The organism is Sphingobium sp. GW456-12-10-14-TSB1 (assembly GCF_059424385.1).
Window position 1 is genome coordinate 1 of sequence record NZ_JBWKZI010000002.1, and the last position, 112,254, is coordinate 112,254.

The 112,254-nt window shown below is 62.5% G+C and carries 111 protein-coding genes and 2 pseudogenes; 52 read left to right on the top strand and 61 right to left on the bottom strand.

Annotated features, from left to right (window positions below):
• Positions 1-10 precede the first annotated feature (10 nt).
• From AC07X9_RS17130 to AC07X9_RS17140, 3 genes are read left to right on the top strand one after another with little or no spacing between them, the layout of a single operon-like run.
• On the top strand, positions 11-106 hold the full coding sequence (locus AC07X9_RS17130) for a hypothetical protein (protein WP_495198001.1): 96 nt from the start codon (positions 11-13) through the stop codon (positions 104-106).
• Entirely contained in the window at positions 103-879 is a 777-nt protein-coding gene (locus AC07X9_RS17135) for an SDR family oxidoreductase (protein ID WP_017180929.1), read from the top strand. The genes AC07X9_RS17130 and AC07X9_RS17135 overlap by 4 nt, the downstream gene beginning before the upstream one ends.
• A gap of 44 nt (positions 880-923) precedes the next feature.
• Positions 924-1,430 carry a nuclear transport factor 2 family protein gene (locus AC07X9_RS17140; RefSeq protein ID WP_017180928.1) on the top strand — a complete coding sequence of 169 codons (507 nt, stop codon included), beginning with the start codon at positions 924-926 and terminating at the stop codon, positions 1,428-1,430.
• A 35-nt stretch (positions 1,431-1,465) separates the two neighbouring features.
• Here AC07X9_RS17140 and AC07X9_RS17145 read toward each other — a convergent pair whose 3' ends face one another.
• From AC07X9_RS17145 to AC07X9_RS17165, 5 genes are read right to left on the bottom strand one after another with little or no spacing between them, the layout of a single operon-like run.
• A complete protein-coding gene (locus AC07X9_RS17145; protein ID WP_017180927.1) occupies positions 1,466-2,293 on the bottom strand; it encodes an SDR family NAD(P)-dependent oxidoreductase in 828 nt (275 codons plus the stop codon).
• The gene (locus AC07X9_RS17150) at positions 2,290-3,168 is read right to left on the bottom strand and encodes a MaoC/PaaZ C-terminal domain-containing protein (protein WP_017180926.1); all 879 of its coding nucleotides are present in this window, start codon (positions 3,166-3,168) and stop codon (positions 2,290-2,292) included. Before AC07X9_RS17150 ends, AC07X9_RS17145 begins: the two co-directional genes overlap by 4 nt.
• 23 nt (positions 3,169-3,191) lie before the next feature.
• Positions 3,192-4,349: an acyl-CoA dehydrogenase family protein gene (locus AC07X9_RS17155; RefSeq protein ID WP_009823744.1), complete on the bottom strand. Its 1,158-nt coding sequence runs from the start codon at positions 4,347-4,349 to the stop codon at positions 3,192-3,194.
• On the bottom strand, positions 4,346-6,514 hold the full coding sequence (locus AC07X9_RS17160) for a 3-hydroxyacyl-CoA dehydrogenase NAD-binding domain-containing protein (RefSeq protein WP_026002032.1): 2,169 nt from the start codon (positions 6,512-6,514) through the stop codon (positions 4,346-4,348). Before AC07X9_RS17160 ends, AC07X9_RS17155 begins: the two co-directional genes overlap by 4 nt.
• Positions 6,515-6,545: 31 nt before the next feature.
• On the bottom strand, positions 6,546-7,748 hold the full coding sequence (locus AC07X9_RS17165) for an acetyl-CoA C-acetyltransferase (protein WP_017180924.1): 1,203 nt from the start codon (positions 7,746-7,748) through the stop codon (positions 6,546-6,548).
• Positions 7,749-7,900: 152 nt separating this feature from the next.
• Here AC07X9_RS17165 and AC07X9_RS17170 point away from each other — a divergent pair, with 152 nt between their 5' ends.
• Positions 7,901-9,571: a class I adenylate-forming enzyme family protein gene (locus tag AC07X9_RS17170; RefSeq protein WP_017180923.1), complete on the top strand. Its 1,671-nt coding sequence runs from the start codon at positions 7,901-7,903 to the stop codon at positions 9,569-9,571.
• Between the two features lie 41 nt (positions 9,572-9,612).
• The gene (locus AC07X9_RS17175; protein WP_017180922.1) at positions 9,613-10,395 is read left to right on the top strand and encodes an SDR family NAD(P)-dependent oxidoreductase; all 783 of its coding nucleotides are present in this window, start codon (positions 9,613-9,615) and stop codon (positions 10,393-10,395) included.
• 7 nt (positions 10,396-10,402) lie between these two features.
• Here AC07X9_RS17175 and AC07X9_RS17180 read toward each other — a convergent pair whose 3' ends face one another.
• Entirely contained in the window at positions 10,403-11,113 is a 711-nt protein-coding gene (locus tag AC07X9_RS17180; RefSeq protein ID WP_241763553.1) for a GntR family transcriptional regulator, read from the bottom strand.
• 128 nt (positions 11,114-11,241) lie between these two features.
• Between AC07X9_RS17180 and AC07X9_RS17185 the strand changes: the two genes are divergently transcribed.
• The 11 genes from AC07X9_RS17185 to AC07X9_RS17235 all read left to right on the top strand — a co-directional run bounded on the left by AC07X9_RS17185 (position 11,242) and on the right by AC07X9_RS17235 (position 19,438).
• A complete protein-coding gene (locus AC07X9_RS17185) occupies positions 11,242-12,093 on the top strand; it encodes a fumarylacetoacetate hydrolase family protein (protein ID WP_017180920.1) in 852 nt (283 codons plus the stop codon).
• 51 nt (positions 12,094-12,144) lie between these two features.
• A complete protein-coding gene (locus tag AC07X9_RS17190) occupies positions 12,145-13,101 on the top strand; it encodes a VOC family protein (protein ID WP_017180919.1) in 957 nt (318 codons plus the stop codon).
• A gap of 5 nt (positions 13,102-13,106) precedes the next feature.
• Positions 13,107-13,847 (top strand): alpha/beta fold hydrolase, encoded by a 741-nt coding sequence (locus tag AC07X9_RS17195; RefSeq protein ID WP_026002031.1) that lies wholly within the window; start codon positions 13,107-13,109, stop codon positions 13,845-13,847.
• Positions 13,844-14,620: an SDR family oxidoreductase gene (locus tag AC07X9_RS17200; RefSeq protein ID WP_017180917.1), complete on the top strand. Its 777-nt coding sequence runs from the start codon at positions 13,844-13,846 to the stop codon at positions 14,618-14,620. The genes AC07X9_RS17195 and AC07X9_RS17200 overlap by 4 nt, the downstream gene beginning before the upstream one ends.
• Before the next feature lies 1 nt (position 14,621).
• Positions 14,622-15,176 carry an NADPH-dependent FMN reductase gene (locus AC07X9_RS17205; protein WP_017180916.1) on the top strand — a complete coding sequence of 185 codons (555 nt, stop codon included), beginning with the start codon at positions 14,622-14,624 and terminating at the stop codon, positions 15,174-15,176.
• 62 nt (positions 15,177-15,238) lie between these two features.
• Complete coding sequence (locus AC07X9_RS17210; RefSeq protein ID WP_017180915.1) at positions 15,239-16,402, top strand: acyl-CoA dehydrogenase family protein; 1,164 nt, start codon at positions 15,239-15,241, stop codon at positions 16,400-16,402.
• A gap of 9 nt (positions 16,403-16,411) precedes the next feature.
• Positions 16,412-16,870, top strand: a complete 459-nt coding sequence (locus AC07X9_RS17215) for a hypothetical protein (RefSeq protein WP_017180914.1) — start codon at positions 16,412-16,414, stop codon at positions 16,868-16,870.
• Positions 16,867-17,256: a MaoC family dehydratase gene (locus AC07X9_RS17220; protein WP_017180913.1), complete on the top strand. Its 390-nt coding sequence runs from the start codon at positions 16,867-16,869 to the stop codon at positions 17,254-17,256. The genes AC07X9_RS17215 and AC07X9_RS17220 overlap by 4 nt, the downstream gene beginning before the upstream one ends.
• A 21-nt stretch (positions 17,257-17,277) precedes the next feature.
• A complete protein-coding gene (locus tag AC07X9_RS17225) occupies positions 17,278-17,832 on the top strand; it encodes a VOC family protein (protein WP_241763552.1) in 555 nt (184 codons plus the stop codon).
• A gap of 14 nt (positions 17,833-17,846) precedes the next feature.
• Positions 17,847-18,686, top strand: a complete 840-nt coding sequence (locus tag AC07X9_RS17230) for an alpha/beta fold hydrolase (RefSeq protein WP_017180911.1) — start codon at positions 17,847-17,849, stop codon at positions 18,684-18,686.
• Positions 18,683-19,438 (top strand): SDR family NAD(P)-dependent oxidoreductase, encoded by a 756-nt coding sequence (locus AC07X9_RS17235; protein ID WP_017180910.1) that lies wholly within the window; start codon positions 18,683-18,685, stop codon positions 19,436-19,438. The genes AC07X9_RS17230 and AC07X9_RS17235 overlap by 4 nt, the downstream gene beginning before the upstream one ends.
• A 15-nt stretch (positions 19,439-19,453) precedes the next feature.
• Here AC07X9_RS17235 and AC07X9_RS17240 read toward each other — a convergent pair whose 3' ends face one another.
• The gene (locus tag AC07X9_RS17240; RefSeq protein WP_241763551.1) at positions 19,454-20,512 is read right to left on the bottom strand and encodes an alpha/beta fold hydrolase; all 1,059 of its coding nucleotides are present in this window, start codon (positions 20,510-20,512) and stop codon (positions 19,454-19,456) included.
• Positions 20,513-20,597: 85 nt separating this feature from the next.
• A complete protein-coding gene (locus tag AC07X9_RS17245) occupies positions 20,598-21,122 on the bottom strand; it encodes an ester cyclase (protein WP_017180908.1) in 525 nt (174 codons plus the stop codon).
• Positions 21,123-21,284: 162 nt separating this feature from the next.
• On the opposite strand from AC07X9_RS17245, the gene AC07X9_RS17250 reads away from it, so the two are divergent.
• From AC07X9_RS17250 to AC07X9_RS17270, 5 genes are all read left to right on the top strand, one after another.
• Complete coding sequence (locus tag AC07X9_RS17250) at positions 21,285-21,740, top strand: nuclear transport factor 2 family protein (RefSeq protein WP_017180907.1); 456 nt, start codon at positions 21,285-21,287, stop codon at positions 21,738-21,740.
• 39 nt (positions 21,741-21,779) lie between these two features.
• Positions 21,780-24,116: a membrane-bound PQQ-dependent dehydrogenase, glucose/quinate/shikimate family gene (locus AC07X9_RS17255; RefSeq protein ID WP_017180906.1), complete on the top strand. Its 2,337-nt coding sequence runs from the start codon at positions 21,780-21,782 to the stop codon at positions 24,114-24,116.
• 141 nt (positions 24,117-24,257) lie between these two features.
• The gene (locus AC07X9_RS17260) at positions 24,258-24,701 is read left to right on the top strand and encodes a nuclear transport factor 2 family protein (protein WP_174302225.1); all 444 of its coding nucleotides are present in this window, start codon (positions 24,258-24,260) and stop codon (positions 24,699-24,701) included.
• Positions 24,694-25,695 carry an NADP-dependent oxidoreductase gene (locus AC07X9_RS17265; RefSeq protein WP_017180904.1) on the top strand — a complete coding sequence of 334 codons (1,002 nt, stop codon included), beginning with the start codon at positions 24,694-24,696 and terminating at the stop codon, positions 25,693-25,695. The genes AC07X9_RS17260 and AC07X9_RS17265 overlap by 8 nt, the downstream gene beginning before the upstream one ends.
• Positions 25,696-25,717: 22 nt before the next feature.
• Positions 25,718-26,443, top strand: coding sequence for an SDR family oxidoreductase (locus tag AC07X9_RS17270; RefSeq protein WP_017180903.1), 726 nt, complete (start codon positions 25,718-25,720; stop codon positions 26,441-26,443).
• A 30-nt stretch (positions 26,444-26,473) separates the two neighbouring features.
• Here the strand turns inward: AC07X9_RS17270 and AC07X9_RS17275 are convergent, their stop codons facing one another.
• Together AC07X9_RS17275 and AC07X9_RS17280 are read right to left on the bottom strand one after the other, a co-directional pair.
• The gene (locus AC07X9_RS17275; protein WP_081490865.1) at positions 26,474-27,622 is read right to left on the bottom strand and encodes an NADH:flavin oxidoreductase; all 1,149 of its coding nucleotides are present in this window, start codon (positions 27,620-27,622) and stop codon (positions 26,474-26,476) included.
• A gap of 113 nt (positions 27,623-27,735) precedes the next feature.
• Positions 27,736-27,942 carry a ferredoxin gene (locus tag AC07X9_RS17280; RefSeq protein ID WP_017180901.1) on the bottom strand — a complete coding sequence of 69 codons (207 nt, stop codon included), beginning with the start codon at positions 27,940-27,942 and terminating at the stop codon, positions 27,736-27,738.
• A gap of 96 nt (positions 27,943-28,038) precedes the next feature.
• Here AC07X9_RS17280 and AC07X9_RS17285 point away from each other — a divergent pair, with 96 nt between their 5' ends.
• The 9 genes from AC07X9_RS17285 (at position 28,039) to AC07X9_RS17325 (ending at position 36,089) form a co-directional block, all read left to right on the top strand.
• Positions 28,039-29,424: an aromatic ring-hydroxylating dioxygenase subunit alpha gene (locus AC07X9_RS17285; protein ID WP_017180900.1), complete on the top strand. Its 1,386-nt coding sequence runs from the start codon at positions 28,039-28,041 to the stop codon at positions 29,422-29,424.
• A 28-nt stretch (positions 29,425-29,452) separates the two neighbouring features.
• Positions 29,453-30,028: an aromatic-ring-hydroxylating dioxygenase subunit beta gene (locus tag AC07X9_RS17290; protein ID WP_017180899.1), complete on the top strand. Its 576-nt coding sequence runs from the start codon at positions 29,453-29,455 to the stop codon at positions 30,026-30,028.
• Positions 30,029-30,042: 14 nt separating this feature from the next.
• Positions 30,043-31,212, top strand: a complete 1,170-nt coding sequence (locus AC07X9_RS17295; RefSeq protein WP_086486354.1) for an NAD(P)/FAD-dependent oxidoreductase — start codon at positions 30,043-30,045, stop codon at positions 31,210-31,212.
• Positions 31,209-32,021, top strand: a complete 813-nt coding sequence (locus AC07X9_RS17300) for an SDR family NAD(P)-dependent oxidoreductase (protein WP_017183016.1) — start codon at positions 31,209-31,211, stop codon at positions 32,019-32,021. Before AC07X9_RS17295 ends, AC07X9_RS17300 begins: the two co-directional genes overlap by 4 nt.
• Positions 32,018-32,650, top strand: coding sequence for a TetR/AcrR family transcriptional regulator (locus AC07X9_RS17305; RefSeq protein WP_017183017.1), 633 nt, complete (start codon positions 32,018-32,020; stop codon positions 32,648-32,650). Before AC07X9_RS17300 ends, AC07X9_RS17305 begins: the two co-directional genes overlap by 4 nt.
• A gap of 4 nt (positions 32,651-32,654) precedes the next feature.
• On the top strand, positions 32,655-33,881 hold the full coding sequence (locus tag AC07X9_RS17310; RefSeq protein WP_017183018.1) for an acyl-CoA dehydrogenase family protein: 1,227 nt from the start codon (positions 32,655-32,657) through the stop codon (positions 33,879-33,881).
• Positions 33,882-33,969: 88 nt separating this feature from the next.
• Positions 33,970-34,890, top strand: coding sequence for a quinone oxidoreductase family protein (locus tag AC07X9_RS17315; RefSeq protein ID WP_017183019.1), 921 nt, complete (start codon positions 33,970-33,972; stop codon positions 34,888-34,890).
• Positions 34,865-35,479 carry a gamma carbonic anhydrase family protein gene (locus tag AC07X9_RS17320; RefSeq protein WP_241763635.1) on the top strand — a complete coding sequence of 205 codons (615 nt, stop codon included), beginning with the start codon at positions 34,865-34,867 and terminating at the stop codon, positions 35,477-35,479. Before AC07X9_RS17315 ends, AC07X9_RS17320 begins: the two co-directional genes overlap by 26 nt.
• A gap of 10 nt (positions 35,480-35,489) precedes the next feature.
• Complete coding sequence (locus AC07X9_RS17325) at positions 35,490-36,089, top strand: malonic semialdehyde reductase (protein ID WP_019052451.1); 600 nt, start codon at positions 35,490-35,492, stop codon at positions 36,087-36,089.
• Positions 36,090-36,133: 44 nt separating this feature from the next.
• Here AC07X9_RS17325 and AC07X9_RS17330 read toward each other — a convergent pair whose 3' ends face one another.
• The 3 genes from AC07X9_RS17330 to AC07X9_RS17340 all read right to left on the bottom strand — a co-directional run bounded on the left by AC07X9_RS17330 (position 36,134) and on the right by AC07X9_RS17340 (position 39,323).
• Positions 36,134-37,357 (bottom strand): cytochrome P450, encoded by a 1,224-nt coding sequence (locus tag AC07X9_RS17330; RefSeq protein WP_019052452.1) that lies wholly within the window; start codon positions 37,355-37,357, stop codon positions 36,134-36,136.
• Between the two features lie 80 nt (positions 37,358-37,437).
• Complete coding sequence (locus AC07X9_RS17335; protein ID WP_017183023.1) at positions 37,438-38,601, bottom strand: acyl-CoA dehydrogenase family protein; 1,164 nt, start codon at positions 38,599-38,601, stop codon at positions 37,438-37,440.
• A gap of 2 nt (positions 38,602-38,603) precedes the next feature.
• Positions 38,604-39,323, bottom strand: coding sequence for a GntR family transcriptional regulator (locus AC07X9_RS17340; RefSeq protein ID WP_241763636.1), 720 nt, complete (start codon positions 39,321-39,323; stop codon positions 38,604-38,606).
• 226 nt (positions 39,324-39,549) lie between these two features.
• Between AC07X9_RS17340 and AC07X9_RS17345 the strand changes: the two genes are divergently transcribed.
• Complete coding sequence (locus tag AC07X9_RS17345) at positions 39,550-39,879, top strand: hypothetical protein (protein ID WP_254908163.1); 330 nt, start codon at positions 39,550-39,552, stop codon at positions 39,877-39,879.
• A gap of 54 nt (positions 39,880-39,933) precedes the next feature.
• Here AC07X9_RS17345 and AC07X9_RS17350 read toward each other — a convergent pair whose 3' ends face one another.
• Genes AC07X9_RS17350 through AC07X9_RS17360 form a run of 3 tightly spaced genes read right to left on the bottom strand, consistent with a single transcriptional unit; the run spans position 39,934 to position 42,282 of the window.
• Positions 39,934-40,641, bottom strand: coding sequence for a TetR/AcrR family transcriptional regulator (locus AC07X9_RS17350; protein WP_017183026.1), 708 nt, complete (start codon positions 40,639-40,641; stop codon positions 39,934-39,936).
• Between the two features lie 7 nt (positions 40,642-40,648).
• Positions 40,649-41,014: a nuclear transport factor 2 family protein gene (locus AC07X9_RS17355; protein ID WP_017183027.1), complete on the bottom strand. Its 366-nt coding sequence runs from the start codon at positions 41,012-41,014 to the stop codon at positions 40,649-40,651.
• Between the two features lie 17 nt (positions 41,015-41,031).
• Positions 41,032-42,282 carry an acyl-CoA dehydrogenase family protein gene (locus tag AC07X9_RS17360; RefSeq protein ID WP_241763637.1) on the bottom strand — a complete coding sequence of 417 codons (1,251 nt, stop codon included), beginning with the start codon at positions 42,280-42,282 and terminating at the stop codon, positions 41,032-41,034.
• 226 nt (positions 42,283-42,508) lie between these two features.
• Here AC07X9_RS17360 and AC07X9_RS17365 point away from each other — a divergent pair, with 226 nt between their 5' ends.
• The 5 genes from AC07X9_RS17365 (at position 42,509) to AC07X9_RS17385 (ending at position 48,491) form a co-directional block, all read left to right on the top strand.
• Positions 42,509-43,345 (top strand): SDR family NAD(P)-dependent oxidoreductase, encoded by an 837-nt coding sequence (locus tag AC07X9_RS17365; RefSeq protein ID WP_017183029.1) that lies wholly within the window; start codon positions 42,509-42,511, stop codon positions 43,343-43,345.
• A gap of 26 nt (positions 43,346-43,371) precedes the next feature.
• A complete protein-coding gene (locus AC07X9_RS17370; protein WP_019052456.1) occupies positions 43,372-44,949 on the top strand; it encodes a phytoene desaturase family protein in 1,578 nt (525 codons plus the stop codon).
• A gap of 3 nt (positions 44,950-44,952) precedes the next feature.
• Positions 44,953-46,047 (top strand): phosphotransferase, encoded by a 1,095-nt coding sequence (locus tag AC07X9_RS17375; RefSeq protein WP_017183031.1) that lies wholly within the window; start codon positions 44,953-44,955, stop codon positions 46,045-46,047.
• 15 nt (positions 46,048-46,062) lie between these two features.
• Positions 46,063-47,205, top strand: coding sequence for an epoxide hydrolase family protein (locus tag AC07X9_RS17380; RefSeq protein ID WP_017183032.1), 1,143 nt, complete (start codon positions 46,063-46,065; stop codon positions 47,203-47,205).
• Between the two features lie 137 nt (positions 47,206-47,342).
• Positions 47,343-48,491, top strand: coding sequence for a protein kinase family protein (locus AC07X9_RS17385; RefSeq protein ID WP_017183033.1), 1,149 nt, complete (start codon positions 47,343-47,345; stop codon positions 48,489-48,491).
• A gap of 67 nt (positions 48,492-48,558) precedes the next feature.
• Here the strand turns inward: AC07X9_RS17385 and AC07X9_RS17390 are convergent, their stop codons facing one another.
• Positions 48,559-49,773 (bottom strand): aromatic ring-hydroxylating oxygenase subunit alpha, encoded by a 1,215-nt coding sequence (locus AC07X9_RS17390; RefSeq protein ID WP_017183034.1) that lies wholly within the window; start codon positions 49,771-49,773, stop codon positions 48,559-48,561.
• A gap of 141 nt (positions 49,774-49,914) precedes the next feature.
• Between AC07X9_RS17390 and AC07X9_RS17395 the strand changes: the two genes are divergently transcribed.
• The gene (locus AC07X9_RS17395) at positions 49,915-51,009 is read left to right on the top strand and encodes a phosphotransferase (RefSeq protein ID WP_017183035.1); all 1,095 of its coding nucleotides are present in this window, start codon (positions 49,915-49,917) and stop codon (positions 51,007-51,009) included.
• 15 nt (positions 51,010-51,024) lie between these two features.
• Here the strand turns inward: AC07X9_RS17395 and AC07X9_RS17400 are convergent, their stop codons facing one another.
• The 3 genes from AC07X9_RS17400 to AC07X9_RS17410 are packed head-to-tail and all read right to left on the bottom strand — an operon-like array spanning position 51,025 to position 53,120.
• A complete protein-coding gene (locus tag AC07X9_RS17400) occupies positions 51,025-51,852 on the bottom strand; it encodes an SDR family NAD(P)-dependent oxidoreductase (RefSeq protein ID WP_017183036.1) in 828 nt (275 codons plus the stop codon).
• 58 nt (positions 51,853-51,910) lie between these two features.
• On the bottom strand, positions 51,911-52,291 hold the full coding sequence (locus AC07X9_RS17405) for a VOC family protein (RefSeq protein ID WP_017183037.1): 381 nt from the start codon (positions 52,289-52,291) through the stop codon (positions 51,911-51,913).
• A 16-nt stretch (positions 52,292-52,307) separates the two neighbouring features.
• Positions 52,308-53,120, bottom strand: a complete 813-nt coding sequence (locus AC07X9_RS17410; RefSeq protein ID WP_241763638.1) for an SDR family NAD(P)-dependent oxidoreductase — start codon at positions 53,118-53,120, stop codon at positions 52,308-52,310.
• A 159-nt stretch (positions 53,121-53,279) separates the two neighbouring features.
• Here AC07X9_RS17410 and AC07X9_RS17415 point away from each other — a divergent pair, with 159 nt between their 5' ends.
• Positions 53,280-53,912: a glutathione S-transferase family protein gene (locus AC07X9_RS17415; protein WP_017183039.1), complete on the top strand. Its 633-nt coding sequence runs from the start codon at positions 53,280-53,282 to the stop codon at positions 53,910-53,912.
• Between the two features lie 4 nt (positions 53,913-53,916).
• On the opposite strand, the gene AC07X9_RS17420 is transcribed toward AC07X9_RS17415, so the two are convergent.
• From AC07X9_RS17420 to AC07X9_RS17440, 5 genes are all read right to left on the bottom strand, one after another.
• Positions 53,917-54,192, bottom strand: a complete 276-nt coding sequence (locus AC07X9_RS17420) for a hypothetical protein (RefSeq protein WP_241763639.1) — start codon at positions 54,190-54,192, stop codon at positions 53,917-53,919.
• 29 nt (positions 54,193-54,221) lie between these two features.
• Entirely contained in the window at positions 54,222-54,692 is a 471-nt protein-coding gene (locus AC07X9_RS17425) for a hypothetical protein (protein ID WP_017183041.1), read from the bottom strand.
• A 34-nt stretch (positions 54,693-54,726) separates the two neighbouring features.
• Positions 54,727-55,569 carry an SDR family NAD(P)-dependent oxidoreductase gene (locus AC07X9_RS17430; RefSeq protein WP_017183042.1) on the bottom strand — a complete coding sequence of 281 codons (843 nt, stop codon included), beginning with the start codon at positions 55,567-55,569 and terminating at the stop codon, positions 54,727-54,729.
• Positions 55,570-55,648: 79 nt separating this feature from the next.
• Positions 55,649-57,022 carry a phosphotransferase gene (locus AC07X9_RS17435; RefSeq protein ID WP_017183043.1) on the bottom strand — a complete coding sequence of 458 codons (1,374 nt, stop codon included), beginning with the start codon at positions 57,020-57,022 and terminating at the stop codon, positions 55,649-55,651.
• On the bottom strand, positions 57,019-57,411 hold the full coding sequence (locus tag AC07X9_RS17440) for a nuclear transport factor 2 family protein (RefSeq protein WP_017183044.1): 393 nt from the start codon (positions 57,409-57,411) through the stop codon (positions 57,019-57,021). The genes AC07X9_RS17435 and AC07X9_RS17440 overlap by 4 nt, the downstream gene beginning before the upstream one ends.
• A 165-nt stretch (positions 57,412-57,576) precedes the next feature.
• Between AC07X9_RS17440 and AC07X9_RS17445 the strand changes: the two genes are divergently transcribed.
• The 3 genes from AC07X9_RS17445 to AC07X9_RS17455 are packed head-to-tail and all read left to right on the top strand — an operon-like array spanning position 57,577 to position 59,129.
• Positions 57,577-58,278 carry a hypothetical protein gene (locus AC07X9_RS17445; RefSeq protein WP_017183045.1) on the top strand — a complete coding sequence of 234 codons (702 nt, stop codon included), beginning with the start codon at positions 57,577-57,579 and terminating at the stop codon, positions 58,276-58,278.
• The gene (locus AC07X9_RS17450) at positions 58,278-58,859 is read left to right on the top strand and encodes a cytochrome c oxidase subunit 3 (RefSeq protein ID WP_017183046.1); all 582 of its coding nucleotides are present in this window, start codon (positions 58,278-58,280) and stop codon (positions 58,857-58,859) included. Before AC07X9_RS17445 ends, AC07X9_RS17450 begins: the two co-directional genes overlap by 1 nt.
• Before the next feature lie 12 nt (positions 58,860-58,871).
• Positions 58,872-59,129: a cytochrome C oxidase subunit IV family protein gene (locus AC07X9_RS17455; protein WP_017183047.1), complete on the top strand. Its 258-nt coding sequence runs from the start codon at positions 58,872-58,874 to the stop codon at positions 59,127-59,129.
• Positions 59,130-59,134: 5 nt separating this feature from the next.
• Here the strand turns inward: AC07X9_RS17455 and AC07X9_RS17460 are convergent, their stop codons facing one another.
• From AC07X9_RS17460 to AC07X9_RS17480, 5 genes are read right to left on the bottom strand one after another with little or no spacing between them, the layout of a single operon-like run.
• Entirely contained in the window at positions 59,135-59,584 is a 450-nt protein-coding gene (locus AC07X9_RS17460; RefSeq protein ID WP_254908161.1) for a nuclear transport factor 2 family protein, read from the bottom strand.
• Positions 59,585-59,615: 31 nt separating this feature from the next.
• Positions 59,616-60,422, bottom strand: a complete 807-nt coding sequence (locus tag AC07X9_RS17465; RefSeq protein WP_017183049.1) for an SDR family NAD(P)-dependent oxidoreductase — start codon at positions 60,420-60,422, stop codon at positions 59,616-59,618.
• A 49-nt stretch (positions 60,423-60,471) separates the two neighbouring features.
• A complete protein-coding gene (locus tag AC07X9_RS17470; RefSeq protein WP_017183050.1) occupies positions 60,472-61,530 on the bottom strand; it encodes a class I SAM-dependent methyltransferase in 1,059 nt (352 codons plus the stop codon).
• Positions 61,523-62,545 (bottom strand): LLM class flavin-dependent oxidoreductase, encoded by a 1,023-nt coding sequence (locus AC07X9_RS17475; RefSeq protein WP_017183051.1) that lies wholly within the window; start codon positions 62,543-62,545, stop codon positions 61,523-61,525. Before AC07X9_RS17475 ends, AC07X9_RS17470 begins: the two co-directional genes overlap by 8 nt.
• A 12-nt stretch (positions 62,546-62,557) precedes the next feature.
• Complete coding sequence (locus AC07X9_RS17480; RefSeq protein WP_017183052.1) at positions 62,558-63,055, bottom strand: limonene-1,2-epoxide hydrolase family protein; 498 nt, start codon at positions 63,053-63,055, stop codon at positions 62,558-62,560.
• A 97-nt stretch (positions 63,056-63,152) separates the two neighbouring features.
• Between AC07X9_RS17480 and AC07X9_RS17485 the strand changes: the two genes are divergently transcribed.
• Genes AC07X9_RS17485 through AC07X9_RS17495 form a run of 3 tightly spaced genes read left to right on the top strand, consistent with a single transcriptional unit; the run spans position 63,153 to position 67,034 of the window.
• A complete protein-coding gene (locus tag AC07X9_RS17485) occupies positions 63,153-64,529 on the top strand; it encodes a hypothetical protein (protein WP_017183053.1) in 1,377 nt (458 codons plus the stop codon).
• 16 nt (positions 64,530-64,545) lie between these two features.
• Positions 64,546-65,958, top strand: coding sequence for an acyl-CoA reductase (locus AC07X9_RS17490; protein ID WP_017183054.1), 1,413 nt, complete (start codon positions 64,546-64,548; stop codon positions 65,956-65,958).
• A gap of 8 nt (positions 65,959-65,966) precedes the next feature.
• A complete protein-coding gene (locus AC07X9_RS17495) occupies positions 65,967-67,034 on the top strand; it encodes an aldo/keto reductase (RefSeq protein ID WP_254908159.1) in 1,068 nt (355 codons plus the stop codon).
• Here the strand turns inward: AC07X9_RS17495 and AC07X9_RS17500 are convergent, their stop codons facing one another.
• From AC07X9_RS17500 to AC07X9_RS17545, 10 genes and pseudogenes are all read right to left on the bottom strand, one after another.
• The gene (locus AC07X9_RS17500; RefSeq protein ID WP_017183056.1) at positions 67,035-68,432 is read right to left on the bottom strand and encodes an N-acyl-D-amino-acid deacylase family protein; all 1,398 of its coding nucleotides are present in this window, start codon (positions 68,430-68,432) and stop codon (positions 67,035-67,037) included.
• Between the two features lie 218 nt (positions 68,433-68,650).
• Positions 68,651-69,694: an IS110-like element ISShsp1 family transposase gene (locus tag AC07X9_RS17505; protein ID WP_026150064.1), complete on the bottom strand. Its 1,044-nt coding sequence runs from the start codon at positions 69,692-69,694 to the stop codon at positions 68,651-68,653.
• Positions 69,695-69,773: 79 nt separating this feature from the next.
• Positions 69,774-70,151: pseudogene (locus AC07X9_RS17510) on the bottom strand (amidohydrolase family protein); the annotation flags it as partial.
• A 14-nt stretch (positions 70,152-70,165) separates the two neighbouring features.
• Positions 70,166-71,623 carry an acyl-CoA reductase gene (locus tag AC07X9_RS17515; protein ID WP_017183533.1) on the bottom strand — a complete coding sequence of 486 codons (1,458 nt, stop codon included), beginning with the start codon at positions 71,621-71,623 and terminating at the stop codon, positions 70,166-70,168.
• A gap of 8 nt (positions 71,624-71,631) precedes the next feature.
• Positions 71,632-73,047 (bottom strand): long-chain-fatty-acid--protein ligase, encoded by a 1,416-nt coding sequence (locus AC07X9_RS17520; RefSeq protein ID WP_017183532.1) that lies wholly within the window; start codon positions 73,045-73,047, stop codon positions 71,632-71,634.
• Between the two features lie 152 nt (positions 73,048-73,199).
• Positions 73,200-74,087, bottom strand: a complete 888-nt coding sequence (locus tag AC07X9_RS17525) for a helix-turn-helix domain-containing protein (RefSeq protein ID WP_017183531.1) — start codon at positions 74,085-74,087, stop codon at positions 73,200-73,202.
• Positions 74,088-74,171: 84 nt separating this feature from the next.
• Positions 74,172-75,551: a spinster family MFS transporter gene (locus AC07X9_RS17530; RefSeq protein ID WP_017183530.1), complete on the bottom strand. Its 1,380-nt coding sequence runs from the start codon at positions 75,549-75,551 to the stop codon at positions 74,172-74,174.
• 301 nt (positions 75,552-75,852) lie between these two features.
• Positions 75,853-78,276 (bottom strand): TonB-dependent receptor, encoded by a 2,424-nt coding sequence (locus AC07X9_RS17535; protein WP_017183529.1) that lies wholly within the window; start codon positions 78,274-78,276, stop codon positions 75,853-75,855.
• A gap of 283 nt (positions 78,277-78,559) precedes the next feature.
• Positions 78,560-79,975 carry a phosphotransferase gene (locus AC07X9_RS17540; protein ID WP_017183528.1) on the bottom strand — a complete coding sequence of 472 codons (1,416 nt, stop codon included), beginning with the start codon at positions 79,973-79,975 and terminating at the stop codon, positions 78,560-78,562.
• 118 nt (positions 79,976-80,093) lie between these two features.
• A complete protein-coding gene (locus AC07X9_RS17545; protein ID WP_037514753.1) occupies positions 80,094-82,469 on the bottom strand; it encodes a TonB-dependent receptor in 2,376 nt (791 codons plus the stop codon).
• Positions 82,470-82,659: 190 nt separating this feature from the next.
• Between AC07X9_RS17545 and AC07X9_RS17550 the strand changes: the two genes are divergently transcribed.
• The 3 genes from AC07X9_RS17550 (at position 82,660) to AC07X9_RS17560 (ending at position 86,851) form a co-directional block, all read left to right on the top strand.
• Positions 82,660-83,649, top strand: coding sequence for an SMP-30/gluconolactonase/LRE family protein (locus AC07X9_RS17550; protein ID WP_017183526.1), 990 nt, complete (start codon positions 82,660-82,662; stop codon positions 83,647-83,649).
• 92 nt (positions 83,650-83,741) lie between these two features.
• Entirely contained in the window at positions 83,742-85,364 is a 1,623-nt protein-coding gene (locus AC07X9_RS17555) for a GMC family oxidoreductase (protein ID WP_086486353.1), read from the top strand.
• Positions 85,361-86,851, top strand: a complete 1,491-nt coding sequence (locus AC07X9_RS17560; RefSeq protein ID WP_017183524.1) for an aldehyde dehydrogenase family protein — start codon at positions 85,361-85,363, stop codon at positions 86,849-86,851. Before AC07X9_RS17555 ends, AC07X9_RS17560 begins: the two co-directional genes overlap by 4 nt.
• Before the next feature lie 9 nt (positions 86,852-86,860).
• Here the strand turns inward: AC07X9_RS17560 and AC07X9_RS17565 are convergent, their stop codons facing one another.
• The 4 genes from AC07X9_RS17565 to AC07X9_RS17580 form a co-directional block, all read right to left on the bottom strand.
• Positions 86,861-87,610, bottom strand: coding sequence for an SDR family NAD(P)-dependent oxidoreductase (locus tag AC07X9_RS17565; RefSeq protein WP_017183523.1), 750 nt, complete (start codon positions 87,608-87,610; stop codon positions 86,861-86,863).
• Between the two features lie 112 nt (positions 87,611-87,722).
• Positions 87,723-88,898: a hypothetical protein gene (locus tag AC07X9_RS17570; RefSeq protein WP_017183522.1), complete on the bottom strand. Its 1,176-nt coding sequence runs from the start codon at positions 88,896-88,898 to the stop codon at positions 87,723-87,725.
• Positions 88,885-90,036, bottom strand: coding sequence for a sulfotransferase family protein (locus AC07X9_RS17575; RefSeq protein ID WP_026002463.1), 1,152 nt, complete (start codon positions 90,034-90,036; stop codon positions 88,885-88,887). The genes AC07X9_RS17570 and AC07X9_RS17575 overlap by 14 nt, the downstream gene beginning before the upstream one ends.
• 130 nt (positions 90,037-90,166) lie before the next feature.
• Entirely contained in the window at positions 90,167-91,060 is an 894-nt protein-coding gene (locus AC07X9_RS17580; protein ID WP_241763657.1) for an AraC family transcriptional regulator, read from the bottom strand.
• Between the two features lie 703 nt (positions 91,061-91,763).
• Between AC07X9_RS17580 and AC07X9_RS17585 the strand changes: the two genes are divergently transcribed.
• The gene (locus AC07X9_RS17585) at positions 91,764-91,937 is read left to right on the top strand and encodes a hypothetical protein (RefSeq protein WP_009823829.1); all 174 of its coding nucleotides are present in this window, start codon (positions 91,764-91,766) and stop codon (positions 91,935-91,937) included.
• Positions 91,938-92,067: 130 nt separating this feature from the next.
• Here the strand turns inward: AC07X9_RS17585 and AC07X9_RS17590 are convergent, their stop codons facing one another.
• From AC07X9_RS17590 to AC07X9_RS17610, 5 genes and pseudogenes are all read right to left on the bottom strand, one after another.
• Positions 92,068-92,604 carry a lytic transglycosylase domain-containing protein gene (locus AC07X9_RS17590; RefSeq protein WP_037514751.1) on the bottom strand — a complete coding sequence of 179 codons (537 nt, stop codon included), beginning with the start codon at positions 92,602-92,604 and terminating at the stop codon, positions 92,068-92,070.
• Positions 92,588-95,161: pseudogene (gene mobF, locus AC07X9_RS17595) on the bottom strand (MobF family relaxase); the annotation flags it as partial. The gene AC07X9_RS17590 and the pseudogene mobF, both read right to left, overlap by 17 nt.
• A gap of 176 nt (positions 95,162-95,337) precedes the next feature.
• Positions 95,338-96,066 (bottom strand): IS21-like element helper ATPase IstB, encoded by a 729-nt coding sequence (gene istB, locus AC07X9_RS17600; RefSeq protein WP_031304487.1) that lies wholly within the window; start codon positions 96,064-96,066, stop codon positions 95,338-95,340.
• Positions 96,053-97,567 (bottom strand): IS21 family transposase, encoded by a 1,515-nt coding sequence (gene istA / locus AC07X9_RS17605; protein ID WP_021238707.1) that lies wholly within the window; start codon positions 97,565-97,567, stop codon positions 96,053-96,055. The genes istB and istA overlap by 14 nt, the downstream gene beginning before the upstream one ends.
• Positions 97,568-97,662: 95 nt before the next feature.
• Complete coding sequence (locus AC07X9_RS17610) at positions 97,663-98,055, bottom strand: hypothetical protein (RefSeq protein ID WP_495197988.1); 393 nt, start codon at positions 98,053-98,055, stop codon at positions 97,663-97,665.
• Between the two features lie 69 nt (positions 98,056-98,124).
• Here AC07X9_RS17610 and AC07X9_RS17615 point away from each other — a divergent pair, with 69 nt between their 5' ends.
• On the top strand, positions 98,125-98,553 hold the full coding sequence (locus tag AC07X9_RS17615) for a helix-turn-helix transcriptional regulator (protein WP_241763574.1): 429 nt from the start codon (positions 98,125-98,127) through the stop codon (positions 98,551-98,553).
• On the opposite strand, the gene AC07X9_RS17620 is transcribed toward AC07X9_RS17615, so the two are convergent.
• Positions 98,538-99,824, bottom strand: coding sequence for a tyrosine-type recombinase/integrase (locus AC07X9_RS17620; RefSeq protein ID WP_017181512.1), 1,287 nt, complete (start codon positions 99,822-99,824; stop codon positions 98,538-98,540). The genes AC07X9_RS17615 and AC07X9_RS17620 overlap by 16 nt on opposite strands.
• A 427-nt stretch (positions 99,825-100,251) precedes the next feature.
• Between AC07X9_RS17620 and AC07X9_RS17625 the strand changes: the two genes are divergently transcribed.
• The gene (locus AC07X9_RS17625; protein WP_254908157.1) at positions 100,252-100,386 is read left to right on the top strand and encodes a hypothetical protein; all 135 of its coding nucleotides are present in this window, start codon (positions 100,252-100,254) and stop codon (positions 100,384-100,386) included.
• Between the two features lie 25 nt (positions 100,387-100,411).
• Here AC07X9_RS17625 and AC07X9_RS17630 read toward each other — a convergent pair whose 3' ends face one another.
• The 8 genes from AC07X9_RS17630 to AC07X9_RS17665 form a co-directional block, all read right to left on the bottom strand.
• Positions 100,412-100,525 carry a DUF2474 domain-containing protein gene (locus AC07X9_RS17630; RefSeq protein ID WP_086486351.1) on the bottom strand — a complete coding sequence of 38 codons (114 nt, stop codon included), beginning with the start codon at positions 100,523-100,525 and terminating at the stop codon, positions 100,412-100,414.
• Positions 100,525-101,532 (bottom strand): cytochrome d ubiquinol oxidase subunit II, encoded by a 1,008-nt coding sequence (gene cydB / locus AC07X9_RS17635; protein WP_086486350.1) that lies wholly within the window; start codon positions 101,530-101,532, stop codon positions 100,525-100,527. Before cydB ends, AC07X9_RS17630 begins: the two co-directional genes overlap by 1 nt.
• A 5-nt stretch (positions 101,533-101,537) precedes the next feature.
• Entirely contained in the window at positions 101,538-102,941 is a 1,404-nt protein-coding gene (locus tag AC07X9_RS17640; protein WP_086486349.1) for a cytochrome ubiquinol oxidase subunit I, read from the bottom strand.
• Positions 102,942-103,098: 157 nt separating this feature from the next.
• Positions 103,099-103,875: a sulfite exporter TauE/SafE family protein gene (locus tag AC07X9_RS17645; RefSeq protein ID WP_043150876.1), complete on the bottom strand. Its 777-nt coding sequence runs from the start codon at positions 103,873-103,875 to the stop codon at positions 103,099-103,101.
• Positions 103,876-103,880: 5 nt separating this feature from the next.
• Positions 103,881-105,566 (bottom strand): bifunctional protein tyrosine phosphatase family protein/NAD(P)/FAD-dependent oxidoreductase, encoded by a 1,686-nt coding sequence (locus AC07X9_RS17650; protein WP_086486348.1) that lies wholly within the window; start codon positions 105,564-105,566, stop codon positions 103,881-103,883.
• A gap of 21 nt (positions 105,567-105,587) precedes the next feature.
• Positions 105,588-106,025, bottom strand: a complete 438-nt coding sequence (locus tag AC07X9_RS17655) for a DUF6691 family protein (RefSeq protein WP_217673844.1) — start codon at positions 106,023-106,025, stop codon at positions 105,588-105,590.
• Positions 106,025-106,456, bottom strand: coding sequence for a YeeE/YedE family protein (locus tag AC07X9_RS17660; RefSeq protein WP_086486454.1), 432 nt, complete (start codon positions 106,454-106,456; stop codon positions 106,025-106,027). Before AC07X9_RS17660 ends, AC07X9_RS17655 begins: the two co-directional genes overlap by 1 nt.
• Positions 106,456-107,364, bottom strand: coding sequence for an MBL fold metallo-hydrolase (locus tag AC07X9_RS17665; protein WP_086486453.1), 909 nt, complete (start codon positions 107,362-107,364; stop codon positions 106,456-106,458). Before AC07X9_RS17665 ends, AC07X9_RS17660 begins: the two co-directional genes overlap by 1 nt.
• 116 nt (positions 107,365-107,480) lie before the next feature.
• Here AC07X9_RS17665 and AC07X9_RS17670 point away from each other — a divergent pair, with 116 nt between their 5' ends.
• Positions 107,481-108,140, top strand: a complete 660-nt coding sequence (locus AC07X9_RS17670; protein ID WP_206377691.1) for a peroxiredoxin — start codon at positions 107,481-107,483, stop codon at positions 108,138-108,140.
• Positions 108,137-108,517, top strand: a complete 381-nt coding sequence (locus tag AC07X9_RS17675; protein WP_043150842.1) for an ArsR/SmtB family transcription factor — start codon at positions 108,137-108,139, stop codon at positions 108,515-108,517. Before AC07X9_RS17670 ends, AC07X9_RS17675 begins: the two co-directional genes overlap by 4 nt.
• A 36-nt stretch (positions 108,518-108,553) precedes the next feature.
• Here the strand turns inward: AC07X9_RS17675 and AC07X9_RS17680 are convergent, their stop codons facing one another.
• The 3 genes from AC07X9_RS17680 to AC07X9_RS17690 form a co-directional block, all read right to left on the bottom strand.
• A complete protein-coding gene (locus tag AC07X9_RS17680) occupies positions 108,554-109,183 on the bottom strand; it encodes a peroxiredoxin (protein ID WP_086486345.1) in 630 nt (209 codons plus the stop codon).
• Positions 109,184-109,287: 104 nt separating this feature from the next.
• A complete protein-coding gene (locus AC07X9_RS17685; protein WP_086486344.1) occupies positions 109,288-110,727 on the bottom strand; it encodes a bifunctional metallophosphatase/5'-nucleotidase in 1,440 nt (479 codons plus the stop codon).
• Positions 110,728-110,733: 6 nt separating this feature from the next.
• Complete coding sequence (locus tag AC07X9_RS17690; protein ID WP_086486343.1) at positions 110,734-112,026, bottom strand: NAD(P)/FAD-dependent oxidoreductase; 1,293 nt, start codon at positions 112,024-112,026, stop codon at positions 110,734-110,736.
• Between the last annotated feature and the right edge of the window lie 228 nt (positions 112,027-112,254).

Below are 112,254 nucleotides of genomic sequence, written 5' to 3' on the forward strand. Positions count from 1 at the left end.
CATCAAGCCGGTGATCGAGGCGACCTATCCGCTTGCCCAGGCCAAAGAGGCGCTTCTGCATCTGCGCGACCAGCACAAGTTCGGCAAAGTCGTGGTGACGATGTGAGCGATCTGTTCAGCCTGACTGGCAAAAAGGCGCTGGTTACCGGCGGCGCGCAAGGTCTGGGCCGCATGATCGCCGAAGGTCTGCTGCGGGCTGGCGCGACAGTGGCGATCACATCCCGCAAGGTCGACATCTGCCAAGAGGCGGCACGGGAAATGGCGGCGCTGGGATCGTGCATCCCCCTCCCCGCCGACCTGTCAACGCCCGAGGCGGCGGTCGACCTCGTCGCCCGTTATCGCGAAGCGGTCGGCGAATGCCATATATTGGTCAACAATGCGGGCAAGACCTGGGGCGGGCCGATCGACAGCTTCCCCGACAAGGCTTGGCCGGGCGTGATGGCCGTCAACGTCCAGACGCCGTTCACCATGGTCCGGGAACTCCTGCCCGAACTCGGCGCGTCCGGAAAGGCTGGCGATCCGGCGCGGGTGATCAACATCGGTTCGGTCGCGGGGATGAAGACAGAGCGGCTCAGCGCGTACAGCTATGCTGCGAGCAAGGCTGCGGTCCATATGATGACGCGCGATCTGGCCGGCGATTTGGCGGCGCGCAACATCACCGTCAATGCGGTCATTCCCGGCTTCTTCCCAACCAAAATGACGGCGCATATGCGGGATGAGGATCAGGTCGATCCTGCCCTGCTGGCGCATATTCCGCTCCAACGCCTGGGTTCACCGGACGATATCGCCGGCATCGTCATTTTCCTGTGCTCGCGCGCGGGCGCATATGTCACCGGCGCCCAGATTCCGGTCGACGGCGGGGTCGTTGGCTGCGGCTGAAATAAGCCCCCCACGCTCACGTCAGGTAAAGAAAGCTATTCGCCATGATGATCGACCTCGCCATGCTGGCGGACCGCCTCGCGATCGAGGAATGCCTCTATCTTTACGCCCATCTGGTAGATTCGATGCAGTTTCACCGTATTGCTGAGGAAGTATTCACGGAGGATGGATCGATCGACTTTGGCAGCGCGCGTTCCGTGGGACGGGAAGCCATCCATGCCCAGTGCATGGGTTATCAGGGCGCTCTAATGGGCTGTTCGCACAACATCACCAATGTGGTGATAGAGGTGAATGGCGACGAAGCGCGCGCAGCCAGCCGAGTCATGGCCTGGCAGTGGTTCGATATCCCCGGTGCCGATCCGCTGCGCCCGACGGACCTTCTGGCCGTGGGCGGCTATGAGGACAGGCTGCGGCGCACGGCCCAGGGATGGCGGATATATGAGCGGCGGGGGATCAATTTCGGCACTGGCATCGGCGCCGGATCCGTACCCGATCCCATGCGTGCCATCTTTCAGGCGATGCAGGGCCGCACGCCTGGCTGGCCCGCCTGACCGAGGGCGGGCGCCAAGGCCCGCCCATCATATCGTCAGAGTTTCCAGCCCCCGCCCGCGACGATCACCTCGCCGGTGATATAATCGGCTTCGGGCAGGCAGAGCAGGTAGACGGCGCCGGCGGCTTCTTCCGGCGTGCCGGCACGGCCCAGCGGAATGCCCTTTTCCATGGCTTCCAATATTTCGTCGCTGACGCCGGCCTTGATGTCCCGACCCTTGACGCTGATGGTCGTGCTGCCCGCCTCGCCCGCGGTCATGCGCGTCATGATGGCGCCGAAAGCCACCGCGTTGACGGTGACATTATGTCGCCCCCATTCCTTCATCACCGTCTTGGTGAGACCGACGATCCCCGCCTTGCCCGCCGCATAGCCCGACTGACCGGCATTGCCGCCAAGACCCGCCACGGACGATATATTGATGACCGTGCGGCGTGTGGGACGACCATGTTCGGCAGCCTCCTTCTTCGCCGTGGCGGCGATTACCGGTTGCGCGGCGCGCAATATACGGAAAGGGGCATTGAGATGAACGTCGAGCATGGCCATCCACTGCTCGTCGCTCGTCTTTTGAAGAACCGAGTCCCAGGCATAGCCCGCATTGTTCACGATGATGTCGATCGTGCCGAAATGCGCGACCGCCGCTCCTACAAATTTGTCGCCGAAATCGGCATCCGTCACGTCGCCCACGCACACCACGGCGCGGACGCCAAGGCTTTCGATTTCACTCGCCGTCGCCTTTGCCACATCCTCGTCCAGGTCGTTCACCACGACATGGGCGCCGGCGCTTGCCAGTTTCAGCGCGATAGCCTTCCCAATGCCCCGTCCTGAGCCGGACACCAGTGCGACCTTGCCATCCAATATATTCACTTCAATACGTCCCGTTCTTCCTTGAAACCACCGATGCGGGCCTCGCCGCCATCGATGACGATGCTATTCCTGTCAGGCACGCTAGCCCGAAACGATACGGCGTCGCCCCGGCGCCAGATTTCCGTCCGAACCGTTTCACCCGGCCAGACCGGCGCGGTGAAACGCACCCGCATGTCGGTCAACAAACCCGGATCGCCGCCGCAGCACAGATGGATCAACGCGCGCCCAACCAGACCCATGGTGGCAAGGCCATGCAGTATCGGCCGATCGAAACCCGCCGCCTGCGCCGTGCCTTGATCGATATGCAGGGGGTTGCGGTCGCCGGTCAGGCGATAGAGCATCGCCTGATTGGAAGCCGTCGGAAGGTCAAGACAGGCGTCCGCGGGCGCATCCGGCATGACGACCGGCGCCGGTCCGTCCAGATCACGCGGCCCGCCAAAACCACCCGCTCCTCGCAAGACCCACACTTCCTCCATCTCGGCGATCAGCCGGTCCGTCGGCGTGGTGATCACGCGTTTTGCCCGCACAAGGGCGGGCTTGCCTACCCCCTTATCGGCGAGACCGACAATCTCGATCCGGCCGTTCACCAGTTGACCCAGTTCGAGCGGCCGGAACAGTTTCAGCGTCTGTTCGCCATGCAGGATGCGCGGCCAGTCCCAGCCCAGTTCCGGCGCCATCGGCCAGAAGCCAGGTGTTCCCAGAACCAGCGCCATGGTCGGCAACACGGCCTGATCGCGTTCGAAGACCAGATGCCGTTCATCGATCGCGCCCAGCCCAGCGCCGACACCCAGCGCGTAGAGAATAGCGGATCGCGGATCGCAAACATCCTGTGCTTCCGGCACCCGGAAGCCGCGCAATCGTTCGACATCAAGCATTCGACCCACCCCCGGTTTTGCGGTCAGGACAGCTTACGCTCGTCCAGGCCCAGTCCGCGACCGATGATTTCGCGCATGATTTCCGAGGTTCCGGCGAAGATGCGGCTGATGCGGGCGTCAGTATACATGCGGCTGATGCGATATTCTTCCATATAGCCCGCCCCGCCATGAAGCTGGACGCATTCGTCCATCACCCGGCCTTCCAGTTCGCTGGTCAGCAGTTTGGCCGCCGACGCGTCTTCTGCGGTCAACTCGCCCGCGTTGAGCAGCATCACGCACTGGTCGACATAGGTCTGAAGCGCGTCCAGTTCGGCCCGCATCGAAGCCATCTTGAACCGCGTATTCTGGAACGCGCCAATCGGCTTTCCGAAGGCCCGGCGTTCCTTCACATAGTCGAGCGTGATGTCGAATGCGGTCTGCGCCGTCGCCATGAAGCCGATGGCCGCGACCAGCCGCTCCTGCGCCAGGAAGCGGGCGAGATATTTGAAGCCTTGGGCCGGATCGCCCAGCACATTCCCCTTCGGCACCCTGACATCGTTGAAGAAGAGCTCGGCCGTGTCCTGCGCCTTGAGCCCCATCTTCGCCAGCTTGCGCCCGCGTTCAAACCCTTCCATGCCGCGTTCGACGACCATAAGGCCCAGACCGTGGCGGCTATTGGGGTCGGTCCGCGCGGCCACGACGACCAGATCGGCCAAAATGCCATTGGAAATATAGGTCTTGGCGCCGTTCAACAGCCAATGGTCGCCCTTGTCCACCGCGCTGGTGCGCATACCCGCCAGGTCGCTGCCGGTGGACGGTTCCGTCATCGCGACGGCCAGAATCTTCTCGCCGCTGACGATGCCTGGCATCCAGCGGTCCTTCTGTTCGTCGGTGCCGAGCTTGGCGATATAGGGCGCGACCAGATCATTATGCAGGTTGATGTAGAAGCCTATGTCGCCGTGGCGCATATTCTCCTCGATGATGATCTGCTCGAAGCGGAAATCGTCGATCCCCGCCCCGCCATATTTCTCGTCCGCCCAGGTGCACAGCAAGCCCTGCTCGCCCGCCTTCAGGAACAGCTCACGGTCGACCATGCCCTGCTCGCGAAAACGTTCGGCGTGAGCGCCCACCTCCGTCGTCATGAACTTGACGACGGAGTCGCGGAACTGCTCATGCTCCTGCTCGAAAATCAGGCGCTTCATGCCGGCATTGGCTCCTTGACCCTGGTTTCGCTCGCGGGCGTGTAGAAATCCTCACCCTTTGCCGCCTTGTCGCGCAGCCATGCGGACGGCAGGAAGCGCGGGCCATAAAGCTGGGCGAGCCTATCGGATTCCTCAACGAACTTCTTAATGCCGATCGTGTCAATGTAGCTGATCGTCCCGCCGGTCCAGGCCGGGAAACCCCAGCCGTAGATCGCACCCAGATCGGCGTCCTGCGGAGTTTCCAGCACATTTTCCTCCAGGCAGCGGGCGGTTTCCATCGCCTGCGCATAGAGATAGCGCTTCTTCAGTTCCTCGACATCCCAGTCCTGCTTGACCGGGAAATGATCGGCCAGGCCCTTCCACAGATGCTTCTTGCCGCCTTCGGGATAATCATAGAACGCCCCGCCGGTCTTCCGGCCGGACCGGCCGATCTCGTCCTTCATCCGCCGCATGACGGCAGTGCCTGCGGGTGGCGTATATTTATCGCCTTCCTCGGCGATCGCCTGGTCGACGATCTTGAGCGGCAGGTCGAGCGTCAGTTCGTCCAGCAGCGCCAGCGGCCCGACCGGCATGCCGACAGCCTTGGCCGCGTTTTCGATCACCGCGGGGGGAACGCCCTCCGCCAGCATCGCCGCGCCTTCGTGGATCAGCATCTGGAACACGCGGCTGGTGTAGAAGCCACGGCTGTCGTTGACGACGATCGGCGTCTTGCGCAACTGCGCGATGAAGTCGAGGCCCTTGGCCAGCGTCTCCTTGCTGGTCTGCTTGCCCATGATGACCTCGACCAGCCCCATGCGGTCGACCGGCGAAAAGAAGTGCAGGCCGATGAACTGGTCCGGGCTCCGCGACGCCTGGGCGAGCTGCGAGATCGGCAGGGTCGAGGTGTTGGACGCGAAAATGGCCTGTGCCGGCAGCACCGCTTCGGCCTTCTTCGTGGTTTCGGCCTTGATCGCCGTATCCTCGAACACCGCTTCGACCACCATGTCGCAGCCATCGAGCAGCGCGAAGTCGTCGGTCGGGGTGATGCGGGCGAGCACGGCGTCCGCCTTGTCCTGCGTCAGCTTGCCCTTTTCGACCAGCTTGCCCAGCACCTTGGCCGAATAGTCCTTGCCCTTCTGCGCGGTCGCGGTGTCGCGGTCGATCAGAACGACGTCGATACCCGCATTGGCGGACACGAACGCAATGCCCGCGCCCATCATGCCCGCGCCCAGCACGCCCACTTTCTTCGCTTCAAACTTCGGGAAGCCTTCGGGACGACGCGCGCCCTTTTCGGCCGCCTGCTTCGAAATGAAGGTGGTGCGGATGATGTTGCGCGCGACCGGATCGGTCAGCAGCTTGGCGAAATATTTCCCCTCCACCGCCAGCGCCTTGTCAAAGGGCAACTGCAAGCCGTGGAACACCGAGTTCAGGATCGCGGCGGGCGCAGGTTGATTGTAACCCCCCTTGGCCAGGCCACCTGTATACATCATGTAGGCGGCCGAATCCTCAGGGACGGTCATGCCCTTCTTCTGCGGCGGCGTCCAACCCTTGACATCCCAGGGCTTGACCGGATCCGGCCCGGTCGCAAGCCACGCCTTGGCCGCGTCGATCAGCTTGTCCGCCGGGACGACCTCGTCCACGATCTTGAGCTTGAGCGCTTCCTGCGGCCCCACCGAGCGGCCCGACAGCAGCAGGTCCAGCGCGATCTTCATGCCTGCGATAATGCCCAACCGCACGGTGCCGCCCGATCCGGGCAGCAGACCGACATTGACTTCGGGCAAACCGACCTGCGCCTTGGCATCATCCGCCAGGATGCGCCGGTGGCACGCCAGCGCCAGCTCGAAACCCCCGCCCAGCGCCAGGCCGTTGATCGCCGCCACCCAGGGCTTGCCCGATTGTTCGATGGCACGATGCATGTCGGTGGCGCGCTTCGAAAAGGCATAGGCTTCCTGCGGCGTCAGCGTGCCGAACCCGTTCACCAGCTGCTTGAGGTCCGCACCGGCCATGAACGTCTTCTTGGCCGACGTCAGGATGACGCCCTTGATGCTTTCGTCCACGACAATCTGCTTCGTCGCCGCTTCCATGTCGGCGATGAAAGCGTCGTTGACGACGTTCATCGAGCCTTCGGCGTCGAGGGTCAGGATCGCAAAGCCGTCCTCGGCCTTTTCCAGTCGCATAGTCTTCATGGGATGTCCCGCTCTAAAGTTCTGTTCGCGCTCAAACGCGCTCGATGATGGCAGCCGTGCCCAGGCCGTTGGCCGCGCACAGGGTGATAAGGCCGGTCTCCGCGTCGCGCCGCTCCAGCTCGTCCAGCACGGTGCCCAGGATCATCGCGCCGGTCGCGCCCAGCGGATGACCCATCGCGATCGCCCCGCCATTGACGTTGATCTTGTCGTCGGGGACATTCAGCTCCCGCTGGAAGCGCATCACCACGCTGGCGAAGGCTTCGTTCAGTTCCCAGAGATCAATATCCTTCTCGGTCATGCCGGCCGCCTTGAGCGCCTTGCGAGAGACCGCCGCCGGCGCCGTCAACATGATCGTCGGCTCAGACCCGATATTGGCGTAGGACCGGATGCGACCGCGCGGCTTGAGGCCTGCCTTTTCCCCAAATTCCTTCGACCCGACAAGAACCAGTCCGGCGCCGTCGACGATACCGGAGCTGTTGCCGCCATGATGGACATAGTTCAGCTCTTCAATTTCGGGATATTTAGCCTTCACCACTGCCTCGAACCCGGCCTTGCCGAACCCTTCGAAAGCGGGCTTGAGCTTGGCGAGGCTTTCCAGCGTGGTGCCGGGCCGCATATGCTCATCATGATCGAGCACCACGTCGCCCAGGACATCCTTGATCGGCACGATCGAGTTTTTGAAATAGCCGTTTTCCCAGGCATGGGCAGCCTTGCGCTGGCTCTCGACGGCGAAATTGTCGACATCCTCGCGCGTGTAGCCGTCCAGGGTAGCGATCAGGTCGGCGCCGATGCCCTGCGGGGCGTAATAATTGCTGAAGGCGACCGACGGATCCGACGTCCACGCGCCCGAGTCATACCCCATGACCGTGCGGCTCATCGACTCGACGCCACCGCCGATGCCGGCCTGGATCATGCCCGAATGAACCTGCGCCGCGATCAGGCTGACGGCGTCCAGGCCGGTGGCGCAGAAGCGATGGATTTGCTGGCCCGCGACCGTCTGGGCATAGCCGGCCTGCAACACCGCCGCGCGCGCCAGCACGCCGCCCTGTTCACCGACGGGCTGGGCCATGCCGATGATCACATCGTCGAGCAGTCCAGTGTCGAGATCATTGCGGCTCTGGAGCGCCTTCAACAGCTGCGTCGCCATTTCGACAGAGGTGATCTCGTGCAGCGCGCCATCGGGGCGGCCCTTCCCGCGCGGCGTCCGGACATGATCGTAGACATAGGCTTCCATCGTGAATTCCCGCACAGTGATACAAAATCTCTGCCCTTGCTCTTGGACCCGGAAGGCAAAGCTGCACCTATCCAACGAAAGGCGCAGGCAGAGGCGATGGCTGCAATCTGATCATCATCGATAGCTGACCGGCATTTTAGGAGCGGACATCCGTGGTCACACAAGGCGAAGATTGCGCCCCATTCCGTATTTCTGCAACCACTCTGGGCGATCTGCTTCTCAAAGGGTGGGACAAGGCATCCGACAAGGAAGCATTGGTATTTCCGGGAGAACGCAAGACATATGGTGATGTCGTGCAGAGCGTCCTGAAGCGCGCACGCGGCCTGAAGGCGCTGGGCATCCGGCGCGGCGACCATGTCGGCATCCTGTTGCCGTCCAGCATCGAATTTGTCGAAACCCTGTTCGCCAACGCGATGTGCGGCGCCGTGTCAGTGCTGATGAACGCACGGTACAAGGCGCCCGAGATGGCCTATGTCGCGCACAATGCCGATCTGGCGGCGATCATCACCAATGATATGATCAGCGAGCATATCGATTTCGGTCGGCGGCTGGTTGAGGCTTTCCCCGACCTGCCCGATGCCGCCGACTCCTCCTCACTCACGCTTGCGGGCGCGCCGCTGCTCAAGCGGATCGTGATGCTGGGTGGCCGTTCGGTCCCCGGTTTCGTCGATCAGGCAACCTTCGATGCGGCGGTGCAGGAAGTGGAGGAAGCAGAGGTACATGCATCCCGTCTGACCGTCAGAGTCCGCGACACCGCGATGATCCTGTATACGTCAGGGACGTCGGCCAACCCGAAGGGGTGCCTGCTCAGCCATGAGGCCGTCACTCGGGAGGCATCGAATCTCGCTCGCTATCGCTGGTCCTTCCAGCCCGACGAGCGCGCCTGGTCGCCGCTGCCTTTATTCCATATCGCTGCGATGCTCTGCATGCTGGGCGCGATCGACGTGGGCGGCACCTTCATCGGCCAGCCGCATTTCGATGCCGGGGAGAGTCTGCGGCAGATCGAGGATGAACGGGTGACGATGATGTTCCTGCCCTTCGTCACTTTCCATCAGGCCATGATCACCCATCCCGACTGGGCCAAGACCGACATGTCGTCGGTGCGCCTGCAAAATAGCTGCTTCGCCTTCATGCCTGATCGCGTAGGCCAGGCCTATCGGGAGAAAGCCCCAAACATGCTCCAAGTGGGCACCATGGGCATGACCGAGGCAACCGGCATCGTCACCACGGGCGGCTATGCGATGGACCCGGAAATGGGCTTCAAGAAACTCGGTTTCCCCCTTGCGGGCATAGAGATGAAGATCGTCGATCCCGAAACCGGCGAGGAAAAGGGCGTGGACGAACGCGGCGAAATCCTCATTCGCGGCTACAATCTGTTCGACGGCTATTACAAGGACCCGCAGAAGACCGCAGAGGCGCTCGATGCCGATGGCTGGTATCATAGCGCCGATATCGGCTCGATCGACGAACATGGCCACGTCATGTTCCACGGCCGGTTCAAGGATATGCTGAAAGTGGGCGGGGAAAATGTCGCGGCGGCCGAGGTCGAAGCGGTGCTGGCCACCCATCCGGCGGTTCGTCTCGCGCAGGTCGTCGGGCTGCCTGACGAGCGGCTGGCGGAAATCCCCGCGGCCTACATCGAACGCGAAGGCGATGTGGAGGTCGAGGCGGAGGAACTCATCGCCTATACCCGGCAGCGCCTCGCTTCCTTCAAGGTTCCGCGGCATATCCGATTCATCGACGAATGGCCGATGTCGGCATCGAAAATCCAGAAGTTCAAGCTGCGCGGCGCGTTGATGGACGAACTGGGCCTGAAGGACTGAAACACGGCGCATCGACGCCATGAAAGTGTAGGGAGAGTGACATGCGGGTGATCATCACGGGTGCTGCAAGCGGCATCGGCAGAGCATGCGCCGAACTGCTGGCGGCCGGGTCGATGATTCCGGGTGAACACCGGATGCTGCTCGCGGATCGCGATGCCGCCAATCTGCAGGTGGTGGCCGATGCGGTCGGCCCCGCCGCCGCGACCTGCGTGGTTGATCTGGCCGAACCGGATTGCGGCGACCGGATTGTCGCGGCGGCGCTCGCGCATATGGATGGGATCGACGCCGTCATCAGCAATGCCGGCATCATCATGGGCGGCGCGCTGGTTGAACTGCCGATCAGCGATTTCGATCGCATCTTCGCCATCAACACCCGCTCGTCCTGGCTGTTGGGCAAGGCGGCCCATCCTCACCTGAAAGAGAGCAAGGGCGCCTTCGTCGCGACCGCGTCCATGTCGGCCACCCAGCCTACGCCCGCGCTTGGCTTTTATTCCTCCAGCAAGGCCGCCTTGCTGATGATGATACGCCAGCTCAGCATCGAATGGGGTCCGGACGGTATCCGATGCAATACGGTGTCGCCCGGCCCCACCTACACGCCGATGACCGCTGCGGGATATGAAGATCCGTCGCGGCGCGACCAGCGGGAAGCCAATATTCCCCTGCGCAAACTCGGCGTGGCCGAGGATGTCGCGCAGGCGATCCTGTTTCTGATCGGCCCTCATGCAAGCCACATCAGCGGTGTCGACCTGCTGGTTGATGGCGGTATGAGCAACATGCTGATGCCCGCCAGCGGCGGTGGCACCGGTCAGAGCCGGCAGAGCTGATATGGGATCAGAGGGCCCGATCCGCGCCAGCCGCCCATTCGATATCGGTCCCGCCCCGCGCATTCTGCGGGTCGATCAGCAGCCGCGCCGTCGCCATCAAATGGTCCGTCAGCAGCGCCTCGGCGCGGTCGGCGTCCCGCGCGAGCGCCGCGTCGACGATCTGCGCATGTTCATGAACCAAATCCCGGTCGCCATGGGCCAAAGGCACGGTGAGATAGCGATAGCGTTCCGACTGGGCATAGAGCCAGTCGCGCATCTTGAGCAACCATGGACTGTCGCACGCGGCGACCAGGGCGTGGTGGAAGGCCGCATGGGCGTCGGCATAATCCTCGTTCAGACGGGCCGCCTCTCGCGGGTCGCGGGTCGGGGTCTTGCTCAACCTATGGGCTGCGCTGACGATCGAGGCTTCCCAGTCCAGGCTTCCCTTCTCGATGGCGCGCCGGAGGCATTGCCCCTCAATATCGCTGCGGACCCTGACCAGATCCGTCAGATCGCCGATCGATATCGGCGTCACCCGAAATCCCCGCGCATCGTCCTGCGTCACAAAGCCCTCGGACGTGAGCCGCGACAGGGCTTCGCGCACCGCCCCGAGACTGAAGCCCTGCGTTTCGGTGATATCCTTGATGTTGATTTTGGCGCCGGGCACCAGCCGACAGGTCAGGAGATCGTCGCGCAATTGCCGGTAGGCGCGTTCGGTCAGGCTCAGCTTTTTGGTCATCGCAAGAGCTATATCAGCTTCGTCACCCATGGCAATTCGACAGGATGTATTTTATATCTTGAAATATATTTCATTCAATTCCATGCCTGCGGTTCGGTGGGTTGGACAGATTCTCAGGAGGTTTGCATATGCGGTTGGCCAAGGTGACACAGAACGGCGCGGTCGGTCTGGCAGTGGACACGGGCGCGGGCGTCAAGGCGCTGTTCGGCGACGCTGCACTCTATGATCTGGATGCGCTGATCGCCAGCGGCGGCAGCGCCCTGACGGATGCCGGCGCGAAAGTCAGCGCAGAGGGCGAGGAAGTTCAGGTTGAAGACCTCACTTTCCTGCCGCCCCTCGTCAAGGCGCCCAAGATCCTTTGCCTGGGTCTCAACTACAAGGATCACGCGGCCGAAGGCGGATTCACCGTGCCCGAATTCCCGACGGTATTCGGCCGTTTCAATTCGAGCCTGATCGGCCATGGCGCACCGATCATCAAACCGCCCTGTTCCGATCAACTCGATTATGAGGCGGAAATGGTCGCGGTCGTCGGCAAGGGCGGCAAGGATATCAGCAAGGACGACGCGCTGTCGCATATCGTCGCCTATTCGGTGTTCAACGACGGTTCGATCCGCGACTATCAGCTCAAGACGCCGCAGTGGACGGTCGGCAAGAATTTCGACGATACCGGCGCCTTCGGTCCCTGGCTGGTAACGGCCGACGAGCTGCCTGCGGGCGGCGCCGGGCTCAAGATCGAAACCCGCCTCAACGGCCAGGTGGTGCAGAGCGCGAACACATCCGACATGGTGTTCGATGTCGTCGACACGGTCGCCCTCCTGTCCACCTGCTTCACGCTGGAAGCGGGCGACGTTCTGGTCATGGGAACCCCGTCGGGCATCGGCCTTGCCCGCAAGCCTCCGCTGTTCATGAAGGATGGCGATGTGTGCGAAGTGGAAATCGAAAAGATCGGCCTGTTGGTGAACCCCATCAAGGCAGCATGATCGAAAGGCCGGCGCCGTCCTGTCGGCGCCCGGCCAGCCAAGGAGCGAAGGATGAACCAGAACAGCCCGTCGGGACGCCGCGCCAATAGTTTGGGCGTCCATTCCATCGATCATTTCGCGGTCGAAGTGCCCGATCTGGAAGCCGCGCGGACATTCTACACGCTCTTCGGACTTGACGTCCGCGAGCGGGATGACACGCTGGAATTATATGCGTTCGGCAATCCGCATCGCTGGGCCGTGCTGAGCCAGGGCGGCGACGCCAAGCGGCTGCGCTATCTGAGCTTCGGCATCTATCCGGACGAAGCGGACGCCTTTGCCGCTCATCTCGACGGCTGCGGCGTCACACGGATCGATCCGCCCGAAGGCGCGGAAGCCGACGGCATCTGGTTCGCAGGCTTCGATGGCCTGCCGATCAACGTCCGCGTCGCAGACAAGGCGACGCCATCGGAAAAGAGCCATTTCACTTTCGTCAGCGCGGCGCCGGGCCAATCCGGCGCGATCCCTAACAGCAAAGCGCCCAAGGTTCACCCCCGCCGCCTTTCGCATTTCGCCATCTTCGCGACCGACGTGAATGCCGCGATCGACTTCTATGAGAAGACGCTCGGCCTGCGCCTGTCCGACAAGAGCGAGCCGGCCGTCGCCTTCCTGCACGGCCCCCATGGCAGCGATCATCACCTGCTGGCCCTCGTCCTGTCCGATCGGCGGGGCATGCATCACAATAGCTGGGACGTCGGGTCGGTGATGGAAGTGGGCCTGGGCGGCGCGACCATGGCCCGGGCCGGCTATGGCCCCAACTGGGGCGTGGGCCAGCATGTATTGGGCGCCAATTATTTCTATTATGTGCGCGATCCTTGGGGCAGTTTCAGCGAATATTCGGCCGATATTGACTTCATCCCGCATGACGTCGACTGGCCGGCCGCCAACCATGCGCCAGAGGACAGCATGTTCCTGTGGGGACCCGATCCATTCCCCGAATTCATCCAGAACACTGAACCGGCGGAGGCCTGATCGTCATGACCACATTCGTACTTCTTCACGGCGGCGGCATGGGCGGCTGGACATGGAAATATGTCCGTGAAATTCTGGAGGCCGGGGGCCACAAGGTCTACACGCCGACCTTCACCGGCTTTGGCGAGCGCGAGCATCTGATCGGCCGCGATGTGGGCAATGCGACTCATGTGCGCGATATCGTGAATGTCTTCAAATATGAGGATCTGCGCGACGTCGTGCTGGTCGCGCACAGCTATGCGGGCACGGTCGCGCCCGGCGTGATCGCGGAGGTGGGCGACCGCATCGCATCCATAATCTATCTTGACGCCATCGTGCCCCGGTCGGGGGAACGGATCGGATCCCTCATGGGCTATGTCCCGGAAGACCAGCTCGCCGCGCTGGATGCGATGCTCGAAGCAGGCGAAGGCCCGGTAGGATCGGGCGTGCATGAAATGCAGCGGGCGGCGGCCAAGGAGCATCCCCATCTCATGGACCCGGCGCGGGAGAAATGGCTGCTCGACAATTTGTCGGACCAGCCGATGAAGGCGACCGCCTGCGTCATTCCCGTTGGCGCCGAGGCGATCGACCGGCCCGTCGACTATATCGCGGCGGCCGTCACGGTGATGACGGCGATGCACGACCGGGCGCGCGAACTGGGCTGGACCATCCATGACCATCCGGGCGATCACGCCCTGCTGGTGGGCGATCCGGAGGGAACGACCGACCTCATTCTGAAGATTTCCGGCGCGGGAGCTCCGGCATGAATGCCGCCGAGCTGTTCTCGGTACAGGACCGCGTCGCCGTCGTTACCGGCGGGTCGACCGGCATCGGCCGCCATATCGCGACCGGCCTGGCTGCGGCGGGCGCCACAGTCTATATCTGTGCCCGGACGCAGGCCAAGGTGACGGCGGCCGCGGCGGAAATTTCTGCTACGACTGGCGGCCGCTGTACCGGCCTGGTCGCAGATCTTTCGACACTTGCTGGGATCGAGGCTCTGGTCGCGGCGGTGTCCACCCAAGAACAGGCCGTGCATGTCCTGGTGAACAACGCCGGGACCATGGCCGACGCGCCCATCGACGATTATGGCGAGGATGAATGGGATCCGGTGATCGACCTGAACCTGAAGGCTCCTTTCTTCACGCTTCGAAAATTCCTGCCCCTGCTTCGCGCAGGCGGCACGGCGGAGCGCCCTGCATCGATCATCAACATCGGGTCGGTCGGCGCGCTCAAGGTCGGCCCCAAGGAAAATTACGCCTATCAGGCTTCGAAGAGCGCCATCCACTGGATGGCGAAAGGCCTCGCCAAGCGGCTGGGCCGCGACAACATCACCGTCAACGTCATCGCACCCGGATTCTTCGAATCGGAGATGACCGTCATTACCTCCAGCGAGATGCGCACGATGGTGGAATCGATGGTGCCCCGCGGCCGCGTCGGTACGCCAGAGGATCTGGCGGGCGCAGCCATCTATCTCGCCTCGCGGGCGGGCGCCTATGTCACCGGATCGGTCATCCCTGTCGAGGGAGGATTGTCGATCTGATATGACCCAACTTCATTTCGTCGCCGTTGGCGGCACAATGCGCGCCTATTCCTCCACCGAGCGGGCGCTTCGCAAGGCGCTCGCCATCGCGGAGGAACGCGGCGCACGCACGACGCTGCTTGCAGGAGCGGACATCGACTTCCCGTCTTATGCGCCCGAAAATCCGGATCGTCCGGATGCGGCACGACACTATGTCGACATCCTGCGGTCGGCGGATGCCGTGATCATCGGCTCACCAGGCTATCATGGTGCGATCTCCGGCTTTGTGAAGAATGCGCTCGATTATGTCGAGGATATGAGCCGGGACGAGCGTTGCTATTTCGATGGTCTTCCCGTGGGCTGCGTGGCAACAGCGGCCGGCTGGCAGGCCGCGGTCGCCACGCTCCAGCAACTGCGGGTCATTACCCATGCGCTGCGAGGCTGGCCGACGCCACTGGGCATCGCCATCAACACCATCGGCGGCGAAGGTGATCCAATCGAAAACGCGCCTATCCCCGACCAGTTGAGGATGATGGTGGACCAATTGTTCAGCTTCTGCCGACGGCCTGCCCTATAGTTGGATAGGTTCGCAATGCGTCTGCCCGGCGCTTAATCGCAGTACCACTAACGGGAACGACGATGGATTTTTCACTCACCGAGGAACAGCAGGCGTTCAGGGACATTGTCCGCCGCTGGGTCGATGCGGAAGCGCCCAAGGACTGGATGCGCGCGCTGGAAGCCGACGAAGAAAATTATCCCTATGCGCTGTGGGACAAGATCGCCGAGCAGGGATTTTTCGGCATCGGGATTCCCGAGGAATATGACGGCCTGGGCGGCGACGTCATGATGCAAATGATCTTCGCCCGCGAATTCGCGCGGACGGCCGGCGGCCTGCTGTGGGTTTGGGGCCTCACCTCCTTCGGCGGGGCGAAGACGATCGGCGCGGTCGGCACGGAGGAGCAGAAGAATCGCTGGCTGCGCCCCATGGCGCAGGGCAAGCTGCGCGTCTCGCTGTCGATGACCGAACCCGACGGCGGCACCGACGTTCTGGGCGCGATGAAGACCCATGCCGAAAAGGTCGACGGCGGCTGGAAGCTGAACGGCGCCAAGATGTGGACCACGGGGGCCAAAGCCGCCGACAGGCTGCTCGTCCTTGCCCGCACCGATAAAAATGCCGAAAAGAAGCATCATGGCCTCACCATGTTCTTCGTCGACGCCAAATCGCCCGGCATCACCGCCTCGCTCCTGCCCAAGCTGGGCATGCGCGCCATGGGATCGTGCGAGGTTCACTATGAGGATGTCTTCGTTCCCGACGAAGACGTGCTGGGTGAGCCTGGACAGGCCTGGTATGCGATGTTGCCCACACTCAATAATGAGCGGATCATGGTCGGCGCGCAATGTCTGGGCGCGATCGACGGTGTGCTGGAAGATGCGCTGGAATATATGCAGCAGCGCAAGGCGTTCGGCGGCATTATCGGCCGCTTCCAGATTTTGCAGCATTATGTCGCAGATATCGCGACGTGGCAGAAGCTGACCGAGCTATTGCTTTACAATGTCGCCTGGATGCAGAGCAACGGCATGAAGTGCGGAACCGAGGCCAACATGCTCAAGATGGTCGCCACGGAAAATGCCGTGAAAGCCGCAGACCTTGGCATCCAGATATTGGGCGGCATGGGCTATTCGGCGGAAACCGACATGCAGCGTTACTGGCGCGACCATCGCATCCTGCGGATGACGCCGATCAGCAATGAAATGGTGCGCAACACGATTGCCGAGAGCCTCGGCCTACCGCGTTCTTTCTAAGGACCGACCATGAGCGATCTTGACGATCTTCCCCCTGCCCCCGCAGCCGCCGGCACCTCGCTGGACGGCGACAAGGTCTTTACCATCACGACGGAAGAGAATGCCGCGCTGTGCCGGTCGACCGGCGTCGAACCAGCCGCCGACGGCAGCGCTCATCCCATCTACTATTATATCGCCACCCAGGTCGCGATGGGCAAGACGGTGGCGGGCGTCTGCGAAGCATGTGAATTCGATGTCGAGGATGGCCCGATGATGGGCAGCAGCGGCGTACGGTTGGACGCACCGCTGAGAGTCGGCGAAAGCTACAAGGTAACGGGCGAGATACTCAGCCTGGTCCGCAAACGCAGTCGTAAGCTGGGCGTCATGGACGTGCTGACCTACCGTCTGCGCCTGCACCTGCTCGACGGAATGCAGGTGCTGGAAACAGACAATGTGTGGGTATTGCCCCGCAAGGAGTTCGCCGCATGAGCCATGCCGTCGGAGACGCGCTGCCGCCTTTCACGATCGAGAGCGTCAGCCCGGAAGCTATGAAGCAGTGGGCGGTTTTCCTGGCTGACCCCAATCCCATCCATCTCGATGTCGAGGTGGTGAAGGCGAAAGGGCTGGGCGACCGGGTCATCAACCAGGGCCCAGTCAACGTTGCATATATGATGAACATGCTCATGCGCGCCTTTCCCGGCGGACGGATCAAATCGATGGATTCGCGCTTTCTGGACAATGTCTATGGCGGGGACCGTGCGGTGGTGACGGGCAGGATCACCATGATCGAAGGCAATATCGTGACCTGCGAATTCTCGCTGGATGTCGATGGCCGCGGCACGGTCAATTCCGGCACTGCATTGGTGGAAATTTAAATAGATCAGAGGAGAATATCAATGCCTAGCGGACCTTTTGCTCATGTGTGCATGGTTGTGCGCGATCTGGACAAGGCGATTGAGGATTGGACCAAGATCCTGCGCGTGCTCGATCCTGCGTCGCTGGAAGAGCGCCTAGTCAAATATGACGAATTTTCCAGCGGCGACGACGCCGGCATGAGGTGGGCGACGTTCGTCAACAATGGCGGCACGGAAATCCAGTTCATTCAACCAGCCCCTGGCACCCCCATGGGCGATCGCCTCGAAAAGGTCGGCGAGCATGTCCATCACCTCTGCTATGCGACCGACGATGTGCCGGGCGCAATGGAAAAGTTGCGGGCCGAAGGGCTGCACCTACCCGGCGGCGGTCAGACCTTCAACGATCCGGACATGACATGGCAGAAATGGAGCTGGGTCGGCCACAAGAGTACACACGGCGCGCTGATCGAGGTCGCTTCGCCCTATGAGAGCCGCAACGACGGCAAGTGGCACCATGCACCCGGCAAATTCGCCTATAAGGGCCCCGGTGAGCATCCGTCATTCGCGGAAATCGTTCCGCCGGTCGCCGCTGAGTAATACAGGAGCCCGGTATGATTGTTCCCACGCGGATAGGCGTGCCAGGTGACGGGCTGGAGATGGTTGCGGACGCCTATGGCGACCCTGCCGCGCCACCCGTATGCTTCTTCCATGGCGGCGGCCAGAGCCGCCGTTCCTGGGCCGGGTCTGCCAAGCGGGTGGCGCGGGCCGGCTATTACGGCCTGACCTTCGATCTGCGCGGCCATGGCGAAAGCGGATGGGCCGCCGACGGCGACTATCTGCTGGAAGCCTATGGCCGCGATGTCGAGTCCATCATCCAGGCCTTCGACAGGCCGATCGCGCTGGTGGGGGCCTCGCGCGGTGGCCAATCCGCGCTGGTCGGTGGGTCTCGCCATGCCGATCTGGTGCGCCTCATCATGCTCGCCGACGTCGCGCCCTATATGGTCGATGACGGCGTTGATGACATCCGCGACTTTTTCCGCGCCAGCGACAGCGGTTTCGCGTCGCTGGAGGAAGCGGCCGACGCGCTCCAAGCCCACTTGGGCCAGCCACGCCTGCCTGACGTGTCGGGCCTGGCCAAATCGATGCGCAAAACGGATGGGCGGCTGTTCTGGCACTGGGATCCCCGCACGACAGCGCCGGAATTTCTGCATCCCCCGTCGGAAGGGGAAGCGCTCATCGCCGCAGCGCGCCGCGCGCAATCGCCTCTCGTGCTTGTGAAAGCAGAGCTGAGCGAGATCGTGTCGGATGAAAGCGTCCGGCAATTTCGTTCGCTCGCCCCGCAACTGGAGGTCGAGATCGCCCACGGCGTCGGCCATATGTTCACCGGCGACCGCAACGACGCCTTTGCCGATCGCCTGCTCCACCACCTCGCACTTCATCTGCCGCTATGACGAAAGGCGCGGCCTTCGTCGTCGGCGGAACCGGCGGCCTTGGCAGCGCGATCTGCCGACGCCTGTCGACCGAATGGGATCAACTCGCCATCGGCTATCGGTCCAGCCGTGAAAAGGCGTCGGCGGTCGCAGCGTCCCTGCCAAACGGTTCTTGCGAGACGCTGTCCGTCGCCTGCGATCTTTCCGATCGCGCCTCGATAGAGACCGGCATCCGCGAAACGGTCGAGCAATTCGGCGCCATCGGCACGATGGTCTTCGCCAGCGGGGTCGACATAGCCCAGCCCTTCGTCAGCCAGATCAGCGAGGAGCAATGGCGTGAAGTCATCGAGATCGAACTGGTCGGCTTCACCCGTATCGTGTCCGCCACCCTGCCCTATTTCCGCGCCCAGGGCTTTGGCAATTTCGTCACCGTCGTGTCGGTCGCAAACTACTGCTTCCCCCCCGGCGACGCCCTGTCCTCCGTGCCCAAGGCCGGAATGGAAGCGCTGGGCCGCGCCATCGCCAAGGAGGAAGGCCGCTACGGCATCAGGGCGAACATGGTCGCTCCGGGAATCATCGACGCCGGGCTTGGCGCAGAGTTCCTCACGTCGCTCTATTCGCCGGAAATCTGGGAAACGCAGCGCAAACGCATTGCCCTGCAACGCTTCGGCAGCGGCGAGGATATTGCCGAGGCCGTAGCCTTCCTGGCTTCGGCCAAGGCGCAATATATCACTGGCCAGACCCTGATCGTCGATGGCGGCTTCAGCCTCTGATATCGGCGGCCGCGCTCAACCCAGCCGCCGCTGCGCCGCGACGCCATCGCCCCAATTGTGAATGCGCTCCCAGAAGCGGACGCGGGTCGGTGCGAAATTATGCATGTGCGCCATTTGGGGGCATATGAAGAGCTGGATGTCTTCCGCGCTCTTATAGGCCCGGGGTTCGCCCAAGGGATCGGGGACAACGTCGCGCTCGCCCATCGCGATCAGCACGGGGACGCGTACGACCGCTGCTTCGAGCGCCACCGCGCCCGGCGCGACCATGTAGACGCCACAAGGCGGCGTGGTCGCCGAACGCCATTCGGGCAACGGATCGACCAGCCCGGCGGACGCCATCATGTCGAGCGTGACGATGTCCGCAGGCTCATCATTATGATGGAAGGACCATTGGAAGGGATGCTCGCCTGCCCTTGCCGCCGCCTGGAGCGCTTCGGCGTCGCCCAGCTTCACGCCCGGCGCTTGCGCCAGCGCGGCCGCGTTCAGGACATGCGGCGCATCGAGCGATGAACGGCGCGAAATCCACGGCCACGAGGCCGGCGGCTGGCCCGGCCGGGTCGGCACGACAGTATGGACGCCGCTATAGCCCAGCACGCCGATGCCGTGGAATGTCTGGTGATTGCCCTGCGCGACAACCGTGAAGCATCCGCCCATCGACTGGCCGATGCCAAGGCATGTGGCGTCGACGATCGGGTCCAGTCCATCGACGAGCGTGCCCGCTTCCAGCCGGGCCATGACCTGGCGCACCATCGCGTCATTGGCCGCCGCCACATTATCGAGATTGAGGGCATTGCCTTCCGGGATAGTGGACTCGCCAAATCCCAGATGATCGCAGGCGATGAAAATCCACCCGCGATCGCAATGGAAACCCGCCTCCCCGCCGCCCGATCCATCCGGCATGTCGAAGCTGTAATAGCGCCGGCAATAGCCACCGCCGGGGAAAGCGAAGCAGACGGTCGTGGGATTGGCCAGTGCCGTCATATCCGGAAGATGAACCGTGATCGCCACATGGGCGGTCATGCCCAGGGCTGCCGCCTCGCTGACATCGATCTTCAGTTCGACCGAGCGCTTCATGCCCTTGCTCATCCTTGCATGCCAAACACCGACGTCCTCCTTTGCCGAACCGGCGCGCCCTCGCCGCGCCGGTTCGGCCTGTCGATCACTTATAGGGGTCGACGGGCTGGGGAACGTCGATGACTTCCAGATCCTTCAGCATCGTCAGCACGTCGGAGATCGAATAGATGTGATCGATCTTGTCGCCCCGGAAACGCAGCCACGAGAACCACAGGACGTTGAGGTCGTTCCCGGTGGGCTGGACGCCCATATAGGGGCCGCCGGTATGCTTGCCATGATGATGGCACAGCACGCAGATCTCGTCCTCGCCGCGTCCCCACGCCTTCAGCGTGCGATAGATGCTGGGCGGGAAGGTCTTGTAGAGACCCTGCGGCGAGGTCTTCCACACATGATAGGTGCCAAGGTCGGGTCGGTTCGGGTTGTCGTAGGTCATCGTGTCGGTATTGAAAAATGCGTCCATTCCATCCCAATCGCCGCGATTGATGACCTCATGCAGGTCCATCCAGTGATTGACCATGAACGCCTGCCGCTCGGTCAGCCCGGCTGTGATGTCTGCCCGCTTCTCCTTGGACAGGACGAAATCGGCTTCCGTGAAGGGGGCGAGGCCCATAATAGTCTCCTTGATCAAAAAACGGTCCGCGGGATCGATCCCGAGGGCTGTGGTTTCTTCCCCTTAGCCACCGCACTCGGCACCTACCTAATGGAAGGCGGCGAACCTCCTCCCCTGTGCAAGCAGCGATTCTATAGAATGACGTGAGACGGAGGAGAGGCCATGACACTGACCCTGCAGGAGATGTCGGACCGGTTCGAAATTCAGGACCTGATCGTAGGCTATTGCTATGCGGTGGATACGCGCGACTGGGACACGCTGGACCGCTATTTTACCGATGACGCGGTGATCGACTATTCCGAAATGGTGGGCGTCGTCGGAAGCCTTGCGGACATCAAGGCATTTCTCTCGGCAAGTCTGACGCCAATTCTCGCCTTTCAACATGCTGTGTCAACCACCCAATATCAAATCGCGGGCGACCGGGCGCAGACCAAAACCGCCTGCTACAATCCGATGACGGTCAGCAATGGCGAAACGACCGATACTTTAGTCTTCGGCCTTTGGTATCATCACGACTTCGTCCGCACCGCGCAGGGCTGGAAGATCAGCCGCCTCTACGAACAGAAATGCTATCGGATGAATGTGCCGGACTGGCTGGCGGCCCAATTGCCCGCCTGAATTCCTGCCACGCCTTTCCGGATTTCGAGGGGGAGCTCGATGCGCCGCTTTCTGAACATGCTGTTCGTTCTGCTTCTGCTACTCGCAGGTCTGTCGCTGCTCTGGCTGGGCGGCCAGCTCGCGCTGCTCGGCGGGTCGATCTGGTATTGCGTGTCCGGCCTCGTCATGACGGTCACCGCGTTTCTCGGCTGGCGCCGTTCGCCGCTCTCGATCACCCTCTATTGGGCCTTTCTCGTCGCCAATCTGGGTTGGTCGCTCTGGGAAGTCGGACTGGACGGCTGGGCGCTGGCGCCTCGCTTGGCCATGCCCGTCGCCATGGGCCTGTACATGCTCACGCCCTTTTATCGGCAGCATGTCGGTCTTGGCCGCCCCCTGCCCGGCGGCCGCGTCCTGTGGCCGGCTCTTCTCCTGCTCTTCATGGGTGGGATCGGCAGCGCTTTCTGGGCGGATCGTTCGTCCCCAGCTGCCAGCGCGCGCTGGGGAGCGGGACCGGCAAGCCCGGCCGACGGCGACTGGGTCGCCTATGGCAACGACCGGGGCGGGTCGCGCTACTCGCCATTGGCCCAGATCACGCCCGCGAATGTCGGCAATCTCGAAAGGGCATGGACCTACCACACCGGCAAGCTGACAGACGGCAAGCAGGGCACTGCCTTTCAGGTCAACCCCCTGAAGGTGGGCAACCGCCTTTTCCTGTGCGCGGGCAATAATGATGTGATCGCGCTCGATCCCGAAACGGGCCGGCAATTATGGCGGCACCAACCCAAGACCGATCTCGCCGGCGTCTATGGTCTCGTCTGCCGCGGCGTCACCTATTACCGCGTCCCGCAAGCCCATGGCTATTGCGCTGAACGCATCTACACCGCGACGCTCGACGCGCGGCTGATCGCGCTCGACGCCGCCTCCGGCGGGCTATGCCCCAGCTTCGGTAAGAGCGGCCAGGTCGATCTGAAAGCGGGACTGGGCACGGTCGACAAGGGCTATTATTTCGTGACCTCGCCCCCCACCCTCGTTCGCGGCCGCCTGGTTCTGGGCGGCTGGGTGATGGACGGTCAGAAAATCAGGGAGCCTTCCGGCGTGATCCGGGCGTTCGATGCCGTCACGGGTAAATTTTCCTGGGCCTTCGACATCGGTCGGCCCGACGATCACGGCCTGCCGCCGCCCGGCGGCGTCTTTACGCCGGGCACCCCCAATAGCTGGGCGCCGATGAGTTCGGACGACAGGCTGGGCCTCGTCTATGTGCCGACAGGAAACGCTACGCCGGATTATTTCGGCGGACATCGGACCGCGAACGACGATCGCTATTCCAGCGCCGTGCTGGCGCTCGATGCGGAGAACGGGTCGGTGCGCTGGTCCTTCCAGACGACCCATCATGACCTGTGGGACTATGACGTGCCCGCCCAGCCCACGCTGGTCGACCTGCCCGGCGGCGTGCGCGGCCTGCTCCAGCCGACCAAGCGTGGAGAAATTTTCTTCCTCGACCGGGCGACTGGCAAGCCCATTCTGCCGGTGGAGGAACGCCCCGTCCCGCAGGGCGCCGTTCCGGGCGAACGCCTTTCCAAAACCCAGCCCTATTCGGTTGGCATGCCCAGTTTCGGCGGTCCGCGCCCTACGGAAAAGGGAATGTGGGGCCTGACGCCGATCGACCAGGCGATGTGCCGCATCCGCTTCCGCCAGGCCCGTTTCGACGGGGACATGACCCCGCTGTCGACCGAACATCCAACCCTCACCTGGCCCGGCTATCTGGGCGGCATCGACTGGGGAGGCGTATCGGTCGATCCCGGGCGCGGCCTGATGATCGTCAACAACAATCAGGTCGGCAATTATAACCGCCTGATCCCTCGCGCCGTTGCGGACCGGCAGGGCATCAGGCCGATGACCGCCGCCCATATGAGCGATGTCGGCGGCCCCGTCGCCCAGATGGGCGTCGCCTATGCCGCCCATATCGCGCCGTTCCTCTCGCCGCTCGCCATTCCGTGCCAGCAGCCCCCCTATGGCCGCATCAACGCGGTCGACCTGAAAACAGGGAAGCTGGTGTGGAGCCGACTGTTCGGCACCTCGCGCGACAGTGGCCCGCTGGCCCTGCCGACCTTCGTGCCCATCCCCATGGGCGTGCCCAATATCGGCGGATCGGTCGCGACCGCGAGCGGCCTCACCTTCATCGGCGCGACCCAGGAGCATATGTTCCGCGCCTATGAAACCACCACCGGGCGGCTGCTGTGGAAGGCGCGCTTGCCGGCGGGTGGCAACGCCTCCCCCACCACCTACTGGTCAAATGCCAGCGGGCGACAGTTCGTGGTCATCGCAGCGGGCGGACACGGCGCCATGCTGTCAGGTGCGAGCGACGCGTTGATCGCCTATGCCCTGCCTAAGCCATAGCGGGGAGCGAGAAACGGGCGCCCCGGCACCAGCCAAGCAAACGCGACGAGTCGCGGGTAGATGCCGCCCAATCCTATCCTTTGGCGGGCAAGATTGGCCAAGGGGGATTTATGTTTCTTCGAGAAACAAGGGGAGAAAAACATGTCTGCACATGGCAGTCTGGTGAGACGCTTGCCCGTCGGCGCCGACGATGAACGCGCGATCAAACATGTGCTGCTGCGTTACGCCACCGGCATCGACACGCGGGACTGGCCGCTTTTCCGGACCTGCTTCGCCCAGGATTGCGAGACCGATTACGGCAGCTTCGGACATTGGCGCGGGCCGCGCGAAATCGCCGAATATATGGCCGAAGCGCACCGCCACATGGGGCCGACGCTGCACCGCATCACCAATATCGTGATAGAGAAGCGCGACGACCAGGTGCACGCGCGCAGCTATGTCGACGCAATCCTGCCGGAGGCGGCCCAAGGCGGCGTCACCCATCGCGCGGCCGGCTATTATGACGATTGCCTGGTCCGCACATCGGACGGCTGGAAGATTTCCCGTCGGAAATTCACCATGGTCAAGGCAGGGCTGGATGACTGAACTCAACCGTCAGGTTCTGCTGACGTCGCGTCCGGCGGGAATCGCGCAGGCCGAAAATTTCGCGATCGGGCATGCGCCGATCCAACAGCCCGCGCCGGGCCAGATCCTGGTGCGCAATCATTATCTCTCGATCGAACCCGCCATGCGCGGCTGGATCGCCGATGCAGGCAATTACGCCGCGCCCGTCGCCATCGGGTCGGTCATGCGCAGCCTCGCCTCGGGCGAGGTCGTGGCCTCCGCACATCCCGACTATACTGTCGGTGAGCATGTATCCGGCTGGTTCGGCTGGCAGGACTATGCCTGCGTCGCAGCCGATCAGGTCGTGCAGCGCACCACCGCGGCCGAGATGCGGGCATCGCTCGGCATTCTGGGCATCAACGGCATGACGGCCTATCTCGCGCTCACACTCGTCGGCCAGCCCCGCGCGGGCGAGACCATCGCGGTATCGACGGCGGCCGGCGCCGTCGGTTCGGCCGTCGGCCAGATCGCCCGCATCCTGGGTTGCCGCACGATCGGAATCGCGGGCGGGCCGACCAAGGTGCGGCGCTGCGTGGAGGAATATGGCTATGACCACGCCGTCGATTATCATGCCGGGAATGTGGAGGCAGCGATCGCCGAGCACGCGCCGGAGGGCATCGACATCTATTTCGACAATGTCGCAGGGGCGATCAGCGATTCGGTTCTGCCGCATCTGGCCCAACGCGCGCGCGTCATAGTGTGCGGAACGGCATCGATCGACCGCTGGGATCCATGGCCGATGGGGCCGCGCGTCGAACGGCATCTGCTGGTCAAGCGCGCCCGCATGGAGGGCTTCGTCATCTTCGACCATCTCGATCGTTATGCCGAAGCGACGGCCCAATTGCGGACATGGATCTCGCAGGGCCGCCTCACATGGCGCGAGGACATATTGGAGGGGATCGAGGCCTGCCCGGCCGCGCTGGCCGGTCTTTATCGCGGCGAAAACGACGGCAAGCGGCTCGTCCGTCTCGTCTGATCTGGGAAGAGGACACCACGTCATGGAGAATCTGGAAGGGCAAATCGCCATCGTCACCGGCGCATCGTCGGGCATCGGCGCGGCCAGCGCCCGTGCGCTTGCTGAAGCGGGCGCAACCCTGGTGCTGGTCGCACGCCGCGCCGATCGCCTCACCGCACTGGCCGATGAACTGGGCCGTGGCAGCACGGCGTACGCAGCCGATATGGCGGATCCGGACGCGCCGCAAAGGCTGCACGATTTCGTCTTGGGTCGATTCAGCCGGGCCGACATATTGGTCAACAATGCCGGTATGCTGCATGCCGCGCCGATCGACGCATTCGACCTCGACCAGCTCCGCCCCATGATCGCGATCAACTATGAGGCAGTGGTGCGCGCCAGCACCCTTTTCGCGCGGACAATGAAGGCGGCCGGCAAAGGCCAGATCATCAACATATCCAGCATCGGGGCGAACATCACCGCACCCGGCGTGGGCGTCTATGGCGGCCTCAAGCGCGCGCTGGAGGCCTTTACCGACTGTCTTCGCGTCGAGCTTGCCGGATCGGGCGTCAAGGTAGGGATCGTCGCGCCGGGCACGACCAGCACCGAGATTTTCGAGGATATGAAGGCCAGGGGGCAGCCGTCCTGGGACAGCTTCATCCCGCCGATGCAACCCCGCGACATTGCCGAAGCCGTCGCCGTCATTGCGCAACAGTCCGAACGCACCAACATCGCGCGCATTCAGGTCTATGCCGCAGCGGACAGCCATTGACGCCCCGGCCCGTGCCGGAGCGTCCTGCCATCAGTCAAGCGTGGCGTAGGCGTCCAGCCGGAACGGATTGACCGCGCCGCCATCGCGCATTTTCGCCACCCATTGCGCGTCCATCAGGAGGGCGCGGCCGACCGCAATCAGGTCGAATTCGCCGCGCGCCATCCTGTCGGCCACCAGCGCCAGATTGTCGGTCATGACGGTCGGCTGCGCGAAGGAGGATTGCAGATCCTTGCTGAGGCCCACGCCGCCGACCGCGATGGTCGGCTTGCCAGTCAGCTTCCTGATCCAACCCGCCAGCCCCATGTCGGAACCCTCGAAGGCCGGCGCCGTGAAAATGCGGGTGCTGGCGTCGAATATATCCACCCCCGCCTCGACGAGCGGGGCGAGCATCGCTTCCAGTTCCGCAGGCGTCTCAGCATTTCGGGCGTCATAATCCTGGAGCTTCCACTGGGAAAAGCGGAAGATGACCGGAAAGTCCGGGGCGGTCACGGCCCGGATCGCCCGCACCAGTTCGACCGCAAAGCGCGCGCGCTCAGCGATCCCGCCGCCCCAGCGGTCTTCCCGCACATTGGTATGGCGCCACAGGAAACTGTCGATCAGATAGCCATGCGCGCCATGCAGGGCCGCGCCGTCGAAACCCACCGCCTTCGCGTTGGCCGCACTGCGGGCGAAGGCGGCGATCAGGTCGCCGATCTCGCTGTCGGTCAGCGGGGCGGTGGGCACGCGCACCTGTTCCAGATAGTCGGGAGAGACCATCGCCTTGTCGGTCGGCCCCCAAATACCCGAGGGGCGCGCCGAGGGCGCGTCGGGATGATAGCCTGTGCCCGGCACGCGTATGACGCCCTGATGCCACAACTGAGGGATGATGAGGCCGCCCGCCGCATGCACGCCGTCCACGATGGTGCGCCAGCGCGCGAGCGCTTCGTCGCCATGCAGGACGGGCGAAGCGCCACCCCCCATGGTTTCACGTCCCACGGCGGCGGGATGATCCACGCCCACCCCTTCGGTAATGATCAGGCCTACATCGGCTTCGGCCCGTCGTCGATAATAGCCCGCCACGCCGTCCGAGGGGATGCCGCCCGGCGAGAAATTGCGCGTCATCGGCGCCATCACGAACCGGTTGCGCAGGTGCAGCGAGCCCATCGTGAACGGTGTGTATAAAATCTCGGCCTGCCCCATCAAAGCGATCCTCTCCTCTGCCTGTCAAAAGACCGTGCATCCGCGGATGGGCCCCGAAAACCTATCCTCTGACAGGACATCCGCGCCCAATACCCGAGCATGCTCGGGTCGACTCAGGCGGCTTTGACGGCAAGGGCGGACTGCGGACAGGCCTCCGCGCCTTCCCGGGCCTGCTCCTCTAGTCCTTCAGGAACGATTTCGTCGTCGACATACACGATGCCATTGGCGTCAAGCTTGTACACTTGGGGGCAAATTTCGGCGCACACGCCATAACCGCAGCATGCCGCCTTATCGATTGCCACTTTCAGTTTCTGGCTCATCCTGCCTCTCCTTCTTGGCCGAACATTACACCTTGAACAGATTTAGTTCAATATGTATAACACGACTCAATCAAGGAAATCCTCCAGGAGAGCAACATGCTGCACAATGCCGGGCTGACGCTGAGCGACGGAACAACGCTTGACGATCTCATCAACCGCGACATGAACGAGGTGTCGCTAAGGGTGATGAATGACAAGGAGCTGTACGAGCTGGAGATGGAGCGGGTTTTCGCCCGCACCTGGCTGCTCCTTGGCCATGAGTCGGAAATTCCCAAGGCCGGCGACTATGTCATGCGCGACATGGCCGAAGACAATGTGATCGTCTCGCGCGACCGCAGTGGCGAAATCCACGTCATGCTGAACGTCTGCCCCCATCGCGGCATGAAGGTCTGCACGGCCGAAGCGGGCAATGCCCACGCCCATCGCTGCATTTACCATGGCTGGGCCTTCCGCGCGGACGGCAGCTTCATCGGCGCGCCGATCGAAAAGGAGCAGATGCACGGCAACAAGCGGTCCAAGGACGAACTGGGACTGAAGAAGGCCCGCGTCCATCTCTATGGCGGCCTGATCTTCGCCACCTGGAACAAGGATCTGTCGTTCGAGGATTATCTGGGCGACGCCAAATTCTACCTTGATCAGCTTTTCTGCCGTACGGACAACGGCCTTGAGATGCTTGGCCCGCCGCAGCGTTTCGTGCTGCCGTGCAACTGGAAGATTCCCGGCGAACAGTCCGGATCGGACGGCTTCCATACCCTGACCCTGCATCGTTCGCTGATGGAAGGCGGCATCATGGGCGGCACGGCCGAGTCGATCTATGACACCGCGCCGGGCATGTATGGCGTCGACCTTTCGGTGCCGCAGGGCCATACGCTGCGTTGCCTGGAGGCGGCCCAGACCTTCAAGATGTTCGCCGACGTCAGCTTCGAAGGCAAGTCGACCGAGGAGCGGCTCCACCTGCTGCCGCCGCCGGGCATCACCAAGGAATTGATCCCGCAGCTGTTCAAGAATCTGTCGGAGGATCAGGTCAAGCAGTTGGCCAACATCCCACCCCAGGTGGGCGGCATGTTCCCGAACATTCTGATCGCCTTCATCTTCGCCCCCCGCACGGATGGCGGCGCGTCGGGCGCCCTGTCGCTGCACACCTATGTGCCCAAGGGGCCGGACAAGGTGGAGTTCGTGAATTTCATCTTCGCGGAAAAGGACGCACCGGAAGACGTGAAGCGCGACATGCTCCAGAACGCCATCTGGTCGACCGGCACATCGGGCACGATCGAGCAGGACGATGCCGACACCTGGCCGCAGATCATGCGCAACTCGCGTGGTCATATGAGCAAGACCGTCACGCTCAAATATCAGGCGTTGCACGGCCATGAGCGTCCCGAAGGCTGGGTCGGCGGCGGCGATCTCTATCCCGGCTTCACCAAGGACGACACGCAGTGGGCCTGGTGGATGGCCTATTATAATCTGATGGCCGAAGCGTGAGCCGTCGCGACGAGAGAGGACAGATATCATGGTGAACTACGCGACCGCCGCCATCGACAAGACCAGCGTGCTGCGCGGTCTTGTCTCCACCAAGCGGGTGCCGCTCGGGTCGGAAGTCTATAACCGCCTGCTCGAAACCCTCTATGACGAAGCCGCCGCGCTCGACGAACGCCGGTTCGACGACTGGGTGGCGTATCTCGAGCAGGATCTGAGCTATACCGCGCCCCTTCGCCTCACCCGCAACGGCCCGAACAAGGACCGCGACGTGGTGCGCACGATGAAGCATTTCGACGAGAATTACGGCTCCATCCTGATGCGGACCGGTCGCCTGGCGAAGAGCGCCTGGGCCGAAGATCCACCATCGCGCACGCGCCGCTTCGTCACCAATGTCCGCGTCGCCGAGAGCGAAACGGCTGGCGAGTACGAGGTGGTGAGCTACCTCTATGTCGAGCGCAGCCGCCTGGACAATCCGGATAACGAGACGATCAGCGCCGAACGCCGCGACATCTGGCGGCTGGTCGACGGTGCTTACAAGCTGGCCAGCCGTGAAATCATCGTCGACCAGTCGACGCTGGGCATGTCCAACTTCGCCATCTTCCTTTGACCGGAGCGGCTTAGGTGACGGGAACCCCGCATATCGTGGTCGTCGGCAGCGGCCTTGCCGGTTATGGCGTTCTGCGTGAGCTTCGTAAGCTCGCGCCGGACGCCCGGCTGACGCTGGTCACGCAGGATGACGGGCATTTCTACTCCAAGCCCGCTTTGTCGACCGCATTCGCCAAGGGCAAGGTCGCCGATACGCTGATCACCACGCCGGCGGAAAAGATGGTCGCGCAGTTGAAGCTCGACCTTCGGGCCGGCCGTATCGTTGAAGCGATCGACCGGCAGGACAAGGCCGTCCTGACGACCGGCGGGCCGATCTTCTACGATCGGCTGGTGCTGGCGCTGGGCGCCGATCCGGTTCGCCCGCCGATCGACGGGGACGCCGCGCACCGCGCGCTTGCGGTCAACAATCTCGACAATTATCGCGAATTTCGCGAAAGATTGCCGGACGGCGCGCGCGTGCTGGTGATGGGCGGTGGCCTCGTCGGCACCGAATTTGCCAACGACCTTTCCGCGAGCGGCTATCAGCCGGTGGTCGTCGACATGCTCGGCCATCCTCTCGCCCAACTCGTGCCGCCGGGGGTTGGTCAGATGATCCGCGACGCCCTGTCCGAAAAGGGCGTGGAATGGCATCTGGGCCGCAAGGTTCTGGCCATCCACAAGGGCGAAAAGGGGATCAGGGCTGAACTGGACGACGGCCTGGTGATCGAGGCGGCGGCGGTCCTGTCCGCCGTCGGGTTGCGCCCACATATCGCGCTTGCGCAGGAGGCCGGGCTGGAGGTCGCGCGCGGCATCAAGGTCGATCAGACCGGCCGCACCAGCGATCCTGCCATCTATGCCATCGGCGATTGCGCCGAATATCCGCAGGGACTGGTGGCCTATGTCACCCCGATCATGGCGGCGGCCCGCGCCATCGCACCCAGTGCGTTGGGCACGCCGACGGAGATCCGCTTTCCGCCGCTGTCGGTCCAGGTCAAGACCACCGCCTATCCTGTCGTCCTGCTGCCCGCGCCTGTCGGCGTGGACGGGCAATGGCAGGAAGTCGCCAATGACGAGCGCGGGCTGAAATATCATTATATCGACGCGGAGGGAGCGATCCGCGGCTATGTTTTCACGAAAGATTATTGCCAGGACCGCATGGACATGGACCGTGCCCTGAGCGAGCAGATGACAGGAGCGGCAGCGTGACGGGATTGGTGAAGGACAAGGTCGCAATCGTCACGGGCGGCGCGAAGGGGCTGGGCTACGGGATTTCCCGCTGCCTTGCACAGGCGGGCGCGCATCTCCTGATCACCGGCCGGGATGGCGCCGCCGCTGAAACGGTCGCCGCGGACATCACGCAAAGCTTCGGCGTCCGCGCCGTCGGCATGTCCGCCGACATGGGCGTCAAGACCGAAGTAGAAGCGATGATCGAGCGCGCCGTCGGCGAATTTGGCGGGCTGGACATATTGGTCAACAATGCGTCGCAGCTTTCGCCGAACGTCCTCCTCGAACAGAAGACGGACGAGATGCTCCAGCGGACGCTGGAGATCGGCACCTGGGGCAGTTGGTGGGCCATGCGCGCCGCCTTCCCGCATATGAAAGCGCGCGGCGGCGGTTCAATCATCAACTTCTATTCGATCGACGCCCAGACCGGCGCCTGGCTCCACGCCGACTATAATATGAACAAGGGTGCGATCCTGGGGCTTACCCGGACCGCCGCGGTCGAATGGGGCCGCTTCAACATCCGCACCAACGCCATCGCGCCGACCGGCATGGGGCAGGTGTTCGCAGACCTGGCGCAAAACGTCCCCGGCTTCCTTGAGATGGCGACCGCCAGCAACCCGCTCAAACGCGCGGGCGATCCCGAAAAGGACATCGGCCCCGTCGTCCTGTTCCTGGCGTCCGAGATGTCGCGCTTCGTCAATGGCGAGCTGATCAATGTGGATGGCGGCCAGCATCTGCCGGGCTATGTCAGCGTTCCGCACAACCTCGCCGAGATGGAAGCACAAACATGAAATTGATGCCGCACAACGACTGGAGTGAAATCGTCGCGACGGATCAGTCCGGCAGCATCCAGAAGATCATGGACGGCACGTTGCGCGCGATCAACTCCATCGGCGCGCGGCGCCTGTCGATGAGCGACATCAGCGAAAGCAGCGGCGTTTCGCGCGGCACGCTCTACCGTTATTTCGCATCCAAGGAAGAAGTGCTGGCGGCCTTTAGCGAATATGTTTGCAGCAGCTTTGAAAAAGGCATTGTGGAATCGGGGGAAGGCATCGCCGAACCGATCGAGCGCTTTCGCGCGGTGATGCGCTTTTACGGCCGCTTTACGATCGAGCGTTCGCCCGAAGGCATTTTCGAGGTCGAACCTGCCTTCCATCTCAATTTCCTGCGCAGTCATTTCGGCCGCCACAAGGCCGCCGTCCAGCGTGCGCTAGCGCCCGTCTTCGACCATTTCGACAGCCTGATCGGCCAGCGGGTCAACCGGGACGCCTTCTGCGACACCATGGTCCGCCTGCAACTGAGCACGCTCATCATTCCCGCCACCCCGGATTGGCTGGCCATCTGGAACAGCGCCCCCGATCGATTGTGCGACTGGGCATTGCAGATCGCCGGACACCATAGCGAACATGAGAAAGGATGAACTGATGGCTACTGCCCCCAAGGTGGATAATGAGATCCAGTGCGGTTTTGCCGAAAAGGCTGTCGCTGACGCGATGGTGGAAAAGGCGCGCAGCTTGCGCGCTTTCCTGCAGGGCGAAGCGCCCGAGGGCGAAAAGCGGCGCAGCCCCACGCCCGCCGTCGACAAGATGCTCAAGGAAGAGGGATTCCTGCGCATGCTGCTGCCGCAACGGCTGGGCGGCATGGGCCTTTCCCCGACAGATTTCTGCCGGGTGCAGATGGAAATCGCCAAGGGCGATCCGGCGATCAGCTGGGTGATCCAGATCATCAACGGCACAAGCTGGATCACCAGCCTTGCGCCCGACGGCGTGCAGGACGCTGTGTTCGGCGACGGTCCCCAGCCGGTCTGTGGCGCCTACAACCCGCCGGGCAAGGCCCGCAAGGTTGACGGCGGCTGGATCATCAACGGCTCATGGCCCTATATGTCCGGGTCGCGGCAGTCGAAATGGGCGCAGCAGGGCGTCGTGCTGGAGGGGTATGACGGCCCGGTCGTTCCGGGCATCAGCATGTGCTATCTGCCGATGGACAGCATGACCATCCAGGACACATGGTTCGTTTCGGGCATGCAGGGGACCGGCTCCGACACGGCGGTCGCCAAGGATGTATTCATTCCCGAAGCCCAGATGGTGCTGATGGATGAACGCGCCGGCCAGATCGACCGGACCAAGCGCCATTTCGGCGCGCCCTCCGATCTGCTGCCCGCCGTCCCGGTCGTCCGCACCACGGGCATCGCTCAGTTGATCGGCGCGGTCGAGGCCATGTTGGAGATCGTCACCGCCGAGGCTCCCAAAAAGCCGGTGCTGACGACGATTATCGGCCCGCGCACCAAGTCAGGCGCCTATATGCGCGATCTGGGCGAAGCGGCGGCGATGATCGACACCGCAAAGCTGATCCTGTTCGACCTGACTGCCAAGCTGGATCGCGTCGGTCTGGGCGAAGAATTCACCCTGGCGGAAAAGGCGAAACAGCGCGCAGGCGGCGCGCAGATGATCGAACTGGTTCATGGCGCCAGCGAGTCGCTGATGTTCCAGGCCGGCTCCTCCGGCTTTGCGCTGGACAAGCCGATCAACCGCTACTGGCGGGACATTTCGATGGCGCTGCGGCACATCCAGAATATCCCGACCATCGGCTATGAAATCTATGGCCGGAACCTGACCGGCGCCGATCCGATCTCTCCCCCGGGCGCCTATTGAGGTCGAAAGAAGGGTCGCCCCTTTCCCAACGGGCGACCTTCTCTTCTCCGCGGCCAGGCCGCATCCATCACTACCATAGGGGAATGCCATGCGGGCCGCCCTGATCGACAGCGATGGCGGCTTCGCGCTGGCCGATCATCTCGAACCGACCGCGCAGCCCGGCCATCGCGTCATCGACGTTGCGGCCGCCGGAATCGGGCCCACGGACCTCATGCGCGCGAAGGGCTTTTTCGGTCCCGTCGATGCGCCCTATGTGCCCGGCGGCGAGGGTGTCGGGCATCTGGATGATGGAAGCCGCGTCTACTTCGGCCATAGCAGGCCGCCCTTCGGCGCGATCGCGGAACGCACGCTTGTGGCCGAGGAGGAAATCTGGCCTGCTCCAGACGGCCTTTCCGACGACCAGCTGATCGCCCTCGCCATCTCCGGCACCGGCGCGCTGATCCCTCTGGAAGAGGCGCGGATCGCGAAGGGCGAGTCCGTCCTCATTCTCGGCGCGACCGGCCCTGTCGGGCAGATCGGCGCGCAGGTCGCCCGGCTGCTGGGCGCGGGCCGCGTCGTGGCGGCGGCGCGCGGCCGCGAACGGCTGGAGGCCATGCAGGCCGCCGGTCATGCCGATGCGATCGCCCTGTTGGGCGAGGGCGATGACGAGGCGGCGCTGAAAGCGGTCTCGGAAGGTGGCTATGACGTCGTGCTCGACATCATCTATGGTCCGCCGGCTGAAGCGGCGATGCGCGCCACGCGGCCCGGCGCGCGCATGATGAGCATTGGCGTGCAGGCCGGACCGACGGTCACGCTGTCCCTACGCGATCTCGTCTTCCGCAGCCATATCGGCGTCGGCACCGGGCAACGCCCCGCCAGCGAGCGCCGCGCCGCCTATGACCGGCTGATCGCCATGGCGATGACGCGGAGCCTGACCGTCGACACAACCCGCTACGCCTTTGCCGATGCCGCCGAGGCCTGGGCGGCGCAGGCCGGCAGTCCCCATGGCAAGATCGTCATCACCCGCTGATCCCATGGACGCGCCTGCCTTTATCGACCCTACCGTCCGCATTTTCGGCGATGTGCGGCTGGGCGACGATTGCAGCCTCTGGCCCTATGCCGTCCTCAGGTCCGAACGGGCGCATGTCTCGATCGGGCGCTGCGCCAGCGTACAGGATCATGCGATGATCCATATCGGCTGGGACGATCCCACGATCATCGGCGATTATTGCACCATCGGCCATCGCGCGGTGGTCCATGGCTGCACCATAGAGCCTGCCTGCCTGATCGGTATCGGCGCGACCATCATGGAGCGCTGCGTCGTTGGGCACGGCTCGATCGTCGCCGGACACAGTTTCCTGCCGCCCGACAGCGTGATCCCACCCCATTCGCTTGTCATGGGCACGCCCGGCCGTGTTGTCCGCCGCATCGACAAGCTGCGCGCGAACGTCGTCGATGCCTTGCTCTATCGGGACAATGGGCGCGCTTATGCCACAGGCGCCCATCGCATCTGGGAGCATGCCGACATGGCGAAGCTGGGTGGCGAAGCCGATGCCATTCTTGCACGCGAAGCTGCAGGCTGGGATAACCGGGGCATCGGCGAAGCCACCACAGGATAAGAGAGCGATCATGCCGGACACGACCGATATTGCCAGAGACGCCATGCTGGACCTGCTGTTCCGCGATGCTCGCACCCATAATCAATGGACCGCCCGGCCGGTTACGGACGAGACCGTCCGGCGCCTGTACAATCTCGCCAAATGGGGGCCGACGACGGCAAACAGCAATCCGGGCCGTTTCGTGTTCGTCCGTTCCGCCGCCGCCAAAGAACGCCTCAAACCCCATCTAAGCGCGGGCAATGTGGACAAGGTGATGCAGGCGCCCTGCACCGTGATCGTCGCGGGCGACACCCGGTTCTACGAATTTTATGACAAACTTTTCCCCTCCCGCGACATGCGCAGCACGTTCGAGGGCAAGGCAGCGCTGATTGCGGATACGGTGGCGCGCTCCTCGACGCTCCAGGGCGCCTATCTGATCATGGCGGCGCGGGCGTTAGGCCTGGATTGCGGCCCGATGTCCGGCTTCGATCAGGTCGGCACCGACGCGGAATTTTTCCCGGACGGCCGGTGGAAGAGCAATTTCCTGTGCAATATCGGCTATGGCAACCCGGACGGGCTCTTTCCCCGCAACCCCCGGCTGGATTTCGAAGAGGCCTGCCTGGACCTCTGATGCCGGGCGAGGCGTCCGCCGCAAGGCGAACGCCTCCTCCCCGTTCAGCTTGCTGGCGTCCACACCAGCGGCAGCGCGACCGGCTGGATCATCCCCAGATGGCATTCCACCTGATGGCCGGGGGCGATGCGGAAGTCGGGAATGCGGGCGAGAAACTCCTCCATCGCGATCCGCAGCTCGCGCCGCGCCAGATGCATGCCAACGCAGGTATGGATGCCGAAGCCGAAACCGACATGCCGTGGCCGCCGGTCGAGCCGAACCTCGGCAGGCGCGTCGAACTCGGCCGGATCGCGGCCGGCGAGCGTGGTTGACATCGCCACCTTGTCGCCGGGCATGAAGCGGATGCCGGCCACTTCGGTTTCCTTCTTGCAGGTTCTGAAGGTGGTCACCGCGCCATAAGCCCGCATCAGCTCATCTATGGCGTGCGGGATTTCCGACGGATTGGCCCGCAGATGGGCCTGATCCTCCGGATGGCTGCCCAGATGCCGGAAGTGTAGGCCCATATTGGTCGAAACCGTGTCCAGCCCGCCAATGAACAGATTGAACATGAAGCCCAGCAGTTCGTCGTCGGTCAGCGCCCGACCATCGATCCGCCCCTGCACGCCGAAGCTGATGAGATCATTGCGCGGATTGGCCCGCCTGTCCTCAATCTCTCCGCCCAGATAGGCAAGCACGCTACGCGTCGCCTCCGCGATCTTGGACAGGTCGTGATTGTGGAGCAGGTTCATTTCCCACTCCATGAACTCGCTCATCCGATCGTGCGGCAGGCCCATCAGTTCCATGAACACCTTGATGGGGAATTCAAAGGCAAAATCGCCCATGAACTCGCACTGGCCGCGCGGGGCGAAGGCGTCGATATATTCCACCGCATAGTGCCGGATCTTGTCTTCCAGCGCCGCCATCGCCTTGGGCGTGAAGGCCGGGTTGACCATCTGGCGAAAAGGCCCGTGGGCAGGCGGATCAAGTTCCGCTGGCGAGTTGATCCAGTTCCCCCCCACCAGCTTCGAGTAAGGCGAAAAGTCGGTCGAGGAGAAATGATCGGTGTCGAGATATATCTCGCGCAAATGCGCCATGCGCCGCGGCACCCAGGCGGGCGTGCCCCCCGGATAGGCGTGGGCGGCATAGATGATGTCGGGCCCCTCATGCACCTGCATCGCCAGATCGTCGAACGGATCCTCTGTCGTCGTCATGCCGAAGATGAAGGGGAAATCCCGGCTCACCAGTTCGGGCGGAACATGATCGGGGATCGGTTGCTCGGGAAACATCATCGCACTTGCTCTCCTTGTCGTCTTTGCCGGAAATTTCGGGCGGACATTGGGCCGCCCGCCACCCGCAAGGCACCTGTCCTTCAGAAGGATCGCGGCAGCCCCAGGCTTTCCGCGATGCCGTTGCGCACCATTTCGTTGGTGATGGGACCGATGCGCCACAGGCGGCTGTCTCGCCAGTAACGCTGCATGTCGGTCTCCGCCGAATAGCCCATGCCGCCCAATATCTGGATGCCCATGTCCGCTGCGGCATTGGCGTTTTCGGACGCCATGAGCTTCAGCATATTGGCCTCGACGCCGACATTCTCGCCCCGGCTCTGCTTGTCGGCGCAATAATGCAGCATCAGTTCGGTCGTCTTCTGCATGGTCGCGATGTCGGCGACATAATGTTGCAAGCTCTGGAACCGGCCGATGATCCCGCCAAAGGCCTTGCGCTGTTTCATATAGTCGAGCGCGTCTTCCAGCACGCCATCGATGACGCCCAGGCAGAAGGCGCCGACCATGATGCGCTCGTTGTTGAGCGTGGGCAGCAGCATGTACCAGGCCTTGTCGGGTTCACCCAGAACATGCTCTTCCGCGACAAACGCGTCCTCGAAGTGAACGGAGCAGCTGCCCATCGATCGCATACCCAGCTTGGCCAGCGGCGTGATCGTCACGCCCGGCGTCTTCGTCGGCACCCAGAAGAGGGTCAACCCCTGATGCTTCTTCTCGACGCTCCTGCTGCTGCGCGCGATCACCAGTAGATAATCGGCGACGTGCGCGGAGGAGGACCAGATCTTCTCGCCATTGAGTTTCCACCCGCCATCGACCCGGTCCGCCGTGGTGGCCATCGCGCCGAGCAGGTCCGTGCCACCGCCCGGCTCGGTAAAGGCGATCGCGGCCTTCAGCTGGCCCGTCGCAATCAGCGGGAGATATTTCGCTTTCTGTTCGGCCGATCCGTAAAGCCCGATGGATTTGGACCCCGCAAAGCTGGTGATGCCCCATATCCACGCCAGCCCGCCGAGCGACCGGGCCAGTTCCCGCGCCAGCAGCATCTGCATGACGACATCGCCGCCCTGCCCGTCATAATCCTCCGCTATGCCGATGCCGTGGAAACCCGCTTCGGTGAACTTGTCCCACAGCGCGAAGGGATAATGATGCTCGTCCTTTTCTAGCGCGCGCGCCCAGTCCTTGGGCACTTCACTGTTCACCCATCGGCGCACCATGTCGCGGAAAGAGCGATATTCTTCGGGCAGTTCGAAATCCATTGTCAATCCTTTTGGAGTCGGTCCAGATCGGCGCCCGCCATGGCCTCGGCATCGCACAGGGCGATCAGGCGCGCCGCCATCCGGTCGAGGCAGGCCAGCACGGCATCCCGATCGCCCGCTAGAAACGCCTGTAGTATCGCCTCATGCTCGCGAAGGCCGCTTTCGCGTAGGGTCGTGATGCCATGCAGAAAAATGAAGCGAGCGATCAGCCCGCGCCGGTCCAGCGTCGACCGTAACAGTTCGCGGCTTTCCGAGGCCTTGATGAAGATCGTGTGGAAATCGAGCCCGGCCATGATCGCGGCCATATATTCGCCGCTCGCCAATGCCGCGCTATAGCGCGCGATCGCCCTTTTCAGCGCCTTGATCTCCGCTGCGCCGATGCGGGGCATGCCCCAGCCATAACCCAGCCGCCACAGTTCGGCCTGCACACGGATCAGGTCGCGGGTCACGTCAGGGTCGATCGGCGTCGCCCGCTTCAACCGGTGGGTTTCGACTTCCACCAGCCCTTCGGACGCCAATGTGCCCAGCGCTTCCCTGACCGGCGTCGCGCTGACATTCAAATCCTGCGCCAGCGCCGTTTCCCGCAGCAGCGCGCCGGGCGGAATGACACCCGCCACGATCCTTGATCGCAACACCGCCGCTACGGCCTGGCGCCGCGTCGCCGGGGATTGCAAAATCTCGGGCGACGCAAGCCGGTCAAGGGCCGATGCCCAATAGTCCATGGAGGCTGTATCCTGCGATTCCATATTCTATAGAATGCAGCACGGGGACACGGTCCGTTCCTCTCCAAGGATAGGGTGTCGGGACAGCGAACCGCTATAGGGCCACTGCATGAAATGCCCGAAATGCAAAACGCCGCAGAACGGTTATGGCGGGTGGTGCCGCGCTTGCGGCCATGCTGGCGGCAATGTTCGCCGGGCGATGCTGTGGACTTTGATACCCACATCGATGATCGCGGCCCTATTGCTCGCGCGGATCGGCTATGCCGAAATCACGCGGCAGGGCAGCAGCCGCAACAGCTACAGTAACGCCATCGAAACCCAGAATGCGAGCGGCCGCAGCGCTGCCTTTGCCAAGCTCATGCATGATGCAGGGCAGACATGTTCGCGCACGTCCAAATCCCTGTTCAGGGGAGATATCGGCCCCAACGCGGCCTGGGCGCTGCGCTGCGAAGATAGCGGCGACTGGCTGGTCCTGATCGCGTCCAACGGCGCGACGCGCATCGCGAGCTGCGGTCCGCTGAACAAGGCCGGCACGCCCTGCTGGACCCAGCTCTAGCGCCTCGGCCTTTTCTGGAGTCGATGCTCTCTGGTTGCAGTCCGGGTCGGCCGGTCAGCCAAGCCCCTCCCCGCTCCGCCACCAGCCAAGGCCGGGCGCGGCCCGCATCATCATATCCCATGCCAGCACGCTCGCCGCTGCGATGGCGGCTGGTTCCGCTCCCAGACCGGCGAAGGTGCGTTCGACCATCTCGTCGATATAGGCGCGGGGCTCGACCGACCGGAGCATCAGGCGCCGCCGCGCCTCGATGGTCATGCCGACGATCAGGTCCACTGCCACGTCGATCGACCGGAACTGCATCCGCCCGCCATCCCGCGCGGCCTTCAGCGCATCGCGCACCAGCAGGTCGAACATGCTCGCCCGCGCAAAATAATCGACATAGTCGACGCGGCAGGTAAAGCCGCCCCATCGCGGATCATGCCAGGCCCGCGCCATCGCCATCGCCGCGCCGCCGACCGCCCGGACCAGCGGGTCCGTCACATCGTCGAACAGCCTGCGGAAATCGGCGATCAGGTCCGCGGTCATCCGCTCGCCCAGTTCATTCACCGCAGCGTCGAGGGACTCGAAATATTTGTAGAAACTGCCGCGCGATACGTCCGCTGCGCGGATCACGTCTTCGATCACCAGACTACCGCTGCCCTGCCCCGGCTGATACAGGTCGAGCACGGCGTCGAGCAGCCGCTCGCGCATCCGGGCGCGCCTGATCGCAGCCGCCGCCGTGCGCGGATCGACATCAGCGGGTGCAGGCGCGGCGTCGGACATCGCCGCCCTATTGCATCGGGTGGAAATAGCGCGCAAGCAGGCTGCCATCCTCCCCGAATATATAATGTTCGATGCTGTGCACGCAGACAGGATGCCCCTCATATTCGCCTTCGTTGCGGACATATATGACCGCCTCGTTGCCGCTCACCTTCACATCCTCGACGAACAGCTTCCATCCGACATATTGCGCGCACAGAGCCTCCAGCTTGTCCCATCCTTCCTGCACCGGGCCGGTGGCCGGGTCCTGCACCTTGAATCCGCCCGGCGCGATCGCGCGGAAGGCCGCCATGAAATCGTCGATACGGCCCTCGCTGAACATCTCGGCCTGAGCCTTCAGGAATGTCGCGATTTCCTGTGCGGTCGGTTGTGTCATGATATGTGCTTCTCCTGTCATTTCGGTCTCGCCCAGGTCGGGGCCGGCGTGATATCGGGCAGCAGGGCGATATTGGATGGCAGACCGGTGATCGCCCGGCCATATAGCTCGATGGAAAGCTGTCCGTTCAACGCATTGTGACGGGTGCCGACGCTCAGGTCGCGCCAGATCCGCTGCAAGGGGTTGGAAAGGGCGAAGGCGCCCGGCCCGGCGACATCCATCAACCGGTTGCCCGCCGCGCGCAGCAATTCCATCGCATAGCCGCAATCGGCCTGGATCCGCGCCTTGTCGAAGCCGGTGAGCCCGCGGCATTGCGCCGCTTCGTCCAACATCCCGGCGGCACGGCGAACATGCAACCAGGCCGAATCGATCTCCATCGCCGCGCGGCCGGTCATGCCGACCAGAGCCTCCGAACCGCTCTGCCCGGCATAGGTCCAGCCCGCTATCTGCCGCCTGGGCATCGCCTGGGCTACGCCTTCGAGCAATGCCGTCGCCGCACCCAGCATCGGCGCGAGCACGCCCAGCGGGAATAGCGGCTCCATCGGCCATCGGTCGCGCGGCTCCAGCCCCTCCATCGCCAGGATCGCCTCGGCCGGCGGCGTGCGCGACGACCAGAGGATCAGGTTGTCCGGCACGAACAGATCCCGCGCGACGATCATGTTGCTGCCGGAACCGGCCATGCCCGCGACATGCCAATTGTCCTCGATCGAACAGGCAGGGTCGCGCAGATCCAGAAATGCCAGAGCCGGTTCAACACCCGCATCCGTTTCGATCATGACGCCGTTCAGCGCCCAATCGGCGTGCAGGCACCCCGATCCATAACCCCAGCGCCCCGACACGCGATAGCCACCCGGCACCGCAACCGCTTTGCCCGAAGGCGCGGAGGCACTGCAAAACAGTTCCTCGCCGGTCTGGAACAGCCGCTCCGTCATGGCCGGCGGCAGCGCGAACGCCGTTCCGGTAATTCCTGACAGCAGCCCATAGGACCAGGCAGTGCCGACGCAGCCTTTGGCCAGTTCGGCAACTGTCTCGATATGGGTGGTCAGCCTGTGGCCTGGCCCACCGGCGCGTTCAGGCGCCGTGATATGGAACAGGCCGGATGCGCGCAACGCCTCCATCACCGCCGGAACGATCCGCCGCTCGCGCTCGCAGGCGGCGGCATGGTTCTCCAGCAAGGGCCGCAGCGACGCGGCGACGACTACAGGGTCCGCCACGAAGGCCACGGGCCGCACGTACGCCGGACGTTCTTCCACCGTTTCAGATCGCATCAGAATCATCGCTCCTCTCCCGTTCCCCTGTATAATGACGTTATTGTCATTATACCGCAAGCGCGGTCCGACTGGTCTTGGCCGTCCCGCCATCCTGCGGACCGTTGCCTTTTCGTTTCGACGCGCCCTGCCTCCCGATAGGCTGTTGGCAGACGCTCCTCTTCTAGGGTCTGCGCAATCGCAAACCGCGCCGGTAAGGCCGGCACCAAGAGAGGACTTGCACCCGATGCGCAAAATCGACCTTCCGCCCTTTGACCGCGCTGCTTTCGCCGACAAATATGGTCCCTGGGCCATCATCGCGGGCGCGTCCGAAGGCACCGGCGCCTGCTATGCGGAACAGCTGGCCGCCATGGGCATCCATCTGGTGCTGGTCTCGCGTCGGCAGGAAGCGCTCGATGCGCTGGGTCAGCGGCTGGCAACCGAGCATGGCGTCGAATATCGTGCCATCACCGCCAACCTCACCGAACAGGGCGCCGGAAGCCGACTGGTAGAGGCGACCGCCGATCTGGACATCGGCCTCTACATTTCCAATGCCGGCGCGGACGGCGCAGGCAACAGTTTCTTCGGCGAACCCGTCGATCGTTCGCTTCGGCTGCTCACCATGAACGCGGCCAATGTGCTGGAAGCGGTGCATGGCTTTGGCAATCGCTTCCTGAAGCGCGGCAAGGGTGGCGTCGTCGTCATGTCGTCCGGCGCCGGCCTTGGCGGGCAGCCCTGGCTGGTCATGTATTCCGCGACCAAGGCGTTCGAGCTCAATTTCGTCGAATCGCTCTGGGCCGAACTGGAAGGGCAGAATGTCGATATCGTCGGCGTCGCCGCCCCGATCATGGATACGCCGACCCTGCGCCGCGCGACCGAGGGGCTCGGGATGGATTATTCCATTGCCTATGATCCGGCCGATGTCTGCGCGCTCGCCCTAGCCAGCCTGGGCAAGGAACCGTTGGTGATCGTTCCCGATGGCCCGGACGAGGAGAAAATCCCACAGATCCAGGCCGATCGCAAGACCCGCCTCGTCGCGCTGGCCGAATGGGGCAAGGCCTATACCGCCGCAGCGAACGGCTGACCGGGCAAAAAAAAGGGGAAGAGATAATGACGGATCAGGTCGACGTCGTCGTCATCGGCGCAGGACATAATGGCATGGCCGCCGCTGGATATCTGGCCAAGGCCGGCAAGAAGGTCGTCGTGGTCGAGCGTCTGGCCAAGGTCGGCGGCATGACCAGTTCGGGCTATATGATCCCCGAAGCCCCCGACCATCTGGTGACGCCCTGCGCCGTCGAGCTGCTGTTCGCCCGTAAATCGGGCATCATCGAGGATTTCGACCTGCCCAAATATGGGCTGCGCACGGTCGATCCCGATCCGACCTACGCCTATCTTCATCCCGACGGCAGCTCGATCGCGCTCTTCTACGACTATCACCGCACGGCGGAGGATATTGCCCGCATCAACCGCAATGATGGCAAGGCCTATCTGGAGTTCATGAAGACGCTGAACGTCATGATGGACATCGGTTTTCCGCTAATGATGGCGGAGCCGGGGCGGCCGGACGTGAAGAACCTGTCGAAGATGATCGGCAGCGCGGTCCGCAATGTCCGCCTGAAGGACGAGCTGGTCGCCATGTCGAAGGCGACGGCGGACCAGATCGCCTGCGAACGGTTCGAGCATCCGGCGACGATCGCCCTGCTGCTGGGCATCGCGGCGGGGGCGGGTCCGGTCGATGACGACGGCAATGCCGCCGCCTACATGATCTTCGCCGTCACCCACAAATATGGCACCGGCAAGCCGATCGGCAGCCTGCAATCCTTCTCCGACGCGCTCGCGCGCAGCATCGAGGCGTCGGGCGCAACGATCGAGCTCAATGCGCCCGTCGCGGAGATCATCGTCGATGACGGCGCGGCGAAGGGTGTGCGGCTGGAGGACGGCCGGGTCATCCGCGCGAAGATGGTCATCGCCGCCTGCGATCCCCGGACCGCCATGCGGCTCACGACGCCCGGCGGCGTTCCGCGGGCGCTGACCCAGCGGATCGAACATGCCCCCGCGAACCGCTCGAACGCGGCGCCCTTCCTTGCCAATATCGCCATGTCCGGGCCGCTCCGCCTGAAGAAGCATCAGGATTTGCGGCATGACGACGCCGATCTCAACAAGGCGGTCGGCCTGATCGGCACGCCGGAAGAAGTGCGCGAGTCCTTCGCCACGGCGCGGCGCGGCGACATCCCTCACCGGCACGCCATGTCGCTGAGCCCATTGTCCAATTCCGATCCGACGCAGGCGCCTCCCGGCGGGTCGCTCGCCTATGTCTATCTGCCGGGCGTCGCCGTGGACGCGCGGGAGGGCTGGTCGCCCGCGCTCAAAGATCGGACCATGACATCTGTCATCAGTCATCTGGGTGAATTTTACGACGGCCTGGACACGGAAGTGGGCCGCTTCGTCGAGACCGCGCGGGAGCGGGAGAAGCGGCTCAACGTCACCAATGGCTGCGTGACCCATATCGATTTCGGCGCGCTGCGTTCGGGCGTCCATCGCCCGGCCACTGGTTTCGGCGGTCCCAAGCCGCCCTTCCCTGGCTTCCTGATCGGCGGCGCCGGCGCGCATCCGGGCGGGGGCGTATCCGGCATTGCCGGGCGGATCGCGGCCAACCGCGCGCTGCGCGAACTCAAGAAGATCAAATAAGCGATGTCGAGCAAACCTAATCCTGTCGGCATCCCCGCCCATCTCGACGATGTGACGGCGCAATGGCTGACCCAGATCATGCAACCGCGCTATCCCGGCATCGTGGTCGAGGGGATGGAGGAGGTATTCCTCCGCAACAGCCACACCACCAAATATCAGGTGAAACTGACCCTCAACGACGTCGGCAAGGCGGCCGGCATCCCCGGAAATGTCTGCCTCAAGGCTAATTGGGCGCAGTTCGACAGCCAGGGCATCTGCCGCCTCGAAGCACGTTTCTATGAGGATTTCCGCCGCCACGTCGCCTTCCCCGCCCCGCGCTCCTACTTCGAGGCATGGGATCCGCGCCCCGACAGCGGCCAGGGACTGGTCGTGATGGAGGATCTGTCCATTGAGGGCGGTCATTTCGGCATCAGCACCGACCATATGGGCGTGGAGGAAGCCGCGCGCGGCGTCGCCAGCTTAGCGCGCATTCATGGCGCCTTCTGGGACAGTCCGGTCCTTCACGCGGCCGATTGGCTGCCTGTCTCCATGGCGACACCTGTGGACACGCAGCAGCTGACCATGATGTACGGCTTTGCCGAGCAAAACCATGCCAAGCCGGACTATCAGGCTTTCCTGCCGGGCTGGATCAAGGGCGATCTCTCGCGCCTGCATGGCGTCTACAACGCACTGATCGATTTCGCGCAGACCAAGGAACAGGGCCCATGGTGCCTGGTCCATGGCGACAGCCATCAGGGCAACAGCTATGTCCGCCCCGATGGCGAGCGCGTGTGGCTCGACTGGCAGCTGGTCCGCAAGGGACGGCCGATCCGCGACTTCACCTATTTCATTCTGGGAGCGCTCACGATCGAGGAGCGGCGCGCCCATGACCGCGAATTGCTGCGCCACTACCGGAACTGCCTGGTCGAAACGGGGGCGTTGGGCGTGCCGGATGACGACACGCTCTGGGAATATTATCGCCGCTGGCCGCCCTATGCGATGCAGGCGTGGATCGCGAACATGGACGAATGGGGGCAGAAGGGCATGCACATCGTCGAGCGCATCTTCGTGGCGGGCGAGGATCTGGGCACCGTCGCCGCGCTCGGCGTGCAATTTTGACGCAGGGATGACCGGATGAGCGACGCCGTCACGGCTTTCCGCGCCGATGTTCCGCAGGCGGCACTGGACGATCTGCGCCTCAGGTTGCGCCGTACGCGCTGGCCCGAGGCGGAGACGGTCAGCGACTGGGGTCAGGGCGTCCCGCTGGCGGCGCTGCGCGATCTGTGCGCCTATTGGGCGGACGGCTATGACTGGCGGCGGTGCGAAGGGGCGCTCAATGCCCTGCCCCAGTTCACCACCGCGATCGATGATCTTTCGATCCATTTCATCCATGTACGCAGTCCCCGGCCGGACGCGCTGCCGTTGATCCTGACCCATGGCTGGCCGGGATTGGTGCTGGAGTTTCTGAAGGTGCTCGGCCCGCTAACCAATCCCGCCGCCCATGGCGCGCCGGACGCGCCAGCCTTCCATGTCGTCATCCCCTCGCTGCCAGGCTACGGCTTTTCGGACAAGCCAACGGCCGCAGGCTGGGGCGTCGAGAGGATCGCGCAAAGCTGGATCCAGCTCATGCGCCGCCTCGGTTATGACCGCTTCGCCGCGCAGGGCGGCGACTGGGGCGCGGCGATCACAACCGCCATCGCCATGGCCGCGCCGCCCGAATGTATCGGTGTCCATCTCAACATGCCGCTGGTATTCCCGGAGGAAAGCGACTTTGCCGACCTGACCCCGGCCGAGGCCAAAACGGTCGAGCGGATGCAATATTATCAGGAACATGATTCCGGCTACGCCAAGCTGCAGGGCACCCGACCGCAGACGATCGGCTATGGGCTGGCGGACTCGCCCGTGGCGCAAGCCGCCTGGATTTATGAGAAGTTCCAGGCATGGACAGACAATCGGGGCGTGCCGGAGAATGCTCTGACACGGGACGAAATGCTGGACGTGATCAGCCTCTACTGGCTCACCAACAGCGGCGCGTCGTCCGCGCGGCTCTATTGGGAAAGCGCCAATGCGTTTCAGGCGCGTCAATTGGACCTGCCGGTCGGCGTCAGCATCTTCGCGCAGGAGATTTTCCGTCCATCACGGCGCTGGGCCGAACGCAGCTACCCGCGCCTCATGCATTGGAACGAGCTGGATGCCGGCGGCCATTTCGCGGCCTTCGAGCAGCCGGCGCTGTTCGTCGCAGAATTGCGGGCCTGCTTCGGCGCGATGCAAGGGTAGCGCCTGCCGCAATCCCCCTACCGCACGGCAGGCTCGATTCGTCCTCCGTCGATCAAAATCGCCTCCGCATCGGGATCGTGCCGGATGACTGCACCGATGCAAAGCGGCGGCGCGGTCCAAAAGAGAGAGGATAATGCATGAGCGAGCCTGCCATCGCCCCCCCTGCCGTCATCGATCGGCATCTTGTCCCCCGCCCCTATCCCGCCCGCACCGCGTCCCTGCCCCACGGTCGCTTCACGCCCGACGCCGCATGGCTGGGATCGTTGGTGGCCAACAAATATCCGGGCGTCGTCGCGCAATCGATGGAGGTCGTGCAGCTGTTCGACAGCCACACCACAAAATTGCGCGTCGCGGTGGACTGGAATGATGCCGGGCGGGCCGCCGGCTTGCCGCGCAATCTGTGCATCAAATCGAACTGGTCGGGCATGTTCGATGATGTCGACATCCATGCGCTCGAAGCGCGCTTCTATCATTTCCTGACGGACAAGCTCACAGCCAATACGGCCACATGCTATTATGCCGACTGGGACGATGACGGCTCGGCGCGAGGCGTTATCGTGCTGGAAGACCTTATCGACCGGGGCGGCACGTTCGGCCACTCGACCCAGCATGCCGGTGTCGACGGGGTCGCGACCGCGCTGGCGGATTTGGCAAAGCTGCATGCGGGCCTGTGGGAAAGCCCGTTGATCACGCCCGAAGCGGCGCCCTGGCTGCCGACATCCATGGCGGTGCCGGTCGATTATGATCAGGTCCGCATCATGTGGCAGTGGATCGAAGAAAATTTGAAAGACCCCAATTTCCGCGCCATCGCACCCCGACATTATCTGGACGACGCGCGCAGGGTTGAGCGCGCCTATGACCGGCTGGTCGCCTTCGAGCGCGCCTTCGACGCGCCCTATTGCATCATCCTGGGCGACTGCCATCAGGGCAACACTTACATCCTGCCCAATGGCGAGCGCATGTGGGTTGACTGGCAACTGGGCCGGCGCGGGCGGCCATGGCGCGACCTTACCTATTTCACCGTCGGATCGCTGACGATCGAGGAGCGTCGCCAAAATCATCGCGACCTGATCGCCCATTACCGCGACTGCCTGATCCAAGAGGGCGCGACCAATGTCATCGACCTAGACACCATCTGGAAGGAACAGGTCCCGCGCTGGGTGATGTACGGCATCCAGGCCTGGGTGGCGAACATGGACTATTGGGGCCAGAACGGCCTGCCGATGAACGAGCGGTTCTTCGCTGCCGGCGAAGATCTGGGCAGCTGGAAATTGTTGGGCGAATGACGATCATGCCCGTGCCGCGCTCGAACCGCGGCACGGGCATCGATTTAACGGCGGCGTTTAGGCGCTGTCAGGCGCTGCGCGGCGCCATGAAGGACGCGATGCGCGGCTGAACGCGCAAGTCGGCCGGCACATGGTCCGGCCCAATGCGCCGATCGATTTCCTCCTCAAACCAGTAAAGCGCGCGCTCCTGATAGCCGGCCCAGATCGAAGGGATCGTCCCGTTGCGCAGCGATTGCTGGATATTTTCGAACAGGCACAAATCCTCGGACAGGATATGCTCGGTCGCCGTGCGCATCCCCTGCCAGTAGAGCTTGTCCTCCTCGCTGTCTGTCGCCCATCCCATCTGGCGCACTTCCATGACAGACCGATCGGATCCCATCGGCCAAAAGCATTGCAGGTTGAACCCCACCGGATCGAGCGAGAAAAATGTGTTGGGAAAGGTCGGCAGCGCAACCGTATTTTCCAGAAATACCGGCGCGATGTCGTCCGGTTTGACCGGTGGGGTCTTGAACAGCGACTCCCCGCCCTTCTTCCGCGTTCCGAACCGCATATGACCGCCTTCATAAAGCGCGATCACGAAACTGCGCGAATCCAGATGCGGCGCCAGCGTCGTGGGATGGACCGTGTTGACATGATAGATCTCAAGGAAATTATGATAGGCGATTTTCCAGTTGCACGCCATTTCGACGAAGAAATGATCCTTCACCACCATGCGCTCCAGCGGATATCCTTCCGTCAGCGCCACGAATTCCCCTAGGAAATTCTGCAACGGCTCAGCGTCGTCCTCGAAATTGATGAAGATGAAGCCGCGATAGGTATCGCACTTCACTTCGATCAGACCGTTTTCCGCCTTGTCGAGACAAGCGAAATCATGCTGGCTGGGAACCGATTTGAGGGTGCCTTCAAGGTCGTAGCCCCAGGCGTGATAGGGGCAGATGAAGCGCATGGCGCGCCCCTGTGACTCAAGCAGAAGCGGGGAACCGCGGTGCCGGCAGGCATTGTGAAAGGCGCGGATTTGACCGTCCTTGCCGTGGGTGAGAATGACCGACCGGTCCAGGTGCTGGAACAGGCGGTAGGAACCGGGCGCGGGAAGGTCGGATGCAATGCCGGCCAGCAGCCAGGTGCGATTCCAAAGCCTGTCCTTTTCCAGCGCTTCGAAATGCGGGTCGGTGTAGCGCCCGGCTGGAATCGGAGGAAGGGCCGGAAAATCGCTGGGATGCTCGGATCGCTTCAACTGCTCGTCCATTGTCCGGTTGAGCAATTCCAACGCAGCTTCACGCATAGCTCTCTCCTGAATCAAAGCCCGCAGGCTCCTTTTCAATCAGACTGGCCACATCACAGTTCAAGGAACCTGCAATTGGATAGGGTCATCACTGTCATAGTCCCGGCAAGCTGATAGCCTTCGGTTCCGATGAGTATGCTTATGGCCTTGAAACATCCTACATCCACGGACGGAATCACCGTCGATTATATCAATCAGCTACTGGCCACGGCGGGCACGGGCGCAACCGTCACCGACATGCGCATCATCGACGCCAAAACCTATGGCGAGCAGATGGTGTCGACGGCGGGGCGCGTGGCGATTGAGGTCGACTATAGCGATGACACGGCCCCTGACCTGCCCAACCGCCTGGTGCTCAAGCTGACCCGGGCGGTCGATGAGATCATGGCCCCCTTCTACGCCAATGAAGTGGGCTTCTACCGGGGCATTCGGCCGGAACTCGCGATCGAGGCGCCGCGCTGTTTCGGTGGCGACTTCAGTGCCTCCACCACGCATTTCGGGCTGTTGCTCGAAGATCTGGGCGTGCGGGGCGCGACCTTCCCCAACACGACCATGCGGACCGGGCCGGACGATGTGCGGGCCTTGCTGGATCAGCTGGCCCGGCTGCACGCGCGCTTCTGGGAATCACCCCGCTTCGGCGCGGATCTGGCCTGGGTCGAAACCCATGTCCAAGGCGCGGTCGCAACGATGATGAACGAACTCGCGCCCGCCTATATCGCGCATGAGGTCGAGACCGAAAATTTCAAACGGGAAATGGTGCAGCGGCTCCGCACCACGCCCGACAAACTGCTTGCGGGTGTGCAAGCGGTTCAGCGACATCAATCGACCCTGCCCCAGACGCTGCTGCATGGCGACACGCATCTCGGCAACAGCTACCGCCTGCCCGACGGAACGGCAGGCCTGCTCGACTGGCAGCTCATGGTGCGCGGCTACGCGATGCACGACGTCAACTATATCGTGACCACGGGCCTTTCCATTGCGGACCGGCGGGCGCATGAGCGCGATCTTCTGGGCTATTATCTGGATCGCTTGGGGCAGGAAGGCGTCGCACGCCCTTCTGCCTTCGACGATGCCTGGGCCGAATATCGGCGAACCCTGATATGGGGCGTCTATATCGGCTGGCTGACGACCCCCGTTGTCAACTATGGCTGGGAGATCAACGTCATGAATCATCTGCGGCTGACCACCGCCTATGAGGATCTCGAAACCGCAAAGCTTGTCGACGCGCTGCTTTGACGGCGCGCTGACCGACTACAACTGATTGCTCCCCGATGCGGCGAACAGCCGCTGGAAATCGACCATCGTAGGCTGGTGGGCGGTAAAGCCGCCGTCCACCGGGATCAGCGCGCCGTTGATGAAGCGGGACTCGTCCGACGCCAGGAAGGCGACGACATGGGCGATGTCGCGCGGGCTGCCCAACTCGGGGTTGAGATGATGGTCGAGCAGCACATCCTTGACCGCTTGCGGCGTCGTTTCGACTGCCGTCTCGCTGAGGACGAAGCCGATGGCGATGACATTGGAGCGGATGCCCTGCTTGCCATATTGGGTCGCGAGGAAGCGGCTGAGGTTGATGAGCGCCGCCTTGGACGCGCCATAGGCCGTCAGCGTCATTTCCCCCAACAGGCCGAAACCGGACGCGGAATGGATGAGCGACCCGCCGCCCCCGGCGATCATAATGGGCAGCGCATGTTTGCACAGCAGCATCGGCCCTCGCGCATTGACGGCAAAGGCCCTGTCCCAGGCGCCGGTGTCGAGATGGACAACATCACGATCGAGCCCGCGCTGCTCGGTCGTCTGATAGGCGGCATTATTGTGGAGGATGTCGATCCGCCCGTGCCGGCCGGCGATCCGCGCAACCGCAGCGGAAATGCTGTCCTCGCCGGTCAGGTCGAACGTCTCCGCTTCGGCACGGAGATTCTTGCCGCGTAACGAATGCGCCGCCGCTTCCACCCGATCCGCCAATATGTCGGAAAGGATCACGGTCGCCCCCCTCTCGGCCAGCACGGTCGCCACCTCCAGGCCGATGCCCTGCGCCGCGCCCGTCACGATCGCTACGCGACCAACCAAGGATCCCACCATTTCGCTTCCTTATATCCACGTGACAAACGCTGAGCGCCAACCAGCGATACCTAACCGCCTAGGACGGATCGAAACAATAGGCGCAGATCTTGTTGCCGTCGGGGTCCAGCAGATAGGCGCCATAGGCGTGGGGCACGGCGCCGCGGGGCCCCGGCTGCCCGGCATCCTTGCCGCCCGAAGCCAGACCCGCGCGATGAAAGTCATCGACCGCGCGGCGATCCGGCGCCTTCAATCCCAAGGTCGCACCATTGCTGCATGTCGCCCGACCGTGCAGCGGGCGCAGGATCAGCAATTCGGGCAGCCGTCGCCCATAGCCGACGCCCTGATCCAGAAACGGACCGAGATTGACGATCCCCAGCGGCGCAAGCACCGCATCGTAGAAATGGGCGGACCGCTCCAGATCGTTGCTGCCAAGGCAGACATGCGTGAAGATGCCCATCCTGCCCTCTATCTGCTCAGTGCGCCCGGCTCATGCCTTCCAGCATATCGGCGACATAGGGCGTATGATGAACGATCCCGCCATCCACGCCGATCACCTGCCCGGTGATGAAGGCCGCGCTATCCGACGCCAGGAACAGCACCGCACCGGCAATATCCTCCGGCACGCTCTCGCGCGGGAGCAGGACATGCCGCTGGATCATGGCGATCTGCTCAGGGGTCATCATCTCCCGGGCCAGCGGGGAGAGCACGAGGCCCGGCGCGACCGCGTTGACCCGGACGTTAAATCGGCCGAACTGCACCGCCGCATTGCGGGTCAGCGCGTTCACGGCTGCCTTGGACGCGGAATAGGACGGATTGTTGATGTCGCCGGTCAGCGCCACCCCGGTCGAGGTGTTGATGATTGAGCCGCCGCCGCCCGCAATCATGTGTGGCGCGACCGCCTTGATCATCAGCATCGTGCCCCGCGCATTGACATGAAAGGCGCGATCCCAGGTCGCGGCGTCGAGATCGAGAAGCGAACCATCGGCCGCCATCTGCTCCAGCCGCGTGTCGGCGGCATTGTTGTGGAGGATGTCGATGCCCTGATGCTGCCGCATCACATCTGCTACCAGCGCCGTGATGCTGTCCTCCTGCGCGAGGTCGAGCGCCATCCCCTGCGCCTGCCCGCCCGACGCTTGAATAGACCGGGCGACGGCTTCTGCCCGTTCAGCCGCAATATCCGCCAGGATCACCGTCGCGCCAGCCTTTGCCAAGGCCCGTGCGCAGGCCTCCCCGATATTGGCCCCCGATCCGGTGACGATAGCGACCCGTCCCGATAAATCCGTCATGGGCATCTTCTCTCCTGTCTGTCATGGGCGCGGCACCATCGGGCTTCCGCCGCAGCGGGACGCTGCCACGGCAGGTGCCCGGCGATACCTAGACAAAGATAGGTTTGGCGGAATTGATAAACCGCGCATCTATGGCGCTCCTCAAGCGGAGAGCCCTTCATGAGCGTCACCATCTTTCAACTCGACCGGTCCCGCTCTGAACGTGCGGTCTGGCTGATGGAGGAAGTAGAGTGTCCCTATGATATTCACTTCTATGCGCGTCTGGAAACACTCGCGGCGGAGCCGGCCTACAAGGCTTTGCATCCGCTGGGTTCTTCGCCAGTGATCGAGGCCGACGGACAACGCATCGCCGAAAGCGGGGCGGTCATGGACTATCTCGCCACGACACAGGGGAACGGTGCGCTCCGCGCCAATCCCGGCGCTCCGGACTATGCTGACTATCTTTTCTGGTTCCATTTCGCCGAATCCTCCCTGATGCCTGCGCTGGTGACGGAGATCATGGCCGAACGGGCAGGCATCGCGCAGGATCATCCCTCCCGCGTCGCAGGTCGGGCTCATTCATTGCGCCTTCTGAAACTTGTCGACGACCGGCTAACGCATGCCCCCTATATGGCGGGCGACCGGTTCACGGCGGCCGACATCATGATGACCTTTCCCTTCACCACCACGCGATTGTTCATGTCCGTCGACGTGGAAGGACATAAGAGCATCGCCGCCTATGTCGGGCGGATGACGGCGCGTCCGGCCTATTGCCGGATGCGCGCCATTGTCGATCATCCCCCGATCGCCTGACAGATCAGCGCATCGCCAGCTTTTCCGCGCCGCCCGTGCGTACCCGATCTCCCATATGCGCGCGGGCGCGCTCCTCCTCCGCCAGGCCGACGGCGGTCGGATGCTGAACATCGTCCTTGGTAAGGCGGGGTGTCGCAGGATCCCATTGAGTGATGCGTATCCCATCAGGCTGGGACAGGCCGCTGGTCGCCAGCAGGGTGTCGGCGCCTCGCCACGCTTCCAGGGCCGCCGCCGGATCGTTGATTCTGTAGATCGCGACATAGCGATGGTCGGGCGTCATCGGGATCATCTGGCCAAAGGTGCGAAAGGTCAGGAAAGCAGCCGATTTGACGCCGGGTCGAGCGGCCGCTTCACGAAAATAGTTTTCCGCATAAAATCGTCTGAAATCGTCGTCGTCCGCGGGTTCAGTTCCTCCAGGATGACGCCGCCGGAATGCCCGACGTCCGGATCATTGTCCTGAAAGAGCAGCGGATAATAATGAAAGTCATAGAGCAGGCTGTCATCAATGGCGCCCGATACCTGCATCCGCGACGTCAGCGCATTGTCCAGATGCTCGCGACTGAAGCGCACCGGATCGAATACGTCGTAGAGGGCGAGATATTGCCAGTCGAAGCCGTCGGGCGGACAGGGTTGCTCTCCGGCAAGTCGGAAACGCCGTGCCGTGACCGATCCCCGGAAGCGCAGCGCATCGCGAATATGGATGTTGCTGTACTGATCCTCCATATCGGCCTCCCGGCCCGGAACGGCTTTGGTCAGCACGACCAGCACGGCATCGATCATCGCTTTTGCCTTTCCTCTCCTGATTTTTGTTCTCTCAGCCCTGCCGGACGGGCGGCACGAAAGACGTCGGCGCGCCCATCGTCGCCCGATAGGACAGGGGCTGCTTTCCGTCCGTGTCCCTGATGCCGTACCGCTCCGCCAGTTCCGCGCCGATCAGCGCCTGGCCCGAAAGGGCGGCAAGGTCCGGGTCCTGCGCCAGGCGATCCAGGACCAGGCCCGAAAATTCCGGCGTTTCCCAATGGGGCATGGCGGCGCGCAGGTCTTCGGGGATCATTTCAGGCGGCATGGCTTTCACCGCGTCGGTGAGGATGAAGCCCGGCCAGAAGGACACGACGGACACGCCGTGCGGCGCGAGATCGACCGCCATGTCGGCGGTCATCTTGTCCGTTCCCGCCTTGGCCGCGCCATAGGCCGGCCCGTGAAAATAGGATACCGCGCCATAGAAGGAAATGCTGGCGATCAGCCCCCTGCCCGCCGCCACCATCAACGGCGCCGCATGATACGCCGCGACATAGCTGGAACGCAGGCCGATGGTGATCATGTCCGCCAACCTGAGCGGCTTTTCCCAGAAGCCGCCCGGCGCGACCAGGTCGAGGCCGTAAACGGCGGCGGCATTGTTGACGAGCAGGTCCAGCCTGCCATCCGTCCGCTCGGCCAGTTGCGCGAACGCTCTTTCGACCGCATCATCATCCCGGTGCTCGCATAACAGCGGGATGCCCTTGCCGCCCGACTGTTCGATTTCTCCCACGACCGCGTCAAGCTGCGCCTCGTCGCGTCCGGTGATCGCCACCACATGACCGCGCGAAGCCAGGCCCCGCGCCATGCCGCGCCCCAGCCCGCGCGTCGCGCCTGTCACCAGTACTATCTTTTCGCTCATATCCTGCTCCTGTCCTTAATATTGACATCGCCACTAGGGACAGGGCCTGACCTGTCCCATGGCAGAGGGTGACCGCCCTTCAGTCGAAGCGCGTCGCCGGCAGGACGACATGGCGGGCGGCCTCGCCCAGCGCGGTCGGTCCGAACAGTTGCAGCCGCCGTCCCTCGATGGTCGCGAGCACAGCGATGAGCGCGGCGTCCTCCTCCGGCCCGGCTTTGAGGATATATGCTTCCAGCGCCTCGGCGGCGTCGATCCAGCGCTCGAAGCCGCGGCCGAGAAGCGCGGACACATCGGCGATGTTGCGCGCGACCATGTCCGCCCCATGATCGTCGGCGCGCTGTACCCATTCGATCAGTTCGGCGACCTGCGCCTTGTGCGTTTCCGCCGCCTCCCCCGTCACCGGCAACGTCCCGAGCGTATCGACCAGTTTGGCCAGAAGCGGCGCATTGTCGCCCGTGCGCTGTTCCAGCGGCCGCAGTTCGGGCAGCGCATCGCCGGTCAGGTGCGACAGCGCCAGCAAGATGGAGCGGCGCAGCGCGAGATCGAACATGAGATAGACCGAATGCGGATCGCCGGGGCATGGCTTGCCGACCGTCCCGGTGAACTGCATCGTGCCGAGCAGCGAGAATTGCAGAACGTGGAAAACCACCGCGTCATGATTGACCGGCTCGCCCGTCGCTTCCTCATAATAGCGGACCAGTTCCGGCAGCGGCGCACCCAGCGGCTCATAGCTGTTGCGCATCCCCATGGTGGCGATGTCGACCAGCGGATCGCCGATCATCGAAAATTCGAAATCGTAGAGCTTGGTCATCGCCCCCTGATCGACCAGATATTGGCCCGAATCGAACTGGATGAAGCTGGCGCGATCGCGGTGCCGCGGTACATTGCGGCGCAGCCAGCCGATGACGAATTCCAGCAACGGCTCGGGTCGACTCTTCGTCCGCCGATAATGCGGCATATAGGCATCCAGGCCGACCAGCGCGATCGCCTCTGCGCCCTCGGGCCGATGCACGCCCGCGGCCATGAAGGGTTCGACCGGCAACCGGTGCATCGCGGCGACGGCCTGCATATAAACGCGGCCGATAACGCTTTTCGTCGCAGCATCAAGCGCCGAAAAATCGCGCGTTCCTTCGATCGCCTCCATCACAATGCAGGGCGGATCGGCGAGATAGCCGTAGATCTCCGGCACCGGCAGCCCCTGGCCGTGCAGCACGGCGATAACATCCGCCTCGCGCTTGAGGTCAGGGAAGATCGATACGTCGCCGCCCCGATCGCCACGCAGGTGCAGGCGGCGGACCGTCCCTTCCCTTTCGACGTCGACGAACCAGGAGGGGCGCCAGCGGACGAGGCGTTCAAGCCCGACGACCTTGCCGCCGGTCAGTTGCTCGACAAAGGCGGTGATTCGGCCGACCGCGGCATCGTCATAATTGTTGAGCGGCGCGGCCGTCGTCACTGCCCACCCTCCCCGGCGGAAAAGGCCTCGGCCACGGCCCGGGTGTCCATATATTCCTTGCCGGATACGATCTGCCCGTTCCGGATGATCAGCAGATTATGATAGTCGTTGCGATAGACCCGGTCCGGAAAGACCATTTCGCCCCGCACTTCCACAGCCACCCGATCCCCCTCAGCGGTGATCGCGATCACCTCGGCCGTGCGCTTCTGCGCGCTTAGCAGTCCGCCCTTCACGCTGGCGATGAAGTCGGCCCGGCTCATGTCGCCATGACCCAATATCCACCACTGGCAATCGGGATGCTGAAGGGCCTCGATCGTCTCGACATCGCCCTCCTCCACTGCCCGCATGTAGCTGCGGGCCACTGCCTTGTTCGCTTCGATATCGCTCATCACCCTCTCCGATGCTTCTATGCCGCCGAATTCGCCGACGGTCGTCGCGGACTATTGCTCTTGTGCAGGCGCAACCGCCGTCAGGAACCCTATCCATGGGCGGGTGGCCCTGGCGCGATCGCTCCACACTCTCCGCTCGTACAAGAAAGTGGAGGGGGAGAGCGCATGACGACCAAGAGCATGACGATGAAGCTATGTACCTATATGGGCGCAATAGCCGGGACGATGATGTTTGTTGGCATATGGCCGGTCGCGCACATGTTCCCGCCGCTCGACCCGTCCATGCCGGCCGCAGAGGCGGCAGCTTATTATCGCAGCCACCAGATCGGCATATTGGCGGGGGCCATCCTGATCGCCTCTTCTTCCGTGCTCTTTTTCCCCTTCCTCGCCGCGATCGCCACCTTCATGAAGAAGATCGAAGGGCCGATTGCGCCCTTGACCTGGGCCTTCGTGATGGTCGTGGCCTTCGGCTTCGTTACCCTGTTCTTCGCCGGGTTGATCTTCACGGCGGCCGCCTATCGGCTCGACCGGCCGGACGCCGTCGTCAGCGCGCTGAGCGATATCGCCTTCCTGCTGTTCGTTATGCCCGCCGTACCTGCCTTCGTGCAGAAGCTGCTGACCGGCTTTGTCATTCTGGGGGATCGCCGCGCGCAACCCATCCTGCCGCGCTGGCTAGGCTATATGAACCTGTGGACCGGCGTGCTGCTGCTGCCCGGACTGGCGATCGGCCTGTTCAAGACCGGACCTTTCGCCTGGAATGGCGCCCTGGCCTTCTGGTTGCCCGCCGTCGTGTTCGGCATCTGGTTCAACCTGATGATTGTCGCCATGCTCGGCGCGATCAAGCGCGACGCGCTGGGTGGCGAATAATGGCGGCATCGCAAGCGGTTGCCTCGTCTCCGCGCGGCCATGTGCCGGGCGAGGAAGGCGTATGGGTGTTCATCGGCGGCGACCTCATCGTCTTTGCCGTCTTCTTCGTCACCTATGCGCTCGCCCGGCAGCAGGAACTGGCGCTATTCGAAAGTGCGCAGGCGCTGCTCGACCGGCGCCTCGGCCTGCTCAACACGCTGCTGTTGTTGACCAGCAGCCTGTTCGTAGCACAGGCCGTCGCGGCCGTCCGCCGGGGCGACGGCAGGGCGCGCCGGTTGCTGCTGGGCGCGATCCTGCTCGGCAGCGGCTTCGTGATCGTCAAGGCCTTCGAATATTCGGCCAAGATCGCGCAGGGCTTCACGCTCAACAGCAACAGTTTTTCGATCTATTATTATATGTTTACCGGCATCCATCTAGTGCATGTGCTGATCGGGCTGGGCGTGCTGTGCTTCACCTTGGCGCGCTTCGACCGGGCCGGGCGGATGCAGGGGGGCGTCGCCCTGATCGAGGGGAGCGGCGCCTTCTGGCATCTGGTGGACCTGCTCTGGATCATCCTCTTCGCCCTCCTCTACCTGCTCTAGGAAAGCTGTTTCATGGCCATGATCTGGCGTAGCCGCATCACATGGGTCTGGGCGATGCTGATCGCCGCAACCTTTCTGTCATTCGAAACGATGGCGTTGGGCAATGCCTTTCTGCTTCGCTCCGTCATCCTCGTCATCGCCTTCACGAAAGTTCTGCTCGTCGGCCGCGAGTTTATGGAGTTGCGGCACGCGCCGCGCTGGCTGCTCTGGGGATTCCAGAGCTGGGCGATCCTGACCTGCCTGGTCCTGATCGCCCTGTTTCGCACCTGACGCGATCAGGCCGGCACTTCCGTCCCGCCTGCCGCGGCCTCGTCAATGCCCATCTTGCGCGTGAGGTCAGCCATATCGAGATATTCGCGCCAACGCGAAATCAGCCCGGCGTCGTCAAACTCATAGATGGCGACCATTTGGTGCGGACAGGGCCGTCCCATGATGATGGCGGTATCGGACCGCTCCTGCATCACCATCCGGTCGTTGGAGAGGATGTTCACCTCATTGCACTTGTTGTTCGTGGCGAAGGCCATTTGCCGCTCGATCTCGGCGCGCAATGCCGTCTTGCCCTTCACCACGGGACCGCCGGGAACCCAGAGCTGCCAATCGGCATCTTCCGCCATCATTGACAGGATCTTCTCGACGTCGGGCCTGCTGGCATCGCTGCCATCGCCCCAGGCATCGCAAAATTCCCGTACCTTCCGTTCCAGTTCCGCGCTCATCATCCTCTCCATTTTCTGATTTCATCCTGGCTCATTTTGCCGTTCATCCGTGGGACAAGGCCCGCGTGACGCTGATGAACGGCACGGTGCAGCTCTGACCGCCATCCACCGGATACAGCATGCCGTTGACGTAGCGGGACTCGTCGGACGCGAGGAACAGCGCCATGGCGGCAATGTCTTCCGGCTCCCCAATAAATGGCGTGTTGAGCACCTCCAGAAACAGCCGATCCATCTCGGGCGTGGACCATTGCAGCTTGGCAGGCGTCTGCGTCGGACCGGGTAGTATCGCATTGCTGCGGATGCCCCGTTTGCCGTAGGTGGCGGCGATCGCCTGCACGAACCAGTTGAGCGCAGCTTTGGACGATCCATAGCTATAGGCTGTGATATCCCCGCCCATGGAACTGCCCGATGAAGTGGAGATGATCGACCCCGCGCCGCGCTCCAGCATGTGCGGAATCGCGAGTTTGCTCGCCAGAACGGCACCCAATACATTCACCCTCAAATTGGCGAGGAAGATGTCGGGATCGAAGGCCAGGAAATCCATGTCGCGAATGGCGTGGTCCTGATTGACGTACAAGGCGTTGTTGAAGAGCACGTCGATGCGGCCGAAATCCGCGATCGTCTGGCTGACCATCTTTTCCAGATCGCCCTGTTCGCCGACATCGACGGTCATCGCGCGCGCGGATCCGCCGGCGTCGACGACGGCCTGCGCGGTTGCCTCGGCAGCTTCGGCGCGAATGTCCGCGACGATCACCGTCGCGCCTTCCCGCGCGAACATCAACGCGCTGGCGCGTCCGATGCCGCTCCCGCTGCCGGTGATGATGCAAATCTTGTTGGCAAGGCGGGTCATTCTGCTTCCTCTCGCTTGTTAATTCATGATCGGCTGCTGCACGTTGGCATCAGCGCAGATCACGCTTCCTGATCGACAGGATCAGGATAAAGGCACGGCTGCGCTGAGGATCGGCCTCGACACGGGTCGCGACCCGCTGCACCAGACTGGCCAACAACGCGTCCCGGTCGCGGGACGCATCGACCCGCGTCAGGAAGTTGGGGCCGTTGGCCGCGCCCATCATGGCTGCCCACAGCCGCCCCAGTTCGGCCGCATCGCCAGATCGCTGATAAGCATCCCAATAGGGATCAGGGGACGGGATCGCGGCGAGATGCTCCAGTTCCAGTTCGGGCACCAGGCCGGCATCGAAAGGCGCTCGTATCTGATCGAGTGAACGCCCCGCCGACGGCGCAGTCATCCTTAGCGTCTCATCGGCGCTGAGTAGTCCTTCGCCCTCCATGTCGACGATCGATTGCCAGAAATTTCCGGCCATCCATTCGAAGCCGTGGCTGTCGGGCCCCCTGCCCATGAACTGACAGATCAGGCGTCCTCCCGGCCGCAATTCGACAGCGCGCGCCTTCAGGAAGGCCAACCAATCCTTCGCCAGCACGGCCTCGACGGCGGCACGCGCCTGTGCGGACCGACTGAAAATCGCCCAGCCATGATCCGCGACATCGACCGGATTGCAGCTCATCCAGTGCAGCGCGTTGGAGGACCAGCCCAGGTCGACGCTGCCGGGCGGCAATATCGCATCGAAATAGGATCGGCCGATCGCGGATGGAAAGACACCCTGTCGGCCGTTCAGATAGCTCGCCGGATCCCGGTCCAGCAGGCCGAACAGCGAGGTGAAATCATTCGAGGGCAGATCCGTATGCACGACCTGCACCGGTCTCTGCGCGTCGTGCGCGCGAACCAGATCGATAGCTGTCGCCATCGGCGCCATCGAATTGCGTCCTTGCGACGCGCCATAATCGACAATGCTGACGGGACCGACAGAACCGACCCCAATGGCCCGCGCCGCCGCCTCCAGCAGTGGAAGCGCGGATTGCAGATTGGCCTGTTGCAGGCCCGAATGGCGGTTGTATAGCCCGTCCCCCGCCATGGCCGCGACAGCAGCGGGATCAGCCATAGAATGTCTCCGCGATGCGCTGCGTGTAGATCGCGCTTTTTTCGGGCGACAGGCCATAATGGGGGATCACCGGCGTAATCGCGTCGGCCAGGGCGGCGCGCCGCGCGACCCGGCTGCGCACCTCATCAACCGTTCCAACCACGGCGATGCTTTCCACCATCTCGTCGGAGCATGCCGCCGCCATACCCGCCATGTCGCCCTGCGCGAAGGCGGCCTGGATCGCCGATGCCTCGCGGCCGAAACCGATTTCCTCGAAATAGCGCAGATATTGGGGTGACTGGCTGTAATAGGCCACGGTCCCTCGGCAATCCTCAATCGCCTCGCGCTTGTCGTCGGAAATCGCCGTAAATATCGAAATGTTGAGCGAGAAGTCCTTGCGTGCCCGCCCGACCCGATCCAGCCCGGCCTTGATCTGGGCGGCCACTTCCCGCTCGATCCAGGCATCGTTCCACAGCGGGTGCCCGAGCAGCCCGTCGGCAATTTCCGCCGCCTGCGCGCAGGCCTTCTGGAACACCGCCGGCAGGACGATGGGAATGTCGCCGCGCACCGGCTTATGCAGCAGGCGGAAGTGCGAGAGGTCGAGGCGGTGATAGTCGCCCGCCAGTTCTGTGAGCTCCCCCGTATGCCCGCGCGCGACAATGGCGCGGATCATGCCCACGATCTCGCGCATATGGGCGAGCGGCTTGCCATAGGCGCTGCCGAACGATCCCTCGATCTGGCTCTGCGCGCTGGATCCCAGCCCCAGCACCACCCGGCCGTTGCTGATGAGGTCCAGGTCGATGGCGCTGCACGCGGTTTCCAGCGGGCTGCGCACGAACGCCAGCGCGATGCCGGTCCCCAGCTTGATGCGCTGCGTGGCCGGGGCGACGGCGGCCAATGTCGTGAAGGGCGCGCCGAACATCTGGGGCGCCCACACCCCTTCCACGCCCGCCGCTTCGTAGCTCTGCGCCAGCGCCGACAGATCGGCGCCCGGCATCGGGACGATCTGCGCCCAGACAGCCTTGCGATCGGTCATCCCCATTCCCCTTCAAAAGCCGCTTGTGTCGAAATAGTCGCGCCAGGCGACGATATGGGGGCCGTCCATTTCCAGCGCGCCCATCAGCCGCAGCGAGAGCATTTCCTGCCCGTCCGGCCCGTAGAAAATATCGCTGCGCTCGGTCAGGACGACATGGCCCGCGGCCGCTGCATGATGGATCACGACCTCGCAGCGTTCGAAAGGAATCCGGCCCAGAAAGCCCTCGACGAACTGCTTCGCCTCATCGAACCCGACAGTCGTCGCCACGCCGACATTTTCCCAACGCGTATCCGCCGTAAACCGGCGCTCCATGGCGGACAGCATGTCGTCGCGCGAGCCGCCGCTTTCCCGAAAAAACGCCAATGCTTCGTCCAGTGGACCGGGCATGTCACCCCCCTGCTTCTCTGTTGCGCGGGCATCATGGCGCGGGGCGGTCCCCTTCTGCCCTGCCGAAAGATAGCCATTGGATTTTGATGGAGGGATCGGCACGCCATCGGGCGGAAAGGTCATTCTGAGAATAGTATGTCCTCCCCATAACAGTGAATCGAGCGGCCAAATATCGGGCGTCGCCTATACTTCGCGGCAAAGCTGAGAGGAGTTTTCATTGATGAGCGCCGTCGACGAACTGATAGCCCTTGCCCGATCACCGGATCCGTTCCGGAATGCCCCGGACAATCTGGCCGAACTGCAACTGGAAGCGGCGCGGGAGCGCTTCGCGGAGCGCCGCCAGCAGATCAGGGTGCTCGACAAGCGGGCGAAGGAAGCTGGCGTCGACAGCATCGACAGCCTGGCCGACCTCGTCCCGCTCCTGTTCGCCCACACCAACTATAAGAGCTATCCCGAAGCGTTCGTCGACAACGGCCAGTGGAAGCATATGAACATATGGCTCGGTACGCTGAGCAGCCATGCCACCGACAATATCGACGTTGCGGACGTGCGCGACATCGACGAATGGCTGGATCGCGCCAGGGCAGCGGGCCACCATGTCTTCGCGTCGAGTGGGACGTCGGGCAAATCCTCCTTCCTCAACCAGTCGACGCAGGACCGCGACCTGTTGCTCGCCGCTTGTCTGGCGGCGGCCGACCTGTCGACGCCGGCCTATGTCCCCGATCATAGCCGTTCGGTCTTCACCATGATGCCGCCGCGCGGCACCCACAAGATGATCGACTTCTGCAACGTCCATTTCCCGCGCTGGGCGGCGCCGGGCGAATTTCATCGCCTGAGCGACTATCCGATGCGCGCCTTCGACGCCATGCGTCCCGCGCAGCTGCGCCGCCTGCTCGCGGCCGGCAGGGTCGGTCCCGGCGAGGTCGCCGCCTACGAGGCGGAGGTCGAAGCCCGCCAGCAGGCGCGGGCAGGCGAGTTCGACGCATGGATGGACCTGCTTGTCAGCCGCCGGGATCGCCCGCTCTATATCGGCGTCATGTATGGCGTCGCCTGGCAGATCGTGCACGCCCTGCGCGCGCGCGGGATTAAGGATGGCGATTTCCACCCCGACACGCTGATGAGCTTTGGCGGCGGCACCAAGGGGGCAGCGGTCCCAGCCGACTATAAGGAACAGATTATGGGATTTTTCGGCGTCACGCCGGACCGCATAACCAGTTCCTATGCGATGGTCGAAATGAGCGGCTTCTGCGCCAAGATCCAGCCGACCGAATCCTATGCGGTGCCGCCCTGGATCATTCCCCTCATCCTCGACAAGCCGGGCGAAACGCTGCTGGGCACGACCAAGGATGCGGGCCGGGTCGAAGGCCGCATGGCGTTCTTCGACATATTGGCGGACGGCCGGTGGGGCGGCATCATCTCCGGCGACAAGGTGCAGGTGGAATTCGGGTCCGGCCTGGAAGGCGTGAAGACGCCGGTCGTCCATGCCATCGCCCGCTACGCCGATCTGGAAGAGGGGGAGGACAAGCTCAGCTGCGCTGGATCGATCGATTCCTATGTGCGCGGATCGATCACCGCACCGCAGCCGGTCGCGGCCTGAACGACAGGAGGCAGACATGCTGCATGAAATCATCGCCGACAATGATCGGCTGCTCGTTCCCCATGTGATCAAGGGCGCGGTTCAACTCGACGCCGCCGTGGAGCACCGGTCGCGGGCCAGCGGCTCGACGGTCATGACCCCGTCGATCGATCTGGACTCGCTGATCTGGCCGCGAAGTCAGCCCGGTCCCGCCTTCGACACGCCGCTTGCGGAGATCGTGGATTTTCTCGTCGAGGTCGGCAAGGCGCTCGATTTCGACCGGAATATCCATCTTCAGGAGGCCGCCGCCTATAATCTGCGCTGTAACAGCCTGGGAGCGCGCATCCTTGAGAATTGCTACCGCGACATCGCCTGGTTCTTCGCCCGCGACGCGGTCGAGGCGGAGGCTGAACAGTCGCTGGGATCGCTTGACCTGCTGGATGGATGGGGGCGACGCGACATTCAGGGCACGGCCTTCGACATCCGCGCCTTCCCGCCGCGCATGGTGCATGTTCTGGCCGGCAACGCCCCGATCGTGCCGCCGGTCACGATCGTCCGAGGGGCGATCAGCAAGGGCGTCCACCTGCTGAAAATGCCGTCCAACGACATGTTCACCGCGACCGCCCTTTTGCGGACTATGGCCGATGTCGGCCCCAACCATCCGGTGACGCGGTCCTTTTCCGCCGCTTACTGGCGCGGCGGGGATGCCAGCATCGAAAATCACATCCTGCGCTCGCAATATTTCGACAAGCTCGCCGTCTGGGGCGGCGAGGCGGCGGTGCGCCATGCCATGCAATATGCCGCGCCGGGCTTCGAGATCATGTCCTTCGATCCGAAGGTGTCCATCTCGCTGATCGGTCGCGAAGCCTTTGACGGCATCCCCCTCGCGACCGTCGCCGAAAGAAGCGCGGCCGACATCATCGCCTTCAACCAGGATGCGTGCAGTTGCGCTCGCTTCCAGTTCATCGAGGGATCGGACGATCAGGTCGACCGCTATTGCGAAGCGCTGGTGGAGGCGATGGGCCAGGACATCCGCTATGGCGCGGGACCCGACGGCCCGCTGCCCCCCGCCATGCTGATCGAGGAACTGAACATGCTGGGCAATCTGGAGCCCATCTATCGCCTGTTCGGGCGGCCCGACGGCCGGGGCATGGTTATCCGCTCCAGCGAACCGGTGTCGTTCAATCCGGGCGGCAAGCTCGTCAATGTCGTCACCGTCGATCGGCTTGCGGACGCGATCCAGCATGTCACCGTCGCGACCCAGTCGGTCGGCGTCTATCCCCCCTCCCGCATCGCCGAGGTGCGCGACGGGCTTGCCTCGGCGGGCGCCCAGCGCATCGTCGGCCTCGGCAACATCAACACCGGAAAATTCGGCGGCCTGCCGCACGATGGGGGATGGCCCGTGCACAAGATGATGCACTGGGTCGTCACGGAAGCAGCGAAAGATTGAACCAGATCATGACACAGACGACTCTTCAGGCGCTGTCGCTCGACAGCTATCGCCTGCTCGGCCGCTCGGGCCTGCGCGTTTCTCCGCTGACGCTCGGAACCATGACCTTTGGCGAAGAATGGGGCGCCGACGAGCAGGAATCCCGCCTTATCTTCGACAGCTATGTCGACCAGGGCGGCAACTTCATCGACACGGCTGGCTATTATGCCGACGGCGCATCGGAGATATTGACGGGCAAGTTCGCGGAGGCGAAGCGCGAACGGCTGGTTCTTTCCACCAAATATTCGCTGACCCGCTCAGTCGGCGATCCCAATGCCGCTGGCAACAGCCGCCGAAACATGGTGCAGACGGTGGAAACGAGCCTCAAGCGGCTGAAGACGGATCGGATCGACCTGTTCTTCCTGCATGTCTGGGACGATATGACGCCTGCGGACGAGATTTTGCGCGCGTTCGACGACTTGGTGCGGCAGGGCAAAATCCTCTATCTTGGCCTGTCGGACACTCCCGCCTGGCAGATGGCCCGGTTGCAGACCCTGGCGGAATTGCGTGGCTGGAGCCAGCTGGTGGCCTTGCAGTCCGAATATAATCTGGTTGAGCGCACGGCCGAGCGCGACCTTATCCCCGCCGCCAAGGCGCTGGGTATCGGCGTCATGCCCTGGTCACCGCTGGCGAGCGGCATGTTGTCGGGCAAATATGCGACGGGTGGCAGCGCCCATGCCGGCGAGGCTGGCGGCCGTGGCTCCCTGCTCGAAGCGGCAGGCCGCCTCGATGCGCGCGTGGTGGCCATTGCGGACGCGGTGAAGGCCGTCGCCGACGAGATGGGCGTCACCTCGGCGCAAGTGGCGATCGCCTGGACCCTTGCCAATCCGGCAGTCGTCTCTCCGCTGCTGGGCGCGCGGACGATGCGGCAATATGAAGACAATGTCGCCGCGCTTGGCGTCAGGCTGGAGCCCGCGCAGCTGGAACGGCTGGACGCGGTAAGTCGCACGCCGCTCGGCTTTCCGCATGATTTCCTCGCCTCACCCTTCATCCGCCATGGGCTGACGGGCGGCACAAACATCCGGCCGCGCGCTTGATCAGGCGGCGCGGATGAGCCTTCCGGGACGCGCGCCGGTATCGGCGCCGTCCCGCCGGGTGATGACCCCGCTGACCATCGTGGCGCGATAACCGGTGGCCTGCTGCGCCAGACGGCGCCCGCCGCCGGGCAGATCATGCACGACATGGGGGGCATGCAAGTGCAGCGCGCCATGATCGATCAGGTTGATGTCGGCCTTCAATCCCGGCTTCAGCCGCCCCCGGTCCCGCAATCCCAGGAAGTCGGCATTGTCCGCGCTCAGCGCCTTGACCGCCGCCGGGATCGTTAGTTGCTCGCCAGCCCGATCGCGGGTCCAATAGGCCAGCATCGTGGTCGGATAGCTGGCATCGCAGATGATGCCATAATGCGCGCCGCCGTCGCCCAGTCCCACGATGCTGTAGGGATCGCGCATCATGGCCAGGGCAGGGTTGAGCGACCTTTCCGCATAGTTGGAAAAGGGCATCAGGATCAGCGCATGGCCATCCTGCTCCAGCATCAGATCATAGACCAGTTCGACCGGGCTGACGCCGCGCTGTCCGGCCAGCGCGGCGATGCTCTGGTCGGGTGACGGCTCATAATCGGGCTCGGCTCCCAGCGGATAGATATTGTCCCATGTCCGCAGCAAGCGATGCAGCGGCGTCGGCGTCTCGTCGGGCTCCTCCGCGATCAGCCGGGCGCGGAAGGCGGGATCGCGCATGATGGCGACCTTTTCCGCCAGCGGCCGGTCGGCGATCGCACGATAGCTTGCACAATGGCTGAACGCGTTGGCCGACGTCGACAACCCGCACATCGCGCCCATCGGCCGGGGGAAAACCTGCGCCAGCACTGGCGCCGCGCCGCTGCGATTATGTTCGGCCAGCGCATCCATGGTGCGCCGCCAGCCCTGCGGATCGGTCGACCATTGGGCGAGCGAATAGGTCAGCGGACGCCCCGACGTGCTGGTCATGCGCTTCATGAGGTCGAGATCGCTGGCCCAGTCGGCGGTATCGAGATTGGGGATCATCTGCAGCACGCCGCGCCCCGCATCCCCGACCGATCGGGCGATCGCCACCAGTTCGTCGCTGTCCGCTTGAAAGGACGGGATGAACGCCCCGTCACCGCGCCGGTGCACCAGCGAACGGGATGTGGCAAAGCCAAGCGCCCCGGCCGCCATCCCCTCCGCCACCAGTTGCGCCATCCGCGCCACATCCGCCGCCGTCGCCGGCTCGCGATCCAGCCCGCGCTGGCCCATCGCATAGACCCGCAGGGGGGAATGGGGAATATAGGCGCCGACGTCGGCGTCCCATGCGCGCGCTTCCAGGGATTTCAGATAGTCTGGGAAGCTCTCCCAGTTCCATATGTGGACGGCTCCCTCTTGCAAGGGCTGAACGGAAAATTTGATCGGATCGCTTGCTTCCATATGTCCGGCCTTTCGGTGCGGTCGCACGTGACCGCTGGCCAAGATGGTTTCCGCGGTGTGTGTTCCCAACAAGGCAGCGGCCTGTGATGGCCATTGGAACTGACGGAGTGTCACACGCCTCGGATCGATCGATCGCACCATCTGCTCTCTTCATGCAAGATCACGGATCAGCTCAGTACGATAGCATTGATATTTTGCTCATCGTCCCTGGCTAATTCTTATGCTGCTACCGCAGTTAGCGCGGGCGGCGCGACGCACTGGTATCGCTCGCCGCTCACCATGAGTTTCCACGCGACACGTGCGGCTTTGTTAGCAACGGCAACCGCAACGAGCTTAGGCGATTTTCGTGCAATCAAGCCGATAAGCCACGGTGTTAGATTCCTGCCTCGCCCATTGCGGGCGTGCTGAACGACTGCGGTGGCTCCGACCACGAGCGTGCTTCTGAGAAGCTCATCACCAGCGCGAGTGATAACGCCGTGTCTTGTCTTGCCGGCGGTCGAGTGATCTTTGGGGGTCAGGCCCATCCATGCCGCAAAATCCCGACCGGATTTGAATAGATGCGGATCGGGCGTTTTCATCATGAGCAAGGTCGCGCCGATAGGCCCAACGCCGGGAATTTTGGCCAGTCGCTGACTACATTCGTCGTTGCGATGCCATTCCATCAGCTTCGCGTCGATCCGTTCGATCTCGCACTGGAGCTGCGCATATTCCTTTCCCTGCAGCGCAAAAAGTTCGCGCGCCAATTCGGGTATCGTTTCATCTTCCGCGATGCACTCGAGAAGCGGTACGACGCGACATGCACCCGTCGCCGCGGTGATGCCGAACTCCGCGCCATACCCTCGTATAGCGTTGACGAGCTGGGTGCGCTTCTGAATAAGCCTTTCGCGCACCCCGACCAACATGAGCGCGGCCTGTTGTTCTGCAGTCTTTACCGGAACGAAGCGCATTGTTGGGCGGCTCACCGCTTCGCAGAGAGCTTCGGCATCCGCAGCGTCGTTCTTGCCGCGCTTGACGTAGGGCTTCGCTAATTGCGGCGCGATCAACCTTACATCATGCCCGAGCGATCCGAGAAGACGAGCCCAATGATGTGAACTGCCGCATGCCTCGATAGCGACGAGGGTGGGTGGCAGCTTTTCGAAAAACCGAATCATCTCTCGGCGCGTCAACTTCTTGCGCAGCACTGGCTTCTCCGCTGCATCGACGCCATGCAGTTGAAAAACGTTCTTTGACGTATCCATGCCTATGCGGGTAATTTGCTCCACGGGCGGCTCCCTTGATTGAGTCTTGCAACGCACTCACTCTGGCACATTGCGATGCCGTTGGGAGCCGTCCACCCCAACAGGGCAGACCCTTGGCCATCACCGCTTCGGGAATGTCCTCCACCCCCTCCATGACGTTGACCAGCGCCTCGCGGTCCTCCGGCCGGCACGGCGCGAAGCCGACACCGCAATTGCCGATAACGACGGTGGTGACGCCATGGTCGGTGGACGGCACCAGACTGTCCGTCCATGTGACCTGTCCGTCATAATGGGTATGAACATCGACGAAGCCGGGCGTGACGAGGAGGCCGCGGGCGTCGATCTCCTCTCGCCCCCGCCCGACGTCAACGCCGATCCTCGCGATACGTCCATCAACGATGGCGATGTCCGCCTCGAACGGATCGCCGCCCTGCCCGTCGACGATCGTGCCGCCCCGGATCACCAGATCAGCTTTCACCATGTCCGTCGCTCCTCTCAGCCTGCCAGCGCAGCCAGCATCTCGCCCGATGCCTGCTCTTCCGTGACCCACTTCACCATGCGGCGGACCGGCTCGATCGCGTCCTGCCTTTCCATATTATGCTGCATAGTCGCAGCCCCGCCCAGCGATACGATCCGCTGCGCGCCCTGAAAGGCGAGGCGGTCGCGCAGCTCGTCCTTGAGACTTTCGGGAAAGATGCCGATCGTCTGGGTATAGGCGTTGACCGCGCTGACGGCCGTTTCCCGGCTGTCGATCGGCACGATATTGCCCACCCGGCATGCGAGCGTGCGGGAAAAATCGACCGGATATTCTTCCTGGCTCACGATCACCGCGCCTTCGTTGGCGCGGCCGCCGAAGATGCGATAATCCTCGTCGTTGAGGCGGATGCCGTCGATCTCGGCCTTGAGCGCACCGTCAAACGCCTTGTGCGGCGTGCTCAGATGATCGGGCAGGCGCTGGAGCGCGTCGAAGGTCATTTGCCCCAGCCGATTGGCACGCTCCAGCCCGGCCTCGTCCGTGCCGCATTCGACATAGATGACGCGCGCGGACACGCAGCCTTCCTGATTTTGCGCGCCGATGTCGAGCGCCAGACGGCGCGCCACTTGCCCCAGCGTCTCCTCATCGGCGAAGGCTTCGCGACCAATGATCGTTCCCGACAGCTTGGGATCCTGGGTGATGAGGTCGATGCCTGGTTGCAGATAGCGCGTGATATGCTTGACCGAATCGAACCCGCCCCAGGCAACGATCTTCTCGACGCCGCGCGGATCGTAGATCGCCGACTCCACCTGATCGTCGCCGCCTTTCCAATAGGCGACGGAGACATGTTTCGACAGCGGATGGTCGGGGTCCATCTCGACCATGGTGCGCACGAGCGCAGAGGCCGTCAGCGGATCGTTGGATGGCAGCTTGATGATCGCATCGGACCGGGTCAGCGCATTGCGGATCACCGTCAGGATCGACACGATCGGTGCATTGCCGGCGATGACATGCACGGTCCGCGCACCGAAGGCGCGCGTGCGGGCGGTGAGGCCGGAAAATCTGCCAGCCCCCTGATCCACCCAGCCTTCCAGATATTCGACGCCGCAGGAGCGTTCCATCATCCGCCGCATTTCGGTCCGATCGAAAGCCGCGCCGATATGTTGGAAATGGACGCGCAATATGCTCTCCGACAGACCGGAGGTCAGGCAGGACAGGCGAAACGCCTCCTGCAAATGCCGGTTCTGACCGAAATCGAGCCGCTGTCCCAAAGCAACGAGGAAATCGAGTATCTCCTCAAAGCTCAGTGCATAGAGATCGGCCATGGCCGAAGGCGTGCGCAAGGGCAGGTGCGCGACATGCCTGGCGATGTCCGGCGCCGAAAAGCTGACACCGCCCCGGCGGCCGCCATAATCGATGTCGGCATCATCGATAATCTGGCCTCGGATGATCAGGGGCACGCGGAATGGATCAGTCATGGCTCTACTCACATCGACAGTTCGGCAAGAAATTCGATAGCGCGGTCGTGCGCTTCGGGAGCGCCGGCGCAGACGATGCGGTCGTCGCCGCCTTCCTTCTCGCTGTAGCGGCGTACCGGCGGAATGACGTGCGGCCCGGTGCGGCCGCAGGCGCAGGGCTTTTCCCAGCCCGCCAGCGTAATCTCATCCCCCGTCACCAGCCCGGCCCAATAGGTGTTGGGCATCAGGTCGAACGAGGCGAAGCGGCCGGTCAGGCCGTCCTTGCGGGGCAAGGGCTTGCCCGTCGCCGGGTCGAGGAGGAACGGGATCTGGATCGGCGGGATGTGATAATGGCCATGCTCGCACATCATCGACAGACCCATCTGTTCGGATGTGGCGTACATTTCATAGATGGTATCGAAACCCAGAAACTCGAGCACGCGCTCGCGCCAGTCGTCGGGCAGTTCCTTGCCCTTCTTGCCACCGCCGGTCAGGAGCACGCTGCCCTTGCCGAAGACGTTCTTGAGGCCGCGCTTCAGCCCCTCCTCCGCCCAGTCGTAGAGGATCGCCCACATCGCCGTCACATAGACGTCGCGCCCACCGAAGCGTCGCTGCGCCTCGCTGAAGAAATGCTTGAGATCGTCGGGCCGACGCCGCTCCAGCTCCAGCAGCGCCTCCCGCCGTTCCAGCAGGACCGGCGGAATGTCGATCATGCCCGCCTCACCCCGCGCCTCTGCCGCGCGAAGACGGCCGCCCAGTGACGCGATGTCGGCGCTGAACCGGGCATTGGGATAGAGGAACAAGGTGTTTTCCTCGCCCTTGGCATAGAGATCGACCTGGATGCCGTTGCCGCGCTGCATCGCGGCCGCGCCATAACGATAGCCCGGAATGATGATCGGCATCCCGTCCTTCACAATGTCCCGACCCCGGTCCGGCCACCAGTCGCGGATGATGACCCCGGAATGGACGATCGTCTCGCGCCACTGCTTCTTGCTGCGGGGGACGAAGCTCAGCTTACCTGTGGTGCCCGACGTATGCTGGATGGTCAGGTCTGTTTCCGCGTCGAGCAGGTCGATCCAGTCGTCGATCGTCTCGATACCGCTGGCATCGACATGAGAAATGTCGCTGGTCGTCAGGCCAGCGAGCCATTTGGTGAGCTTGTCGAAGCGGCTGCGCTCCAGATAGCTGATCGGATAGGATTTGTAGACGGTGTGCGGAAACAGAAGCGGCGCCAGATCGTCGATCGTCTCGATGGTCTCGATGCCCTGCTCCCGCGCCAGCTTGTCCAGCACCGACAGGCCCGGCCGCAATTCGGCAAAGCGCTTGCGCGCGCCTTCCAAATGCAGCCTGTCGATCTCCTCGCGGCTGAGCGTGAAAGCCTGCGCATAGGGCGCGTCATGGAAACTGGTGGGATCGGCGATCAGTCGATCGAGATAGCTGGTCATGGAGAAAATCCGCCTTTCTGTCGGGGACGGATTGTGGCGACGGCGGGGCGCTCCCCGCAATGCCGATGCCTACCGCCGGAGCGCCCAAACATCGCCAAGGGGACATGATGCAACAGATGGGTTGAGGATGGAGTATTAGTTGAGAGGCGGGCTCAACGCGATGCGCCACGGTCTTCGCGATATTCGCGTGGCGTCATGCCGGTCGCCTTGCGGAAGGCTGCCGAGAAAGCGGCGGCGCTCTGGAAGCCGCATTTGCCGGCGATTACCTTGATCATCGCCTCGTCGCGGACAAGCAGGTCTTGCGCACGCGCGATCCGGCGGCTGGCGATATAATCGGTCAGGGTTATGCCGGTGGTGGCCCGGAAAGTCCGAATCAAGTGGCGCGGGCTGGTACGAATTTCGGCGGCCAGATCGGCTACCGAAAGCATCTCGGCCAGATCGGCCTCTATCTTATCCTTGATGCGACGCAAACGCCAGCCGGGCATCTGTCCATGTGCGCTACGATCATCATATGGGGCTTGGCCAAAATGCCGGCACAGTTCGACGACGAGCATCAGCGCCATACTTTCGAGCAATATATCCTGCCCAAAGCCCGGGTTGCGCAATTCCTCCACCAAACGGGCAAGCCCCTGACGCACCCGACCGATCTTAACATCCTGACATGCAGCCAGATCGGCGACGCTGTCATCCTCGAACAGTTGCATCGCCCGGTCGTTTTCAAATGTCAGACACAGCAGGCTGTGTTCGCCCGGTTCGCTGAGGGTCGCAAATGCGCCACCCTTGGGCAGGAAGACTACATCGCCTGGCGGGTCTGCCAGTTCGCGTTCGCTGTTGAAGAAACGAGCAGTGGGGCAGCGCGGCCCGATGGAAAAATCCAGATAGTAAGAATCGGGTTGAAAAACCGATCGGCTGCTCTGGGTCCATCCGAAGTGACGGATATCGGCGAAAATGCCATTCGCATGGAACCGCCGTTCCACATGGAAATGCGACGCAGTGTGCGGGGCACAAAGCGGCAGACCAAGATCGGCTTCATGTCGCATCCTCAACCTCCTCGCCATCGATCAAATCTTGGCTCGATCCTGAAGCGCAGGACCATTATTTCCCTGTCGATCGCGAATGGCAAGTCAGTGCCGATCATGATCGTGCACGTCCGCGACTACCCATCGGCTCGCCCATGCAAACAGACCGGCGGCCAGTATGAAGAAGCAGGATCCCAGGCTGAGCGACAGGCGCAGCCCCTGCGCGCTTGCCGCCTCGCAGGCCGCGACTGCCTGCTTGGCGCACTCGGCAAGGCTGATGCCTGCCGACACCCGCGCGCTTTCCCCAAATATGTCGCTGGCAAGGCCGATCAGCGGCGGACCCAATCCATAGCCTAATAGGGAACTTGTGGCGATAATCACGGCGGAGGCCATGGCGCGCATATGCGGGGGCGCCACATCCTGCCCGTGCGCATACATGGCAGGCATGTAGAAATGCTGCCCCATGGATCCGAGCACCATCAACGCCACCGCAAGGCCGACTGTCGGAATCTGAAAAGCGAAGGCATATAGCGCCCCACACCAGAGCAAGCCGAAGGAGGGCAGCCAGGCCTTGATTCGCGGGTAGCGACGCGCGCCCAGGTCCATCATCGGACCGCCCAGCAGCGTGAAGACGATGCCGACGCCACCGATCACCAACCCCATCAATGCCGAAGCATTGGCCAGGGACAGACCATGTCCGCGCATCAGAAAGGATACCATATATTGTTGATTGGCATAGCTGCCGATCCCGGCGACGCCCCCCGCGACGGCCACCAGGGCGAAGCTGCGCCGGGCCAGCAGCTGGCGGCCGGTGTCGATGAATGACGCGCTATGGTGCGGTCGGGGCTCGCTCCGCGGCGGTTCCGGTACGGTGGCGCGGAACAGTAGAGCCATGACGATGCCTGCCATCCCGCAGATGAGGAAAGCCGTGCGCCACCCATAAGCGGCGATCAGAGCGCCCCCGCCCACCGCTGCGACGATGGCGCCGAAGGGGCCAGCGACCGCGAAGATGGCGATGGCGGTCGTTCGCCGTTGCGCGGGGAATGCGTCAGAGATCAGAGAATGCGAGGTCGGCGTGCATCCCGCTTCGCCAATGCTGACGGCGGCGCGCCCGACGAGCATCTGGACGAAATTGGCCGCAATTCCGCAAAAGGCCGTCATTGCACTCCAGAATGTCAGCGACATGGCGATGATCCCGACCCGGCGACCGCGGTCAGCCGCGCGCGCGATCGGGAAACTGAAGACCGTGTAGAGTATGGCGAAGGCGGGTCCGCCAATCAGGCCCAGCTGAAAATCGCTGAGATGGAGGTCGACCTTGATCATTTCCTGGGCGACCGAGAAGAGCAGTCGATCAATATAATTGAGGCAATTGAGCAGAAACAGCGCCACAATTGTCCACGATAACAGTGATCGCCTGCCGGCGGAAAGCGATGCGTTTTCCGCCATCGGTTGCGGACCTGCATCCACCATTGACGGATTGCGCATCACTCATCCTATTTCATCTTTATCGACTGTAATGAAGGTTATGCCAACACCGCACCCTATGCCTGCGCCACGACCATCGCCGGGACGACAGATGTCGCGCCGGAGACATATTCCTTCCCATATGGCTCCCCGTCGGTTCCCCGGATATTGCGCGAAACACAGGCAAAGGGGGATTTACGATGATCGCAGTCCGCGCGCCCGCCATGTCGATCTGCGGGCCGCCGCTTGGCACAGTCGCGCCACGCAGGCCGATCAGATCCATGGGTGAAGTGGACGACGCCACATCACCCATGCCCCTATGTCAGAAGCGATAGGAAACCGTTGCGCCCCATGTGCGCGGCGCTGCGGTAAAGCCGATCGCGGTGCCGAAGGTGCCATAACCGTTGAATATGGCGTTATAATATTTTGCCTGCGTCAGGTTGCGGCCCCAAAGGGTGAACTCCATTCCGCCGTCGAGCTTGAAATTCAGGCTTCCGTTCAGCACCCCATAGGCCTTGAGCCGACTGAAGCTGTTCTGCGTATTGATGAAGCTGATAGCCGCCGCACGCTCCGCCGCATCGTTCACGCCATCATTGAGCGCCGGTGTCGTCAAATCCGCAGTGGCATAGTCCTGGTAAACGGCGGAAGTGTAGGCATAGTCGGCATGCAGCGCAATTTCGCCCCCTTTGACCGGGAAGCGCTGCGTCGCGCCGATGTTCCAGGTCCAGCGCGGCGCGCGCGGAACGACCTCCCCGCTACGATCCACCGTACCGCCCAGGCCCGCCGCAGTGAATGATCCCGCAGCATATTTCGCCTTAAGCCAGGACAGGGCGCCGCTTAATTCCATGCCCTGCCACGGAATGAGCGTGCCTTCAAATTCCAGACCATAGGCTTTCACATCGCCTGCGTTCTGAACGAACTGGGTCAGATTACCGCCGACCAAGGCATTGACGACATTCTGGGCGCCGTTGCGCCAAATGTAGAATCCAGCGAAATTAGTCCGCAGATGCCGATCGAAAAAGTCGCCCTTGAAGCCGATCTCGGCATCCTTCACCTTTTCCGGAGCAAAGGAACTCGCATCGGGCGGGGTCGGACGCGAATTGAGACCGCCCGCCAGTGCGGCGCCCCCGGTCTTTACATAGATGAGCTTACCGTCTCCCAGCTCGTAGTCGATGCTGGCGAGCCAGGCGGGATAATCAAATTTGGCCGTCACCGGATCCGTGCAATCCGGACCGGGGGCGACCAGATTTGCATTGGCACCCACGGCGCATAGCCCCGTAGGGGGCAGCGTGATCAGCCGGCCGTTGGAGACGAACGAACCGGAAAAGCCCGGGATCCCTCCAATATAGCCCATGCGATTAATCGAACGCTTGTCCCAGGTATAGCGGAAACCGCCGGTCACGCGCAGCCGTTCGGTCAGGCTGTAGTTGACTTGGGCAAACAAGGCCTTCGATTCCGACTTGTATGTGGCAAGGTTGGTATTGGCCGGGGCCAGGTTGAAACCGAAGTCGGTATCCTGGAACACGAGCGACTGGGACTGCTCATCGCCCGTTTCCTTAAAATAGAAAGCGCCGAGAATGAATTCCAGTTTCCCCAGGTTACCGGAAAATTGCAGTTCCTGGCTACGCTGCTTTTGCGAATAGTCGCTCGCATAAGATGCGATCTTGGCAGGCGTACCGTCAAGATCAGTACCATCCCCGGTATCGGCCGCGCGATAGGCCGTTATCGATTTGATCTTAACGTCGCCCAGATCATATTCGATGGTCGCACGGACACCCCACGTCTTGTTATAATTATATGGCGTATCGATGTTGGCGTTGCCCGTGTTTGGATCATTATATGTTCTGTAGAATTGACTCTTGGTCTGGAGGAAGCTGGCAATGTCGAACTGGCGGGAATATAGCGCCAGCGCCGGTCCGGTCGGGTTGATACCGCGCAGAGCGACATTATTGTACGTATCCCTGATATTGGCATAGTCGGCCGACAGAGAGACGGTCATCGGGATCGCAGCCGGTTCCCAGTTCAGCGTGGCACGGCCCGCGATGTCGTGATCGATACGGGCCGCATCGACCCCTCTTATCGGGTTGTTCCCAAAACCCTTGCCCCTCTCGCCATAGCGGCCAGCCAGGCGCAAGGACAATTCATCGCCCGAAATCGGCAAGGTCAGCGCGGATTCAATGGACCAGCTTTCATAGTTACCGATACGTCCGGTGACGTAGCCGCCAAAATTTCCGTCCGGCTGCACAGTTGTCATGTTGAGGGCGCCACCCGTCGTGTTGCGTCCGAACAAGGTTCCCTGGGTTCCGCGCAAGACTTCGACCGAAGCCAGGTCAAGAAGCCCGAGATTCCCGGCGATTGGCCGCCCATAATAGACGCCATCGACATAGATGCCGACCGCCGGATCGGAAAATGAGTTAGGGCTATTCTGCGCGTTGCCACGGATGGCGAGATATATGAGCGATGCGTTGCCGGTGCCACCGGATTGCACCGACAAACCCGGCGCCGCCCGGCCCACATCCGCCACTTCAACAATCTGCCGTTCAAGCAGCGCAGTCGGATCGAGCGCCGTGACGGCAACGGGAACTGTCTGAAGATTTTCCGACGTGCGGCGAGCCGTCACGATGATGTCGCGCACACCGCTATTGTCATCACCGCTCGCACTTTGCTCGACCACTTCTGCCGCGTGGCTCACGCCTGCACCACCCACACCCATAACCGTGCCGGCCATCAGAATTGCGCGGAACATTTTAACCATTTCATCCCCTCCACTATTAATATTATTAAATAACGGGATTCAATTACGGTATTTATTATTATTTTTATGCATTTATATTAAGGCAACAAGAAAGAAATATTATATAATTATATTACATCACCGATCCAAGGCCGCAAAGCTGATCTTGAAAACTAGGATCAGTGCGATATCAGGCAGTATGTTAAGTGACTTCCTGTTTGGCCGTCACCGGTTATTCCACCCTCTGAATTTTATCGTTTCATACGCAGAAGACACATACCGTCGGATAGGTATCCTAACCCAGAGGCCCACGCACTTCCCCCCGGGACAAGGGTTCCATGGGCACCAGAACAAGATGATCGGCAGGCGCATCGGGACCTGCGATCACTAGGCATTGTCGCAGCATCCGCCGATGAAAGAAACGCGTCAGGGCGGCATAGTCGGCAGGCGTGCTCTTTTCGATGAAGCGCATCAATGCGGCCTCACCCGCGGCGGCATCCGCATAGCCCGTACCCAGCAGCGCCTCGATGTCCTTGCCATCCTCTTCCCGCAGCCAATCGCGATAGCGCAGCTGGTTCCGCAGATAGTGAGGGATCGAGGCAAGGATATTACGTTGCCAGCCCTGTAGCGATCCGCTTTCCGGCAGACGTTCGATCTCCGCCTGCAATTTATCAAGTGCCAGATCATTCTGGTCGACGGCGGCGGGCGGCGGAAGCGCAATGTCGTCGAGCGTCACGCCCAATATCTCGGCCAACGCCTCCATGCACCGCCGTCCGATCATCGACACCTGTACCGCCGCCTCGACCCAATCGCCGCCGCGCCCCTTTTCGTGCATCCCGAACAGGGGGCCGTAAATGGCTTCGGCGAGGAAGGACACGGTGTGATAGGCGATCGCGTCAAAATAGAGCGGTACGCCAATCGCCGTTTCATAGTGACGAAACAGAGCGGCGACGTCGCCCATATTCTCAATCGGGTGGCGCCCCCGGAAGCACGCGAGATCGCGCATGGGATCGCCTAGATGACCGATTTCCACATCCAATATGCCGGTAACCTGGGCACCGTCCGAAAGGAACTGGCCGCAATCGCCCGTGACGAAGGAGATGGATTCCCGATGTCGGGGATAGTTTTGGCGCAGCCATCGCGCGCAAAATTCCAGCAGCGGATCGGTGATGCCCTGCTCGACCGTCATGGCATGAAAGCGTTCAAAATTATGCAGGGCGATCTCGCGCGCACCCTGCGGCAAATGGGCTCCGCCTTCGATGAAAGCCTGACTGGGCAGGCTGTGGATGTCAGCCAATATCTCCATATAGCGCAGCGATGCGGCCCACCGATCCTCGGTCATCACCGACGCGCTTTCGATCGCCTCCTGGACCAGGCCGGGATCCCGGCCGCCTTCTATCCACTCCATCACGATGGTGTTGGGTTGGTCGCACATGCCCAATATGGCGGGAATGGGAATGCCATTTTCATGCAGTGCGCGCTGCATGCGCATTTCATACACAAGCGGATAGGGATGGGTCGGCCAGGTGCGGTCGCCCTTGAGCAGAAAGTCGCGCTTCACACCATTTTGCTGCGCGCTGGCGCGCCAGACCGGGCGCCAGCGCCGCTGTTTTTCGAGCACGACTTCAGAACAACCCAGGACATTCTCGAGCCATCGGCTGAGCTGTTCGCGGCTTTCGGCCTGATCCTGATCGGCTTCGGTCTGCGCCATCGACGGTCCTCTCTATCGTCTTTTTCTGCCCATTATGGCCGGTGCGTCATCCGCCTTTTATGGACCGGGCGGCCGTTGCGGAAAGATCGGGCTGACGCACCGCTTTTAGTCCCTGCCCTCAATCGCCAAACCGATAGCGAACCTCCACGCCATAGGTTCTCGGCGCGCCGTAGAATCCACTGAATATCCCGAGCGCCGCCGATCCGACATTGCTAGACGCCAGATACTTCTTGTCGAACAGATTGCGCACGAAAAAGCTGATGTCGGCATTGCTGCCGCCAACGCCGTTCAGGTCCAGCCGTCCGTTGACCAGGTCATAGGCGGGCAGAACCTGATCAGAGGAGCGGACTTTGCTCGAATGGTAATAGTCCAGGCTGGCTACCGTTTCTGCGAGCGAGAGTGGCACAGGGAGCGTCCAGCGGAGCCCGGCAGTCACCGTCGTCTTCGCGACCAGATTGAACGGCACCTCAAGCGCCGCAAGATAGGATTGCAGGGCGGCGGGCACTGTCAGCGACCGCGACTTCAAGTCGAGGAAGGTCGCCCCCGCGTCGAATGACAATGTAGAAGTCGGTTGGATGCGGGTCGACAGGTCAATGCCCGCGACACGCGTCTTGCCGGCATTGACCAGCAGCGTCCCGCCGCTCGGATCGTTACTGGCGTCGCAATCGCCGTCGGGCGATCTTGGCGGGTTCGTGCCACCGGGAGCGGTCGTACTGCAACTTGCCTGTGTGTTGAGACCCGAAATCGGCACCTGCACATTATTATACCAGCCGACAAAGGGCGACGCGTTGAACTGCAATTCGACGTCACCCATGGTGAAGTCGGAGCGGATACCGACCTCCACGTCCGTCACCTTTTCCGGGGCGAAGGACTGGAATTGCGCCAGCCGCCCGGCCAGCGTCGGGCTGTTAATGCCACCAGCGCGATAGCCCCGGCGCGAGACCGCATAGAGGAATATCGCGTCCGACGCCTTCCAGTCGACGCCCAGTTGCCAGGTCAGCGCCTTTGACGAGGTCTTGTTGACGCTCGAGTTGCGGATCGTTGTCGCCGCGCCCGCGCATTCCTCCGGTGACACGACAGGCTGATTGCTCAGGCCGCCGCCGACGCAGGCCTCGATCTTATCCCAGGTGTGACGTACGCCCAGATTGACGTGCAGGCCGTCGGCGATTTCATAATTGACATTGCCGAACAGCGCCCGGCTCTTTTCACTGTAAAAACTGTAGTTGAAGCGAGCATCAGTAATACCGGGTAGAGTGAAGACCGGAATATAGGTGCCCGACGGCCCAAGCGGCTTGCTGTCCAGGTAGAATGCCCCGACCAGCCAGTCGAGACGATTGCCGAGGGCCGATCCCTTCAATTGCACTTCGTCGCTGATCTGCCGGACGTCGGATGTCTGGCGCCCACCCACGATCGTCACCGGAAGCCCGGCAGGGATCGCGCCGCTTCCATCAGCGATCAAGGTGGGCAGTCCATCGACGCTGGAATAATAATCGATCTTCGTCCGCCGATAACCGAAGATATTGATGAAGGTGATGTCATCGGACAGATCGAACTCCGTCCGGTTGGTGATGCCGAAACGCTCGACCTTTTCGAACGCATCGACGTCCGAATTGATCACGCGCGGTCCCCGCGCGCGCTGCAACGCCAATTGAGCCAGCGCCGCATTGGCCGTGCCCGTCGCCGTCAGCCCGTTGGGACCGGGCAGCACATCCGTCAGCACCGATGCGCCACCGACCGCGTCATTGTGATAATAATCGACAATGAGCGTGTTGCGGAACGTGGCGCTCGGCTCGAACAGGATCGACCCGCGGATCGCGCGGGAATTAAGATCGTCCGGGTCGCCGCCGATGCCGATATTCTTCGTCCAGCCGTCGCGCTTTTGGATCTGACCGGCGATGCGGATGGCCAGCGTGTCGGACGTCAGCGGTATATTGACTGCGGCTTCGAGCAACCGGGCGTCGTAATTGCCGTAGGACGCCTTGGCATATCCTCCCAGCTTATAGTCCGGCGCCGTCGGATAATAGAGGATCGCGCCGCCGGTCGTGTTGCGGCCGAACAACGTCCCTTGCGGCCCCTTGAGCACTTGAACGGACGAAAGATCATAGGTCGGAATGCTGGACCCGACCGTAGGGGACGGCACTTCCGCGAAATAGCTGATGACGCCGGGCGCGCTGTTGCCGGCCAGCGCCTTGGACTGGCCCCGGATCGAGAAATTGGTGTTTTCGCGCCCGCCCGAACCCGCCAGGAACACGCCCGGCGTCTTGACCAGCAAATCCTGCGTATCGCGGATATTGGCCTGCCGCAGCGAATCCGCCCCAAAGGCCACGACCGAAACCGGCGTCTCCTGAATATTCTCGGCGGTGCGGCGCGCGGTTACCACGATGTCGCTGGTGGCGCCCTCTTGCGGGGCGGCGTTGGACGACTGCGCCAATGCCGCTTCTGATGTCGTCAGCAACAGGCCCAATGGCAAAATGAAACCCGATATTCCCCTCATTCTTCTTCTCCCTGATGGTCAAAGGATGACCGTTCTGTTTGAGAGCCGGTCTGTTGCCGGCCTTCCGCCTCCGTAGGATCGCCGCCGCGAGCCAAGTCGCTATCTCCCTCGGCATTTCCCCTATGGATCGGGTGTGCAGCAGATATGACGCCAATTCGCGCCTTCAAATACCTGTCGAAAGGTGGGTCCGATGTCCGATCATCCCAATATTCACACGAGGGTGGGCCGCGGTGCGCAGATGCCGTCGGCCATGATGGGAGAGGACGAGATGACCTGCTTTGCAAGCGGACTGCTGATGCCAGAGGGGCCAATCGCGCAGCCCGATGGCGGCCTGATACTGGTTGAGGTCCTTGGCGGCCGCCTGTCCCGTCTTGGCCCGGACGGTGCGCGCACCACCCTGGCCGATCTGGGCGGCGGCCCCAATGGCGCGGCGATCGGTCCCGACGGGCGAATCTATGTTTGCAACAATGGCGGTTTCAAAAAGATGATCCTGCCCGATGGCGGCCTCCTGCCGGTCGAGGCGCCTCTTGATACGCCGCCCGGCGCTATTCAGGTCGTCGATCCCGCCACCGGCACTTTCGAAACCTTGTACGCATCCACCGAAGCGACCCCCTTCTGGGGACCGAACGACCTCGTCTTTGACGAAACGGGCGGATTTTGGTTCACCGATTTCGGCAGGGATCGCGGCGCGGCGCGAATGCGGGGTGGCCTTTATTATGCCAAGGCCGACGGGTCGGACATCCGACTGGCCGCCGGACCATTGGACGGGGCGAATGGCGTCGGCCTATCGCCAGATGGACGCACCCTCTACGTCGCGCTCACCTATGAAGCGCATCTGCTGCGCTATCGACTGTCAGCGCCCGGTATGATCGACACGGCGGCGTCGCCCACCCCGGACGGGCACAGCATCGTCGGTCGGGCCGGGCCTGGTCAATTTCTCGACAGCCTGGCCGTCGACAGCGCCGGGCGCATCTGCTGCGCTTCGCCCGGCCAAGGCGCCATATTGATCTTTCCTCCCGAGGGCGGAACGCCTCAGCAGATCGAAACGGGCGATTTCCTCACGACCAATATCTGCTTTGGCGGCAAGGACGGTCGGGTGGCCTTCGTCACGCTGGGCAGTTCCGGCAAGGTCATATGTATCGATTGGGACGCCCCCGGCCTGCCTCTCGCATTCGGCTGACCTCCCTCTTAAACAGCGCCTCCTGCCCGCCGACAGGTCAAGCAAGGCGACCATTGCTGTTCCCTCGCGCCATGTCCCAGAAAAGAGCGACCATGTCAGCTGATTGTTATGATTACATCATCGTGGGAGCGGGTTCGTCCGGCTGCGTGCTGGCCAATCGACTGTCGGCAGACCCGACCGTCAAGGTACTGCTGGTGGAGGCGGGACCGGACGACAGCAGTCCGTTGATCGCCATGCCGCGCGGTATCGGCAAACTGCTGGCGCCGGGCAATCCCCATGTGTGGGATTACGCCGTATCGCCCGGCGGCAACGCACCCCAGGAAATATGGCTGAAGGGCCGCGCGGTTGGCGGGTCCAGTTCGGTCAACGGCATGGTCTATGTGCGGGGCGCTCCGGCCGATTATGATGGCTGGGAAGCGGCAGGCTGCATAGGCTGGGGCTGGCAGAATATGGGCCGACATTTCGTCTCGCTGGAGGACCATGCCCTGGGGGCCAAGGCGGGGCGCGGTGCCGGCGGTCCCCTCAAGGTCAGCGTCCACCCTTCCGGCGACCCGCTGTGCGAAGCCTTCCTGACCGCCGCCGAGCAGGCCGGGACGCAACGGGTGGACGATGTGAACGACATGCCGGCCGTGACCCAGGGCGGCATGGGCTATCAGCCGACATCCACCTATCGGGGCAAGCGCTTCTCCGCCTCCCGCGCCTTTCTGAAGCCCGTGCGAGGCCGCCCGAATCTGGATGTTTTGCCGCAGACTGACGCCCTGCGTATCCTGTTCGACGGACAGCGAGCGGGCGCTATCCTGCTGCGCAACAAGGATGGCGTGCGGGAGGCCGCCGCCCGGCGGGAGATCATTCTTTCCGCAGGCGCGGTGCAGAGCCCCAAGCTGCTGCAATTGTCGGGCATCGGTCCTCGCGCCCTGCTGGAATCGCTTGGCATCCCGATCGTCGTTGATGCGCCGGGTGTCGGCGCCAACCTTCGCGAACATCGCTATTTGGGTTTCAACTACAGGGTCCGGGGGAACAGCCTGAACCAGAAACTTTCGGGTGTCCGCCTTATCCTGTCGGCTTTGCGCTATGCCTTCGGATCGAAAGGGCCGCTGACCCATGCCGCGCATGAAGTGGGCGGCTTCGTCAAGACCGATGCCACGCTCGACCGGCCCGACGCGCAGGTCGGCATGGGCCTCTATTCCTTCCACACGGACGACAAGGGCGCGGTGGCGCTCGATCCCTATCCCGGCATGACCGTCATTGCCTATTATATGCGGCCCGACAGCCCGGGCCATGTCAGGATAAGTTCGGCCGATCCGGACGTCCCGCCGGTCATCGACGCCAATCATCTGGCGACCGAAGCCGACAGGAGCCATTTCGTCGCCCTGTTTCGCTGGCTCCGTCGCCTGGCGCAACAGCCCGCGCTCAAGGACTGGATCGTCGAGGAAACAGGCAAGACCGTGGGCATGGAGGCGGACGAGGACATTCTTGCCAACGCGATGGCCCTTGGCGGCACATCCTTTCACATTTGCGGGACATGCCGCATGGGCGCGGATGAAACCTCCGTCGTCGACCCCCAGCTTCGCGTGCGCGGCGTCACCGGCCTGCGCGTCGTCGATACCTCCATCATGCCGACGATCGTATCGGGCAACACCAATGCGCCGGCCATGGCCATCGCGCTCAACGCCGCGGACATGATCCTGCGGCCCAGACAGGAAACCATGCAATGACCGTGCCGTTCACGACGTTCGACAAGCTCTATATCGATGGCGCCTGGGTCGATGGCGGGAGCGAACGCGACGCCATCATCAATCCCGCCACCGAAGCGGTGATCGGCCACGCGCCGGTGGGTAACGCCGCCGCCGTGGACGCTGCGATCGCAGCCGCGCGCGACGCGTTCGACACAGGCATCTGGCCACGCATGGCCATGTCCGAACGCGCGACCTGTCTGCGCCGGATGCATGCCGCACTGGATGCGCGCAGGCAGCAGATCGCGGCGCTGATCGTCGCGGAGGTCGGCTGTTCACAGGGCATCACCCAGGGCATGCAGGTCGCCAATCCGCTCGACCATCTGCTGGCCGCGGTCGAACATTCAACACGCGACGACAGCGTTCGCCTGCCCATCGACATCACCCCCGATCCCTTCAATCCCGACGGGCCAAAGAAAATAGGCGGGACGACCGTGGTGCGCGAACCGGTGGGCGTCGTCGCGGCCATCACCGGCTATAATTTCCCCTTTCTCATCAATCTGGCGAAGATCGTTCCCGCGCTGCTGGCCGGCAACACGATGGTGCTGAAGCCGTCGCCCTTTACACCTTTTTCCGCGCTGCTGTTCGGGGAGATCGCCGAAGAGATCGGCCTGCCCAAAGGCGTGCTGAACATCGTTACCGGCGGACCGGAGGTTGGCACGACCCTGACCTGCGATCCGCGCGTCGACCTCGTCACCTTCACCGGGTCCGAAGGCGTAGGTGCCGCAATCATGGCCCAGGCCGCTCCCACATTGAAGCGCGTGCATCTGGAGCTCGGTGGAAAGTCCGCGCTGATCGTCCGCCAGGATGCCGACGTCGCCCGCGCCGCGGGCATGGCGGTTGCAGTGCTGTCGGTCAATGCGGGCCAGGGTTGCGCCCTGCTCACGCGCCTCGTCGTCCATAACAGCATCAGGAAAGCGTTCGTCGAAACCGCCTGCGCCATCGCCAGCCAGTTCAAAATCGGTGATCCTGCCGATCACACCGTGGCGATGGGGCCGCTGATCCGCGAATCCCAGCGGGAAAAGGTCGAAAGGCTGATCGCCATCGGTCGCGACGAAGGCGCGCGGATCGTGCATGGCGGCGGGCGTCCGGTCGGTCTCGACAAGGGCTTCTTCACCGACATCACGATCTTCGACGATGTCGACAACAAGATGACGATCGCCCAGGAAGAAGTGTTCGGTCCGGTCGGTTGCGTCATCGGCTTCGATACCGACGAAGAGGCGATCCGCATCGCCAACGACAGCCGTTATGGCCTGAATGGTGGCATCGAAACCGCTGACGCTGCCAAAGGCTATGAAATGGCGATGAAGATCCGTGCGGGCAGCGTCATGCTCAATGGTGGCACTGGGCGTATGACCTATGCGCCCATCGGCGGCTACAAACGCTCGGGCGTGGGCCGGGAATATGGTCCCGACTGGCTGCACGAATACCAAAATCAGAAGTCGGTCTTCTATCCCATCGGCAGATAGAGCCGCTGCCTAACCTGCGGTAATGCCGCCGTCGACCGCCCAGCAGGCGCCATGCACATGACGCGCCCGATCGGAAGCCAGGAACAGAAGCGGCTCGGCCACATCCTCGGGCGGACAGGGCGGCCGCATTCCGGTGTAGCGCGCGAGGAGACGGGGATCGGCGAAATCGGGGAAGGACATGCCCTGTGTCATTTCCGTCCGCATCGGGCCAGGCGAGAGGATGTTGATCCGCACGGGACTGTCCATCATCTCCATCGCGAGCGACAACGTCAAACCGACCAGTCCGAATTTGGAGGCGGTATACGGCGCCAGATAGGCCTGCCCCATGAAACCGGCGGTGGAGGCCACGCAGATGATATTCCCGCCGCTCTCGATCAGGTGCGGCATGGCCGCCTGCATGAGAAAGAAGGGGCCGGACAGGTTGGAGGCAACGGTCCGGTTCCATTCCTCCTCCTTGATGTCCGCCAGTCGGTGAAACATGACATCGGCGGCGATATTGCACAGCACGTCCAGCCGGCCGAATGCCGTCATCGCCCCTTCGATAGCCTCCCTACAGCCATGCGGCTCGCCAAGATCGCAAGCCAGCTCGACACACCGGCCACCCGCGTCGCGGATCAACCGCCCGGTCTCTTCCAGCTTGGCTCGGCTGCGCCCGACAAGGCACAGTGCCGCGCCTTCCCGCGCGAAGGCGAGGCTCGCCGCTCGGCCCAGGCCCGACCCGGCGCCGGTGACCAGTGCGACCTTGCCTGCAAAGTCCATCCGAATATCCTCTTCCAAAACGGGTCGTCGGCGGGGCCACAATGCCACGCTGACGCATGCCATAAGGGTGATTAAGGCTTGGCCAACCTTTCCCCGGATGGGGTTGATCCCCTCACCAGCGCCGTCGCCATTGCGCGCCGCGCCGACGGTTGCGGATCATCTCATCCCGCTGCTCCGGCGTGACATGAGGCGTGTCGGCGGGAAGATGCGAACGGAGTTCCGCAGACGGCACGATCCTGAGCGTCGGCTCCGGCCCGGAACTCGCGCCGGTCCAGCGCAGCATCAGCGATCCTTCGTTGCGTCCGGCCGGATCAAGCCAGTTGGGCACGCCCGGATCGTCCAGTGCGATGACGGCCCGGAAGCGGCCGTCGCCGTCCAGACGCGCCTGCGCCGCGTTAAGGCTGCTCTGATGGTTTATCCAGTCGATCGTGTTCCACAGCGGATCGTTGAGCTGCACGTTCCAGTAACGCACCTGATCGGGCACCGCCGTGTCGATGATCATCGCCTCCCCCGGCTCCAGCCGGAAGATGCCCTGATAATAATGCTGCCCGGCCACGCCGCCGCGACCGGCCCAGTCATCATATTCCAGCCTGTTGACGAAGCCCTGCGCCCGCTGCCGCTGGCCATAACCCAGGGCGAATGCGGCATAGCGTTCGACGAACGCTGACAGGCGATCGAGCCGATGGGCGATCTCGGCTGCGGGCACCGGACCGCCGCCCACGCGCCGGTCGACCCGTTCGATCGCGATGCGTAGATCGCGCCCCACGCCCCAGCCATAATAGGCATGGCGCAAGCCGATCGTGACCGCGCGCGGGTCTAGCGGAAACCAGTCGCCCGCATGATCCGGCCGCTCCCCGCCCAACAGGATGTCGAACGCCCCGTCCGGTCCCAATGTGCAGGCATCCAGATCGATCATGCCCACCGAAGGCCCGAGATCCTCCATCGGCCCCAGGCCGCCCGCGACCAGATCTAGGAACACGAAAACCCCGTCCCCCCGCGTGCCCGAAAGCCTGTAGACGCCGCTGCCGTCGATCCGCGCCGCGCCATAGATGAAATCGGGATTGACCCCGACCGTGTTGAGGATGCTGCTGACCGACGGTACGAAATCGGGATGATCGGGGTCGGCGAAGGCCGTCTGATAGCCGGTGGCGAGGATAGCGAACAACAGGCGGTGCCCCTCGGCCCGGGCCTGTGGATCATCGGGATCGGCCAGCCTGTTCAATACGCTTTCCGCCCCCGCCATCCGCTCCAGCCAGGCGCGCCACTGGGACGCTTCAGATATAGGCATGGTAGGTCTCGATATATTCGGCGAACCTGTCGCTTACCTGTTCGGCGTTCAGACCGTAGTCGGCCAGACTGTAGCTGCGCGGGCCATGCTTGCCCGCCGGATTCTCCCGCAGCCAGCCCAGAATGCCCTTTTCCGACTCCGGCGTGAAATCCCAGCCGAAATGGTCATAGGCGGCCCGGATGGTCGAGACCGGGTCGGCGACGAGGTCCTTGTACCGCATGTCATAAATCGGCAGGTCGGGATGCGCCTTGCGATAATCCATGCAGCACTTCACCCCATCCCACCAGAGTTGCAGGAACTCCGCGCCCAGCGCATGCAGATCAAGCTGGTCGTAGGACGGCCCACGAATGACGCTGATCAATTGGGAGATCGAGGCGATGACGGTGGTCGGATCGCGATGGGGCTGAATGAAGATCGCATCGGGATAGACGCTGCGCAGCGCGGGCAGCTTATACATATGCTCCTGAATCTTGAGCACCCAATGCCTGCCGGGATGCCGCCAACCCAGATGCTGAAGCCACATCTTGTGGACCTCGTAGCGAAAGGTCGCGTCGATGCCCTTGAACCAGTCGTAGAAGCGCGGGAGATGCTGGAACATGCACGGATTGCTGCTCTGAAAGGAGGTCGTCATGAACGATCCGCATTCCTGTGGGATTTTGGCGCCCAGCGGATGGGCCTTGAGCAATTCGTCGGCATCACCGCCCAGTTGCGCGCGCAAATGCTCGTCGAACCGGGCGATGCGCGGGTCCGTATCGGCGGTTGCGGCTTCAGGCGGGGGCGATGGTTCGGCCACTTCCCACATCAGCGGCGTGCGTATCTGCGGGTCGCCTTCCATCAGGGCGTGCAGGAAACTGGTGCCGCACCGGGGAAGGCCGAGGATGAAAAGCGGCTGCCGGATTTCGACATCGGCGATTTCGGGGTAGCGCGCACGGTCGTCGGCGATCGCCTTCAGCCGGGACAGGTCATCGGCGATGATGTGCAGCGCCCGGGCATGACCATTGGCATTGAGCGCCCGGTCTTCCGCCATCGAGGCAAGCAGTTGCTCCAGCCCCGGCCGCACATTGTCGCGCAAATAATCGGGCAGCGGATATTGCGCCAACAGCGTGTCCGCGTCCGGAAATCCAAATGTCATTGCCATCCTCTCTCAAACCGGTCTGACGACCATTTTGGGCAGGATGACTGCTCCGGACACCGATGAAAAGCCCAGGCGCCATAGATGTCGCCTATCAAAAACAGATGTCGAAAATTGCGGCTACATCAGTGGGCGCTCAGTGGATCAAAAGCCGGTCACGGAACTGCTGCGGCGAACACCCTTCTATCTGGCGGAACGCCACACTGAAGCTTGCCGTATTGGCAAAACCACAGCGATAGGCGATCTCCTTGACCAGAAGCGATCGGTCCATCAGTAGGTCCTTCGCCAGAGCGAGCATATGACGGCGACAAAAGGCCGCGGGACTTTCGCCCGTCGCGGTGCGGAACAGGCGTTCATAGTGACGGACGCTGATGCCGCGTTCCGCCGCCAACTGCCCGATCTCGACCCTGCCGGGCTGCTCCCGGATATGTGCAACAAGGCCAGCCAGATAGCGCTGGTCGAACGTCCGGCGACTGGTGAACTCCGGTTGGCTTTCTGGACCGAATTGCTGCACCATTTCGGCTGCGAGGCCGACGCTGATCGAATCCAGAATGAGTTGCGAACACAGCCCCGGAGCCACCAGTTCCTGCTGGGCCCTTAGAAGCATTGCTCTGACATGGGGATTGCGCATGTCTATGGTGTCGCGCAATTGTTGATTGGAAAGTTCCATGGGCAAACCAGTGATCGCGGGAATATCTATTCTGCAAAATAGCGATCTTTGCTCGCGTTCCTGCCAATGCATTTGGAACGAACACGCGGCCGGATAAAAGCGTACCTCGCCCTGCTCGCAAAAGTCGCGAGCAGATGCGAGATATCTGCCCATAGACGGGAAGCGGGTCAATTCGAAATAGCTGCAGGGCGGCGTGAAGACGATCTCGCTTCGTTCTCGCCAGAAAAACCGCCGGACTTCAAAGCGCGCACCAACTGTAGCCCTCGCCGCTTCGAGAGACGTTTCGAATTCCTGCGGGAATATGAAGTCCAGGCTTGTACCCTCAGGATGACGGTCAGAATCATAAGGTCTTGTAAGCATATCAGCTGTTGCTCCCCCTCACTTTCTCCCAGCCGATCGCGAGAATAATATATCGATCATATCGAGAGAAGCTAATTTATTAGTGTCCGATTCAGAAGTTCTTCAATTAGAGCAATATCTTGCGGGTGCGGCGCGTGATCATCGGATTGAAGCGATGAAGGGCCAGCGGTGGGTGAGGTGACGGACCTTTCCCCGTCGTTTAACCAAACCGGCATCAAGAATAATTTTGGTTGCGTTTTTGCGATCTACGATTGCGACATCGTAGGGTTGGTGGGTCAGTGATCGATTAGCTGCTTCATAACTATTGGCTCACTGAAACGAAATCGACATCTACGTCATGCTGGTCACGGCAAGAGGACTGAGCGAAAGCTAAGTCAGCAATTCTTGGCACAAGCCTTGAAATGTTAGTTTCCAGGGATAGCCGGCTGCCTAACGCACAAAAACTGAGTGAATACCAAGTGAATAGCGAAAAGGGGCCGAGTGAAACGAGACCTCCTGCTCATGGATGTCCAGCGGCACACACTCAGTCAAAAGCTCGGCCGCTGCCAGCCGATCCATACGAAAAGGTGTGCAGATCGGTGAAATGACTGTGCCCGTACGACCCACGCCTTTCCAAAAGCGCCAAAGCACCCCATCAGCCCCTCAGAACTAGCAAGCTTTGCTCCATTGCACAGCCGTCGCTCCACCGTCATAGGTTTCGTAGATGAACGAAAAAATGAACGCTACGATCTTAAGAGTTATCGAGCGCACGCCGCAATGGCTGCGTCACGATCTGGGATCCAGGGATGCAGCCGCTCGCGGTCGCGCCGAGGAAACATTGGCGGCGATGATCAGCGACGCGCTTGCCAACGGAACCGCCGCGAATCAGGAGGAATAAGAGGGACACCTCCTTGTCTCATGGGTGCCGCGTACCGTTGAGATTACCGCGCCTGCCTCTCCGCCAACGCACGGTTTCACATTGCGACATTCAGCCTCCGTTCCCAAGGAGGCTCTCCCCAGGAGGCAAATCAGGGAACTGGCCGCGCCAGCATGACAGCCCGCCTCCCGAACACATCGGTCCCAAACCGCCTTTGCAGATGAACCGCAACCAACGCTGCATACCTGCGTTGGCGAATGCCATTTGGGCTGTGATAGATACCCACCGCCTTCCAGTAGCTGCCGCCCGCCTTCAAAGCGTCGAGAAAGATCCAGCGCGCCGCCTCGACGTTAAAACAGGGATCAAATTGCAGCCAGTGCCGGACCTCCCTCTCGCGCCGCGACAGCAGCGCGGCGATCCTGGGCACCCACCAACTGTTGATCTGGAGCGGTCCCAGGTCATGGCTCCCGTTTTTGTTGCGGATCTCTGCACCGATCCATCCGGCTTCCTGATCACGCAATCCCCAGAGCGTTTTTTCAAGCCAGGACTGACCGCGTGCCGCCTGCCGGATGCATCGCCCCACCTCAGCCTCCGGCGGCCTCGCCGCTATTGCGTTTTCGCAAGGTAGCGCCGCCGTCAGCGCCAGCGAGACAACACAGATCCAAGCTCGATCAGCGATCCAGACCACGGCCCGCCTCCCTTCCGATGTCCCGGGTCTGCTGCTCGCGCGTAGGAGCAGGCGTGTCCCGATTGCGGTGATGGTCGCTCAGCAAAGAATGAAGATGGTGATCGAGCGCCTCGAAAACCTTTTGAGCCCGACCAGCAAACTTGTCCGCTAGGCCTTTGGGTTTTGCATTGCGGGTCCAAAGCTCTCGCTCCAGCCGGTGGTCGCTGCGCAAGAGTCGCTCCCTATCCTGATCTTCCTTCATTTGCCGGAGATGCGGTCCTTGCCTAGCGGCCATTTGTACACGATGATCACGCTCCAAACGCCCCAGGCCTTCAAGGCTTGACGTCTTCTCGCCCGACCGGTCTTCGAGCCGCTCGACCAGTTTTTTCGGATCCTGGGTCCAGAGCTTTACCCCATATCGGGCGCGGGTGATCGCGGTGTAGAAATTCTGCGCGCTCACCAGCGGCGACCCAACAGGCGCCAGGACATAGACCCGGTCATAAGTCTTGGACTGAGCCGAATAGATGGTCTCGGCATATCCATGATCCCACGTTTTGTGCCGGAAGAGGTCGACCGTCTGCACCCGCTTGCCGCGATCCCAGCAGATCCTTGCCAGTGAGCCCTCGAGCCTCTCAATCGTACCGCGCTCCGCATTTTTGAGTTGGAGTTCCTTCGAGACCAAACGCCACTGGATGCGGTCGCCTTCGCTGAGGACTCTCTGTTCATCCATGAAGACGTTGACCTGCGAGGCTTTGGCCGCGCGGGGATCCCAGAGATGGGTGCGTCCCTGCTCGTCCACCAGTCGGAGGCGTTGTCGCCCCTGCGCGTCCCGCACCACCCCGACAACGCGATATTCGGCATCCCGCCCCAGCCCCGCTCCTGGCTGATCGCGACCGAAGGTCACCACCTGTCCCCCTGAATAAAAGCGCGCCATGCGCTTTTCCTGATCGCTCAGGCCACCAGGTGTAAGGACTGAAAGCCGGGTCTCCTCCGCCGCGACGACCCCCTCGCGCTGCAGGACCTCCCTGATATTGCTGTTCACGATCAGGCGCGACGCATTGTCGAGAACGAGAATGTTGGTCGCAGCGCGGCTCCTGGGGCTGAGGCGCGTCCATTCCGCGACCACATCTGCAGCGAGCGTAGCGGCATCCTCACCGCCCACCACCTTGTCGAGCCGACCAATCGAGGCTGCGTAATCCCCCGCCCTCGCATGCGCGACAGCCTGTCGCATCGCCTCGGTTTGCTGCCGACGCGACTCCGTCAGTTCGGCCGTTTCCATGCCCAGTTTCTGCATGAGCCAGAAAGCCTTGCCCTGCTCGATCGCGCCGGTCTGCTTGTTGTCGCCAAGGAGAATGAGGCGAGCGCCAGTGGCCTGGCTGATTTCCAGCACTCGCAAAGCCTGGCGGCTTCCCAACTGTCCCGCTTCGTCGAGAACCAGCACATGGTTGCCGCTGATCCCATATCCACCACCCGCAAGAAGGCTGGCGACCGTGCGCGACTCGATCTGCGCCTTCTCCCCCAATTCGGCGGCGGCGGACGATGTCGGCGCCAGGGCGATGAGGATCGTACCCGGCAGCGCGGCGTCCTTCAGCGATCGGACAAGCGTCGATTTTCCTGCACCCGCGACGCCTTGAAGGCCGGTGACCCGGTCATGCGAGGTCGCCATGTCCACCAGCGCCCGTTCCTGCGCCGGAGAAAGCCCCGCCTGTTCCAGTATAGGAAGCAGGCGATCGGCGCTCGCCACGGGCCGACCGTCCCCGACAGCAAGCGCCAGATGCATGGCGAGCGACTGCTCGAGCCGCACAGTGCGCCGGGTGGTCCGGCCCCGTGTCAATATTTCGTCCCCAGTCTGGCCACGGGTAGCGAGGAGCTTGCGTCGTTCTTCATGCGCATCGACGAGGGGTCGCAAATTCTGAAACCGTACTTCCCCGACATGGGAGGCTAGCCCCGTGGTATAGAGACGGCCAAGCGGGTTCACGGCCTCCTTCCCCTCCGATTGCCTTATCCCAAACAGAGCTGCTCGGGCGGCATCGGCGCGGTCGACCGGGACGGGATGCTCGCCCGATCGCGCGGCGCCCTCTCTCACCGCTTCAAGCGGCTTTTCATATGGCCCCAGCCGCCCGCGCCACTGGATGAGCAGCGTATCGATCCCGGTTTTCACCTTGGCGCCGCGGGTGGCGTAGAAGGATTGGCGGCGCGACGCCTGACCGACCAGACCATGCTGCTGGGCATGTTCATTGATCTGCTCGGCCCGCTGCGACATCTCCTCGATGAGGGCCTTGGGAACGCCCCTGATTTCGAACAGACCCCGGCGCGGATCAAAGTCTATCTCATAGCCAAGCTCGCGCAGGCCATGGGCGAGTTCGTTCCGGTAAATCTGCCCGCAGGTCATCTGCTCGGCATACATGGCGCGGGTTTCGAGGCTTGCCATCGGATCGCCCGATTGCCCGTTGGTCATGTTGAGGACGACGACATGGGTGTGGAGGTGGGGGTCAAGTTCGCGGCTGGCATGTTCGGTGAACCGCGCCCACAACAGTCGGCCCGTCGTCTCGTGGACGATATTGCCCGCTTCCCGTTGTCAAACGGCGTTCAAAAGGGACCCCCGATCGGCGTCGAAGAGGGACCCCCTTTTCAGATAATATGATGCTGGTTTGTTGAAGATGGCCTTGCGCTGCGTGCGGCGGAGGGCGGGCGTAGCCCGACCGGAGGCGCGCGCAGCGCAAGATAGATTTTTGAAGGCGCCGAAGGTGGCTGTCAGCTGCGGTTTTTGAAGCGCCAGCTGTCGTTGCCCGTCTCGACGATATCGCAGTGGTGGGTGACGCGGTCGAGCAGCGCCGTGGTCATCTTGGGATCGCCGAACACGGTCGGCCATTCGCCGAAGGCGAGGTTCGTGGTGATGATGACGCTGGTCCGCTCATAAAGCTTGCTGATGAGGTGGAACAGCAACTGCCCTCCCGAGCGGGCGAACGGCAGATAACCGAGCTCGTCGAGAACGATCAGGTCGAGCCGCGACAGCTGCGCCGCCAGGGTCCCGCCTTTGCCGATCCGGGTCTCCTCTTCGAGGCGTGTCACCAGATCGACGGTGTTGAAGTAGCGGGCGCGAGCGCCCCTTCGCACGACATTGGCGGTGATCGCGATGGCGAGGTGGGTCTTGCCTGTCCCCGTGCCGCCGACCAGCACGATATTGCGGCGAGGCGGGAGGAAGGAGCCATCGTGAAGGGAGCGGATCATCTCCTCATTGATCGGTGTGCCCTCGAAGCTGAACCGCTCCAGGTCCTTCACCACGGGCAGCCTCGCAGCCGTCATCCGATAGCGGATGGAGGCTGCATCCCGGTGGGTCGCCTCAGCACGGAGCAGGTCGGTCAGTATCTCCATGGTGGTGCGCTTGCGCTGGAGGCCGGTGGTGACCGCCTCGTCGAACGCCGCCGCCATGCCCTTGAGTCCGAGGCCGCGCATCGTGTCGATCATATCATGCCGCTGCATCATAGCCTCGCAGCAGATCATAGCGGGCACAGTCGGCGAGCGGAGGATGCTGCAGCATCCGGTCTTCCGAAGTGACGATGCTGTGGGGTGTCGCCGGCTCGCGGCGCCGGGAGAGGATGTTGAGGATCAGCTCGTCGCTGGCCGTTCCGTTCGCCAACGCTTCGCGCACGGCAGCCTCTACCGGCTCCAGGCCATCGGTGAGCACCGCCGAGAGGACCCGCACGAACCTGCGATCGGCCTCGTCCCCGGTGCCGAGCCTTCGCCGTAATCGGTGCAGGGCGGGCGGCAGATCCCAGTCCTGGAACGGTGCGCCGTTACGCAGCGCGCCGGGCTTGTGCGCGAGGACCGGCAGATAATGCCAGGGATCGTATATCGTGCGGTTCCGACCGAAGTGGCGCTCATGCTCCCCGACGATCGCATCGCCGCAGCGTATGACGATGCGATCGGCATAGGAGCGCACCTGAACGGTCCGGCGTGCGGCCGTCGACATGACCGAGTAGCGGTTGCGATCGAAGCTGATGAGGCAGGTGCCGGTGACGGCATGCTCGCTCTCATGGAAGCCGTCGAACGGTGCCAGGATCGGCTGCAGGGCCGGTCGCTCCATATCCAGCGCCTCGGCGACGGTAATATCCCCGCGTTCGGGATGGGCATGATGCTCGGCCCAGCGCCGGCACTCGGCCTCCAGCCACCCGTTGAGCTCGGCCAGGCTGGCGAACCGGAGCCGCGGCTGGAAGAAGCGGCCTCGGATTGTCTGGACCTGCTGCTCGACCTGGCCCTTCTCCCATCCCGCCGCCGGCGAGCAGGCGGTCGGCTCGACCATGTAATGATCGGTCATGATCAGGAAGCGGCGGTTGAACACACGCTCCTTGCCGGTGAACACGGCCGTCACCGCCGTCTTCATATTATCGTAGATACCGCGTCGCGGCACACCGCCGAAGAACGCGAACGCCCGGGCATGGGCATCGAACAGCATCTCCTGGCCCTCGCGCGGATAGGCCCGGACATAGGGTGCGCGCGAGTCGCAGAGACGCATATGCGCCACCTTCACCCGCATCGGCTTGCCGGCGATCTCCACATCCTCGTGGCTCCAGTCGAACTGGTAGGCCTCACCCGGCTGGAAGGTCATCGGGATGAACGCCGGTGCGCCTTCGCCAGCATCCTTCCGCCGCGCAGCACGCCAGCGCGCCGCATAGCGGCGCACCGCATCATAGGATCCATCGAACCCCTCGCGCACCAGCAGGTCATGGATACGCGTCATCCGTAGCCGATCGCGGCGGCCGCGACCTTCGTTCTCCTCAAGCAGCGCATCGAGACGATCCTGATAAGGACCGATCCGCGGCAGCGGCTGGACTTTGCGCTGATAGTTGAACGCCGCCTCCGGCGACCGGATCGCTTTGCGGACGACCTTCCGCGACAAACGAAGGTCACGAGCGATCGCCTTGATCGCCTTACCCGCTGCATGCTCACGCCGAATCCGAACCACTGTCTCCACGATCAACATCCCGTTCTCGCCAACTGATCAAAACCAGTCGGCCGACTAAATCCCCGGGATGAAGGGGTCCTTTTTGCACGCCGATCACCCCACGAAGGGGGTGCCTATTGCACGCTGATCCTCATCCACAGAGCGCCGGACGAAGAATCCAGCGGATCAATCTCTTTCGGCAAGCCTGATGGCCCATACTTCCTGCTCTCCCAGAATGCGTCCTCATCAAATTCACCGTCCTCCTGAGCTGGCAACGACGCCAACCTCTGTCGAAGGAAACCGAACGAGAGAACGAGCGTCACCATCGGCGGGAAGAACAAGATGTTCAGAAATCCACCGGCAGCCGAATGATAAACTTCAGCCAGAGCATCAATCTTGACGGATGCGAGCATCCCCAGCCAATAGGCTGGCACCCCGCTCCACCATAGCTTCGCATACCACGGCCGCCACAGCCAATCCCGTAGCCGAGTGGGCGCTTGTCGTTGACGTTGAGAATTTTCCATCATGCTCAAACTCATCACCGCTCATGATTTAAAATCTATCACCTCTTCCAGCTCATCGATAGGGGCAATGCGTTGCTGCTCGCCATCAGGCTGACCCAATTTCAGAACAGAAGACCCAGGCTCCATATCAACCTTTTCACTCTCTCCTCTTTGGAACGCGCCTACTCGAAATCCTCAAATCTTTGTTTCACGGGATTACTGGACAAACAGCAGTATATATTTTCCGTGGGACATATTGATCCATTTTTGCACTCTCGTCATACTGTTCCCGCGGGCAGATCAACATTTGGAGTTGGTTTGCAAATGGACGAGAATAACGAGCAGTTTCTGCGGCTGAGAGCCGTGATCGCGAAGACGGGCAAGCCCAAGGCTTCCATCTATCGCGACATCCACCTTGGAACATTCCCGGCGCCGGAAAAGATCGGCGCCAGAGCGGTGGCCTGGCGCCTTTCGAGGATCTTACGCTGGATGCAGGCACCAAGCGCCTACCAAGAGGACTGAAACCACTCCAGCGCCCCGATATTGGGCTTTGCCGGCGTCGCCTTCTCAATGGCGATCGCCGCTGAAGCCTGTTCGGCCTTGTCGAGATAGTCGGCCCACCATTCGAGCATCTGCCGACGGTGGGACAGATAGCGCGCGGCGTTGTAGACGGCACGAACACCGCCGGGTACATGTGCCAGCTGCAGCTCGATCCAATCCGCCTTGAACAGCCCGGTTTCATTCAGCACGGTGCTGGCTATAGAACGAAATCCATGCACTGTCGCCTTGTCGCCAACCCCTAGCCGTTGAAGCAAGACCAGCATGCGGTTCGAACTGATCGTGTCCCCCTGGTTGCCGATTACCGGGAACAAATATTGGCCAAACCGCTCATTCCCATATTTCCCATAGACGTTGAGCTCCTTGATTTCCCGGAGCAAAGCAACCGCCTGCGGTGGCAACGGCACGAGATGCTCGACGCGCATCTTCATTCGCTCGGCTGGAATGCGCCAAAGCGGCTCAGGGCCGCCCAAGCCCTCAAACTCACTCCACTGTGCATGCCGGGTTTCCGTCGTCCGGACCATGGTGAGAATCGTCCAACGCAAGGCAAGTTGGCTTAGCCGAGAGCCCGTATCTGCGTTCAGCGCAGCATAGAAGCGCGGCAATTCCTTGATCGGTATCTTTGATCGATGCGTGACCGCCGCGCGCTTGCGCATTACGGTGCCCAGATCACGACAGGGATCCGTAAGAACTCGACCGTCTGGAATGCCGAACCGGAAGATTTCGCTGCAATAGGCCCGCACCCGATGCGCCATCTCGAACGCGCTGCGGTCCTCAATGGCCTTGAGAGCATTGAGCATGTCGCGCGGCAAGATCGATCGCACAGGCAGTTTTCCGATAGTAGGAAAAATGTCGGCCTCGAGCCGACGCTCGATCACACCCGCATAGCGATCGGACCATCCCGGTCGCTTGGCAAGCATCCATTCCTGGGCCAGTTGGCGGAACGTCGTCCGCTCGGCCTGATCCTCATATTTTAGCTGTCGCTTGATGTTGGCCGGATCTTTCCCGGCGGAGAGAGCCGCTTTCATCTCCTCACGCCAGACCCTGGCGCGGTCGATGCTCATCAACGGATAGTCGCCTCCCGTAATGCTCTTCTGCTTATGATGGAAACGGTAGGAGAGCCGCCACTCGCGTCGGCCGTTGGGCAGGACGCAGATATTGAGACCACCACCATCGGCTTTTTTGATCGGGCGGGCGGCAGGCAAAATGGATTGGATGATAGTATCGGTCAGCACGGATCAGTCTCCTGGACGCCGTGCGCGAGACTTGAATCCTAACTTTGCACCAACAAATTTACCAACAAATCTCATGGTAACCACCTGGGCGGTTATGATCCTGTTGGAGACCATGTTACATGAGATAACAGCCTGAATATAGGCCTTTTTATGACGCCCATTTGGGACGTTGTTGGTCTTTTTGGACCTTGTTTTGGTTGCGGGAGCTCGCAACCATCTTAACTTGCATTTCCCCGCGTACGCGCCTTTTGACGACAACCGGTTGAAAATCATTTCCGAATATCTGGAATTTTTTAATGTTGCGCCATGCTTGTACCAAACGGCAGCCTGACAGACGATCGCTTTAACATATCTATTATTATCAACTTTTTGCTGTGTAAGCGCCGGATAGACATGACACCCCGCTGCTTATTAGAGATCATTCGACGTGAGTGGAGCCGACGATCTAATCGTTGTCGATGAAGATCGACGGATTTTGGGTATGCTGACCGAAAAATACGTTCGCAAACGCTATGCTGACGAGATCGATCGTTCGCAGCGCAACCTTTATGGCGAAAACTGACTGCCTGTCGATGTCACGCTAGCGATCAAGTCTTCAGCCAGAAGCGCATAATCATCGATACTGCACCGAGCGCAACAACGCTGCCGGTCCAGATCAGCGCCATCCATCCCAGCCGCTTCCAAAAGGGCGTATACTTCATCAGTGATAGCCGTGCGTGCCAACTTTGCCACGAAAGACCCAATAGGCCCATCCAGTATAGGCAAGGATGACCGGCATGATGATTGCAGTCCCCACCAACATGAATATCTGGCTCCGCTCGGGCGCGGCGGCATCCCATATGGTGATGCTGTCGGGCACGATGTAAGGAAATAGGCTGATACCAAGTCCTGCAAATCCTAACGCGAACAGGGCCAGCGCAAGCAGGAACGGTGCAGCGGTGGCCCCGCCGCGCAGTTTGCGGAAAAACAGGAAAGCGACGATCCCGGTAAGCAGCGGCACTTGCGCCGTCGCCAGCACGCCGGGCATGTCGAACCAGCGCTTCCAATATTCGAACTGCAGGAACGGGGTGGCGGCGCTGACCGCCGCCATCGCGACCAGCGTGCCTGCCCCGGCCCACAGCGCCAGCCGGCGGGCATGCGCCTCTGCGCTACCTTCGACTTTCCAGATCAGCCAGGCAGCGCCGAGCAGCGCGTAGCCGATGACCACCCCAGCGCCGGTCAACAGGCTGAACGGGGTCAACCAGTCGAGCCAGCCACCGGCATAGGCCTGGTTTTCGACCTGAACGCCTTGGAGGATCGCGCCCAGCGTCACGCCCTGCGCAAAGGCGGCTATGAACGAGCCCAGGCTGAACGCAATGTCCCATAGCGCACGGTGCCGTGGGTCGCGCCAGCGGAATTCAAAGGCCACGCCACGAAAAACGAGCCCCAAAAGCATCGCGATAATAAGTGGGTAGGTCGCGGTCAGGACGACACCATAGGCGAGCGGGAAGGCAGCGAATAGCCCGCCGCCGCCCAGCACCAGCCATGTTTCGTTGCCGTCCCACACCGGCGCGATCGAATTCATCGCCTGATCGCGCTCATCCCCAACTTTGAAGCTCGGGAACAGGATGCCGATGCCCAGGTCGAACCCGTCCATGACAACGTACATGAATACGGCGAAGGCGATGATGAAAGCCCAGACGACCGTCAAATCGACGTTGATACCCATTTTGTTTACTCCGCCCCAGTCGCGATGGCAGGCGCAGGCGTAATACCCGCAGTGCGTACCGGCACATGCTCAGGCTCGGACTCATGCGGCCCGGCCGGCTTGTGCATCAGATGCAGAATGTACCATGCGCCCGCACCGAAGACTGCGAAATACACGATGACGAACGCGATCAGCGAGGCGGCAACCGCAGGCGCGGCGAGAGGCGACGCGCTTTGGGCCGTGAGCATGTGGCCATAAACGGTATAGGGTTGGCGCCCCACCTCCGTCGTGATCCACCCGGCAGTCACTGCCACGAAGCCTGACGGCCCCATCAGCACGGCGGCGCGATGCAGCCACGACCAGTCGTAGAGACGTTTACGCATCCGCGCGACCAGGCTCCACAGACCAAGGCCCAGCATGGCAAAGCCGATGCCGACCATTACCCGGAAAGACCAGAAGATGACCGGCACGGGAGGCTCACGGTCATCGGGAATCGTATCGAGGCCGGCGAGCGGTGCGTTCAGATCATGCTTCAGGATCAGCGATGACGTTTTGGGAACCTCCACGGCATAATCGATGCGTTTCTCCGCGCTGTTGGGAATGCCGAACAGGATCAGCGGCGCACCGTCCGGGTGGCTCTCGTAATGCCCCTCCATGGCCATGACCTTGGCGGGCTGATGCTCCAGCGTGTTGAGGCCGTGCATGTCGCCAGCGAAAATCTGAATCGGCGCGACGATCGCTGCCATCCACATTGCCATGCTGAACATCTTTCGCGCATGCAGGTTTGCGCGGTCGCACAGCAAATGCCAGGCGCCGACCGCGCCCACGACAAAAGCGGTGGTCAGATAGGCGGCGATCACCGTATGGATGAGTCGGTAGGGGAAACTGGGGTTGAAGATGATCGCCAGCCAGGATTCGCCCGGCAGGAAACGGCCATCGGGTGACATCTCGAAGCCGGTGGGCGTCTGCATCCAGCTGTTCACCGACAGGATCCAGAAGGCCGAAATGAACGTGCCAAGCGCCACCATGCAGGTAGCGGCGAAATGCAGGCCTTTGCCGACCTTGGACATGCCGAACAGCATGACGCCGAGGAAGCCGGCCTCCAGGAAGAAGGCGGTGAGCACTTCATAGGCCATCAGCGGCCCGATTACCGGCCCTGCCTTTGTCGAGAAAACCGACCAGTTGGTGCCGAATTGATAGGACATGACGATGCCGGATACCACGCCCATCGCGAAAGCAATGGCAAAGATTTTCACCCAGTAGCGAAACAGGTCGAGATAGATGTCCCGCCCGGTTTTCAGCCACAGTCCCTCCAGGACCATCAGATAGCTGGCCAGGCCGATCGAAAAGGCCGGAAAGATGAAGTGGAAGCTGACCGTGAACCCGAACTGGATTCGGGCGAGCAGGAGGGCATCGAGTCCGACGAACATCTTTAGTCTTCCGGTTAAGCTGCGCGCTGTGCGCGCCGCCAGCGATTGAATGTTTTTTCCGATATGCCGATTTGCCGGCAACTGGCGCAAACGCCCTGACCGGAGGCGATCAAGGCGGCAATCGCCTGACAGCGGCGTTCCTTGTCGGGGATCGTGGTCACAGGGCCGCTGCGCTCTTCCAGAGCATATAGGCCGCAACGACGAAGATCAGCACCGCGAACACGGTTGTCAGCGTGCCAGTGCCAGATAGCCGCTTGGCGGCGATTGTGCCGATGAACCCGCCAGCGATGCCACCAGTGATGAACACGCCAGCCAGCACCCAGTCGATCAGCCCGGAAAATGCGTAGTTGGCGGCTGTCGTCAAGCCGAACGCCGTTACCGCGACGAGACTGGTTCCGACCGCGTTGATGATCGGCATGCTGGTCGATGCAACGAGGCCGGGGACGATCAGGAAACCGCCACCGATGCCGAAGAAGCCCGAGAAGATGCCGGTGCCCAGACCATAGCCCAGAACTTTGGGCGCATTCTCACGATTACATTGGGCACCCGGTATGCCGAGCGCCTTGCGCCCGCGCAGCATCAGTATGCCGACGACGATCATCACCAGGGCGAACAGGAACAGCAGCTTCTGTCCGTCAAACGCCTTGCCGACCGTCGACCCGCCCAGCGCGCCAAGGATGCCTGCCGCGGCATACATTCCGCCGCAGCGCCATTTGACCGTATGCTCGCGTGCATGGCTGGCCAGCCCCGTCGCGGCGTTGACGGCGACCGCCAGCGCCGACGTGCCGATCGCGACATGCGGGCTGGAGACACCGACCAGATAGACCATCAGCGGCACGGCGAGGATCGAGCCGCCGCCGCCAACCAGTCCCAGCGAAAAGCCGACCAGCGAGCCTGACAGGAGGCCCAGCACATATTGCAGGGGTTCGAGCATGGTGATCACGCCGCCTGACGCACGCGTTCGATCGGTTGCGGCTTGACAAGCCACTCATGCCCCTTGAGCATGCCGTTCCAATAAATCCAAGGCAGCGCCTCCGACTTGAGCAGCCACGACAACCTGGCCGGCTGCGTTCCATCGATCAGCCATTTTGGGAAGCTGGGCATGAGCTTGCCACCATAGCCGAACTCGGCGAGGACGATCTTACCCTTCTCCACAGTGAGTGGGCATGAGCCATAGCCGTCATAGCCGGCAACCGGCTCGCCACCCTTCAGAATTGCGAGCAGATTGACCGCCACGATCGGCGCCTGTTTGCGCGCCGCGGCGGCGGTCTTGGCATTGGGTGTGGAGCCACCATCGCCAAGGCCGAAGATATTGGGATAGCGGACGTGCTGCATCGTCACCTGATCGACCTCGACATAGCCTGCCTTGTCCGCCAGCAGACTGTCCGCAACGAAGCGCGGCGCGATCTGCGGCGGGGTTACATGCATCATGTCGAACGCGCGCGTTACTTCGCCCGTCTTTTCGCGGAAGGTCGCTGTTTTCGCCGCGCCGTCGACCGCAATCAGGGTAGATTCGAAATTAAGGTCGATGCCGTACCGCTCGACATAGCCCATCAGCGCGGGGACATAGTCCTTCACGCCGAACAGCACGCCGCCCGCGTTGTGGAAGGCAACATCGATGTTGTTCAGGACACCGCGTTCAAGCCAGTTGTCGCACGACAGGTACATCGCCTTCTGCGGTGCGCCAGCGCATTTGATGGGCATCGGCGGCTGCGTGAACAGCGCCACGCCTTCGCGCAAATTGCGGACCAGTTCCCAGGTGTAGGGCGCCGTGTCGTAACGATAGTTGGACGTCACGCCATTCTGGCCCAGCGTTGCCGCCAGCCCGTCGATCGCATCCCAGTCCAGCATATTGCCCGGCGCAACGACCAGCGCGCGATAGCCGATCACGCTGCCATTGGCTGTCGTCACCTGATTCTGTTCGGGTTGAAAGCTTTGAGCAGCTTCCCTGAGCCATGTGACACCCTTGGGCATCACCGACGCCATCGAATGGCAGGTTGATTTCGGTTCGAAAACACCTGCACCGACCATCGTCCAGCCGGGCTGGTAATAATGTTCGGTACGCGGTTCGATGATCGCCACCGAAAGCTTGGGATCCCGCTTAAGGATCGATGTCGCCGTCGCGATTCCGCCTGCACCGCCGCCGACAATTACAACGTCATAGCGCGCGGCGGGGCGATCGGCCGCGGGGCCATCCGGGCTGCTGGTCGATGCGGTCTCGATCCGGCCGCGCAATTGCGACAGGTCATAGCCCGCCGCATTTGCCGCGCTCAGGATGGCTGCGGTCGGGCGCGATCCAGCCTGGGACAATGCCCAAAGCGTCGTGGCGCGGGTGCCGGTCCTGCAGAAAGCGAGAGTGGGGCCATCGGCAGATGCCAGCGCATCGCCAAAGGCCATAACCGATGCGTCGTCGAAATTGCCACCGCTGATGGGAATGTAACGATAGGCAATGCTGAGCGCGTCAGCCTTTGCCTTCAGGTCGGCTGAGAGAGGTTGGCCGGGCTCTTCGCCATCAGGCCGGTTGTTGATGATCAGACGGACGCCAGCAGATGCGGCCTGGTCAATGTCTTCCGGAGTAATCTGGCCACAAACGAGCAGCTTTTCGTCGAGCTTATGGGGATTCATCGAACCTCTCCTTTTTAAAGTTCAGGCGTGGACCGGCGTTCGTGGTCCCGATGGGCGATCAAGCGCCCAGACGATCGCGAAGCCGACCGCCATCGCAGCAGTAAAAATGGCGGCTGCCGGAGGGTTGATGGCAAATGCGGCCAGCGCCGGGCCTGGGCAAAGGCCGCCGAGCCCCCAGCCGATGCCGAACAAGGCAGAGCCGCCGACCAGGCGCGGCGTGATTGGATCGGTGTCGGGCAGGTGAAAGTGGGCATCGGCAACAGGCGCCGCCATCCGCCGTTGGATCAGCCAGGCGATTGCCATCGGGATCATCGCGCCGCCCATGACGAAGGCAAGGGTGGGATCCCAGGCACCAAACAGGTCGAGGAAGCTGCGGACCCGCACGGGATCCAGCATGCCCGACACGGCGAGCCCCGCGCCGAACAACAGGCCGGAGGCAAGACCGATCACGCCGCGCATCACCAGCCACCCCCAACCGCATTGACGATTGCCACAGTCACAAAGCCCGTCGCCATGAAGGTGAACGTCGCAACGATGGATCGCTTCGACAGGCGCGACATGCCGCATACGCCGTGACCGGACGTGCAGCCCGACCCGAGCCGCGTGCCAATGCCGACGACGAGCCCTGCGACCGCGAGCGTTGCCATGCTCATGGGGAAGCGTGACAGGATCGGTCCCGCCGCCCATGCGACAAGTGCCGCGCCGAGAGGCAGGCCGATAATGAATGTCAGCGCGAGCGTGCGCGGGGCGCCGCCGCCCAGCCCGATCGCCCGCGCCGCCATGCCGCTGACGCCGGCGATGCGGCCCGCGCCCAGCAGCATGATGGCAGCCGCCACGCCGATCATCAGGCCACCGATCAGCCCCTGCCCCGGCATCGCATAATCAGGCATCACAGCACGTCCAGCGGAAGCTTGAGGTAGCGCGTGCCATTCTCCTCCGGCTCAGGCAGATGCCCGCCGCGCATGTTCACCTGGATCGAGGGGAGGATGAGCCGCGGCATCCCAAGCGTCGCGTCACGCCGCGTGCGCATCTCGACAAATTCGTCCTCGCCCACACCTTCATGGACATGGACATTGGAATCGCGTTCCTGGCCGATCGTGGTTTCCCACACAAAGTCGTCGCGGCCCGGCGCTTTGTAATCATGGCAAAGGAAAGTGCGCGTCTCACGGGGCAAATCCATCAGGCGGCGGATAGAGCGATAGAGCATTCGCGCATCGCCGCCGGGGAAATCCGCACGGGCGGTGCCATAGTCCGGCATGAACAGCGTATCGCCGGTGAACACCGCGTCGCCGATCACATAGGCCAGGTCGGCGGGCGTATGCCCCGGCACGTGGAGCGCGACCGCAGGAATCGAACCGATCGCGAACCTGTCGCCGTCATCGAACAGATGGTCGAACTGCGACCCGTCACGCTCGAACTGCGTGCCTTCATTGAAGATCTTGCCGAACACGCTCTGGACTGTCGTGATCGCGCGACCGATCGCGAGCTTGCCGCCGAGCTTTTCCTGAAGGAACGGCGCGGCAGACAGATGATCTGCATGAGCATGCGTTTCCAGCAGCCATTCGACTTTCAGTCCTTCGGCCTGGACATAGTCGATGATGGCCTGCGCAGAGCCGTGCTCGGTGCGGCCTGATGCCGAATCAAAATCAAGCACGCTGTCGATAATCGCTGCGGCGTGAGTCACCGGATCATGCACCACATAGCTTGCAGTGAATGTCGGCTCGTCAAAGAACGAGCGCACAACCGGCACGGGTACTTCGCCGGCGCAGGTGTCCGTTACAATCTGCGTTGCGAGCATGAGCGGCTCATCAGGTTGGTCCATCTCGACTCTCCAAACTTTCTCACTTACACGGTTCAAATAATCGAGTATTATGGTTGCGTCAACCGACGAGATTGATGACAATGTCGATCAGCATGAATGAAAGGTTCGATTTGGCACCTGAACTCCCCTCCTGTTCCGCGTTGCGCCTTGGCGAGGAAGCGCCGGATTTCACCGCCCGCTCGACCCGTGGCCCGGTGTCACTTTCGGATTTCCGAGGACGATGGCTTGCGCTCTTTTCGCATCCGGCGGATTTCACGCCGGTCTGCACCAGCGAGTTTGTGTCGATCGCGCGCGCGCATGACCGGTTTGCGACGCTGGGATGCGAACTGATGGCACTGTCGGTCGACAGCCTGTTTTCCCACCTCGCCTGGATCCGCGCGATCCGCGATCGGTTCGATGTCGTCGTGGACTTCCCGATCATCGAAGATCCGACGCTGGAGATCGCGCGCGCCTATGGCATGGTCGGCCCCAACGCGATGGATGCCAGCGCGGTGCGGACGACCTATTTCCTCGATCCGGACGGGATATTGCGGGCATCGACCTGCTATCCGGCCAGCGTCGGGCGCTCCGTGGAGGAGATGCTGCGCCTCGTCGCCGCGCTTCAGCGTGTCCATGATGGATCGGCTCTGGCGCCGGAAGGTTGGATGCCAGGCAGTGATCTGCTCGCGGTCCCAAGCCACGATGTCGCAGACGTGCTGGCAGCACCCGCCGGCACCGACTGGTTCTACACGCCGATCAAGGATCAGGCATGATGGCGGATATCGCGACGCTTGATCTCGAGGCCGCGGCGGATTTGCTTCGGGCGCTTGCACATCCGGTGCGCCTCTCCCTGCTGCGCACGCTTATAGATGGCGAGCGCTCGGTCGGCGAGATCGAACACTTAGCCAATGTGGTGCAGCCCGGCCTCAGCCAACAGCTCGGGGTGTTGCGAAAGGCCGACCTTGTGCATACACGACGCGAGGCAAAGCTGGTTTTCTATCGCATCAACCAGGCCCGTATCGCTGAAGTCAGCGCCCTGCTTGATGCCTATGCAGGGACGGTAGCCATATCCCGTGCAGATGCGGTCGCGGCCCGACCGCAGGCCGGCGGCGGCGCGGCCATGTTCGCGCGGATCACGCCACGTAAATGATGCCGCGAGGCTCGAAAGCCTCGCAGCATCAAACTCTCAGTCCACCAAAACGGTGCGCAGATATGGGCGATGCTCGGTCCAGCCCTGGGGGAAGAGGGCGCGTGCCTCGTCATCCTTGATCGAGGGAGGAATGATCACTTCCTTACCCTTCTGCCAGTCTGCCGGAGTCGCGATTCGCTTTGCGTCACCGAGTTGAAGCGCATCGATCACCCGCAATATTTCGTCGAAGTTGCGTCCCACGCTCATCGGGTAGGTCATTGTCAGCCGGATCTTCTTTTTTGGATCGATGATGAAGACCGATCGCACCGCTGCGGTCGCGCTCTGATCGGGGTGGATCATGTCATACATCTTGGCGATCGACAGATCCGCGTCAGCGACGATGGGAAAGGTCAGGTTGGTGTTCTGGGTGTCGTTGACATCCTCGATCCATTTGCGGTGCTCGTCGGCAGTGTCGGTCGACAGGCCGAGCGGTTTGACGTTGCGCGCCTCGAACTGATCGGCAAGCTGGGCTGTGCGGCCCATTTCGGTCGTGCAGACCGGCGTGAAATCGGCAGGATGGCTGAAGAAGAAGACCCAGGAGTCCCCGGACCATTCGTGCAGGCTGATGGGGCCGTTCTGGGTATCGACGGTGAAATCGGGTGCGATGTCGCCAATGTGCAGGCTCATGTCGGGTCCTTTCGGGGTTGCGATGAGAGAGACCTACCCCAGGATACCGAAAGCAACCAACATAATATGTGACTTTCTGTGATCGTGTATATGAATATTTGCAATTATATGAGTTCAGTGCTTGAGCTTTCTGCGTCTTCCGCCCCAACCCATGGTCTCGCAAGCCTTCGACGCAGAGCTTCAATCGCCGAGATAGGCAGTTTGCGCCGATTGGCGCCGAATTTCGCTGGAACACCTTGGGCAGTAATGAAAGCGGCGGTGTAGCGAGCAGATTCCTCAATCTGAGCGCCGTCGATATATAGTCGGTCAATACGGCGGCCTTTATCATTCTCCGCCTTGAAGACGAGCCGCACGCCGCGCATCCTTTTGATATAGCCGCCCATCTGCTCATACGGATCCGACGCAAAGGTTCGCTCGAGATTTTCCTCCAGCATCTCGCGGATTTCCCAGCCGGTAACGTCCACAACCGAAACAGGTGGGTCCACCGGCACCATGTTCCAAAGGTCGTTCATCATGATCGGTCCAGGCGCGATCGGTGCGCCGTAACGCCAGCCATTGGAAAAGGCGATCGGCGTTCCCGCTGCCTCGGCAACGGCTTCGAGCAACAGGTCGTCCATCGGGCTGTTGAGCATCGCATACCGATGCAGGGCGACGTCCGTGTGCCCGACGACCTCGCTCATCGACTGCCTTTCGCTTGCGAGAGCCGCGGCGACAGCATCCGCCAGGCCCGGATCGCTCGCGACGCTATCATCGACAGGTATCAGGCGATGGCGCCAGCCCTGAATACGATTTTCCGAAACATCCAGATCGAGCCGCCCGACATAGGAACCATGACAGCCAGACTGGAAAATGATCGCCCCATTGACGACGACGGCGTTTTCCATGCGGTTATGGGTGTGACCGCTGACGATCACGTCAATTCCGGCCACGTCCTTGGCCAGTTGCACATCCTGCGGAAAACCGAGGTGGGACAGGACCACAATCAGATCGGCATCCTGCCGCAGCCGTTCAATATGTCCGGGCAGTTCGGCATTGCCCGTGACAAAGCGAAGCCCCTTGCTGAAAGATGGCGGCATCGTCTTGTCCACAATCGGGCAGGCGAGGCCGACAATGCCTACCCGCACCCCGTTGCGTTCGATGATGGTCGAGGGCGGCATAAACAATTCGCTACTGTCTTCGCAGAAGATATTTGCAGCGAGCATAGGGTGGGCCAGCTCGCTCGATATCTCAGCCACACGTTCCGGGCCGTAGGCAAACTCCCAGTGTAGCGTCATCGCGTCGAAGCCCAGCGCGTTGATCAGTGGCACCATCGCCCGTGCCCGATCCTGCACGGCGAAATGCGTGCCGTGGAACGTGTCGCCATTATCCAGCGCGATCACTCCACCGGGATTTTCCTGCCGTGCCTGGTCGAACAGAGTCTTGATTCGCGCCAGTCCACCCATCTGCGCGAACTGGAAATCGCCATGCGCATCGCGCCGCAGTTCGGAATGGGGCTCCACATAGCCGTGCAGATCATTGAGTTGCAGAATGGTCAGGTTTGTCATGGCGGCTCAATGCCCTTCCGCGATCAGCGCTGCGGCATCCAGTCCCCATGCGGGCACTTTGCCATCTGCGGCAAAGAACATGTCGCGATATCGCATTTTCAGGAAATAGGGCACGCGCCCCATCTTCAGTATTTGGCGGTCACCGCCGAACCAGCTGTTGGAATGTATCCAGAACGCCTTCCCATCGCCCATATCGCCGATGCACAGCACCTCAGGCTTCAGCGGAACATCAGCCTTTTCCGCCTCCACGGCGCCGAAAATCTTGCCAAGTTGAAGCCCGATGATGTCTGATTGCTGATGTCCGATGGCGCCCAATTTGGGCACCGTAACAGCGGCGCAATCGCCACAGGCGAACACTTCGGGGTGGTCAGGGTTGCGCATCAGCAGGTCGGTTTTGATGAACCCTTCGGAATCGCTGACAGGCAGGCCTTTGACAAAGTCGTGCGGCACCCAGTCGGGGAAAATGATCTTCACCTCTGCCGGCAGGGTGCGGCCATCGGCAAACTCGATGGCGTCGGCCGTCAGTCGCGTGATGTCCTGCGTGTTGTTCCAGTAGTTGAAGCCCATCTTGGTCGCGAGTGTCAGGAGTTGTTTGACGACATCCTCGCCTGCGTCTTCCGCGATCATGGGGGCTGGCGTAAAGACAGTGACGTTTTCGGGGCCGCCAAGTTTCCGATCCTTGAGCCAGGTCGCCATCGACATCATGACCTCGACGGGAGGCCCTTCACAGGCGGCAAGCGCCCGCGGGATCGATCCGCCGGGATAGGGTTCCAGACCGTCCGCTCCGTCCCCTTGGTGGAACCTTGCCGATCCGATCGCGATCGGGCCGCCCGCGTAGCGGGTGTTGAGATAGCGGCGCAGCTTTTCCCCGTGATACAGGTCGCTGACAGTGTGGCCATGCTCGGCGAAACCCTCGATCCGGTCATAAGCAAGCCGGGCACCCAGTGCGAAGATGACATAATCATAATGTTCGACATGATCTTCGGCGCCACCCCGTTCTGCGGGCCTGAAGGTTACATTGCGCGCTGCAATGTCGACAGCAGTGACTTCCCCATGGATAAAATCGATGTCATCCTTTGCCAGAATGGGCACCAGATCCATCCGCTGGTGCAGCGCTGGGTTGCGATCTTCGAACACGTCAGCCGGGATGTTGGGAATGAACAGCAGATAGCTTTTGCGATCGATTACGGTGATGCGCGCCTTGCCTCCCAAATATTGTCGCACTTTTTGCGCGCAGGCCAGCCCCGCAAAATTTCCGCCAAGAATGAGGACATGGGGGCGACCATCATAGTGTGGCATAGCAATCTCCTTGGCTGGCGCGGGTGGCGATACGTTAGCACAACGAATATCGCGCGCGCGTTGCAGCCCTGCAGGATAGCCACGCACCTTAAGGCATCCTTACCACTCGCCGATGCGGCGAGATCCGCGCTGCGCAGCAGCAAATTATCGTCCTGACATAAGCCTGCCTTAAGGTAGTGCCGCTTTTGACCTCCCCGACGGGAGGCTCACAACCATGACCAATTCATC

What these genes read in the sequence shown, in the direction of transcription:
- AC07X9_RS17675 (WP_043150842.1), top strand. Translation starts at nt 108,137, where the DNA reads ATGATGGCGGATATCGCGACGCTTGATCTCGAGGCCGCGGCGGATTTG.
- AC07X9_RS17260 (WP_174302225.1), top strand. Translation starts at nt 24,258, where the DNA reads ATGTCTGCACATGGCAGTCTGGTGAGACGCTTGCCCGTCGGCGCCGAC.
- AC07X9_RS17470 (WP_017183050.1), bottom strand. Translation starts at nt 61,530, where the DNA reads ATGGCTGATCCCGCTGCTGTCGCGGCCATGGCGGGGGACGGGCTATAC.
- AC07X9_RS17400 (WP_017183036.1), bottom strand. Translation starts at nt 51,852, where the DNA reads ATGGTGGGATCCTTGGTTGGTCGCGTAGCGATCGTGACGGGCGCGGCG.
- AC07X9_RS17480 (WP_017183052.1), bottom strand. Translation starts at nt 63,055, where the DNA reads ATGACCTTTCCGCCCGATGGCGTGCCGATCCCTCCATCAAAATCCAAT.
- AC07X9_RS17160 (WP_026002032.1), bottom strand. Translation starts at nt 6,514, where the DNA reads ATGAAGACTATGCGACTGGAAAAGGCCGAGGACGGCTTTGCGATCCTG.
- AC07X9_RS17405 (WP_017183037.1), bottom strand. Translation starts at nt 52,291, where the DNA reads ATGGGCATCTTCACGCATGTCTGCCTTGGCAGCAACGATCTGGAGCGG.
- AC07X9_RS17175 (WP_017180922.1), top strand. Translation starts at nt 9,613, where the DNA reads ATGCGGGTGATCATCACGGGTGCTGCAAGCGGCATCGGCAGAGCATGC.
- AC07X9_RS17455 (WP_017183047.1), top strand. Translation starts at nt 58,872, where the DNA reads ATGGCCATGATCTGGCGTAGCCGCATCACATGGGTCTGGGCGATGCTG.
- AC07X9_RS17310 (WP_017183018.1), top strand. Translation starts at nt 32,655, where the DNA reads ATGGCTACTGCCCCCAAGGTGGATAATGAGATCCAGTGCGGTTTTGCC.
- istA (WP_021238707.1), bottom strand. Translation starts at nt 97,567, where the DNA reads ATGTTGATCGTGGAGACAGTGGTTCGGATTCGGCGTGAGCATGCAGCG.
- AC07X9_RS17255 (WP_017180906.1), top strand. Translation starts at nt 21,780, where the DNA reads ATGCGCCGCTTTCTGAACATGCTGTTCGTTCTGCTTCTGCTACTCGCA.
- AC07X9_RS17585 (WP_009823829.1), top strand. Translation starts at nt 91,764, where the DNA reads ATGAACGAAAAAATGAACGCTACGATCTTAAGAGTTATCGAGCGCACG.
- AC07X9_RS17525 (WP_017183531.1), bottom strand. Translation starts at nt 74,087, where the DNA reads ATGCGACATGAAGCCGATCTTGGTCTGCCGCTTTGTGCCCCGCACACT.
- AC07X9_RS17165 (WP_017180924.1), bottom strand. Translation starts at nt 7,748, where the DNA reads ATGGAAGCCTATGTCTACGATCATGTCCGGACGCCGCGCGGGAAGGGC.
- AC07X9_RS17140 (WP_017180928.1), top strand. Translation starts at nt 924, where the DNA reads ATGATGATCGACCTCGCCATGCTGGCGGACCGCCTCGCGATCGAGGAA.
- AC07X9_RS17155 (WP_009823744.1), bottom strand. Translation starts at nt 4,349, where the DNA reads ATGAAGCGCCTGATTTTCGAGCAGGAGCATGAGCAGTTCCGCGACTCC.
- istB (WP_031304487.1), bottom strand. Translation starts at nt 96,066, where the DNA reads ATGCAGCGGCATGATATGATCGACACGATGCGCGGCCTCGGACTCAAG.
- AC07X9_RS17280 (WP_017180901.1), bottom strand. Translation starts at nt 27,942, where the DNA reads ATGAGCCAGAAACTGAAAGTGGCAATCGATAAGGCGGCATGCTGCGGT.
- AC07X9_RS17430 (WP_017183042.1), bottom strand. Translation starts at nt 55,569, where the DNA reads ATGAGCGAAAAGATAGTACTGGTGACAGGCGCGACGCGCGGGCTGGGG.
- AC07X9_RS17270 (WP_017180903.1), top strand. Translation starts at nt 25,718, where the DNA reads ATGGAGAATCTGGAAGGGCAAATCGCCATCGTCACCGGCGCATCGTCG.
- AC07X9_RS17375 (WP_017183031.1), top strand. Translation starts at nt 44,953, where the DNA reads ATGTCGAGCAAACCTAATCCTGTCGGCATCCCCGCCCATCTCGACGAT.
- AC07X9_RS17475 (WP_017183051.1), bottom strand. Translation starts at nt 62,545, where the DNA reads ATGACCGATCGCAAGGCTGTCTGGGCGCAGATCGTCCCGATGCCGGGC.
- AC07X9_RS17415 (WP_017183039.1), top strand. Translation starts at nt 53,280, where the DNA reads ATGAGCGTCACCATCTTTCAACTCGACCGGTCCCGCTCTGAACGTGCG.
- AC07X9_RS17640 (WP_086486349.1), bottom strand. Translation starts at nt 102,941, where the DNA reads ATGTTCGTCGGACTCGATGCCCTCCTGCTCGCCCGAATCCAGTTCGGG.
- AC07X9_RS17460 (WP_254908161.1), bottom strand. Translation starts at nt 59,584, where the DNA reads ATGGAGAGGATGATGAGCGCGGAACTGGAACGGAAGGTACGGGAATTT.
- AC07X9_RS17450 (WP_017183046.1), top strand. Translation starts at nt 58,278, where the DNA reads ATGGCGGCATCGCAAGCGGTTGCCTCGTCTCCGCGCGGCCATGTGCCG.
- AC07X9_RS17660 (WP_086486454.1), bottom strand. Translation starts at nt 106,456, where the DNA reads ATGCCTGATTATGCGATGCCGGGGCAGGGGCTGATCGGTGGCCTGATG.
- AC07X9_RS17655 (WP_217673844.1), bottom strand. Translation starts at nt 106,025, where the DNA reads ATGCGCGGCGTGATCGGTCTTGCCTCCGGCCTGTTGTTCGGCGCGGGG.
- AC07X9_RS17565 (WP_017183523.1), bottom strand. Translation starts at nt 87,610, where the DNA reads ATGGACTTTGCAGGCAAGGTCGCACTGGTCACCGGCGCCGGGTCGGGC.
- AC07X9_RS17265 (WP_017180904.1), top strand. Translation starts at nt 24,694, where the DNA reads ATGACTGAACTCAACCGTCAGGTTCTGCTGACGTCGCGTCCGGCGGGA.
- AC07X9_RS17495 (WP_254908159.1), top strand. Translation starts at nt 65,967, where the DNA reads ATGACACAGACGACTCTTCAGGCGCTGTCGCTCGACAGCTATCGCCTG.
- AC07X9_RS17365 (WP_017183029.1), top strand. Translation starts at nt 42,509, where the DNA reads ATGCGCAAAATCGACCTTCCGCCCTTTGACCGCGCTGCTTTCGCCGAC.
- AC07X9_RS17570 (WP_017183522.1), bottom strand. Translation starts at nt 88,898, where the DNA reads ATGCCTATATCTGAAGCGTCCCAGTGGCGCGCCTGGCTGGAGCGGATG.
- AC07X9_RS17440 (WP_017183044.1), bottom strand. Translation starts at nt 57,411, where the DNA reads ATGAGCGATATCGAAGCGAACAAGGCAGTGGCCCGCAGCTACATGCGG.
- AC07X9_RS17200 (WP_017180917.1), top strand. Translation starts at nt 13,844, where the DNA reads ATGAATGCCGCCGAGCTGTTCTCGGTACAGGACCGCGTCGCCGTCGTT.
- AC07X9_RS17325 (WP_019052451.1), top strand. Translation starts at nt 35,490, where the DNA reads ATGCCGGACACGACCGATATTGCCAGAGACGCCATGCTGGACCTGCTG.
- AC07X9_RS17225 (WP_241763552.1), top strand. Translation starts at nt 17,278, where the DNA reads ATGCCTAGCGGACCTTTTGCTCATGTGTGCATGGTTGTGCGCGATCTG.
- AC07X9_RS17445 (WP_017183045.1), top strand. Translation starts at nt 57,577, where the DNA reads ATGACGACCAAGAGCATGACGATGAAGCTATGTACCTATATGGGCGCA.
- AC07X9_RS17150 (WP_017180926.1), bottom strand. Translation starts at nt 3,168, where the DNA reads ATGCTTGATGTCGAACGATTGCGCGGCTTCCGGGTGCCGGAAGCACAG.
- AC07X9_RS17520 (WP_017183532.1), bottom strand. Translation starts at nt 73,047, where the DNA reads ATGACCAGCTATCTCGATCGACTGATCGCCGATCCCACCAGTTTCCAT.
- AC07X9_RS17320 (WP_241763635.1), top strand. Translation starts at nt 34,865, where the DNA reads ATGGCAAGATCGTCATCACCCGCTGATCCCATGGACGCGCCTGCCTTT.
- AC07X9_RS17395 (WP_017183035.1), top strand. Translation starts at nt 49,915, where the DNA reads ATGGCCTTGAAACATCCTACATCCACGGACGGAATCACCGTCGATTAT.
- AC07X9_RS17275 (WP_081490865.1), bottom strand. Translation starts at nt 27,622, where the DNA reads ATGGGGCAGGCCGAGATTTTATACACACCGTTCACGATGGGCTCGCTG.
- AC07X9_RS17550 (WP_017183526.1), top strand. Translation starts at nt 82,660, where the DNA reads ATGTCCGATCATCCCAATATTCACACGAGGGTGGGCCGCGGTGCGCAG.
- AC07X9_RS17530 (WP_017183530.1), bottom strand. Translation starts at nt 75,551, where the DNA reads ATGCGCAATCCGTCAATGGTGGATGCAGGTCCGCAACCGATGGCGGAA.
- AC07X9_RS17650 (WP_086486348.1), bottom strand. Translation starts at nt 105,566, where the DNA reads ATGAATCCCCATAAGCTCGACGAAAAGCTGCTCGTTTGTGGCCAGATT.
- AC07X9_RS17385 (WP_017183033.1), top strand. Translation starts at nt 47,343, where the DNA reads ATGAGCGAGCCTGCCATCGCCCCCCCTGCCGTCATCGATCGGCATCTT.
- AC07X9_RS17410 (WP_241763638.1), bottom strand. Translation starts at nt 53,120, where the DNA reads ATGACGGATTTATCGGGACGGGTCGCTATCGTCACCGGATCGGGGGCC.
- AC07X9_RS17670 (WP_206377691.1), top strand. Translation starts at nt 107,481, where the DNA reads ATGAATGAAAGGTTCGATTTGGCACCTGAACTCCCCTCCTGTTCCGCG.
- AC07X9_RS17465 (WP_017183049.1), bottom strand. Translation starts at nt 60,422, where the DNA reads ATGACCCGCCTTGCCAACAAGATTTGCATCATCACCGGCAGCGGGAGC.
- AC07X9_RS17485 (WP_017183053.1), top strand. Translation starts at nt 63,153, where the DNA reads ATGAGCGCCGTCGACGAACTGATAGCCCTTGCCCGATCACCGGATCCG.
- AC07X9_RS17540 (WP_017183528.1), bottom strand. Translation starts at nt 79,975, where the DNA reads ATGGCGCAGACCGAAGCCGATCAGGATCAGGCCGAAAGCCGCGAACAG.
- AC07X9_RS17230 (WP_017180911.1), top strand. Translation starts at nt 17,847, where the DNA reads ATGATTGTTCCCACGCGGATAGGCGTGCCAGGTGACGGGCTGGAGATG.
- AC07X9_RS17420 (WP_241763639.1), bottom strand. Translation starts at nt 54,192, where the DNA reads ATGACGCCCGACCATCGCTATGTCGCGATCTACAGAATCAACGATCCG.
- AC07X9_RS17380 (WP_017183032.1), top strand. Translation starts at nt 46,063, where the DNA reads ATGAGCGACGCCGTCACGGCTTTCCGCGCCGATGTTCCGCAGGCGGCA.
- AC07X9_RS17390 (WP_017183034.1), bottom strand. Translation starts at nt 49,773, where the DNA reads ATGCGTGAAGCTGCGTTGGAATTGCTCAACCGGACAATGGACGAGCAG.
- AC07X9_RS17245 (WP_017180908.1), bottom strand. Translation starts at nt 21,122, where the DNA reads ATGGGCCTCGCCCCCTTCACGGAAGCCGATTTCGTCCTGTCCAAGGAG.
- AC07X9_RS17240 (WP_241763551.1), bottom strand. Translation starts at nt 20,512, where the DNA reads ATGAAGCGCTCGGTCGAACTGAAGATCGATGTCAGCGAGGCGGCAGCC.
- AC07X9_RS17185 (WP_017180920.1), top strand. Translation starts at nt 11,242, where the DNA reads ATGCGGTTGGCCAAGGTGACACAGAACGGCGCGGTCGGTCTGGCAGTG.
- AC07X9_RS17685 (WP_086486344.1), bottom strand. Translation starts at nt 110,727, where the DNA reads ATGACAAACCTGACCATTCTGCAACTCAATGATCTGCACGGCTATGTG.
- AC07X9_RS17355 (WP_017183027.1), bottom strand. Translation starts at nt 41,014, where the DNA reads ATGACACAACCGACCGCACAGGAAATCGCGACATTCCTGAAGGCTCAG.
- AC07X9_RS17560 (WP_017183524.1), top strand. Translation starts at nt 85,361, where the DNA reads ATGACCGTGCCGTTCACGACGTTCGACAAGCTCTATATCGATGGCGCC.
- AC07X9_RS17490 (WP_017183054.1), top strand. Translation starts at nt 64,546, where the DNA reads ATGCTGCATGAAATCATCGCCGACAATGATCGGCTGCTCGTTCCCCAT.
- AC07X9_RS17305 (WP_017183017.1), top strand. Translation starts at nt 32,018, where the DNA reads ATGAAATTGATGCCGCACAACGACTGGAGTGAAATCGTCGCGACGGAT.
- AC07X9_RS17210 (WP_017180915.1), top strand. Translation starts at nt 15,239, where the DNA reads ATGGATTTTTCACTCACCGAGGAACAGCAGGCGTTCAGGGACATTGTC.
- AC07X9_RS17610 (WP_495197988.1), bottom strand. Translation starts at nt 98,055, where the DNA reads ATGATGGAAAATTCTCAACGTCAACGACAAGCGCCCACTCGGCTACGG.
- AC07X9_RS17535 (WP_017183529.1), bottom strand. Translation starts at nt 78,276, where the DNA reads ATGTTCCGCGCAATTCTGATGGCCGGCACGGTTATGGGTGTGGGTGGT.
- AC07X9_RS17220 (WP_017180913.1), top strand. Translation starts at nt 16,867, where the DNA reads ATGAGCCATGCCGTCGGAGACGCGCTGCCGCCTTTCACGATCGAGAGC.
- AC07X9_RS17690 (WP_086486343.1), bottom strand. Translation starts at nt 112,026, where the DNA reads ATGCCACACTATGATGGTCGCCCCCATGTCCTCATTCTTGGCGGAAAT.
- AC07X9_RS17555 (WP_086486353.1), top strand. Translation starts at nt 83,742, where the DNA reads ATGTCAGCTGATTGTTATGATTACATCATCGTGGGAGCGGGTTCGTCC.
- AC07X9_RS17545 (WP_037514753.1), bottom strand. Translation starts at nt 82,469, where the DNA reads ATGAGGGGAATATCGGGTTTCATTTTGCCATTGGGCCTGTTGCTGACG.
- AC07X9_RS17290 (WP_017180899.1), top strand. Translation starts at nt 29,453, where the DNA reads ATGGTGAACTACGCGACCGCCGCCATCGACAAGACCAGCGTGCTGCGC.
- AC07X9_RS17575 (WP_026002463.1), bottom strand. Translation starts at nt 90,036, where the DNA reads ATGGCAATGACATTTGGATTTCCGGACGCGGACACGCTGTTGGCGCAA.
- AC07X9_RS17680 (WP_086486345.1), bottom strand. Translation starts at nt 109,183, where the DNA reads ATGAGCCTGCACATTGGCGACATCGCACCCGATTTCACCGTCGATACC.
- AC07X9_RS17190 (WP_017180919.1), top strand. Translation starts at nt 12,145, where the DNA reads ATGAACCAGAACAGCCCGTCGGGACGCCGCGCCAATAGTTTGGGCGTC.
- AC07X9_RS17340 (WP_241763636.1), bottom strand. Translation starts at nt 39,323, where the DNA reads ATGGACTATTGGGCATCGGCCCTTGACCGGCTTGCGTCGCCCGAGATT.
- AC07X9_RS17235 (WP_017180910.1), top strand. Translation starts at nt 18,683, where the DNA reads ATGACGAAAGGCGCGGCCTTCGTCGTCGGCGGAACCGGCGGCCTTGGC.
- AC07X9_RS17205 (WP_017180916.1), top strand. Translation starts at nt 14,622, where the DNA reads ATGACCCAACTTCATTTCGTCGCCGTTGGCGGCACAATGCGCGCCTAT.
- AC07X9_RS17315 (WP_017183019.1), top strand. Translation starts at nt 33,970, where the DNA reads ATGCGGGCCGCCCTGATCGACAGCGATGGCGGCTTCGCGCTGGCCGAT.
- AC07X9_RS17195 (WP_026002031.1), top strand. Translation starts at nt 13,107, where the DNA reads ATGACCACATTCGTACTTCTTCACGGCGGCGGCATGGGCGGCTGGACA.
- AC07X9_RS17345 (WP_254908163.1), top strand. Translation starts at nt 39,550, where the DNA reads ATGATCGCGGCCCTATTGCTCGCGCGGATCGGCTATGCCGAAATCACG.
- AC07X9_RS17630 (WP_086486351.1), bottom strand. Translation starts at nt 100,525, where the DNA reads ATGAAGTATACGCCCTTTTGGAAGCGGCTGGGATGGATGGCGCTGATC.
- AC07X9_RS17500 (WP_017183056.1), bottom strand. Translation starts at nt 68,432, where the DNA reads ATGGAAGCAAGCGATCCGATCAAATTTTCCGTTCAGCCCTTGCAAGAG.
- AC07X9_RS17425 (WP_017183041.1), bottom strand. Translation starts at nt 54,692, where the DNA reads ATGATCGATGCCGTGCTGGTCGTGCTGACCAAAGCCGTTCCGGGCCGG.
- AC07X9_RS17285 (WP_017180900.1), top strand. Translation starts at nt 28,039, where the DNA reads ATGCTGCACAATGCCGGGCTGACGCTGAGCGACGGAACAACGCTTGAC.
- AC07X9_RS17645 (WP_043150876.1), bottom strand. Translation starts at nt 103,875, where the DNA reads ATGCTCGAACCCCTGCAATATGTGCTGGGCCTCCTGTCAGGCTCGCTG.
- AC07X9_RS17330 (WP_019052452.1), bottom strand. Translation starts at nt 37,357, where the DNA reads ATGATGTTTCCCGAGCAACCGATCCCCGATCATGTTCCGCCCGAACTG.
- AC07X9_RS17370 (WP_019052456.1), top strand. Translation starts at nt 43,372, where the DNA reads ATGACGGATCAGGTCGACGTCGTCGTCATCGGCGCAGGACATAATGGC.
- AC07X9_RS17360 (WP_241763637.1), bottom strand. Translation starts at nt 42,282, where the DNA reads ATGCGATCTGAAACGGTGGAAGAACGTCCGGCGTACGTGCGGCCCGTG.
- AC07X9_RS17180 (WP_241763553.1), bottom strand. Translation starts at nt 11,113, where the DNA reads ATGACCAAAAAGCTGAGCCTGACCGAACGCGCCTACCGGCAATTGCGC.
- cydB (WP_086486350.1), bottom strand. Translation starts at nt 101,532, where the DNA reads ATGGGTATCAACGTCGATTTGACGGTCGTCTGGGCTTTCATCATCGCC.
- AC07X9_RS17335 (WP_017183023.1), bottom strand. Translation starts at nt 38,601, where the DNA reads ATGGATTTCGAACTGCCCGAAGAATATCGCTCTTTCCGCGACATGGTG.
- AC07X9_RS17515 (WP_017183533.1), bottom strand. Translation starts at nt 71,623, where the DNA reads ATGACTGATCCATTCCGCGTGCCCCTGATCATCCGAGGCCAGATTATC.
- AC07X9_RS17350 (WP_017183026.1), bottom strand. Translation starts at nt 40,641, where the DNA reads ATGTCCGACGCCGCGCCTGCACCCGCTGATGTCGATCCGCGCACGGCG.
- AC07X9_RS17250 (WP_017180907.1), top strand. Translation starts at nt 21,285, where the DNA reads ATGACACTGACCCTGCAGGAGATGTCGGACCGGTTCGAAATTCAGGAC.
- AC07X9_RS17665 (WP_086486453.1), bottom strand. Translation starts at nt 107,364, where the DNA reads ATGCTCGCAACGCAGATTGTAACGGACACCTGCGCCGGCGAAGTACCC.
- AC07X9_RS17580 (WP_241763657.1), bottom strand. Translation starts at nt 91,060, where the DNA reads ATGCTTACAAGACCTTATGATTCTGACCGTCATCCTGAGGGTACAAGC.
- AC07X9_RS17215 (WP_017180914.1), top strand. Translation starts at nt 16,412, where the DNA reads ATGAGCGATCTTGACGATCTTCCCCCTGCCCCCGCAGCCGCCGGCACC.